The sequence below is a fragment of the Micromonospora costi genome, assembly GCF_003626655.1.
GTDB classification, from domain to species: domain Bacteria; phylum Actinomycetota; class Actinomycetes; order Mycobacteriales; family Micromonosporaceae; genus Micromonospora; species Micromonospora costi.
The window spans coordinates 1,718,436-1,831,905 of the sequence record NZ_RBAN01000001.1; the positions used below are offsets into that span (position 1 = coordinate 1,718,436).

Sequence of the window (113,470 nt, forward strand, 5' to 3'; positions counted from 1 at the left end):
TCCGGGCTGGTCGGGTTGCCCTCCGAGGGGTTGGTACGCCCCCGCTGCACGCCCCGGTGGTAGGCGGAGAGCAGACCGCGAACGCCCTCCGGGGTGCGCTTCTGGACGGACGTGGAGGGCTTCTCCACCGCGCCCGGAACCAGCTGCGCCATCGGGGTGCGCTTCGGCAACCCCGTCGGGGTGGTCGACCGCACCGGCACGTCGGTGGCCGCCGAGGCGGCCCGCCACCCGTCGTCGGCAGCGGTCTGCCAACCGTTGGTCTGCTGCGAGGGCCGGCGGGTGGGCAGGCTCTCGGCGATCGTGGGCCGGCGGCCCCCGTTCGCGGTCGACCCGCTCTCCCGTGGCGCCCCCGCGCCCGTCGGAGTGTCTGCCATCGGTGCGTTACCTGTCGTCCCGGGTGGTGTCTTCTGGACGGCGTGACCGGTGGCGTCGACCGCGGCGAACTGCTGGGTCGGGGCACCGTTCGTGGCCGCCGGCTTCGCGGCGCCGGCCGACTCCTCCGGCCCCGGCCGGCGGGTGCGGAACCAGGCCGACTCGAGCTCCCGGAAGATCGGCAGCTCCATCGTCTCGTCCGCGTACCGCTGCTGGTTCGGAGCCTGCGGGGCCTGCGCGGGGCGGGCCTGCGCCTGCGGCGCGGGGGCCGGCGCGGGCACCGCCGGGGCCGGCGCCGGCGCGGCGGCCTGCGGGGCCTCCGTGCCGGGCCGCGGCACCCGCGGCAGCTCGGTGGTCATGTCCAGAGCGGCGGAGAGACGCTCGGGCACCGGCGGCGTGGCCGCGTCACGCTCCGCACCGGCCACCGGCGGCCAGGCCGGCGGCGGTGCCGCGGCGCTCGGCGTCGGCCGGGTCGGCAGCGGGTTCGCCGACTGCGGCGGAACCGGTTGGCCGGCGGCCGGCGGCGCCGGGTACGACTGCGTGGCGGGCGGCGCGGCATACGACTGCGTGGCGGGCGGCGCCGAGTACGGCTGGCCGGCCGGCGGAGCCGAGTAGGGCTGCGCCGAGACCGGCGGCGCCGAGTACGGCTGCGCGGAGACCGGCGGGCCGCCGTACGGCGACGCGGAGGTCGGCGCGCCCGCGTACGGCGAGGCGGAGGTCGGCGGGCCGGCGTACGGCGCGGCCGACACAGGCGGACCCGAGTACGGCTGCGCGGAGACCGGCGAGCCGGACACCGGGCCGCCCGAGACCGGCGGCAGCGGCGGCGCGGAGACCGGCGGCGGCGAGTACGGCGCCTCCGGGCTGCTGGGCAGCTGCCGCGGGATGGCGGTCGGCTGGCCGTTGACCGGCTCGCCGTCGCCCGAGCGCCGCTGGGGCAGCGGGTCGATCGACTGGCCGTTGTTCGCGCGCGGGGCGAACGGGCCGGCGCCGTTGGCGGCGCTCGCGCCGGTCAGGTCGGACCAGGCCGGCATGCCACGACCCGCGCCGGCCGCGGTCGGTGCGCCGGTGCCGTTGCGCGACGCGGGATCGAACGAACGCCCGCCGAGGGTGACCTGGTTGCCGGACTCGCTCTGGCGGGCGCCCAGCGCGGGCAGCGCGCCGAAGGCCGGCCCGGAGCCGGTCGACGGCGGGCCACCGGCGGGTGCGGGCAGGGCCGGAGGCTGCCCCGGCGCCCGGCCGGAGAGCGCCCGGGGCACCAGGACCGAGGTGGGCAGCGTGACGTCGGCCACGGTGCCGCGGTCGGCGCCGGGGCGCAGCTCCACCCGGACGCCGTGCCGGGACGCCAGCCGGGCGACCACGACGAGACCCATCATCCGGGAGACGGCCACGTCCACCTGCGGCGGCGTGGCGAGCCGCTCGTTGAGTTCGTGCAGCTGGTCGGCGCTGATGCCGATGCCGCGGTCCTCGACGTAGAGCGAGGCGCGGTCGCCGACCCGGCGGGCCTCGACCATCACCTGCGAGTCCGGCGGCGAGAACGCGGTGGCGTTGTCGAACAGCTCGGCGACCAGGTGCACCAGGTCGTTGACCGCGTGCGCCGCGATCTCGATGTCCCGGTCGATCACGCCGAACTCGATCCGGGTGTAGTGCTCGACCTCGGACTGGGCGGCGCGCAGCACGTCGATGAGCGCGGCCGGCTCCCGCTGGACGCGGGTGGAGTCGGCGCCGGCGAGCACCAGCAGGTTCTCGTCGTTGCGGCGCATCCGGGTGGCCAGGTGGTCGAGCTGGAACAGCTCGGCCAGCCGGTCCGGGTCCTCCTCGCCGCGCTCCAGCCGGTCGAGGTGACCGATCAGGCGGTCGACCAGGATCTGCGACCGGCGGGCGAGGTTCACGAACATCGTCGCGACGGACGCGCGGAGCGCGGCCTGCTCGGCGGCGGTGCGGACGGCTTCCAGGTGGACGGCGTTGAACGCCTCGGTCACCTGGCCGAACTCGTCCTTGCTGCGCACCGGCAGTGGCTCGGCGATCTGGTTGGCCAGTTGGGCCGGGGAGAGCTGACCGGTGACCTGCGGATCCCGCAGCCGGGCTACGGCCTGCGGCAGGCCGTACTGGGCCACCGAGAGCGCGCCCTGGCGCAGCTCGCGCAGCGAACGGGCCATCGAACGGGCCACCAGGTAGGCGAAGAGGATGGCCAGCAGCAGCATGCTGAGCAGCAGGCCGGTCTCGAGGAACACCTGCCGCTGCACGCCGGAGCGGATGCTCTCGGCCTGGCGGACCACGTCGCCGTCGAGCTTCGTCTCGACCGAGCGGATCAGCTTGGCGTTGGCGACCATGGCTGAGTCCCACTGGTCGGGCCCGAACGGGGCACCGGCCATGCTGCCGTTGGTGTTGCCGTTGATCCAGCCGACGTAGCGCTCGGCCTCACGCCGGTCGCCGCCGGCGACGGTCTGGTCGTGGAAGCGCGCCTCTTCCTCGCTCGCCACGGCCTTGAAGTTCTGCACGGCCTGGTCCTGGCCCGTGCCGCTCGCGATGTACTCGGTGCGCAGCACCGGCGTCAACTGCTTCTGCGCGAGGGCCCGGTGCACCACCACACGGCGCAGGGAGAGGAACTCCTTCTCCCGCGCCACCGCGGCGGCGGCACGCATCCGGTCGCTCAGGTCGTTGTCGCCGGCGAGCTGGGTGGCCGAGTCGCGGATGGCGAGCAGGTCGGTGATCAGACCCTCGTACGCCTGGGTCGCGTCGGTCGGCCGCAGCTTGCCGTTGTAGACCTGGCTGCGGATACCGGGCAGGTCGGTCAGGCTCTGGTCGATCTCGTCGAGCAGGCCCTCCATGCTGGCGGGCAGGTCCTCGACGCCGGCGCGCTGCCGCAGGTAGGGGGCCTTGGACTGGTCCACCCGGGAGTTGACCCGGTTGTAGGCCTCCTGGTACTGGGCCCGGGTCTGGCCCGGTTGCGACACGAGCAGCAGCACGGCGGTCGTCCGCTCGTCCTGCAGTGTGTCGATCAGGTCACCCGAGTAGCCGGAGAGGTTGGCCAGGTCACCGGCCCGGTTGGCATTGTTGAGCGTCTCCAGGTGGTCGACCAGACCGTTGGTGCCCACAACGACCGTGGCGATGGTCGGCACGATCATGATGAGACCGAGCTTGGACCAGATCGGCATGTCCCGGAGTCGGCTGGCCGGCTGGCGCAGCCGCGACAGGAAGGAGCCCGCCGTCTTTGGCCGTTTGCTCACGTCACCGCCCTCGCGATTACAGCGTCCGCGCGTTGCCCGGGCAACGCCCAGCGACCGACCCGGCGGGTCGGACCCCCGAGATTCCATCACGACGCCCGGCAAGAGGAAAGCCCAGGTTGGCCGCCGCCGATGGTGTGATGAGATGTTGATGCGATTTGATAGCAGTCCGTCTGGCCGGAGTCACTGAAGGTAATGGAACATCCGCACCGCGTCGTCCTCCTCGCCGGCCCCTCCGGCTCTGGAAAGTCGTACATAGCACAGCAAACCGGCCTTCCGGTGCTCTGCCTGGACGACTTCTACAAGGACGGCGATGACCCTACGTTGCCACGACGAAACGGCCAGGTGGACTGGGAGTCGCCGTTGTCGTGGGACGCCGAAGCCGCCGTGGAAACGATTGCTCGCCTCGCCTGCGAGGGTCGGGCCGAAGTGCCGGTTTACGCGATAGGCGCGGACCGCCGGGTGTCCACCCGGACATTTGAGATAGCCGGATCGCCACTTTTTGTGGCCGAAGGGATTTTCGCCGCCGACATTGTCGCCGAGTGCCGCCGGCGCGGACTGCTCGCCGGGGCGTACGCGCTGCGCCGGCCCCGCGGCGCGACCTTCCTCCGCCGGCTCGCCCGCGACCTCTCCGAGCAGCGCAAGGCGCCCCGGGTGCTCATCCAGCGCGGCGTGGCGCTGCTGCGCGCCGAACCCGCCGTGCTACGCCGGCAGACCGGCCTCGGTGCCGAGGCGGCGCGCGGCCGGGAGGTGCTGCACCGGGTGGCCGGTCTGCTCGCCGGCCACCCGCACCGGTCCGGTCAGTCCGGGAGCAGCAGCGCCGCGTAGGCCGGCTTGATCACCTCGTCGATGATCCGCAGCCGCTCGTCGAACGGGATGAACGCGCTCTTCATCGCGTTGATCGTGAGCCATCGCAGCTCCGCCCAGCCGTAGCCGAACGCGTCCACCAGCAACGCCATCTCCCGCGACATCGAGGTGCCGCTCATCAGCCGGTTGTCCGTGTTGACCGTCACCCGGAAGCGCAGGTCACGCAGGAGCCCGATGGGGTGGTCGACGATCGAGGGCGCGGCGCCCGTCTGCACGTTGGAGGACGGGCACAGCTCCAGCGGGATCCGCTTGTCCCGCACGTACGCGGCCAGCCGTCCGAGCACCGGCTCGGGCCCCTCGGTGCTGATGTCGTCGACGATCCGGACGCCGTGACCCAACCGGTCGGCGCCGCACCACTGGATCGCCTGCCAGATCGACGGCAGCCCGAACGCCTCACCGGCGTGGATGGTGAAGTGGAAGTTCTCCCGCTGGAGGTACTCGAAGGCGTCCAGGTGCCGGGTGGGCGGGAAGCCCGCCTCCGCGCCGGCGATGTCGAAGCCCACCACCCCGGCGTCCCGGTGCCGCACGGCGAGTTCGGCGATCTCCTGGGAGCGCGCGGCGTGCCGCATCGCGGTGAGCAGCGTGCCCACCCGGATCGGGGTGCCGGCCGCCGCCGCCAGCGCGCTGCCCTCGGCGAACCCGGCCAGCACCGCCTCGACCACCTCGTCCAGCGAGAGGTCCCGCTCCAGGTGCTGCTCGGGCGCGAAGCGCACCTCGGCGTACACCACCCCGTCGGCGGCCAGGTCGAGCGCGCACTCCGCGGCCACCCGGCGCAACGCCGACGCCGTCTGCATCACGGCCACCGTGTGGGCGAACGTCTCCAGGTAGCGCTCCAGCGAGCCGGAGTCGGCGGCTGCCACGAACCAGCGCCCGAGCGCCTCGGGGTCGGTGGTCGGCAGCTCGTGACCCACCTCCGCCGCCAGCTCGACGACCGTCGCGGGGCGGAGGCCACCGTCGAGGTGGTCGTGCAGCAACGCCTTGGGGACCTTGACGATGTCCTCGTACCGGATAGTCGCGACCATGCTCAGACCCTAGTCAGACGTCGCGGGCACCGCGCCCGTACCGCCGCCGGGTGTCACGGCCGCCACCCGCGCGCCGGCCGGCCTGCGGTGATCCACCGGGTCGGAGGTGGTGCCAGCACCACCGTCAACTGTCGTGTCGGCACCATCGAACGAACCCCGTCCCCCGCCTACCGTCGAGACATCGGGTCACGGGCGGAGGCGGCGATGGAGACCACGGTGGTGACGGGGGCCGGCGGATCGGCGGCGGCACCTCCGTGGTCCGGGCCGGTGGGCGCCCGCTGCGACGAGGAACCGGTGAGCATCGCACGCCAGGCGGTACGGGACGTGCGTCACCTGCTGACCGGGGTGCCCGTCGCGCTGGCCGCCGCACTGCTCGCCGTCGCGACCCTGGCCTCCGCCGCGGTGACCGTGGTCGGCGTCGGCCTGCCGCTGCTCGACCGGGCGGTCACCCGGTCCCGGGCCGTGCTCGACCGGCAACGCCGGCGGGTGTCCGGGGCGCCGGTGGCCGCGCCGTACCGGCCGGCGGCCGGCTCGCTCGGCGCCCGGCTCCGGGTGCTGCTCACCGACCCGGCCGCCTACCGGGACCTGCTCTTCCAGCTCGTCGCCCTCCCGTTCAGCCTGGTCGCGGTGCTGCTGCCGGTGGCGTTCTGGCTGGGCGCGGCGCAGGGCCTGGCACTCCCGGTGCTGTACGAGCTCCGGCCCGGCCTGATCGGGGCCTACCTCGGTGTCCCGATCGACTCCCCCGGCACCGCCTGGCTCGGCGCGCTCGCCGGGCTGCTCGTGGCGGCCGTCGCGTGCCAGCTGCCTCGCGGGCTGATCCACCTGGAGGCCCGGCTGACCCGCGCGCTGCTCGGGCCGACCGCCCGCACCGCTCGCCCGCCGGTGGGCCTACCGTGGTGGACGTGGACCCCCGCATCCTCGACCGGTTGCGCTGCCCGGTCTGCGGCGAGCCGCTGGCCGAGGCGACCGCCGGCAGCGCCACCGCGCTGCGCTGCCCGCGCCGGCACAGCTTCGACGTGGCCCGCCAGGGATACGTGAACCTGCTCGCCGGCCGCGCACCCCACCCGGGCGACACGCCCGAGATGGTCGCCGCCCGCACCGACTTCCTGGCCGCCGGCCACTACGACCTGATCTCGACGGCCCTCGCCGAGGCTGCGGTGGCCCTGACCGGGCCGGCCGCCGGGGCGTACCCCCTGGTGGTGGACGCCGGTGCCGGGACGGGCCGGCACCTCGCGGCGGTGCTGGCGGCCCTACCGGACGCCGTGGGTCTGGCGCTGGACGTGTCGAAGCCGGCGCTGCGCCGGGCCGCCCGCGCTCATCCCCGGGCGGCCGCCGCGCTGGCCGACACCTGGCAGCGGCTGCCGGTCGCCGACGGCGCGGCCGCGCTGCTGCTGAACGTCTTCGCGCCGCGCAACGGCGCCGAGTTCCGCCGCGTGCTGGACCCGGCCGGGGCGCTGCTCGTGGTGACGCCGGCCGCGGACCACCTCACCGAGCTGGTGGGCCCGCTCGGTCTGCTCCGGGTCGACCCGGCCAAGGAGGACCGGGTGGCCGGCAGCCTGGGCGGGGACTTCGTCCGGGAGAGCACGTCGGTGCACCGCCGCGAGCTGGCGCTGACCGGGCCCGAGGTGGCGACGCTGGTCGGCATGGGCCCGAGCGCCTGGCACACCGACCCGGCCGGGCTGGCCGCCCGCGTCGCGGCGTTGGCCGAGCCGGTACGGGTCACCGCGGCCGTCCGGCTCGCCGTGTGGCGGCCCGTGCCGCGCTGACCGGTCAGGTGGAGAGGTCCACCTCTTCCCAGCCGGGGGGTTCGTCGTGGTACGGCCCGCGCAGCACCACGGCCCACTCCAGCGCCCACCGCCGCTGGCCGATCGCGTTCGCGTCGACCAGGCCGGGCGGGATGCGCCCGTGCCGTTCCAGCTCCAGGTACGCCCAGTCGAGGCAGTAGTGCAGGTCGAGGAGTGCCGCCGCGTCGGCGGGATGCTGCGGAGCCGCGAGGATCCGGGACCGCCACTGGGCGAACGTCTCCCCGTCGGCGATGTGCGGCATCCGTTCGACCAGGCGCTCGTCGACCGGCAGCGTCGGGTCGAGCTGCTTGGTGAGGCCGACCACCCAGGCCAGCGAGAACAGCGCGTCGTGGTGCAGCACGAAGGACCGGTGGTCGCCCTTGCTGCCGGTGACGAACTGCCATTCCGGCGGAGTGACCATCTCCACGAGGTGCGAGGCGAGCAGCCAGCTCATGGCGGCCTGCGGCGGCATCCCGAAGCAGCGGGCCAGGATCAGGTGGAGCACGGCGATCCGCGCCTCGATCTCCGCCGTGGGACGGAGCTCGATCTGGTCGCCCGGCTCCCAGACCAGCGGGAACTGCGGCGGCGGCAGCGGCAGGCCGAGCCGGGACAGCTCGTCCAGGCTCGCCTCACGCACCTCACGTGGGTCGGGGGCAGGTACGGTCACGGCGTTTCCCTTGCTCGCGGCGGCGCGGCGCCGGTGGTCCCCCCTGGCCAGGGAGGATAGCCCTCCCGCGTGATCGGCACCACGCCGCCCCGCCCGCCCGGTCAGCCGATCCGCTCGATCACCAGCGGCGTCGCGGCGGGAGCGGCCGGCGAGATCCGCACCGCGCGGGCCGCCTCGGCCAGCGCGGCGGGAATCCGGTCGGGTTCCTCGGCCCGCAGCTCGTAGAGCGGGTCACCGGCCCGCACCGGGTCACCGGGCCGCTTGTGCAGCAGCACGCCGGCGGGGACGCTGACCGGGTCCTCCTTGCGCGCCCGCCCGGCGCCGAGCCGCCAGGCGGCCACACCCATGGCGTACGCGTCGACCGACTCCACGAACCCGTCGGCCGCCGCCCGCACCACCTCGACCTCGGGCGCGCTCGGCAGCGGCGCGTCCGGGTCGCCGCCCTGGGCTCGGATCATCGCGCGCCAGGCGTCCATGGCACGCCCGTCGCGCAGCGCCGCCTGCGGGTCGGCGTCCGGCAGGCCGGCCGCGTCCAGCATCTCCCGGGCGAGGGCCAGGGTCAGCTCCACCACGTCGGCGGGGCCGCCGCCGGCCAGCACCTCGACCGACTCGGTCACCTCGACGCCGTTGCCGATGGCGAGGCCGAGCGGGGTGGACATGTCGGTGAGCAGCGCGACCGTCCGCACGCCGTGCGCGCCGCCCAGCTCGACCATCGTCCGGGCCAGCTCACGGGCGTGCTCGACGGACTTCATGAACGCGCCCGAGCCGACCTTCACGTCGAGGACGAGCGCACCGGTGCCCTCGGCGATCTTCTTGCTCATGATGGAGCTGGCGATCAGCGGGATGGCCTCGACCGTGCCGGTCACGTCGCGCAGCGCGTACAGCTTCCGGTCGGCCGGCGCGAGCCCGGCGCCGGCCGCGCAGATCACGGCGCCCACCTCGCGGAGCTGGGCGATGAACTCGTCGTTGCTGAGCGCGGCCCGCCAGCCCGGGATCGACTCGAGCTTGTCCAGCGTGCCGCCGGTGTGCCCGAGGCCGCGCCCGCTCAACTGCGGTACGGCCGCGCCGCAGGCCGCCACCAGCGGAGTGAGCGGCAGCGTGATCTTGTCGCCGACGCCGCCGGTCGAGTGCTTGTCCACGGTCGGCCGCTCGACGGCGGACAGGTCCAGCCGCTCACCACTCGCGATCATCGCGGCGGTCCACCGGGCGATCTCCGGGCCGGTCATGCCGCGCAGCAGGATCGCCATGGCGAGCGCCGACATCTGCTCGTCGGCGACCACGCCCCGGGTGTACGCGTCGACCACCCAGTCGATCTGCGCGTCCGACAGCACACCCCCGTCCCGCTTGGTCCGGATGACGTCAACGGCAGTAAAAGCACCCACCAGAATTCCTCACAGTCCTTACTGACAGCCGACCGGCGTACCCCAGCCGGCGAAGCCAAGACTCCGCCGTCACTGGTCCGCGGAGGACGACCACGACGGGCCGGGGCCTCGAAGCTCAGGCACGCTCAAGAACCGGACCACCGGACCGGGATCTCCAGCGGCGGCTCGCCCTCACCCGCCCAGAAGATGGTGCCGGTCGCGTCCACCACGACCACCCGCGGCGTACGGGCCAGCCCCCAGGTGATGGCCTCGGCCGGGTCGTCCCAGCTGGGGCCCTCCTCCAGCACACCGGTCTCGGCGTCCGCGTCGTCGCCGGCGGACCGCTCCCAGTACGCCGTCCAGACCTGCTGACCGGCGGAGAGGTCCGGGTGGACGAAGACGGTGCCGCGGCCCCGCCACGACGCCAGCCGCTCCGGAACCACCGGCAGCGGCGTCTCGCCGGTCACCGCCTCCAGGTCCTCGACCCCGAACGCGTGCGGCAGCAGCTCGGCCATCCGCAGCGGGCGGCCCTTCGCCTCGATGAGGCACTCGGGGCCGCCGTTCTCCCAGAGCAGCTGCCGGCACCGGCCGCACGGCATTAACGGCTCGCCGGTCGCGTCGACGCAGGACAGGGCGACGATCCGGCCACCGCCGGTGGCGTGCAGCGACGAGACCACGCCGCACTCGGCGCAGAGCACCACGCCGTACGCGGCGTTCTCCACGTTGCAGCCGACCACGACGCGGCCGTCGTCGACCAGGGCGGCGGCCCCGACCGGGAACTTCGAGTACGGCACGTACGCGTGCCGCATCACCTCGGTGGCGGCGGCGCGCAGCCCGGCCCAGTCGATCTCCATGTGGTGCTCCCCCTGTCAGCCCTTGACGTACGGCTTGCCGTCGGCGGCGGGTGCCCGCACCCTGCCGACCAGGCCGGCCACGGCCAGGATCGTGGCCAGGTAGGGCAGCATGGCCAGGAACTGGCTCGGGATCACACTGTTGATCGCGCCCAGGTAGGTGGCGAGCTGGTCGGCGAAGCCGAAGAACAGCGCGGCCAGCAGTGCGCCCGTCGGGTTCCACCGGCCGAAGATCAGCGCCGCCAGCGCGATGAAGCCCTTGCCGCCGATCATGTTCTTGGTGAACGAGTAGAGCGCCAGCGTGTACGAGGCTCCGCCGATGCCGGCGACCACGCCGGCCAGCAGCACGTTGCGGTAGCGAACCCGGAGCACCCGGACGCCGAGGGTGTCGGCGGCGGTCGGGTGCTCGCCGACCGAGCGGGTCCGCAGACCCCACCGGGTACGGAACAGTCCGAGGTGGATCACCAGCACGAGCAGCAGGCCGAGGTAGAGGAAGATGTTGCCCCGGAACAGCGCCGGGCCGAGCACCGGGATGTCCTTGAGCAGCGGGATCTCCCAGTTGCTGAACCGGGGCGCGCTGTTGTAGCGCTCCGCGTTGGTCTGCATCAGCCGCTCGTAGAGGAAGCCGGTGACGCCCACCGCGAGCAGGTTCAGCACGATGCCCATGACCGTCTGGTCGACCAGGTAACGGATCGAGAAGACGGCCAGCAGCAGGGAGATGACCGCGCCGCCGATCGCCGCGGCCACGAGGCCGACCCAGACGCTGCCGGAGATGCTGCCGAAGAGGGCGCCGCTGAACGCGCCCATCAGCAACTGCCCCTCGATGGCCACGTTGACCACACCGGACCGCTCGCAGAGCACGCCGGCGAGCGCGCCGAAGATCAGGGGCAGGGCCAGGATGAACGTGCCCCGGAGGATGTTGACCAGCGGCATGAAGTTCTGCCCCGCGGGGGCCGCGGAGACCTGCCAGCACAGGAAGGACAGCACGAAACCGACCAGCCCGACGCCGAGCACCGGAAGGAACCAACGCTTCGGCGGCCCGGCGAGCAGCGCCGCGCCGGCGGCGGCCGCGATCGCGCCGAAGAGGATGGCGCCGACCGTGCCGTTGATCTCCAGGGCGGCGCCGGCGGCGTCCTCGCTGAGCGTGAACCGGGCCTGCTGGTCGGTGGCGAGCGCACCGAAGAGCACCGCCGCCAGCAGGCCGAGCGCCAGCAGCACGAGGCCGGCCTTGCGGCTACGGGTCCAGAATCCCTGGTCGACCGCGGCGACCGCCACGTCGGGGACAGCCATGGTGGACATGAGTTACCAGCCCTTCGCCAGGCTCGTCTGCAACCGGGCGGCCCGTGCGGCCCGGAGCTGGAAGATCGCCTTCACCAGGGCCGGCGCGGCGATGAAGATGACGATCAGCGCCTGGAGCACGGTGACCAGCTCCAGCGAGATGCCCGAGTACGACTGCATCCGGTTACCGCCGGCCTGCAACGCGCCGAAGAGCAGCGCGGCGAGCGCCACACCCCACGGCTTCAGGCGGCCGAGCAGCGCCACCAGGATGCCGTCGAAGCCGATCTGGGCCACGACCAGCGGGGTGAGCGCGCTGGCGGTCGAGCCGAGCACCATGTTCGAGCCGCCCAGGCCGGCGAGGAGACCCGCGAAGACCATGATGAGCACGAACGTCCGGGTGACGCTGATGCCGGCGGTACGGGCGGCGTCGGGGTTGGCGCCCACGGCCCGCAGCTCGAAGCCGAGCGTGGACCGGTTGAGCAGCCACGCCACCGCCCAGGTGGCCAGCACCGCGAGCAGGATGCCGGCGTGCACCCGCAGGTTGTCGCCGAGCAGCCGGGGGAACTGGGCCGACGGGTCCACGGCCTTGCTGATCGCGTCCGTCCGGGTCGGGTCCTGCACCCCGTTCTGCACGATGAGCCAGGTCAGGAAGTACGTGGCCACGTAGTTGAGCATGATCGTGATGATCACCTCGTGGGCGCCCGTACGCGCCTTGAGGATGCCCGGGACGAAGCCCCACACGGCACCGCCGAGGGCGCCCGCGAGCACCGCGACGAGCAGGTGCAGGCCGGGCGGGAGCGGCAGCAGGAAGCCGGCCAGCGCGGCGAGGATCACGCCGATGGTGGCCTGGCCCTGTGCGCCGATGTTGAACAGGCCGCCCCGGAAGGCGAGCGCCACCGACAGGCCGGTGAAGACCAGCGGGGCGGTGTAGGTGAGCGTCTCGGAGATCGGCGCGAACACCGCCTCCCAGCCGTTGCTGCCGTTCAGCCAGCCGGAGAACGTCTCGGGGTCGAAGACCGCGCCCTTGAACAGGTTGGCGTACGCCTCGCTCACGAGCGTCCAGCTGGACTCCAGCGCGTCCGACGGGCGGGCGGTGATGTAGGAGTAGGTCGAGAGGACGTCCGGATCCGAAATGATCATCAGGATCCCGCCGACCACGATCGCCAGCACCAGCGACAGCAGCGTGACCGTGAAGGTGTTGGCCGCCCAGAGGTTCTCGACGAACAGCCGGCCCAGACTGGGCCGGGGCTCCGGCGTGCCGCCCTGCGCCGTCTGCGCCTGCGGTGTGGTCGCGGCCTCCGCCCGCTCGGTGTTGCCGAGCGCGTTCTGGGCCGCCTGCGCCTCGCTCGCCGGCTCCTTGTCCGGAGAGCCCGACGGGGGGTTCGGGTTGGTCATTCCTCGTCCTCGCTCCGCGGGGCCTCGGCGGGCGCCGCGTCGTCGTCGGTCGCTCCGGCAGTCTGCTCGGCCGCCACCTCCGGGGTGACGCCGGCCATCAGCAGGCCGATCTGCTCACGGGGGGTGTCCGGGCCGACGATGCCGATGATCCGCCCGCGGTACATGACCGCGACCCGGTCGGCCAGCCCGAGCACCTCGTCCAGCTCGCTGGAGACCACCAGGACGGCGGTGCCGATGTCCCGCTCCCGGATGACGCGGCTGTGGATGAACTCGATGGACCCGACGTCGACGCCACGGGTCGGCTGCGCGGCGATGAAGAGCTTCAGCGGCCGGGACAGCTCCCGGGCCACGATCACCTTCTGCTGGTTGCCGCCGGAGAGCGTGCCCACGGGCGCCTCGGCCGAGGACGTCCGGACGTCGAACTGCGCGATCCGCTCCTTCGCCGAGGCCGCGATCGCGTCCGGCTTGAGCGCGAGGCCTCCCGCGAACGGCGGCCGGTCGTAGATGTCCAGCACCAGGTTCTCGGCGACGCTGAACTCCTTGACGAGCCCGTCGACGCTGCGGTCCTCGGGCACGTAGCCCACCCCGGCGCGGAGCACCTTCTTGGTGGACCAGCCGTCGATCCGCTCCCCGTCGAGGGTGACCGAGCCGGCGAGCACCGGACGCAGACCCATGATCGCCTCGATCAGCTCGGTCTGGCCGTTGCCCTGCACGCCCGCCACGCCCAGCACCTCGCCCGCGCGTACGGTGAGGTCGATGCCGTCGACCGCGCGGATCTGCCGGTCGTCGTCGACCACCAGGCCGGCGACCTCGAGCACCGGCTCGCCCGGCGCCGCCGGGGCCTTCTCCACGGTGAGGCGGACGCTGCGGCCGACCATCAGGGCGGCCAGCTCGTCCCGGCTGGCGTCCGGGGACGCCGTGCCCACGGTCTTCCCGCGCCGGATCACCGTGATCCGGTCGGCGATCGCCTTGACCTCGCCCAGCTTGTGGGTGATGAAGACGATCGACTTCCCGGCGGCCTTGAGCGACCGCATGACCGTGAGCAGTTCCTCGGTCTCCTGCGGGGTGAGCACCGCGGTCGGCTCGTCGAGGATGAGCAGGTCGACGTCGCGGGTGAGCGCCTTGACGATCTCCACGCGCTGCTGGATGCCGACCGGCAGGTCCTCGACCACCGCGTCCGGGTCGACCCGCAGGCCGTACCGCTCGGAGACCTCGACGACCTCCCGGCGGGCCCGCCGCCGGTCCAGGAATCCGGCGATGCCGCCCCGGACCTGCTCGGCGCCGAGCATGATGTTCTCGGCGACGGTGAAGACCGGCACGAGCATGAAGTGCTGGTGCACCATTCCGATCCCGGCCGCGATCGCGTCGGACGGCCCGCGCAGCTTCAACGCCTTGCCGTCGACCAGGATCTCGCCCTCGTCGGGCTGGTACAGCCCGTAGAGCACGTTCATCAGGGTCGACTTGCCAGCGCCGTTCTCGCCGAGCAGGGCGTGGATCTCTCCTGGCTCCACCGTCAGGTCGATGTGGTCGTTGGCGACCAGATCACCGAACCGCTTGGTGATGCCGCGCAGTTCGAGTCTCAGCGCAACCTCCGGGGATAGGAGCGATGGTCTGGGATACGAGCGATGGTGCAGCCTAGCCGCCGTTCGGCGCGATCGGCCGGCCGGTCGCCGTGGTGCGCGATCGGCCGCCCCGGCCCGACGGATGGGTCCCGCGGAGCCGGAGCGGCCGGATCGGTCGTAGCTGTTGCCCGCCGGCCCCCCGATGATCTCACCGGGAGGATCGGCCGGCCGTCACTTGGTCGGCTGAGCCTTGGAGGTGACGGTGATGGTGCCGGCGGCGATGTCCGCCTTGATCTTGTCGACCTCGGCCTTCAGCTCGGCCGGAACCTTGCCGTCGAAGTCGTGGTACGGGGCGATGGAGACGCCGTTGTTGGCCAGGGTGCCCACGAAGCCCGGCTTGGCCTGGAGCTTCTCGCCACCGGCCGCCTTGAGCACGGCCTCCTTGACGGCGTCCGGGATGTTCTTGACGACCGTGGTCATGATCGCCGAGCAGTCCGGGGTGCTCTCGCAGCCGTCGACGTCCACCCAGATGGTGCTGAACTTGCCGCCCGAGGCCTTCGCGGCCGCGGTGGTGCCGAGGCCGGAGCCGCCGGCGACCGGCATGACGATGTCCGCGCCCTGGGCGACCAGGGTGTCGGAGACCTTCTTGCCCTCGTCCTGCTTGGCGAAGTCGTTGGTGAAGGAGCCCTTCTGGGTCTCCTTGTTCCAGCCGAGCGCCTGGACGTTCTTGCCCTTGGCCTGGTTGTAGTACGCCACGCCGTCGACGAAGCCGTCCATGAAGATGGTCACCGGCGGGATCGGCAGGCCGCCGTAGGTGCCCACCTTGCCGGTCTTGCTCATCCCGGCGGCCAGGTAACCGGCCTGGAACGCGGCCTGCGCGGTGTCGAACTGCATCGGGTAGATGTTGTCCACACCCGGGTTCGCGTCGACGATGCCGAACTGCTGGTTCGGGTTGGCCTGCGCGATCTTCTTGGTGGCGTTCTCCATCAGGCCACCAACGGCCAGGATGAAGTCGCACTTCTGGTTGACGAACTGCGTCAGGTTCGGCTCGTAGTCGGCCTCGGCCTTCGACGCCACGTACTTGATGTCGATGTTGTCGTTGGCCGCCTTGGCCTCCTGGAGGCCCTTCCACGCCGAGGTGTTGAACGACTTGTCGTCGATGCCGCCGACGTCGGTCACCATGCAGGCGCTGAACTTCTTGCCACCGTCACCGGCGCCGTTGTTCTCATCCGGCGCCTCGCCACACGCGGCGGCGCTCAGTACGAGCCCACCCGCCGCCACGATCGAGGCGATCCGCATCCCACGCACCGAGCGCAAGACGTCTCCTTCCCATCGCACACCGCGCCTTGTGCGGTGGCTGCCCTAGAACCGGCCTGCGCTGTTGCCGCCGGCGTCTCACATTACGGACGGGAGCGTACGCCCGCGCCCACCCACCGGCCGACAATCGTGCACGACTGTTGAGCGGCTGTTACCCCTACGTAACCGTTGCGTGGGGCAGATCACTCTTCGTGTTGGTAGGCGTGCGCCGTCGTGTCGCGTACGTCCCGTTCCGAGGTGTGCCGCTGCCGGGGACGTTACCGCCAGAAGACCGCCACCGCCGCGTTGACCAGCGTCAACCCGACGATCGCCAGGAAGTGACCGCGATTGACCACCTCCCGCTTCCGGGAGAAGAAGACCATCACGAAGATCAGCAGCGCGATCACCAGCTTCACGCCGAGCTTCGCCGGTGACGGCTCGTCGCCGTCACGCAGCGGAGCCGCGAGCCCGATACCGGTCAGCAGCTGGATCACGGACCCCCAGAGCATGGCCGCGTTGATCCGCAGCCGCCCGCTCGCGTACTGGGCGATCGACCCGCCCAGCAGCAGCGCGAACCCGACGAGATGAACGTAGAGAAGGATCAGCCTCAGAGCTTCCACGCGCCCCATCCTCCCCCATCAACGACACGTTGTAGTAGGGGGGCCGGCGGCGGCGTGCCGCGGGAGCCTCAGTGGGCGGCCGCCGCCGGCCGCGCCTCCCGGGCCGCCGGGTCGCCCGCCTGCGGCCGGGCGGGCGCCGCCGCCCGGGCCAGCAGGACGAGGGCCAGCCCGACCACGGCGTAGCCGGCGAGGACGAGGGCAGCCTGCCCGCCCCCGGCGCCGTCGAAGAACGCCGTGGACCGCAGCAGCGTGCCGCCCGCGCCCACCGGCAGCCACTGGCCGATCGCGCCCCACGGCTGCGGCAGCAGTTCGGGCGCGGCGGAGACGGCGGACAGCGGGTTGCCGAGCAGGAACACGAGCAGCGCGCCGAGGCCGATCCCGGGCCGGCCGAGCACCGCGCCCAGCCCGGCCACGGTGCCCGCCGCGGCGAGCGCGAAGAGGCCGATGGCGGCCGCCTCGGCGAGCCGGGATCCGCCGATCACGCCGAGCCAGTCGTGCAGGACGAGGGTGCCGGCCGCGCCGGCGAGGACCGCGTAGCCGACCAGCCCCGCCAGCCGGGCGACCCGGCCGCGCACCAGGAGCGCCAGCAGGGCGCCGGCCAGCACACCGGTCATCGCGAACGGCAGGAACCCGGCCGCGAAACCGGCGCCGCGGGGATCGTCCGGGTCGGCGGGGACGACCGCGACCACCGGCACCGGCCGCCCGCCGGAGAGTTGACCGGCGGCCTCGCCGAGCAGCGCGGCCACCGTCGGGCTCGCGGCCGGTGCCGTGTGCAGGGCGACACCGTCCGGACCGGCCACGAAGGCGGCGTACGCCTCGCGGTCGCGCAGCGCCCCGTCGGCGGTCGCGGCGTCCGGCACGACGGTCACCTCGAACGCCCCGGGGCGGGCCGCCGTGAGCCGGTCGGCCAGTTCGCCGGCCACCGGCGCGGGTCCGGCGACGACGACCGGCAGGTCGCGCGGGGCCAGGTTGGCCGCGGGGGCGGCGAACAGCGGGACGAGAAGGGCCTGCACCGCGACCGCCACGGCGGCCACCACGAGGGCGAGTGTCAGAGGCGCGCGGCTGCGGGCGGATGTCGCGGGCATGGGGACCTCCTAAAACGAACGCTCGTTCTCTTATATGAGGGTGCGGCGGCCCGAGCGATGTGTCAAGAACGAACGTTCGCTTTAAGATGTGCGAGTGCCACGAGTCACCGAGGAGCATCGCGCCGCCCGCCGGCAGCAGATCGTCGACGCCGCCCGCCGCTGCTTCCTGCGGGAAGGGTTCCACCGCACCTCGATGCAGGACGTGATCGCCGAGGCCGGCCTCTCGGTGGGTGCGGTCTACCGGTACTTCCCCAGCAAGGCCGACCTCATCAACGCGATCGCCGAGCAGGCGATCGGCGGAGCCGGGCAGGTGCTCGGCGACCTGGCCCGCCACGACCCGCCGCTGCCGCTGGTGACGGCGCTCGAGCGCGTCCTCGCGTACGTCGAGACGCAGCTCGGCGACGACGGCGTCCTGCGCATCGCGATCCAGGTCTGGGGCGAGGCGCAGCGCGACCCCGCGCTGGCCGCCTTCGTGGCCGAGACGTACACGGGCATCCGGGGGCACTTCGGGGTCCTGGTCCGGCGCGCCCAGGCGGCCGGCGAGCTGCCCGCCGACGCCGACCCGGACGCCACCGCCGCCGCGCTGTTCGCGCTCGTGCCGGGCTGGTTCACCCAGCGCATCCTGACCGGCGGGCCCGACCGCGCCACGTACCTCGCGGGGGTCCGCACCCTGCTCGGCGCCGCCCCACGGGCGGAGTAGGCGCCGGGGCCCGGGAGCGCCGACGCCGCCGTAACCCCGGAGACGCCGCAGTCCCGGGACGCCGGAAACGCCGACGGCCGCAGCGTCAGCCCAGGCGCCACACCTGGAACGTCGGGCCGTCGCCGGGCAGCGTCACCGTGCCGTCGCCGTCCGGCCGCAGGCCGGGCGCGCCGCCGTACACATTCTCCGCGGCCGGCAGGCCGGCCAGCCGGACCGGCGTGGCGGGCGCCCGCCGGGCCAGCACCAGCACCGAACCGGCCGGCGACTCGCGCAGGAACACCAGGCTGTCCGGGTCGTGGTGCACCGGGCGCAGGCCACCGTGGCGCAGCGCCGGCTCATCACGTCGCAGCGCGATCAGCGCCCGGTACGCGGCGAGGGTGCCCCCGTCCCAGCGCTCGGGCCGGTGCCACGGCATCGGGGTGCGCGAGGCCTCGCCGTTGTCGCCGGTCAGGCCCAGCTCGTCGCCCGCGAAGATCATCGGCGTGCCGGGCATGGTGGCGAGCAGCCCGGCGGCCACCTCCTGCCGGGCCGCGTCGCCCACCACCGTCCGGATGCGGGCCGAGTCGTGCGAGCCCAGCAACTGCCACGAGTGGGTGTACGAACGCCACGAGACCATGCTGCGGTAGGCGTCCATGGTGGCCAGGACGGCGGCCGCGTCGCGCCGCCGGGCGCCGCCGGGCGTGCCGAGGAAGTTGGGCACCGGCTGCTCGCCGTGACGCAGCCAGGACCAGACCGGATCGGTGAAGCCGACGTAGTTCATAGTGCCGTGCCAGCCGTCCCGGTCCAGGTCGCCGGTGTGGTCGTGGCCGTGCTCCGCCATCAGCAGGGCGTCGGGCCGGGTCTGCGTGACCACGGCCCGCAGGAGCGCGGCCACCTCGTGGGTGTACGCGTCGGCGCCCCGCCGGCCGGTCATGTTCGCCACGTCCACCCGCCAGCCGTCCAGCCGGTACGGGTCGCGCAGCCACCGCCGCAGCAGCGAGTCGGGCGCGGTGGCGAAGCGCCGGCGCAGGTCCGCGCTGCCCCAGTTCAGCTTCGGCAGCGACCTGACACCGTTCCAGGACTCGTAGTCGCCGGTCGCCTCGTCGAAGTAGTACAGCCCCCGCTCGGGCGCGCGGACGTCGGAGGCCGCCGCTCTGAACCAGCGGTGCGCGTCACCGGTGTGGTTGCTCGTGATGTCGCCGAGCAACCGCCAGCCCCGGGCGTGCACCGCGTCGGCGAGCCGGGCCAGGGCGGCGTCGCCGCCGAGCAGCGGGTCCACCCGGTCGAAGTCGGCGGCGTCGTAGCGGTGGTTCGAGCGCGCCGGGAAGATCGGCGTGAGGTAGAGGGTGTTCACCCCGAGCCGGTCCAGGTGGTCGAGCCGCTCGACGATGCCGTCGAGGTCGCCGCCGTAGAACTGGTACGGCGTCTCCGGGCCGCGCCCCACGACCGGGGTGTCCCAGTCGCAGGGGACCGCCCAGTCCGGCGCCGCCCGACGGTCCGCCGCGGCCGAGCGGGCGAACCGGTCGGGAAAGACCTGGTAGATCACCGCGTCGCGGGCCCACCCGGGCGGCGGGGCGTAGCTGACCAGCCGGAAGTCGCCGCGATCCGGGACGTCGTGGTCGACCAGGCCGGCCGCGTTGAGCCAGCGGTGGTCGCGCCGGCCGGTCAGCAGGAACCGGTAACCGCTGACCGGATTGCGGACCTCGACCGGCACCCGCCACCACACGTCACCTCCGTCGACCCGGTCGACCACGGCCTCGGTGAACCGGGGCTCGCCGTCGCCGGTGGTGCGGACGTGCACCTGGCGTACGTCGCTCCCCACCGGCACCCGGACGAAGACGTCGACGGTGTCCCCGAGCGCGGGCTCCTGCTCGGGGACGTACAGCGCGGAACCGTCGTGGTGCGGCAGCCCTCTCATCCCTTGACGGCTCCGGCGGTGAGACCGGAGACGATGTACCGCTGGAGGACCTGGAAGACCAGCACCGTGGGGATCGCGGTGAGCAGGGTGGCCGCCGCGAACATCCCGAAGTTGTTGTTCCGCTCGTTGCCCTGCAACATGCCGTACATGCCGACCGCGAGGGTCTTCGAGTCGGTGTCGGTGAGGAAGACGTTCGCCATCAGGAACTCGTTGATGGTGCCGATGAAGGCGAGCAGACCGGTCACCGCGAGGATGGGCGCCACGAGCGGCAGCATGATCCGGAAGAAGACCTGGGCGTGCGTGGCGCCGTCCATGGTGGCCGACTCGTCGAGCTCCCTCGGCAGGGTGTCGAAGAAGCCCTTCATGAGCCAGGTGTTCACGCCCAGCGCGCCGCCCATGTAGAGCAGGAACAGCCCCCACGGCGTGTTGAAGCCGAGGCCCGGCCACAGGTCGGTGATCGTCGTGAAGATCAGGAAGATCGCCACGATCGCCAGGAACTGGGGGAACATCTGGATCAGCAGCAGCGAGAGCAGGCCGGTGCGGCGTCCGCGGAACCGCATCCGGGAGAAGGCGTACGCGGCCAGCGCCGACAGGGCGACCGACGCGAGCGAGGCGAGGCCGGCGATCAGCAGCGAGTTGAGGAACCAGCGCTCGAACGCCGTCCGCGCGAACAGTTCGCGGACGTTGCCGAACGACACCCCGTCGGTCGGCACCAGGTCCGTGGAGGAGAGGGTGCCCAGCGGGTTGAGCGCGGCGGAGAGCACGAACACGATCGGGAAGAGGCTGAACACGACGGCCAGCACGGCGACCAGGTGCCGCCAGCCGGCCTGGGCCAGCCACCGGTTTGTCCGCCGGCCCGCGTTCCGCCGGCCGGGCGGTGAGCCGGCCGCGCCGCCGGTGACGGCGGGCCCGGTGAGCCTGGTCATGCGTACACCTCCTCCTGTTTACGGGTTCGCCGGAAGCTGACTGCCGAGACGACCGCGACGATGGCGAAGATGAAGATCGAGATGGCCGCCGCGAAGCCGAACTCGGCGCCCTGCCCGCCGAAGGCCAACCGGTAGGTGTAGGTGATCAGCAGGTCCGTCGCGCCGTTGGTCGGGTTGTCGGCGGGGAACGGTCCACCCTCGGTGGTCAGGTAGATCGCGTTGAAGTTGTTGAAGTTGTAGGCGAACGACGAGATCAGTAGCGGGGACAGCGCGACGAGCAGCAGCGGCAGGGTGACCGACCGGAACGACTGCCACGGCGAGGCGCCGTCGACCGACGTCGCCTCGGTCAGTTCCCGCGGGATGGCCTGGAGCGCGCCGGTGGCCACCAGAAACATGTACGGGTAGCCGAGCCAGAGCTGGACGAGCAGCACCGCCGCCCGGGCCGACCACTCCTGGCCGAACCAGTTCACGCTCAGCCCGAACAGGCCGTTGACGAGGCCGAAGTCGGTGTTGAACATGTCGCGCCAGACCAGCAACATCGCGAACGACGGCATGGCGTACGGCAGGATCAGCAGCACCCGGTAGAGGTTGGTGCCGCGCATCCGCGGCGAGTGCAACGTCAGCGCGACGAACGTGCCCAGCAGGAACGTGCCGGCGGTCGAGCCGAGGGCGAAGGCGAAGTTCCAGATGAGCGTGCCGAGGAACGGACCGGAGATGTGGTCGTCGGTGAGCACCCGCGTGAAGTTGCGCAGCCCCACGCCGACCTTCCAGCCCTGGGCCAGCCGCTCCCCGTCGGCGGCCACGAACGAGCCGGTCGACTCGTCGGCGGCCCAGGTGCGGCCGGTCTCGGCGTCGCGGATGCAGTCGCATCCCGCGTCGTACGCCCGGACGGCCTTGCCCTCGTACGCGCGGGACAGGCCCGCGGACCGCAGGGCGCCGCCGTCGGTGGGCACCACCAGCTCGGTGATCTCCTGGCTGCGGGCGCTGGACTGGCCGAAAGTGAGCACGGTGTAGCCGTCCGCGGCGGTGACCTTCCCGCCGGGCGCCACCGTGACCTCGCCGGGGTCGAGGCGGCGCAGGCCGTCGGCGTCGCCCACCGAAACGCCGCCGGTGGCCGGGTCGGTCACGAGGAAGACGAGAGGGCCGGTGGCGGGGTCGCCCTCGGTGGCGACGGAGAGGGCGTACTCGGCGGAGCCGGGCACCTGCTTCACCGAGGCGGTCTGGATGGCGACGATCGCGTCGTCCTTGCTGCCGCGGTGCCCGTCGCCGAAGTTGGTGAACGCGGTGCTGGCCGTGTAGAGCACCGGGAACACCTGGAACGCGATGAGGAAGAGCGTGCCCGGCACGAGGTACTTGGCCGGGACGTGCCGTCGGGTGAGGTACAGGTAGAACAGGCCGACGGTGGTGGCCGCCAGCAGCGCGAGACCCACCCACTTCTCCGCCTCGACCAGCGGGAAGGCCGCCCAGATCGCGATGCCGGCCACCAGGCCGAGCAGGACCACCTTGACCGCGAGCCCGGTCACGGTGATCGGCGCGTGGTCACGCGCGGTACGGCGCCTCGGGGGCCGGGAGCCGACGGGCTCCCGGCCCGGGGCCTGCGTGGACCCCGGGCCGGACAGCGACGTGCTCATTACTTGATCTGGCCTGCGATCGTGGTGCCGGCCGCGGTGATGGTCTTGGCGGGGTCGGCGCCGCCGATGACGGCGGCCTCGGCCTTGCCGAACGGGTCCCAGATCGCGGCCATCGCCGGGATCGCCGGGAGCACCTGGCCGTTGCGGCCGGCCTCGGTGAACTTCGCGAGGTCCGGGTCGGTGCCCTTGACCTGGTCCAGCGCCGCGGTCAGCGCCGGCGGCCGGGGCTCGGCCTGGTACAGCGCCACCGCCAGGTCCGGCTTGGTCACGTAGTTGGTGACGAACTCCTGCGCGAGCGCCTTGTTCTTGCCCTTGGACGCGACGTAGAACGCCTGCACGCCGACGAACGGCTGGGCCTCCTTGCCACCGGCGAAGCCGGGGACCGGGGAGATGTCGTACGCGATGCCGGCCTTCTTGACGTCCGCGACGGCCCACGGGCCGGAGACCAGGAAGGCGCACTTCTTACCGGTGAAGGTGGCGATCGAGTTCTCCGGGGTGATGGAGCGCTTGAGCGCGCCCTCGCCCTTCTCGCCGAGCGCGCCGATCTTCTTGAACGCCTCGACCGACTCCGGCTTGCCGACGCCGAGGTCCTTCGGGTCGTAGTCGCCGTTGGCCGTGGTGCCGAAGAGGTAGCCGCCGGCCGAGGTGTAGAGCGGGTAGATGTGGTATGCGTCGCCGTTCTGGCCGGCCTGGAGGCAGAGGATCTCGCTGGCCTTCTTGTCGGCCTTGAGCTTCTTGCCGGCGGCGACCAGGTCCTCGATGGTCTTCGGCGCTTCGGGGGCGAGCGCGGTGTTGCGGATCAGCGCGAGGTTCTCCATGGCGTACGGCACGCCGTAGAGCTGGCCGTTGAAGGTGACCGCCTTGACGGCGGTCTCGTTGAACGCGCTCTTCTGGTCGGCGGCGAGCTGCACCGGGTCGATGGAGCCGTTCTGCACGAGGTTGCCGATCCAGTCGTGCGCGCCGACCACCACGTCGGGGCCGCTGCCCTGCTGCGCGGCGGTCACGAAGTTGGTCTGCAGGTCCTTGGAGACGGCCTGCACCTCGACGGTGACGCCGTTCTCCTGGCCGAACTTCTCGGCGAACGGCTTGAGGGCGGCCGTCCGCTTGTCGTCGGCCCAGATGACCAGCTTGCCGGACGCGGCCTGGGGGGATTCCTTCGTGGCCGGCTCGTCGCTGTCGCCGCCACAGCCCGAGGCGGCGAGCGCCAGGGCGAAGACGGCGACCACACCCGCGGTACGGATGCGCATCGGTACTCCTGTCGTCATGGCGGGGCCCGCCGGGGGGCGGCGCCCGCCAGGGGGAAACCTCTGGAAGTTCTTGCCAACCGGCGCATGTACGTTGCGCCGCTGCTCTCGCGTGTTGCGGGGACGTTAGCAAGGGGTTTCAGAGAATGGAAGGGCTTGCAGAACCGTACGCAAGAACTTGCCGGTGGGCTAAAGTGCCGCCATGCGCGCTCGACTGTCCGACATCGCCCAACAGGCCGACGTCAGCGAGGCCACGGTGTCGCGGGTGCTCAACGACCGCCCCGGCGTGGCCCCCGAGACCCGGCAGGCCGTCCTTACCGCCCTCGACGTGCTCGGCTACGAGCGGCCGGCCCGGCTGCGCAAGCGCAGCGCCGGCTTGGTGGGCCTCGTGGTGCCGGAGCTGGACAACCCGATCTTCCCGGCCTTCGCCCAGGTCATCGAGTCCACTCTGGCGCAGAGCGGGTTCACCCCGGTGCTCTGCACCCAGACCGCGGGCGGTGTCACCGAGGACGAGTACGTCGAGATGCTGCTCGACCGGCAGGTCTCCGGGATCGTCTTCGTCTCCGGCCTGCACGCCGACACGGCGGCCAACCACGACCGCTACCGGGCGCTGATCGCCCGGCCGTTGCCGATCGTGATGATCAACGGATACGTGCCGGACGTGGCGGCGCCCTTCGTCTCCTGCGACGACGGTGAGGCCGCCGAACTGGCCGTCGCGCACCTGGTCGCCCTCGGGCACCGGCGGATCGGCCTCATCACCGGCCCGGACCGGTTCGTGCCCGTACGGCGCAAGGTCGCCGGCTGGCGCAACGCCATGAGCCGGCTCGCCGGGCTGACCGAGTCCGACCTGGACGACCTGGCCGAGCTGACCCTCTTCGGTGTCGAGGGCGGCGAGGCGGCCGCCGGACGGCTGCTCGACCGGGGCGTGACCGGCGTGGTCTGCGGCTCGGACCTGATGGCCCTCGGCGCCGTGCGGGCGGCCCGGCAGCGCGGCCTGTCGGTCCCCGGCGACCTCTCCGTGGTCGGCTACGACGACTCGCCGCTGATGGCGTTCACCGACCCGCCGCTGACCACCATGCGCCAGCCGGTCATCGCCATGGCGGTGGCCGCCGTCCGGGCGCTGGTCGACGAGATCAACGGGCACGCGGCGCCGCACACCGAGTACCTGTTCCGCCCGGAGCTGGTGGTGCGGGGCTCGACGGCGGTCGCGCCGGCGGCGGCCCGCCCGGCGGGCGGCGGCTCGACCCGGCGCCGCCCGACCCCGCCCGCCGTGGCCGTACCGGCCTAGGGTCTGCGTCGAAGTCCTCGGTCGAGCCGGGCCCGCCACAGGCCGGCCAGGGACTTCGACACAGACCCTGAGCGCGGCGGGGCGGCACGGCGCCGCGTGGACGCCCGACCGTTTCTTGCGCAAGGAATGCTTGACTCTTTCAGCGTCCGGCCGGCATTCTGCTCAGACGCCCGTGCTCGCCCGCGTCGCGCCGGGTGCCGCCGTACCGCACCGAGAACGGGGACCCCGCCGATGACCGCCAGCCAGCCCACGCCGCCGAGCACCGACCACGACTGGTGGCGCTCCGCGGTCGTCTACCAGGTCTACGTCCGCAGCTTCGCCGACGCGAACGGCGACGGCATCGGTGACCTCCAGGGCATCCGGCGGCGGCTGCCGTACCTGCGCGGGCTCGGGGTCGACGCGCTCTGGCTGACCCCCTTCTACACCTCACCCATGGTCGACGGCGGCTACGACGTGGCCGACTACCGCGACGTCGACCCGATGTTCGGCACCCTCGCCGACTTCGACGAGATGATCACCGACGCGCACGCCCTCGGGCTGCGGATCATCGTCGACCTGGTCCCCAACCACACCTCCGACCGGCACCCCTGGTTCCGGGCCGCGCTGGCCGCCGCACCCGGCTCGCCCGAACGCGACCGCTACCTCTTCGCCGAGGGCCGGGGCGAGCACGGCGACCTGCCGCCCAACGACTGGGAGAGCATCTTCGGCGGCCCGGCCTGGACCCGGGTGGCGGACGGCCAGTGGTACCTGCACCTGTTCGACCCGGCCCAGCCGGACCTGAACTGGCGGCACCCCGAGGTCCGCGCCGAGTTCGAGGACGTGCTGCGCTTCTGGCTGGACCGCGGCGTGGACGGCTTCCGGATCGACGTGGCCCACGGGATGATCAAGGCCGAGGGGCTGCCGGACGTCGGCTTCAGCACCCTGACCACCGGGCGACGCCAGGTCGAACTGCTCGGCAAGGGGCGCCTCCCCTACTTCGACCAGGACGAGGTGCACGACATCTACCGCGCCTGGCGGCCGATCCTGGACGGCTACCCCGGCGGGCGGATGGCCGTGGCCGAGGCGTGGGCCGAGACGCCGCAGCGGCTGGCCCGCTACATCGGCCCGGACGAGCTGCACCAGGCGTTCAGCTTCGACTTCCTCGACGCCACCTGGTCGGCCGAGTCCTTCCGCAAGGTCATCGACACGGCGCTCGCCGAGGCGACCATCGTGGGGGCACCCACCACGTGGGTCCTCTCCAACCACGACAAGCAGCGGCACGTCACCCGCTACGGTGACGGGCCGGAGGGGCTGCGCCGCGCCCGGGCGGCCGCCCTGCTGATGCTCGCGCTGCCCGGCTGTGCGTACCTCTACCAGGGCGAGGAGCTGGGCCTGCCCGAGGTGCTGGACCTCCCCGACGAGCTGCGCCAGGATCCGGCGTTCCACCGCACGGGCGAGAGCCGCGACGGCTGCCGGGTCCCGATCCCGTGGGACGGCGACACGCCCCCGTACGGCTTCGCGCCGCAGGGGTGCGACCTGAGCTGGCTGCCGGCGCCGGCCACCTGGGCCGCCCTCTCGGTCGCCGCCCAGACCGGCGTGCCCGGCTCGACGCTCGAGCTCTACCGCGCGGCGCTGCGGATCCGGCACACCCACCCGGCGCTGGCGACCGACACCGGTGGCGTGACCTGGCTGGACACCCCGCCCGGGGTGCTCGCCTTCTCCCGCGCCGCGGGCGACCGGGCACTGACCTGCGTCGTCAACATCAGCGGCGCGCCCACCCGCGTCGACGGCCACGGTGAGCCGCTCGTCGCCAGCGAACCGCTCACCGCCGACAACCTGCTGCCAGTCGACGCGGCTGCCTGGTTCGAACGCCGCTGAGCGGGTAAGCCGTCATCGACCTGGTCGTCCGCCGTGCCCCGCGCCGGCGGGCGGCTGGGGCACCGGCCCCTTGTGGTGGGGGGTGAGGTGGCGCCGGCGCCTCGCGGGGTCCGACTCCGTGGGGCGCCGGCGTCCGTCGGCACCCGGTACGCCACAGTGGCCGGTCCACGGACGTGTCGTCGCCGTGCCCGCGGGGTACCGCTGGAGACAGTCGGTGGGAGGTGGCGCATGGTGACCCGGGTGACGCAGTACACGCTCGACGTGACGGACGTCGACCGCATGGTGGCGTTCTGGTCCGCCGCGCTCGGCTACATGGCCGAGCAGGGCGGCGACGGCAGCGCGAAGCTCTACCCGCCGCCGGGCGAGGCCGGCCCCACCGTCTGGTTGCAGGGCTCGGGCACCGAGAAGCGCGGCAAGAACCGGCTGCACCTCGACCTGGTCAGCGACGGTGACCCGGCCGCCGAGGTGCGGCGGCTCGTCGACCTCGGCGCCCGGCACGCCGACGTCGGGCAGACCGGTGACGAACATTTCGTGGTGCTCGCCGACCCCGAGGGCAACGAGTTCTGCGTCCTGGACCGGCCGCCGGCCCGACCCTGACCCGGCGGGGCTCACGCCCCCTTCGCTGTCAGGATCTCGGCGATCCGGCGGAAACCGGCGCGCAGCTCGGCCTCGGTCGGCGGTTCGGCCGGCTCGCCGTGGCCGGCCTCGTCGGCGGCCGCGTCCAGTTCCTCGTCGATCGTGTCCTCGAAGTCGCCGTAGAGGTCGGCCTGGTCCACCTGGGCGACCTCGTCCGCCGCCGCGATCTGCGCGGCGGCGATCTCGCTGCGGATCTCCTCCGCGGACAGCGCCGGCAGCAGCGGCTCGACGACCGCCATCAGCTGCTCCTCGGCCACCACCGCCTCGGCCAGCGCGAGCGCGTGCGGGCGCTCGTACGGGCCGCACACCACCGGCTCCCATTCGTCGTCGTCGCCGAGCGGCCCGAACGTGATGATCCACGGCAGGCCCAGCATCGGCGAGTCGCTCGGCAGGTCCAACGTCACGAGTGCGCCCACCGGCTCATCATGGTCCGTCGTGCGGGCCGTCCGGGGCTCATTCACCCGATCCGCCCACCGAGGGTGCCGGCGGCAGGGCCGCCTGCCAGTGCGCGCCCCACTCGTCGCGCAGCCGGGCCGCCGCGGCGTCGTCCAGGCCGTAGCTGGTGACCGTGAGGCTCACCGGCGACACCTCGGCGCTGTCCAGTGGACGCTCCGCCAGCGCGGCCAGCAGGTGGCCGGCGTCGTCGACCACCATCCGCAGATACCGGCTGTCGTGCCAGGGCGAGCCGCCCGCCGGGAGGGCGGCGAGGAGCTGCCCGCCGGTCGCCGCGCCGGTCAGGTAGACGGTGCGACGCGGCCCGGTCGGCCGCCGCTCCAGCAGGAACCGCAGCTGTTCGAGGAAGGCCCGCCACCCCTCCACGATCACATTGAAGCCGTCGTCGCCGTCGCTCGGCACGACCAGCTGCACGAGCGTCCGTGTGCCGTCGGCGGCCAGCAGGAGTGCCGACCCGTCGGCCAGGGCGAGCCGGCCCGGCGGGAAGCGCTCCGCACCGTCGAGGAAGATCTCCTGGATCTCCTCGTCCAGCCCCTCGTACTCCCAGCCGAACCAGCGCCGTATCTCGGCCGGCTCGCTCAACGCCGCCCAGACCCGTTCGACGGGCGCGTCCACGGCGATCTCCAGCGCGCGGACCTCCGGTTCGATCATCGTGCTCCTCTCGTGCCGCCCTCAGCCGGGGCGGGATGCGTCCAGGGCCGCCCGGACCAGCGCGAGCGCCGCGTCGGGCGGCACACCGAGCCGGCGGGCCTGGACGGCGTAGTCGGCCGCCGCCCGTTGCAACCGGTCCAGCGCGTCGTCGCGGCCGGGCGCCACGAAGGTGCCGTTGCGGCCCCGGGTCTCGAGCAGCCCGGCGCCCTCCAGCTCGCGGTACGCCCGGGCCACCGTGTTCGGCGCCAGGTTGAGGTCGGCGGCGAGCTGCCGCACCGTGGGCAGCCGCGTGCCGACCGGCAGGCGGCCTTTCCCGATCAGCTCGGCGAGCTGCCCGCGCACCTGCTCGTACGGTGGCACCGACGAGTCGAGGTCGACCGAAATCCGCACGTCCGGCTCCTCCCTGCTCAACTGGCACCGCCCGGGGTGCCGGGGGCGATGTCCTCGTCGAGGTCCGCCGACGGGGGGCCCTCGGCCAGGTCGACCACCCGCCCTCGGGTGCTGGTGGCCGCGAGCGCCGCGCCGAACAGCAGCAGTTGGTTGAGCAGGTAGAGGTAGAGCAGCAGACCCACGGCCCCGGCCACCACCGTGTACGCCGGGTTCCGCTCCGTGCGGACCACGTAGTAGCGGCCGACGGTGTTGAGCAGCGTGATGCCGATCGCGACCAGCCACACCACGGGGCGCAGCCGGTGCCGGCTCATCCGCAGCCGGGGCACCGCGACCAGCAGCAGCACGGCGAGCACCGCGTTGACCAGGATGCTGAGCAGCGCGCTCAACGTGGTGAGGCCGAGCGAACCGGTGCTGCGCAGCAGGAAGCGCAGCACCGACTCCAGCGCGTCGACGGCGGCCACCGACACGCCGAGCAGCACGAAGACGACCACCATCACGCCGATGTCGACCAGCCGGCGGATCACCAGGTTGCCGGGCTGCTGGTTCAGCCCGTACATCAGGCGCTGCGAGGACCGGATCGCCTCGATCCAGCCGATCCCCGTGAACGTGAGGATGATCAGGCCGACCACGCCCACCGTGCCGCTGCTGTCGGCGATCTGCGCCGGGTCGAGGAAGGGCAGGTTCTCCCCGAGGAAACTGCCCGCGGCCCGGCTGAACTCGTTGTTGTCGTCCAGGGTCGCGCCGAAGATGGCGTAGACGACCAGGGCGAGCGCGAACACCGCGAAGAAGCCGTAGTAGGCGATCGCGGCGGCCAGCCGGCCGCCGAGCACCTGGGCGTAGAGCGCGCCGGCCCGCCAGACGTGGTCGAAGACCGGCGAGCGACCGCGGGCGGCGCTCACCCGGCGGTCGATGGCCGCCTCGACCCGCCCGATCACGTTCACGCCGTCATCCTCGCCGATGTGGGCACGCCGTGGGGGTAACGTCGCGGGCGCGCCCGCTCGCCGGCCGGTCAGCCACCCAGCCGGAAGTCCCGCCGCGGCTGCCAGCGGGCCTGCCCGCTGTGCGAGAAGAGGGTGAACGACTCCACCTCGAACATGGCGGAGAAGTCGGCGAGATCCTCGTACGCCTTGTCCAGCGCCTCCGGCGCGACGTCCTGCGCCACCGTGACGTGGGGGTGGTACGGGAAGCGGGCCTCCCGGCGCAGCTCCGGCGCGGCGCTGATCGCGGCGGCGAGCAGTTCGCACTCGCTGATCCCGGCCGCCACCGCCACGAAGACCACCTGGGTGACCGGACGGAACGTGCCGGTGCCCCGCAGGTGCAGGGTGAACGGCAGGTGGGCTGCGGCGACGGCCGCGAGGTGCCGCTCCACGGCCGCCAGGGTGGCCACCGGTATCTCGGTCGGCCCGAGCAGGGTGACGTGCGCCGGGATGTCCGCGGCCTGCGGGTCGCCCGCCTCGGCGCGCCGCCGGGTGAGCTGGCCTCCCCACGGCTCGGGGATGTCGACGGCGACCCCGATCTGGATGAGATCGCCCTCCCCGGGTGCCTCGTCACTGCGACCCACGCTGCGCGCCACCTCTCCGGCCAACCGCCCGTCCACCCGTCCTGCGCCGCGTCGCGGCGCTACTCGCCGCGCACCGGCGGGAAGAAACCGACCCGCTCGTACGCGGCACGCAGCGTCGCGCCCGCCACGGCGCGGGCCTTCTCGGCGCCCGCGGCGAGCAGCTTGTCGAGCTGGGCCGGGTCGTCCAGATAGCCGCGCGTGCGCTCCTGGATGGGGCGGACGAACTCGGTGACCACCTCGGCCAGGTCCTTCTTCAGGTCGCCGTAGCCCTTGCCGGCGTACGCGGCGACCAGCCCGTCGATGCCGCGGCCACTCAGTGCGGAGTGGATGGTCAGCAGGTTGGAGATGCCCGGCTTGCCCTCGGCGTCGAAGACGATCTCCCGGCCGGTGTCGGTGACCGCGGAACGGATCTTCTTGGCGGTGCGGGCCGGCTCCTCCAGCAGGTCGATGATGCCGGCGGGCGAGGACGACGACTTCGACATCTTCGCGGTCGGGTCCTGCAGGTCGGTGATCTTCGCGGTGTCCTTCACGATGTGCGGGGCGGGCACCGTGAAGGTCTTGCCGAACTGCGTGTTGAACCGCTGGGCCAGGTCGCGCGAGAGCTCCAGGTGCTGCCGCTGGTCCTCGCCGACGGGCACCGCGTCGGCCTGGTAGAGCAGGATGTCGGCGGCCTGGAGGATCGGGTACGTGAACAGGCCGACGCTGGAGCGCTCGCTGCCCTGCTTCTGCGACTTGTCCTTGAACTGGGTCATCCGGCTCGCCTCGCCGAACCCGGTGATGCAGCCCAGCACCCAGGCCAGCTGCGGGTGCTCGGGCACCTGCGACTGGACGAAGAGGGTGCTGCGCTCCGGGTCGAGGCCCAGCGCGTAGAGCTGGGCGGCGGCCACCCGGGAGCGCTGGCGCAGCAGCGCCGGGTCGTGGCCCGCGGTGATCGCGTGCAGGTCGACCACGCAGTAGAACGCGTCGTGGGTGTCCTGCAGGGCGACCCAGTGCCGCAGCGCGCCCAGGTAGTTGCCGAGGTGGAACGAGTCGGCCGTCGGCTGGATGCCGGAGAAGACGCGGGGGCGCGCGGGAACGTCGGGCATGCCGCCAATTCTGTCAGCACGCCCGGGCGTGCGTCATGACGGGCCGGCGGGTCGGCCTCCGTTCGCCGCGGCCGGCGCCGTGGCCTCCCGCCGCTGCTCCGGCAGGCGTACGGCGGAGACCGCGATCCGGGCCACCCGGCGGCCCTCCAGCGCCAGCACCCGCAGCAACCACCCGCCGGGCGGGTCGCCCGTTTCCGGTGCGCCCGCCTCGGCCGGGCCGGCGGCGACCGGCACCTCGTCCCCGGCCACCGGCAGCCGCCCGAGCGCGGCCATCACGAACCCGCCGACCGTCTCGTACGGCCCGGCCGGCAGCGCGATGCCGGTGCGCTCGGCGAAGTCGGCCAGGTTGAGCCGCCCGTCGACCACGGCGGGCAGCCCCGCGTGCGCCAGGTCCGGCGCGGCGCCGTACCCGTCGTGGATCTCGCCGACGAGTTCCTCGATCAGGTCCTCCAGGGTGACGATGCCGGCCGTGCCGCCGTACTCGTCGACCACCACCGCGAGGTGGTGCCCCTCCCGACGCATCTCGGTCAGCGCGGCGAGCACCCGTTTGCTGCCGGGCAGCCGCTTCACCTCCCGGGTCAGCTCGCCGACGGTGGCGCACGGGTCGGCGTCGGGCCGCAGCAGCACGTCGCGCAGGTGGACGAGACCGACCACGTCGTCGTGGGTGCCGTCGGTGACCGGGTACCGGGTGTGCGTCTCGACCCGCACCAGGCGGGCCGCCTCGGCGATGGTGAGGCCGGCGGGGAGGAAGACCACCTCCGTGCGGGGCATCATCACCTCGCGGATCAGCCGCGCACCGGCCACCAGGACCTCGTCGATGATGCGGCGCTCGTCCGCGTCCAGCAGCGTGTTCGCGGCGACCAGGTCCCGCAGCTCGGCCTCGCTGATGCGCTCCCGCCCCGCCGCCGGGCTGGCTCCGAGCAGGTCGGTGACGAGCCGCGTGGCGGCGTCGGCGGCGCGGACCACGACCCGGGCCACCGCCCGGGCGACCGGCCCCGGCTCGCGGGCGCTCCGGCGGCGCGCGCGCCGCCGGTGCTCGGGACCGCCCGCTTCCCGCATGCCAGAGATGGTAGACACCGGGACGTCCCGACGCCGGGCTTCCGCGGTCCTCGCCACCATGTTCAACTTTGTTGGATCGTGAGAGTTTATGATGGAATCGGGTTCCTACGGCCGCGGCCGGCGCCGACCGGCCCGCCCGTAGGGTGAGCACCGACACCGGCCGCTCCCGGGCCCGCTCAGGCAGGAGGCAACGACGTGAAACTGCTCGTCACCGGCGGTGCCGGCTACATCGGCAGCGTGGTGACCCGGATGCTGCTCGACGCCGGCCACCAGGTGGTCGTCCTCGACGACCTGCGCACCGGTCACCGGGAGGCCCTCGCCCCCGACGCCGTCCACGTCGACGCGCCCGTCCACGACGCGGCCCGGGTCGTCACCCGGGAGGCCGGCTTCGACGGGGTGCTGCACTTCGCGGCCCTCATCGCGGCCGGCGAGTCGATGGTCAGACCGGAGCTCTACTGGCACACCAACACGGTCGGCTCGCTCGCCCTCATCGACGCGGTCCGGGCCGCCGGGGTGCCCCGACTCGTCTTCTCCTCCACCGCCGCCGTCTACGGCAACCCGACCGAGCTGCCGATCCCCGAGACCGCGGTCAAGGCCCCCACCAACACGTACGGCGCGACGAAGCTCGCCGTCGACATGGCGCTCACCTCCGAGGCGATCGGGCACGGGCTCGCCGCCGTCTCGCTGCGCTACTTCAACGTGGCCGGTGCCCACCTCGACGGCGACGTCGCCCTCGGCGAGCGGCACGACCCGGAGACCCACCTCATCCCGATCGCGCTGGAGGTCGCCGCCGGCCGACGCGAGAAGCTCCAGCTCTTCGGCGACGACTACCCCACCGCCGACGGCACCTGCGTCCGCGACTACATCCACGTGGCCGACCTGGCCCGGGCGCACCTGCTCGCGCTCGACGCGGCCACCCCTGGCCAGCACCGGATCTACAACCTCGGCAACGGCAACGGGTTCACCAACCGGCAGGTGGTCGACGTGGTCCGCGAGGTCACCGGGCACGCCGTGCCGGTCGAGATCGCGCCGCGCCGCGAAGGCGACCCCGCCGAACTGGTCGCCTCGTCCCGCCTGGCCCGCGAGGAGCTGGGCTGGGAGCCCCGCAAGCCGACCCTGCACGACATGGTGGGCGACGCCTGGGCCTTCTACCGCACGCACGTCCTGGAGCAGGCATGACCGACGTCGCCGACCGCGCCGGCGCCGGCTTCGACCGGGAGTTCGGCGGGTCGCCCGCCGGCCGCTGGGCGGCACCCGGACGCGTTAACCTGATCGGCGAGCACACCGACTACAACGACGGTTTCGTGCTGCCCTTCGCGCTCCCCCTGCGGACGGTCGCCGCGGCCGCCCCGCAGGACGGCGCCCGGTGGACCGTCTGGTCGGAGCTGTCCGGCGAGACGATCGAGTTCGGGGCCGACGAGGTCGCCGAGCCCGCCCGGGTCACCGGCTGGGGCGCGTACGTCGCCGGTGTGGTGTGGGCGCTGCGCGAGGCCGGGCACGACGTGCCGGGTGCCCGGCTGGCCATCGCCTCCGACGTCCCGCTCGGCGCCGGGCTCTCGTCCTCCGCGGCGCTGGAGGCCGCCGTGATGACCGCCCTGGTCGACCTCGGCGGCCTCGACCTGCCCGCCGAACGGCAGCCCCGGCTCGCGCAGCGCGCCGAGAACCACTACGTCGGCGCACCGACCGGGATCATGGACCAGTCCGCGGCGATCCGCTGCCGGGACGGGCACGCGCTCTTCCTCGACTGCCGCAGCGAGGAGGTCGAGCACATCCCGTTCGACCTGCACGGCGCCGGGCTCGCCATGCTCGTGGTCGACAGCCGGGCACCCCACCGGCACGCCGACGGCGAGTACGCGGCCCGCCGCAGGTCCTGCGAGGCCGCGGCCGCGCGACTCGGCGTACGGGCGCTGCGCGACGTGGGCGTCGACCAGCTCGACACCGCACTGGCCCGCCTCGACGACCCGGAGACCCGGCGGCGGGCCCGGCACGTGGTGACCGAGGACCAGCGGGTGCTCGACACGGTGGCTCTGCTGCGCGCCGGCCGCGTACGCGAGATCGGGCCGCTGCTCACCGCGTCCCACGTCTCGATGCGCGACGACTTCGAGATCACCGTGCCGGAGATCGACACCGCAGTCGAGGCGGCGCTCGAGGCGGGCGCGCTGGGCGCGCGGATGACCGGCGGCGGGTTCGGCGGCTGCGTCCTCGCCCTGGTCGAGGTGGACGCCGCCGAGACGGTCGCCAGCGCCGTCGCCGCCGCGTACGCCGAGAAGGGCTTCCAGGCGCCCGCCCACGTCACGGTGCTCCCCGCCCCCGGCGCCACCCGCCTGGACTAACCCCCACCCCGCCCGGCCGACCCCGCCCGGTCCGCCCGCCGACCGCAGGCCGACTTCCGGGTTGATCAAGAGGTTTGCGTCAGATTCCGGCCGGATTCCGACGCAAACCTCTTGATCACCGGAGCTGGGCGGCCGGGCGGACGGGCGCCGGGCGGGGCGTCGGGCCGGGCGGGCGGCGGTCTGGATTGGACGGTCGATAGGGTGGCCGCCGGCCGGGATCGCGGACCGGGGAGGCCACATGAGCGACGCCGGGATCGCCGTCCAGGAGCGGGCGGTGGCGCTGATGCGGGTGGGTCGGCACACCGAGGCGGCGCGGCTGCTGCGCGGCGTGCTCGTCGAGCAGCCGGAGCACGTCGGGGTGCTGCTCCAGCTCGCCCGCTGCCACCGGGCGCTGGGCCAGCTCGCCGAGGCCATGCGGCTGGTGGACCGGGCGCTCGGCTCCGCCTCGACGCAGGAACACCTGCTCGCCGAGAAGGCCCGGATCCTGCTCGCGGCCGGGCACCCCGCCCACGCGGCGGCCGCTGCCCAGCAGGCCCTGGAACGCGCACCCCGATCCTGGGAGGCGCACGGGCTGCTGGCCGAGGCGCTGCTCACCCTCGGCAACCCCAACCGGGTGGTGGCCGCCCGCCGGCACGCCGACACCGCGCGGGAACTCGCCCCGCAGGTGCCCGACGTCCACCTGCTCGACGCCCGCCTGCACGCCCGGATGGGCCGGCTCCGGGACGCCCGCGCGGCCTGCCGGCAGGCCCTGGCTCTCGACCCCACGTACGAGCCGGCGCTGAGCCAGCTCGCGCTGCTCGACGCCCGGCAGGACCGGACGGAACGCGCGGCGCGGGGGTTCAGCGACGCGCTCGCCGCGGACCCGCAGGCCAGCTGGAGCAGTCAGGCGCTCGCCGCGGTCTCGCTCGCCCTGTGCTGGCGGCTGTTCGACGTGGTGGCACTGGTCGCCGTCGCCCACTGGGTGCTGGTCGCGGCCGTCCTGGACGCGGGTCGACCCGTACGTCTGGTCGCCGCGCTGCTCGGTCTCGCGGCCGCCGCGGCGTGGGCGGTGCGCTCCTGGCGGCGGCAGCCGGCGGCGGCGCGCTGGCAGCTGCGCCGGCACCTGCGCTCGACCTCGGCGGTGGTGTGCGTGCTGCTCACCCTGGTCGCGGCCGCCGGGCTGGTGTGCAGCGGGCTGGCCCCGCGCACGGACAGCCCCGCCGGCGGGGTGGGCGCGCTGCTGCTGTTCCCCGGTGTCGTGGTCCTGGCCGTCCGGCTGTGGCGGCAGGCGAAGCGCCGCGCCGCCCCGGCGACCCGCCGGCTCGGCTACGCGGTCTGGACCCGCCTGGCCGCCCGCGCCGCCACCTCGACGCCCGCACCGGCCCCGACCCCGGCCTCCACTCCCACCCCACCTCGGTGATCAAGAGGTTCGGGTCGGATTCCGGCCGGATCCTGACGCGAACCTCTTGATCAGCAGGAGCCCGGCGGGCGGAGGTTCAGCCCGCCTCCACGATCATGCCGGCGCCCACCGTACGGTTGGTGGTCTCGTCGATGATGACGAAACCGCCGGTGGTGCGGTTGCGGCGGTACTCGTCGGCGAGCAGCGGCACCGTGGTCCGCAGCCGCACCCGGCCGATCTCGTTGAGCCGCAGCTCGCCCGCCGACTCGTCCCGGTGCAGCGAGTTGATGTCGAGCCGGTAGTGCAGGCTCCGCACGATCGCCCGGGCCGACCGGGTGGTGTGCTTGATCGCGTACCGGCCGCCGACCTGGAGCGGCCGGGTCTCGTCCATCCAGCAGACCATCGCCTCGATGTCCTGCGCCGCGGCCGGGGCGTTGTTCGGCCGGCAGATCATGTCGCCGCGCGAGATGTCGATCTCGTCGGTCAGCCGTACGGTGACCGACATCGGTGGGAACGCCTCCGCGACCGGCCCGTCGGCGGTCTCCACGGCGGCGATCCGGCTCGTGAAGCCGGACGGCAGCACCATGACCTCGTCACCCGGCTTCAACACGCCGGAGGCGACCTGGCCCGCGTAGCCCCGGTAGTCGGTGACGGTGGTCGACTGCGGACGGATCACGTACTGCACCGGGAAGCGCACGTCGACCAGGTTGCGGTCGCTCGCGATGTGCACCCGCTCCAGGTGGTGCAGCAGCGCCGGCCCCTCGTACCAGGGCATGTTCTCCGAGCGGCTCACGATGTTGTCGCCCTTGAGCGCCGACACCGGGATCACCGTCAGGTCGGGCACCTCCAGCTTCGCCGCGAAAGCGGTGAACTCGTCGGCGATCCGCTCGAAGACCTCCTGGGAGAAGTCGACGAGGTCCATCTTGTTGACGCACAGCACGAGGTGCGGCACCCGCAGCAGCGAGCAGAGGAACGCGTGCCGGCGGGACTGCTCCACCAGCCCCTTCCGGGCGTCCACGAGGATCAGCGCGAGGTCGGCGGTGGACGCCCCGGTGACCATGTTCCGCGTGTACTGGATGTGCCCCGGGGTGTCGGCGATGATGAACTTCCGCCGCGGCGTGGCGAAGTACCGGTACGCCACGTCGATGGTGATGCCCTGCTCCCGCTCCGCCCGCAGGCCGTCGGTGAGCAGCGCCAGGTTCGTGTACTCGTCGCCGCGCGCCGCGCTGACCGCCTCGACGGCGGCCAACTGGTCGGTGAACAGCGACTTGGTGTCGTAGAGCAGCCGGCCGATGAGGGTCGACTTGCCGTCGTCCACGCTGCCCGCGGTGGCGAACCGCAGCAGATCCATGCGCCGGGCCGGGGCCGGTGGGGCGGTCTCGACGGTCATCAGAAGTAGCCCTCCCGCTTGCGGTCCTCCATGGCGGCCTCGCTGACCCGGTCGTCACCGCGGGTCGCGCCACGCTCGGTGATCCGGGTGGCGGCCACCTCCTCGATGACCTTCTCGACCGTGTCGGCGTCCGAACGCACGGCCGCCGTGCAGGACGCGTCGCCCACCGTGCGGTAGCGGACGCGAGCCTTGAACCGCTCCTCACCCGCACGCGGACGGAAGAACTCGTTCACCGCGTAGAGCATGCCGTCGCGCTCGACCACCTCGCGCTCGTGCGCATAGTAGATCGACGGCAGCGTGAGCCGCTCCCGGGCGATGTAGTGCCACACGTCCAGCTCGGTCCAGTTGGACAGCGGGAAGACGCGGATCGACTCGCCCGGGTGGTGCCGGCCGTTGTAGAGCGCCCATAGCTCGGGGCGCTGGTTCTTCGGGTCCCACTGGCCGAACTCGTCCCGGAAGCTGAACACACGTTCCTTCGCCCGGGCCTTCTCCTCGTCGCGCCGCGCGCCGCCGAAGAGCGCGTCGAAGCGGTGCTTCTCCACGGCGTCGAGCAGCACCGGCGTCTGGATCCGGTTGCGCATCCCGTCGGGGGACTCCCGCACCAGCCCGCTGGCCAGGGCCTCCGGCACGCTCGCCACCACCAGCTGCAGGCCCAGCTCCGCCACCCGCTGGTCGCGGTACTCCAGGACCTCCGGGAAATTGTGCCCGGTGTCCACGTGCATCACCGGGAAGGGCACGTTCGCCGGAGCGAACGCCTTCTGGGCCAGCCGGAGCATCACGATCGAGTCCTTGCCACTGGAGAAGAGCAGCACCGGCCGCTCCATTTCGGCGACGACCTCGCGCATCACGAAGATGCTCTCCGCCTCCAACGCGTCCAGGTGGGAGACCTGGTAGACGGGGGCGGTCATGACCTCGGCCCGATCTGCTCGCTCATCCGATTTCCAGACCTTCCCGATCGGAGATGTCAGGAACTGCGGTCAGGCTACCCGGAATGTCTCTGCAACGCCGCAAGCAACCGGGGGGCGAGATCCTTGCGACAGACCAGCAGGTCCGGCAGGCGTGGATCCGCCTCGTTGTATTTCAGCGCAGATCCATCGATACGGGAAGCGTGCAGACCGGTGGCCGTCGCCACAGCCACCGGCGCCGCCGAGTCCCACTCGTACTGGCCACCGGCATGGATGTACGCGTCCACCTCACCCGTCACCACCGCCGCGATCTTCGCACCCGCCGATCCCATCGGCACCAGGTGCGCGCCCACGTCCTCCGCCAGGTCGCTGAGGAACACCGGCGGACGACTGCGGCTCGCCGCCAGCCGGATGACCCTGCCACCGGCGGTCGCCGCCTCCACCGTCATCGGCGGGTACGCCGGCGGATAGTCGGTGGCCAGCACCCGGTGCTGCGCCGGAAGACCCACCGCGCCCGCCACCAGCCCGTGCGGCGTCGGTGCCGTACGCGACCACAGCGCCACGTGCACCGCCCAGTCCGACCGCTGCTCCTCGGCGAACTCCCGGGTGCCGTCCAGCGGGTCGACGATCCACACCCGGTCCGCGGTCAGCCGCGACACCGCGCCGACGTTCACCTCCGCGGCCCAGGCCAGCCGCGACCCCTCGTCCTCCTCGGAGAGCACCGCGTCACCCGGACGCCACTTCGCCAGCTCGGTGCGGATCAGATCGTGCGAGACCTTGTCCCCCGCCGACTTCAACGCCCCCGGGTCGGCGAAGCCCATCTCCGCCCGCAGCCCCAGCAGCGCCTGGCCCGCCCGCGACGCCAACCACCGCGCGAACGCCCCGTCGATCATCGGAGGACTGCCCATGACATCCCGCTCCCGTCGCCTCGCCCGGCCCGGGTCGTCGCCGGCCGCCGACGCGACCCGTGCCGCCGGTCACACACGCCGAAAGGCGCAGACTACCGGCCCGCGGCCCCCGTACGGGCGCGCCCCGCCCGGCGTCAGCCCCCGTGGTAGAGGTTCTGCGTGGGCTCCACACCCCGGGTGATCACCGACTCCACCACGTCGGCCGCCCGATCGACGAGGAACTCCAACTCCTTGCGCTCGACCGCCCCGAAGTCCGACAGCACGTAGTCCGCGGGATCCTGCCGCCCCGGCGGCCGGCCGATGCCGAACCGGACCCGCACGTACTCCTTCGTCCCCAACGACTTCGTCATCGAGCGCAACCCGTTGTGCCCGCCCTCGCCGCCGCCGCACTTCACCCGCAGCTGCCCGTACCCGATGTCCAGCTCGTCGTGCACCGCGACCACCTGCCCCGGCACCACCTTGTAGAACTGGGACAGCGCCGCCACCGGCCCGCCCGACAGGTTCATGTACGTCAACGGCTTCACCAGCACCAGGCGCGGGCCACCGAAACCCAGCCGCCCCTCCGCGACCTCCGCCACCGCCCGCCGGTGCCGGCCGAACTTCGCGCCCACCCGCTGCGCCAGCAGGTCCGCCACCATGAAGCCGACGTTGTGCCGGTTACCCGCGTACTCCCGGCCCGGGTTGCCCAGGCCGACCACCAGCCACGGCCCCGCCTCGTCCGTCACGACCCGCCCTTCCCGCAGTCGATCCCAGAAACGCCGACAGGCGCCCCCGAACGCCGGGGACGCCTGTCACACGTGAACGGCCGATCAGGCCTCGGTGCGCGCCGGCTCGGTCTCCTCGCCCGGCGCCTCCGCGGAGTCGGCACCCTCGGAGCCCTCGGTGACCTCGCCGACCTCGGCCTCGGCCTCCTCGGTGGCCTCCTCGACCTCGGGCAGCGTGGCCTCGAGCTGCTCCGCGGTCGGCGCGGCGGTCACCGTGGCGACCGGCAGCTCCGGGTCGGCGGCCAGCTCGACACCAGCCGGCAGCGCGACGTCGGCCGCGGTCACCTGGACGCCCGGCTCCGCGCCCTCGATCGACGCCTCCAGGTGGTCCGGAACGCGGGTCGCGTCCGCGGTCACCGACAGCGTGTCGTGGTCGTGCACGATCAGGGTGTTGTTCGCGGCCTCACCGGTCAGCTCGACCGGGACCTCGACGGTGACCTTCTCGCCCCGGCGGACGAGCAGCAGGTCGACGTGCTCGAACGTGTCCTTCACCGGGTCACGCTGGATCGCCTTCGGCAGCGCCAGCACCTGCGTGCCGTCGCTCACCTCGATGGCGAAGAGCTGGTTGGCGCCGCCCTTGCGGATCGCGGCCGCGAACTCGCGGGCCGGCAGCGCGATGTGCTTCGGCTTCTCGCCGTGGCCGTACAGCACGGCGGGCACCTTGCCGGCCCGGCGGGTACGACGGGCACCACCCTTGCCGAACTCGGTACGGGGCTCGGCGCTGATCTTTACCTCGGACACGGGGAAACTCCTGATGCTTCGCGGCGCGGCTTGTCGACTGGCGGTGCTGGGGCGAGGGGCTCGCTGGGGCTCATGCGTCATGAACGACTGCCCGGAGCACCGCGTCGATGACGGCGCCTCCGTGCGGCGCTTCGTCAGCGGCCCGCCGGGCACCCTCGCCGTGGCAACCGCACCAGTCTACCCGAGCCGATTCCCCGCCTTCCGCCAGTCCCCACCTACCGGCCCGGGAGCCTCCAGAAGGCCCGCCGGACGCCCCGCGGACCGCGCCTCGCGGCGACCGCCGCGAGGCGCGGCAGGGTCAGCTCAGACCACCGAAGAGGGTCGTCACCGAACCGTCGTCGAACACCTCGCGGATCGCCCGGGCGAGCAGCGGGGCGATCGACAGCACCGTGATCTTGTCGAGCTGCTTCTCCGGCGGCAGCGGAAGCGTGTTCGTGACCACGACCTCGCTGATCGAGCTGTTCTTCAGCCGCTCCGTCGCCGGGTCGCTCAGCAGCGCGTGGGTCGACGCGACGATCACGTCGGCCGCACCCGACTCCTTGAGGATGTCCGCCGCCCGGCAGATCGTGCCCCCCGTGTCGATCATGTCGTCCACGATCAGGCAGACCCGGCCCTCCACATCGCCGACCACCCGGTTTGCCACCACCTGGTTCGGCTTCAACGGGTCGCGGGTCTTGTGGATGAACGCCAGCGGGCAGCCGCCCAGCCGGTCCGTCCAGCGCTCGGCGACCCGCACCCGGCCCGAGTCCGGTGCCACCACCGTCATGGGCCGGCCCGCGTACCGCCGCTCCACGTACTCGGCCAGCACGTCCATGGCGAACAGGTGATCCACCGGCCCGTCGAAGAAGCCCTGGATCTGCGCGGTGTGCAGATCCACGGTCAGGATCCGGTTCGCACCGGCCGTCTTCAGCAGGTCCGCGATCAGCCGCGCTGAGATCGGCTCCCGGCCGCGGTGCTTCTTGTCCTGCCGGGAGTACGGATAGAACGGCAGGACGACCGTGATCCGCTTGGCCGAACCGCGCTTCAGCGCGTCGATCATGATGAGGGTCTCCATGACCCACGTGTTCACGCCGTGCGTGACGGACTGCACCACGAAGGCGTCCGAACCACGCACCGAATCCTTGAAGCGTACGAAGATCTCACCGTTGGCGAACTCGTACGCGTCGGCCGGCGTCGGCGCAACGCCGAGCACCTCGCCGATCTCCTTGGCCAACTCCGGAAAACCACGTCCGGTGAAGAGCATCAGGCTCTTACGGTTTTCGGCGACGATGCTGCCCATGGGCCCGTCTGCTCCCGTTGGTCGGTGATGCCCGGCTCGGTGGTGGTGGGCCGGGGACTAGTCGGTTGCAGTATCTCCCGCAGCGGATTCCCCGCCCACCGCCTCGGCATCCCCGTGGATTGCCTCACCTTCACTTGCCGCCCCGGCGCCGGCGGTCGCACCCTCCGCCGCCCGCACCGCCCGCTCGGCCGCCTCCGCCGACACCGTCCCGGGCCGCTTGCGGGCCACCCAGCCCTCGATGGCGCGCTGCGGCGCGCGGGCCACACCCAACGCGCCCGGCGGCACGTCCTGGCTGATGGCGCTGCCCGCCGCCACGTACGCCCCGGCGCCCACCTCGACCGGCGCGATCAGGACCGTGTCGCAGCCGACGAACGCCCCCTCGCCCACGACCGTGCGGTTCTTGTTCACACCGTCGTAGTTCACGAAGATCGTCGCGGCGCCGATGTTCGCCTTCGCCCCGATCGTCGCGTCACCCACGTACGACAGGTGCGGCACCTTGGCGCCCGGGCCGACCTCGGAGTTCTTCACCTCGACGAACGTGCCGACCTTGGACTTCTCGGCCAGCCGCGCGTCCGGGCGCAGGTACGCGTACGGGCCGACGCTGGCGCCCGCGCCGACCTCGGCGCCCACCGCGTGGCTGCGCAGCACGGTCGCGCCCTCGCCCACCACCGTGTCGATCAGCGTGACGTCCGGCCCGACCACCGCGTTCGAGCCCACCACCGTGGCGCCCCGCAACTGGGTGTTCTGGTCGACCACCGCGTCCCGGTCCAGCGCCACCGTAACGTCGATCCAGGTGGTGTCCGGGTCGAGGATGCTCACGCCGGTGCGCATCCAGCCCTCGTTGATCCGGTCCCGCAGCAGGCGGCGCAGCGCCGCCAGCTCGACCCGGTCGTTGCAGCCCAGCGTCTCCACGTGGTCGGGCGCGACGTGCACCGTCACCGGCTCGCCCGCGGAGCCGAGCAGGCCGAAGACGTCGGTCAGGTACTCCTCGCCCTGGTCGTTGTCCGTGGAGAGCTTGCCCAGCGCGTCCCGCAGGCGGGCCACGTCGAACGCGTAGCTGCCGGCGTTGATCTCCCGGATCGCGCGCTGCGCCGGCGTGGCGTCCCGCTCCTCGACGATCTGCTCCAGCCGGCCGTCGGCGGCCCGCACGATCCGGCCCAGGCCGGTCGGGTCGGGCACCTCGGCGGCGAGCACGGTCGCGGCCGCGCCGGCCTCCTCGTGCGCGTGCACGAGCGCGCTCACCGTCTCCGGGCGCAGCAGCGGCACGTCCCCGTTGATGACGACGACGGTGCCCGTGGCGTCGGGGACCGCCTCCAGCGCGATCCGCACCGCGTGGCCGGTGCCGAGCTGCTCGGCCTGGAGCACCGGGACGGCGTCCGGGGCGATCTCGGCGAGGTGCGCGCGGACCTGGTCGGCGCCGTGGCCGACCACCACGACGGTGCGGTCGGCGTTCAGGGGCGCGGCGGCGCTGAGCACGTGACCGAGCAGCGTACGGCCGAGCAGCGGGTGCAGCACCTTCGGCAGCGCCGACTTCATCCGCTTGCCCTCACCGGCGGCGAGCACGACAACGGTGCGGAGGTGGGGCTGGGACACGACGTGGCTCCCGTCGGGACGGCAACACTTTCGCGGCCATGCTAACCAGACATCGACCGGCGATTGGCACGGCCATGGCGAATGCCAACAAAGCCGTGTGAGCTGGGGTGCCTGGATTCGAACCAGGAGCTCAAGGCTCCAAAGGCCTGCGGGTTGCCGTTACCCCACACCCCAATGAATGTCAAGCGTTACGGTCCGACTCCAGGGCCCGCGCCGCCTACTTTCTGGAACAGCTCGGCGATCATACCTTCGATCCGCCAGTAGAGCTCGCGACTGCGCGGCACGTTGATCACAAGACATCCGCGATAGTCGGCGCCGGTGTTGCGCCGGACGGTGACCGGGTTGTGCCTCTTGAGGGTGGGCCGGCGGAACCGGTCGGGCGGCAGGGCGAGCCGCTGGGCCCACCAGCTGGTCGCCGCGGCCGCGTCGGCGGTCTCGTGGATGCTGACCCGGTACGTCGGGACCGAGCGATCGACGCCGCAGGTCTCCAGGAAGCTCAGGAAGGGCGCGAGCAGGCCGGGGTCACTGTTGATGAACTGCACATGGTCGTCGCGCCGCCACGGCTTCGACTTGGCACCCTCGCGCCAGTAGACGGCCGCGCCGAGCAGCAACAGGTCCCGGTCGTTGAGCGGCCCGACCGCCCTGGCCGCCTCCGCGTGCTGCCGGGCACGGGCGGCGTAGACGCGGTTTCGGCCCAGGCCGGTGCGGGCCCGGATCTCGCGTACGGAGAGCCCGTCGACGGCGCGGAGTCGGCGCACCTCAGCGGCCATGGGATCGGCCTCGGGATCGGTGACGGGTCGGCGTTAGGACGGCGGTACGACGAGGAGGATTCGCGAACTTCCCCGTGCGATCTACGGTCCCGTAAGTTACGGTGACGTAGGCGTAGCTTCGTTGATCTCTTCTACCCCTGCTGCGAGGTGCCATGTCGACCGCTCTGCTCGAACCCAAGGCTTCCGGACCGAAACCACTGACCCAGGGCACCCAGTCGCCCGCCATCCTCATCGCCCTCTGGGCGTTCGTGGTGATTCCGTTCGCGGCCCTGATCGCCGCGGTGCCGGTTGCCTGGGGTGGCTGGTTGAGCTGGACCGACGTGGGCATCGCCGCCTTCTGGTACGTGATCTCGGGGCTCGGTGTCACGGTGGGCTACCACCGCTACTTCACCCACGGCTCGTTCAAGGCCCGGCGCTGGCTGCGCACGGGGCTCGCGGTCTCCGGTTCCCTGGCAGTGCAGGGCGAAATCATCCAGTGGGTCGCCGACCACCGCCGGCACCACGCGTTCTCCGACGTGGAGGGCGACCCGCACTCCCCATGGCGGTTCGGTGAGAGCGTCTGGGGTCTGACCCGGGGCATGTTCCACGCGCACGTCGGCTGGATGTTCAACCGGGAGATGTCGAACCGGGAGCGGTTCGCCCCGGATCTGGTCGCCGACCGCGACATCAACCGGGTCGACAAGCTCTTCCCGCTGCTGGTGACGATCTCGCTGCTCGGTCCGGCCCTCATGGGCGGCCTGCTGACCTGGTCCTGGCAGGGCGCGCTGACCGCGCTCTTCTGGGGTGGCCTGGTCCGCGTCGCGCTGCTGCACCACGTCACCTGGGCCATCAACTCGGTCTGCCACGTGTACGGCGAGCGCCCGTTCGCGATGCGCCAGGGTGACCGGGCGGCCAACTTCTGGCCGCTGGCGATCCTCTCCTTCGGCGAGAGCTGGCACAACCTGCACCACGCCGACCCGACCTGCGCGCGGCACGGCGTCCTGCGCGGCCAGGTGGACATCTCGGCCCGGGTGATCTGGTTCTTCGAGAAGATCGGCGGGGCGTACGACGTGCGCTGGCCGAAGCCGGAGCGGCTCGCCGCGAAGCTGGTGTCGCCCGCGGGGCGGTAAATGCGGGCGATGGTCCCGACGGTTACCTGGCAGTATGGCCAGGTGACCGGACGAGGCGGGGGGCGTGCCGCAGGGCCCGACGACAGGGGGGCCGGGTCCGAGGCGGGTACGGTCGGCGGGCGCGTGTGCGCCTTCCGGCCGTACGCCAGTGAGGCGGCGGGGTGAACGGGCACAGCGGAGGCACCATCCCACGGCAGGGCGTCACCGAGCGCCGGCGAGGTGACGAGATGGCGGATGTCCCAGGTAACGACGGCGGCGGCGATCGGCGTCGGGCGGTGCCCGCCAGCGGCGCGAAGCCGTCGTCGCGGGTGCGCATGTCGGCGGCGCAGCGCCGGGAGCAGCTGATCTCGATCGGCCGGCAGCTCTTCGCCGAGCGCGGTTTCGACGCCACCTCGATCGAGGAGGTGGCGGCGCGGGCGAAGGTCTCCAAGCCGGTGGTGTACGAGCACTTCGGCGGCAAGGAGGGCCTCTACGCGGTGGTGGTGGACCGTGAGGTCCGGGCTCTGCTGGATCGGATCACCACCGCGTTGACCGCCGGCCATCCTCGGGAGCTGCTCGAGCAGGCCGCGATGGCCCTGCTGGGTTACATCGAGGAGGAGACCAGCGGGTTCCGGGTGCTGGTGCGGGAGTCGCCGCTGATGTCGGCCACGGGCAACTTCAGCAGCGTGCTCAACGACGTCGCCCACCAGGTCGAGCACATCCTGGGCGCGGAGTACAAGAGCCGGGGGTACGACCCGAAGCTGGCGGAGCTCTACTCGCAGGCGCTGGTGGGCATGGTGGCGTTGACGGGGCGCTGGTGGCTGGAGGTCCGCAAGCCGCGTAAGGAGACGGTGGCGGCGCACCTCGTGAACCTCGCCTGGAACGGGCTGTCGCACCTGGAGGCGAAGCCGACACTGATCCGGGCCCGCGGCCGCTGACGGGGGTCGCGCGCCGGGGTCAGCGGTGCGCCTCCGAGACGGGGTGGTTGCGGCGCTGCCGTTCCTGCTCGGCGTGTTCCGGTGTGCCGATCTTGTCGTAGAGGCCGGTGCCGAGCAGGACGAGGCCGAAGATCATGGACACGATCACCGTGGACATCGAGAAGTTCAGGAAGTTCCCCTCGGTCTGCAGCAGCGACATCATGAGGATGCTGGTGACGAGGAAGACGATGCCGGCGGTCAGGTTCATGTAGTGGCCGAGGTTGGTGCGGCGTGAGGCACCGACGAGCAGGAACGCGCCGAAGATCACCGACGCCAGCGAGAACGCGAGGTTGGTGCGGAGCCCGAGCACCCAGTGGCTGCCGCGGCCGAAGAGCGGCTCTCCGGCGGTCTGGACGACTCCCCAGACGCCGAAGACGAAGATGTAGAGCCCGATGATTCCGGAGAGGACGCGGTAGATCGGCCGCGCCGGATGGTTGACCGGAAAGTGCGCCATGATGCCTCTCCTCCGCCCGAGTTGCCCGGTTCCGGAGGATTGTCGCGCGCCACGCGACGCCACGTCCGCGAAACGGCCACAGCGCCGGGAGACAGAACTGCCTCGCCGAACCGGCCGAGCGGGGGAAAAACTGTCCCGCCCCACCTGGCCGACGGGCCGGGCGGGGCGGGAGCAGGACTGTCCGGAGGAACCAGAGGGTCAGAGGACGAGGCGGGCCTTCTGCCACGCCTCCTTCTCCTCGTCCGAGCCGACCTTGCCGTACATGCCGACCATCAGCAGGACCAGCCCGGCCACCATGAGCACGATGACGGTGACCACGTTGAAGTTGAAGATGTTCGCGTCGGTCCGGATGAAGGCGAGCCCGGCGAGGCTGACGGCCATCACGACGTACGCCAGCCACTGGTTGATCATCACGTCGATGTTGCGGCCGAGCGCCGTGCCGGCGAGCACCACGATGCCGAGCAGGATGCTGACCAGCGAGAAGCCGAGGTTCGTGCCCTGACCGAGGACCCGGGTGTCGTCCTGGGCGAAGAACTCGTTGCCGGCGCTCGTGATGACGCCGAGCACACCGAAGACCACCAGGTACAGACCGGTCAGCCCGCCGATCGCCCGGTAGATCGGCCGCGCGGGGTGGTTGACGGGGGTGTGGGCCATGTCTGAGTCTCCAACGCCGTTCGGGTGAGGTCGCCGATGATTCTCCCGCACGTCGGGTTGTGACGCCGCACACGGGGCCCCCACCTGGGGCGGCGGCGGCTGGCCGGGCCCCGGAGGGGGACGAGCCGTCAGTCCGCGGGCAGCTGCTCGGCCAGGGTCAGCCAGGTCTCCTCGGTGCGCTCACGCTCGGCCCGCACGTCCTTGAGCTTGCCGTCCAGCTCGGCGACGGTGGCGTAGTCGGTGGCGTTCGCGGCCAGCTCGTCCAGCAGGGCGGCCTCGCGTTGCTCCAGCTTGCCGATCTGCCGTTCCAGCCGGGTGAGTTCCTTGCGGGCCTGCCGCACCTCGGCGGCGGAGAGACCGGTGCGGGCCGGCGCCTCGGGTGTGGCGGCCGGCACGGCCTCCGTGCTCGCCGACCCGGGTCGGTTCGCGGCGCGGGCCAGGTACTCGTCGACCCCGCCGGGCAGGTGCACCAGCCGGCCGTCGCCGAACATCCCGTACGCGACGTCGGTGACCCGCTCGATGAGGTAGCGGTCGTGGCTGGCCACGACCAGCGTGCCCGGCCAGGAGTCGAGCAGGTCCTCCAGCGCGGCGAGGGTGTCGGTGTCGAGGTCGTTGGTGGGCTCGTCGAAGAGCAGCACGTTCGGCTCGGCGGCGAGCAGCCGGAGCATCTGCAGCCGGCGGCGCTCGCCGCCGGACAGGTCGCTGACCGGCGTCCAGAGCCGGCGGTCGTCGAAGCCGAAGATCTCGGCGAGCTGCGCGGCGGAGATCTCCCGGTCGCCGAACTGCACGCGCCGGGCCACCTCCTCGACGGCCTCCAGCACACGCAGGTGCCCGGGGAGTTCGGCGAGTTCCTGGGAGAGGAACGCGGGCCGGACGGTGGAGCCGGTGACGAACTGGCCGCCGTCGGGCCGGGTGACGCCGGCCAGCATCCGCAGCAGGGTGGTCTTGCCGGCGCCGTTGGCGCCGAGGATGGCGATCCGGTCGCCGGGGCCGACCTGCCAGGTGACGCCGTGCAGGATCTCCTTGGGGCCGGCGTGCAGGGTGACGTCCTCCAGGTCGTACACCTGCTTGCCGAGCCGGGCCGTGGCGAGCCGCTGCAGCGACATGGTGTCGCGCGCCGGCGGGACGTCGGCGATCAGCGCGTTGGCCGCCTCGATCCGGAAGCGCGGCTTGGAGGTCCGGGCGGGCGGGCCCCGGCGCAGCCACGCGATCTCCTTGCGGAGCAGGTTCTGCCGGCGGGCCTCGACGGCCGCGGCGACCCGTTCCCGCTCGGCCCGGGCGAGGGTCCAGGCGGCGAAGCCGCCGTCGTACGCCCGGACGGTCTGGTCCCCGACCTCCCAGGTGGTGGTGCAGACGGCGTCGAGGAACCACCGGTCGTGGGTGACCACGACGAGGGCGCCCTTGCGGCCGAGGAGGTGCCGGGCCAGCCAGTCGACGCCGCCCACGTCGAGGTGGTTGGTGGGCTCGTCGAGGATCAGCAGGTCGGAGTCGCGGACGAGCAGCGCGGCGAGCGCCACGCGGCGGCGTTCGCCGCCGGACATGGGGCCGACCGGCTGGTCGAGGCCGAGGTGGGGCATGCCAAGGCCGTCGAGGATGGCGCGGACGCCGGCGTCGCCGGCCCACTCGTGCTCGGCGCCCATGCTCTCGTCGAGCCATTCGGTGCCGAGCACCACGTCGCGCACGGTCGCGTCCGGGGCGAGGGTGAGGTTCTGCGGCAGCCAGGCGACCCGCAGGTCGCGGCGGTGGGTGACTCTCCCGTCGTCCGGGGCCTCGGTGCGGGTGAGCATCCGCAGCAGCGTGGACTTGCCGGCGCCGTTGAGGCCGACCACGCCGATCCGGTCGGCGTCGTCGAGGCCGAGCGAGACGTCCGTGAGCAGCTGCCCCGCGGCGCCGTAGCCCTTGGACACGCGGTCCAGGTTGACGATGTTGGCCACGACCTACCTTCCATGATCAAGGCGTCCCGGTGCCGGCGGGCACGGGACGCCTGGCTTCCAGCGTACGCGGACGCCCCGCGATCCACGCGTCCCCGCTGCCGGGCACTGTGGGGCGGTCCGGAAACGCGGCCCGCCCGGCGGCGTCAGACGATTCGCGCGCCGGCCACCGGGCCGTGCGCGACCCGCACCTCGCGGCACACCCCGGCGGCGGACAGGTCGGCGGCGATCCGGCCGGCGTGCGCCTGGTCGGCGGCCAGGAAGACGCAGGTGGGCCCGGAGCCGGAGACGATGCCGGCGAGCGCGCCGGCCGCCTCCCCCGCCTTCAGGGTGTCGGCGAGCGCCGGGCGCATGGCGAGGGCGGCGTCCTGGAGGTCGTTGCCGAGGGCTGCGGCGAGCACCCGGGGGTCCCGCTGGCGCAGCGCGGCGAGCAGCCCGTCGGTGCTGCCCAGGGGCGGGCCGGCGGTGCCGGCCTCGCGGAGCCGGTCCAGCTCGCGGTAGGCGGCCGGGGTGGACAGGCCTCCCTCGGCGATGCCGACCACCCAGTGCCAGGAGGTGGGGCGGGCCAGGACGGGGCTCACGGCCTCGCCGCGCCCGGTGCCCAGCGCGGTGCCGCCGTGGATGAGGAACGGCACGTCGGAGCCGAGGTCGGCGGCGATGCCGGCCAGCTCGTCGCGGGACAGCCCGGTGCCCCAGAGCGCGTCGCAGGCGACCAGCGTGGCGGCCGCGTCGGCGCTGCCGCCGGCCAGCCCGCCGGCGAGCGGGATCTGCTTGCGCAGGTGCAGGCGCGCGTACGGGAGGACGCCCGCGTACCCGGCGAGGGCGTGGGCCGCCCGGATCACGAGGTTGGAGTCGTCCAGGGCCAGCTCGCCGGCGCCTTCGCCCTCCATCGTCAGCGTGAGCGTGTCACCGCGGCGGGCGGTCAGCTCGTCGTGGATGGAGATGGCGTGGTAGACGGTGTTCAGCTCGTGGTAGCCGTCGCGCCGCAGCGGCCCCACCCCGAGGTGCAGGTTGACCTTCGCGGGCACACGGACCTTCACGGGCCCGCTGGCACCGCGCCGCTCGTCGTCGCCGTCCGGTCGCCAGGCCTCGGTCACGGTGCGGTGTCTCGCAGGCGCGGGCGAATGTCGAACGGCTTGTCCACGATCAGCTCCTCGGCGGAGTCGGCGACCGGCTCGTACCGGCCGTCGACCAGGTCGTACGCGTACAGGTGCGGCGGGTGCCGGACGCCGGCGTCGGCGGGCACGGCGCCAGCCTACTGCCCGGCGGGTGCGGCGGCCGGAGCCGACGCGGCGATGGCGGCGAACTGGTCGACGGTGAGCGACTCGCCCCGCGCTCCGGGGTCCACGCCCGCCGCGGTGAGCGCGGCGGCGGCCCGGTCCGCGCCGCCGGCCCAGCCGGCGAGGGCGGCGCGCAGCGTCTTGCGCCGCTGGGCGAACGCGGCGTCGACCACCGCGAAGACCCGTTCCCGGGCCACGTCGGCCCGGGGCGGTTCCCGCCGGGTGAAGGCGACCAGGCCGGAGTCGACGTTCGGCACCGGCCAGAAGACGTTCGGGGGTACGCGGCCGGCGGCCCGGGAACGGGCGTACCAGGCGAGCTTGACCGAGGGGATGCCGTACACCTTGGAGCCGGGACCGGCGACGAGCCGGTCGGCGACCTCCTTCTGCACCATCACGAGACCGTGCCGCAGACCGGGCAGCTCGGCCAGCAGGTGCAGGACGACCGGCACCGCCACGTTGTACGGCAGGTTCGCCACGAGCGCCGTGGGCGCCGGGTCGGCGAGGTCGGCGGCGGTGATGCGCAGCGCGTCCGCGCGGTGCACGGTGAGCCGGGCGGCGTCCGGGCCGGCATGGCGGGCGGCGGTGTCCGGCAGCGCGGCGGCCAGCACCGGGTCGATCTCGACGGCGTGCACGTGCGCGGCCACCGGCAGCAGGGCCAGGGTGAGCGAGCCGAGCCCGGGGCCTACCTCCAGGGCCACGTCGTCCGGGGCGAGCCCGGCCGTCGTGACGATCCGCCGCACCGTGTTCGGGTCGTGCACGAAGTTCTGCCCGAGCTTCTTCGTGGGGGCCACGCCCAGGCGGGCGGCCAGCTCGCGGATCTCCGCCGGGCCGAGGAGACCGGTCATACGGTGCAGCGTAGGCAGGAGACGGAGGAGCCCGGCGCGCACCCCGGGGGCGGCGGGGTCACCACGGGCCGAAGACGCGGTCGCCGGTGGCGGAGATGGCCGCGCAGAGCTCGTCGAGGTCGGCGCCCGTGGTGTCGGCGAGCGACCGGACGGTCAGGGGAATGAGGTACGACGCGTTGGGCCGCCCCCGGTGCGGGGTCGGGGTGAGGTACGGGGCGTCGGTCTCCACGAGGATCTGGTCGAGCGGCGTCAGCGCGGCGGCCTCCCGGAGCGGCTGCGCGCTGGCGAAGGTCACCGTGCCCGCGAAGCTGAGCAGGTATCCCCGCCGTACGCACTCGGCGGCGAACTCGGCGTCGCCGGAGAAGCAGTGCAGCACCACCGTGTCCGGCGCGCCCTCGTCGTCGAGGATGCGCAGCACGTCGGCGTGCGCGTCGCGGTCGTGGATGACCAGCGCCTTGCCGTACCGCTTGGCGATGGCGATGTGCGCCCGGAAGCTCTCCTCCTGCGCGGCGCGGCCCTCGTCACCGGTGCGGAAGAAGTCCATGCCGGTCTCGCCGATGCCGCGTACCCGGTCGTGGGCGGCGAGCGCCTCGATCTCCCGCAGCGCCTCGTCGAGGTCGGGAAGGCGGGGAGCGTCGTTCGGGTGCAGCGCCACGGTGGCCACCACGGCCGGGTACCGCGCGGCGGTCTCCACCCCCCACCGGGATGAGGGGACGTCCACGCCCACCTGCACCAGACGGTCGACCCCGACGCGGGCGGCGACCTCGACGGCAACGGCGACCGGGTCGTCGGCGGGACCGCCGCCCGGCACGCCGGCCTCGCTGACCGTGATGTCGAGGTGGGTGTGGCTGTCGAGCACCGGCCGGGGCAGCGGTTCCGGCGCGGGCGGGAACTCGCCGGCCCGGCGGGCGGCACGGGCGCGACGCGATTCGGTCTGGTCCGTCGGCTGTTCGGTTGGCTCGGTCATCCACCAAAGGATCACACACGGGCCTGGTCCACCCGCCCGCCACCTGCTGTTCACCTCGATTACCGAGTGCGACTCTACGGTCGCGGCGTGAGCGAGCGGCCGTGGCAGCAAGGTGACGCCCTGGGTGTCACCCCTCGGGCCGGCGGGGACGCGGGCGTTCGGGCCGGGCTCCGGGTGGCGTTCGACGGGGGCGTCTACCCGGCGGAGGAGATCGCGCGGGGCGCCGCGTACGAGGTGTTCAGCGCCGACGAGGTGCCCGGTTTCGAATGGTCCCCCCGGCCCGGCTCGGCCCTGCCGTGGCGGCGGTTCGTGCACGCCACCGAGGTCACGGCGGTGTACGGGGCGTCCGAGCCGGCCGAGGAGCCGGAGGCGCCGCTCATGATCCCGGCGCACCGCGAGCGGGGCTGGGCGTACGCGCAGCAGATCAGCCAGCGGCCGGACTCGGCCGGCGACCCGATGCTGACCGCGGTGCGCAACTCGGCGGTGATCCGGCGGGGCACCCGCATGGTGAAGGTGCTGTCCGCGCGGCAGCTCTCCGGCTACGTGCGCGGCTGGCTGCCACACGGCTTCTGCTACCGGGAACACGACGTGGCGCACCTGCGTACGCCGGCCGCCTTGACCGTGCTGCGCACCGACGGCGAGGTGGGGCACGACGGCCCGGACGTGGCGTACGCGCTGCGCTGGCGGGCCGCCGATCCGGGCGACTACGACGTGCCCGTGGGCGAGGCGTTCCGCGGGTTGGCCGCGCTGTCGCCCCGGGACCGCGTGGGACCGCCGGTGCTCGGTACCGGCTTCGTGCCGAGCAACGGGCAGCTCATCCCGGAGTTCGTCACCCGCGACTTCGCCGACCTGCCGATGCCGGCGAACGCGACCCTGCTCGCGTACCCGGCCGAGGGGGTCGAGGTGGTGCTCTACACCTACCAGGCCGAGCAGCGGGGCTGGCTGCGCATGGTGGGCCCGCAGTGGCGACACCTGCTCGCGGCGGTGCCGGGACTGTCCCCCGACCAGGAGTACGTCCCGACCGGGGACGCGCCCCGCTCCACGCAGCTGGTGGGCGCGTACCGCGGGAGCGAGTACGAGGCGGTCGGTGACCTGCCGGGCGGGTTCCGGGTGCTGGCCATGACCCGGGCCGCCCGGTACCCGGTCGAGGCGGCGGCCCGACGGCTGCGCGTCGCCACCTGGCGGGGAGTGCCGTGCCTGGTGCTGCGGGAGGAGGCGGGCTGGTTGCGGCTGCGGCTGCGCCGGCCGGATCCGGACACCGTGGCCGTCACCGGGGCGCAGTGCCACGACCGGGGCGTCTACGAGACGTGGGCGCCGGGCGCGGAGGTCACGGACGACCAGGTGGTGCACCTCCCGTACGCCCTCTGAGCGGCGGCGGGCCGCGGGCGGTGACCCGCCGGCGGCGGTGGGGCGCGGCGGCGGCTCATGGGCGCGGCGAGGTCGTGGCGGCGAGGCGGCGGTGTCCGCCGGGCATATCGGCGGATCGGGCGGGAATGCGCCGGGCGAGGAGAGAACCGAGCCCGACTTCAGGAGAAGAGCATGCCCTTCATCACCGTGGGTACGGAGAACTCCGCGCCCATCGACCTGTACTACGAGGACCACGGCTCCGGGCAGCCGATCGTGCTGATCCACGGGTTCCCGTTCAACGGCGCGACCTGGGAGAAGCAGGCCATGCCACTGTTGAACGCCGGCTACCGGGTGATCACCTACGACCGGCGGGGCTTCGGCAACTCGGCGCAGCCGACGTTCGGGTACGACTACGACACGTTCGCCGCCGACCTCGACGTGCTGCTGTCCGAGCTGGATCTGCGCGACGTGATCCTGATCGGCCACTCGATGGGCACCGGCGAGGTGACCCGCTACCTCGGCGCGTACGGGTCGCAGCGGGTGAGCCGGGCCATCATGCTCGCTCCGCTGGCGCCGTTCCTGCTCAAGACGTCGGACAACCCGGAGGGCGTCGACAAGAGCCTGTTCGACGGCTTCCAGCGCGCGATCATCCAGGACCGGTTCGCCTTCCTCACCCAGTTCTGCAACAACTTCTTCAACTGGGACGAGAACAAGGGCAGGCTGGTCAGCGAGGAGGCGTACCGGGCGCACTGGGACATCGGCGCGCGGGCCTCGGCGAAGGGCAGCTACGACAGCGTGGACGCCTGGCTGACCGACTTCCGGGGCGACCTGCCGCAGATCGACGTGCCGGTGCTGATCGTGCAGGGCGACAAGGACAACGTGCTGCCGTACGCCTCGACCGGACAGCGGTTGCAGCCGATGCTCGCCGGCAGTCAGATGATCACGCTGAAGGGCGCTCCCCACGGCATCCCGTGGACGAACGCCGACGAGGTCAACAGGGCCATCATGGACTTCATCGGCGCGCCGGCGATGGCCCGCGCCTGAGACCATCCGCGGCCCGCGCCTGGTGCGGGGCGCGGGCCTGACACGGCCGGTCCCACGGCCGGCCGGTGGGGTGCGGCCCGGGGATGCCCCGGGCCGCACCGCCGTGTCCGCCGGTCAGCCGGCCAGGCGGGCCAGCTCCTCGTCGACGATGGAGGGGTCGAGCTTGCGGAACACCGGCTTCGGCGCCGCGAGCGGCCGGCCCACCTCCAGGGGTACGGACTCCCAGCGGGCGCCCTGCGTGTAGTCGCCCATGAGCACCGGGTACGACGGCCCGCCGTCCAGGTCCTCCACCTCGACGATCGAGGGCATCGGCGCGTGTACGCCGGTGCCGCCGAGCAGCTCGTGCACCTTCTGCGCGGAGTGCGGCAGGAACGGGGTGAGCAGCGTGTTGGCGTCGCTGACCACCTGGAGGGCGACGTGCAGGATGGTGCCCATGCGGGGCTTGTCGGCCTCGTCCTTGAGCTTCCACGGGGCCTGCTCCGACAGGTACCTGTTCGCCTCGGCGACCACCCGCATGGCCTCGCCGATCGCCTGCTTCTGCCGGTGGCGGCCGATCAGGTCGCCCACCGTGGCGAAACCGGCCCGGGCGGTGGCGAGCAGCGCCTCGTCGGCCTCGGTGAGCCCCGCCGGGTCGACCGGGGGGATCGCGCCGAAGTTCTTCGCCGCCATCGAGATGGACCGGTTGACCAGGTTGCCCCAGCCCGCCACCAGCTCGTCGTTGTTGCGGCGGAGGAACTCCGCCCAGGTGAAGTCGGTGTCGTTGCTCTCCGGGCCGGCGGCGGCGATGAAGTACCGCAGCGCGTCGGCGTCGTAGCGCTCCAGGAAGTCGCGGACGTAGATGACGACCCGGCGGGACGAGGAGAACTTCCGGCCCTCCATGGTCAGGTACTCGCTGGAGACCACCTCGGTGGGCAGGTTGAGCCGGCCCAGCTCGCCCGGCTCGCCGTCGCGCGGCCCCTCGCCCGAGTAGCCGGCGAGCAGCGCCGGCCAGATCACCGAGTGGAAGACGATGTTGTCCTTGCCCATGAAGTAGTAGGCGCGGGCATCCTTGCCCTCCCCGTCGGTGGACCACCACCGGCGCCACGCCTCCGGGTCGCCGGAGCGGCGGGCCCACTCGATCGAGGCCGAGAGGTACCCGATCACGGCGTCGAACCACACGTAGATCCGCTTGTCCGGCCGGTCGCGCCAGCCCTCCAGCGGGATCGGGACCCCCCACTCGAGGTCGCGGGTGATCGCCCGGGGCTGGAGGTCGTCGAGGAGGTTCTTCGAGAACCGCAGCACGTTGGGACGCCAGCCCTCCCGGGTGTCCAGCCACTGGCGCAGCACGTCGGCCAGCGCGGGCAGGTCCAGGAAGAAGTGCTCGGTCTCGACGAACTCGGGCGTCTCACCGTTGATCTTCGACTTGGGGTCGATGAGGTCGATCGGGTCGAGCTGGTTGCCGCAGTTGTCGCACTGGTCACCGCGGGCGCTGGTGTAGCCGCAGATCGGGCAGGTGCCCTCGATGTAGCGGTCCGGCAGCGTCCGGCCGGTGGACGGGGAGATCGCCCCCATCGTCGTCTTCGGCACGATGTAGCCGTTGCGGTACAGCCCCTCGAACAGCTCCTGCACCACCGCGTAGTGGTTGCGGGTGGTGGTACGGGTGAAGAGGTCGTACGACAGGCCGAGCCCGTGCAGGTCCTCCACGATCACCCGGTTGTAGCGGTCGGCCAGCTCGCGTGGGGTGACCCCCTCGGCGTCGGCCTGCACCTGGATCGGGGTGCCGTGCTCGTCCGTGCCGGAGACCATGAGCACGTCGTGACCGGCCATCCGCATGTACCGGCTGAAGACGTCGGAGGGAACGCCGAAACCGGAGACGTGGCCGATGTGGCGCGGGCCGTTGGCGTAGGGCCAGGCAACCGCCGCGAGAACGTGACTCATGACCAGCAAGCGTAATGACCCGTGCCGGCCGACTGCGAACCAATAGGGCCCGCGGGTCGCCGGTGCCGGCGGGACCCTCGGCCGGCGCGCTTGATCGACTCCTTGTCGCCGATCTGGCGGGGTCCTCGGACGGCGGACACCGCCATCTCGGCGACCTGGTGTCGTTGCCGACGTCTCGGGGCGAAGGGTTCCGCTTTTCTGTCCGATTTGTCGCCGACACGCGGTCTGAGCTGGCCGCTCCGCCACCATGCGGGGTGTGCAATGAACGTCGTGACTGGCAGACGAGCGGCCCGGAACCCGGACGATCACCCCGGCGGGGCGGCGATCGACGACGGCGGGGCCGCTGCGTCCGGCGCCGACGGCCCGGCCGGGCAGGATCCGGCAAGCGGGGCGGAGGCGAACGGCGCCGGCATCACCGGGGCTGGCGGTCCCGGGGCAGGCGGCCCCGGGGCGGGCGTCCGTGGCCCCGGCGTGGGCGGTGGGGCGGACGGGCCACCGCGCGGACGGCCGGCGCGAGGGCCCGCCGTCGCTCCCCAACCCCGCCCAGGGCCCGGCACCTCCGCACCGCCTCGGCCCGTGCCCGGGCAGGCACAGCCCGCCCCCGGCACGTCCCCACCGGCTCCCCCGGCGTCCAGCGCCCCCGCACAGTCCCGCCCGGCAACCGCCCCTCCCACACAGCCTCGACTCGGACCCGGGACCGACCCACCGGCGCCCGCGTCTGCGCAGGCCCAGCATCGGTCCGGCACGTCCCCGCAGCCCCGCCCGGAGTCCGGCGCCCGCGCACAGGCCGAGTCCGGGCCCGGCACGTCCCCACCGGTCCGGCAGGCACCCGGCCCCCCAGCGCAGGCCCGACCCGGATCGAGCGCGTCGCCGCATCGCCGCCCCGGACCTGCGGGCGATGGGACGCCCACTCCCAGCCGGCCTCCCCAGACCACACCACCGGCGCGGAGGGCGCGGCCCGGCCAGGGCGCCCGGCCGACCAAGCCCGTGGGCCCCACACGGCCCGTCCCACCGTCGGAGCCGGCGCCACCACCGGAGTCCCCGCCGCGACCGGAGTCCCCGCCACCGTCGGAGCCGGCACCGCCACCGGAGTCCCCGCCGCCCGCCGCCTCGGACCGGTTGGAGCCGTCACCCGACCGGATCGCGCCGACCCCGAACCCGCTCAAGCCGCCACCGGACGGGCTCACGTTCCCGCCGGACCAGGTCGAGCCCCCTCCGGACCGGCCCCCGGCACCTCGTCAGGCCGACCGGGCCGCGCCGCCTGGGGTGACCAGCGAGCCGGCGGAACCGGCCGTCGAGCTGGAGCCGACCACCGGGGCACCCGTGGACGCGCTGCCGCGCCGGGTCCCCGTACGCCAGACGAACCGCTGGCACCGCCTCATCCGCACGGGAGCCACGGAGGAGGACGACCCGAGCTTCTGGCCGCCCATCGAGGAGGTGCACTGGGACGGCACCCCGATCCGGGAGGAGCCGGCACCCGAGCGGGAGCCCCCGTCCCGCGGTACCGCCCGGCGCCGGCGCGCCCGTCGCGCCGCCTACCCGACCGATCCCCTGCCCGGGCTCGCCGCGCTGCTGGCACTGAGCCTCGTGGCGGTGTTCTTCGCCTGGGTGAGCGCCGGGCCGCTGTGGATCGCCGTCGGACACAGCACCCGCGGGACAGTGGTGATCACCGACTGCGACGGGGGCGGACTCACCCAGCGCTGCCGGGGCATCTTCGCGGCCGAGGGTGGGCGCTTCCTCGCCCACGGGATACGCGTCAGCGGCGTACCGGCCGACCGGACCGAGGCCGGCAGCACCCTTCCGGCCCAAATGACCGGCCCCCGCGGCGCGACGGCGTACGCCGACAGCGGCCCCACCCGGCACCTGCGGTGGCTGCTCGGGCTGCTCGCCGTGGCCGCATGCGGGGCCGGCATCGCCCACTGGACCGGCGCGACCCGCATCGCCGGGCGGCGTGCCCGACGCTGGACGGTCGGCGCCTCGTTCGCCGGCCCGGCACTGATCACCGTGGGCTTCCTGATCTCAGCCTGGTAGCTTCCGCCCCCCGTCGCCGCCGCTCCCCGCCCCCGCCCCGCCCCCCCGTCGCCGCCGATCATGCAGTTGTGGTGGTGGATAAAAGCCACGAACCACATCAGCCCGGGCACCACAACTGCATGATCGCCGGGAGCGGGGGGCGGGAGAGTCGGGGCAGGAGCGGCGGGGCGGGGCGGGCTTGTTAGCGGTGCACTACGTCGTAGACCTCGCGTCGGCGTAGGCCGTACGTGGTGGCGACGTCGGTCACCGCGTCGCGGCGGGAGAGGCCGGCCGCCTCCCGGTCGGCCACGGCGGCGCGCAGCGTGTCGTCGTCGGGGCGCTCCGGAGCGGTGGCGGGCGCACCGGCCACGACCAGTGTGATCTCGCCCCGCGGCTCCCCCTCGGCAGCCCAGCGGGCCAGCTCGCCGAGGGGGCGGCGGAGCACCTCCTCGTACGTCTTGGTGAGTTCGCGGCACAGCGCGGCCGGCCGGTCGGCGCCGAACGCGTCGGCCAGGTCGGCCAGCGCCGCGGCGATCCGGTGGGGCGCCTCGAAGAGGACCAGGGTGCGTTCCTCGGCGGCGAGCGCCCGTAGCCGGGACCGTCGGGCGCCCGGCGAGCGGGGCAGGAATCCCTCGAAGCAGAACCGGTCGGAGGCGAGCCCGGAGAGCGCCAGGGCGGTGGTGACGGCGCTGGGGCCGGGCGCCGCGGTCACCGGGGCGCCGGCGTCCAGCGTGGCCCGCACGAGCCGGTAGCCGGGGTCGGAGACGCTCGGCATGCCGCCGTCGGTGACCAGCGCCACCTGGTAGCCGGCCTGGATCACCTCGACCAGTTCCGGGGTACGCCGCTCCTCGTTGCCCTCGAAGTAGGAGACGATCCGGCCAGGCACCTCGACGCCGAGGTCCCGGGCGAGGCGGGTGAGCCGGCGGGTGTCCTCGGCGGCCACCACGTCGGCCGTGGCGAGCACCTCCCGGAACCGGGCGGAGGCGTCGGCGGGGTTGCCGAGCGGTGCACCGAGCAGGATGAGCCGCCCGACATCCGACATATCACCCACAGGTCCGTGCTCCTCCGTCGACAGCGATACCGGGATCGGGGACGACGGGCGCCACCGGTCACCTCCGCAGCCTACGATCGCCGGGTGACGAGTGCGTCGACAGCACAGAGCGCGAACGCGGGCCGGATGGCGTCGGGCCGTACGGCCGAGGGCCGCCTCTCGGTCGAGGACCTGTCGGTGGAGGTGTCCGGCGCGGCCACGGCAGACAACGGGCTGCCCGGCGGGGCCCCGGCCGACGACCGGCTGCCCGGCGTGGTCCGCCGGCGGCTGGCCACGGTCGACGCCCGGCTCGACGCCCGGTCCTGGCTGGCCACCGGCGTGGTGGTGCTGATCGCCGGCATTCTGCGCTTCCTCGATCTGGCCGACCCCAAGGGCAAGATCTTCGACGAGACGTACTACGCGAAGGACGCGTACGGGCTGATCTCCCGGGGCGTCGAGTGGAACTACAAGGACGGCAACGCGTCGTACGTGGTGCACCCGCCGCTGGGCAAGTGGCTCATCGGGCTCGGCGAGTGGGCCTTCGGCTACCAGGACGCGGAGAGCCACGTCTCGGTGCCCGGGCACCTGATCACCACGGCGCCGGAGTTCGGCTGGCGCTTCTCGGCTGCGGTCGTCGGCACCCTGTCGGTGCTGCTGCTCGTCCGCATCGGTCGCCGGCTGTTCCGGTCGACGGCGCTCGGCTGCGCGGCCGGCCTGCTGCTCGCCCTGGACGGCTTCCACCTCGTCCTCTCCCGGACGGCGCTGCTCGACATCTTCCTGCTCTTCTTCATCCTGGCCGCGTTCGGCGCGATCGTGCTGGACCGGGACGCCCGGCGACGCCGCTGGGCCCGGGCGCTGGACGCCGGGCTGGATCCCACCGTGGGCGGGCGGGCCGGCAGGCCGGCGGGCGGCTGGCGCACCTGGCCGTGGTGGCGGCTCGCCGCCGGCGTGCTGCTCGGCTGCGCCTGCGCGGTGAAGTGGAGCGCGCTCTACTTCGTGCCGGCGTTCGCGCTGCTGGTGCTCCTGTGGGAGGTCGGCGTCCGGCACTCGGCCGGCGCGCCGCGACCGTGGCGGGACGCGCTCCTGTACGAGCTGCCCTGGATGGCGCTGGCCGGGGTGCTGATGTTCGGCACCTACCTGGCCACCTGGTCCGGTTGGCTGCTCACCGACGACGGCTACTACCGGCTCGCCTCGAACTACCCGGGCGCCCCGCTGAGCGACACCCCGGTGATCGGGCCGCTCATCAACCTGTTCGAGTACCACCGGGCCGCGTACGGGTTCCACACCGGCCTCGACGACCCGCACAAGTACCAGTCCTGGCCGTGGCAGTGGTTGCTGCTGGGCCGCCCCGTGGCCTTCCACTGGTCGAGCGACGGCCCGTGCGGGGCGGCGAGCTGTGCCGCGGAGATCCTGCTGCTCGGCACCCCGCTGCTGTGGTGGTCGTTCCTGCCGGCCCTGGTGGCGCTGACCTGGCTGGGTCTGGCCCGCCGGGACTGGCGCGCCGGCGCGATCCTGCTGTCGGTGGCCGCCGGCCTGCTGCCCTGGTTCTGGTTCGCCCTCGACGGCCGGACGATGTTCTCCTTCTACACCGCGCCGGCGCTGCCGTTCCTGGTCCTGGCCGTGGTGTACGTGCTGGGCGCCGTCGCCTCCCCCGCCCGGGCGGGGGCGAACGCCGCCCGCGCGCCCGCTCCGGGCGAACCGGGCTACGACCGCCGTCTGGTCGGCGGTGTCGTGGTGGGCGCGTACATGTTGCTGGTGGCTCTCTGTTTCGCGTACTTCTATCCGATTTTCGTGGGCACGGTGATGCCGTACGCCGACTGGTCCGCCCGGATGTGGCTGGGCGGTCGCTGGATCTGACCGGGCAGCACGGACACCTCGTCAAACGGCAGAGGGCCCCGCACGCGAGTCGCGTGCGGGGCCCTCTGGACGAAGAAGCGCGCCCCGATCGCCTGCCACGGGGGAAGCGGGCGATTGGGGCGCGCAAGAGAAGCTTAACCACCGCGCACCACCGGCACAACGGGTCAACTTGGGTCAGATTTCTGACGGATACCGGTCTGGTGACGGGACAGATTCAGCAGCTGACCGACGGTCACGGGTGCTATCGCGGAGAGCGCCGGACGATCACGCCGGCCCGCCGACGGGCGATCGTGGACGCCGGCCGCCGGGTCCACCCCGATGATCATCCAAAGTGGATTCTCTCTACACTCGCCCGGTGATCAACTCAAGACGATCCACCACCGTCCTCACCGGACTGGTGGTGGCCTTCGCGCTGCTCGGGCCGGCGCCCGCCGTGGCCGACGAGCCGACACCCACGGAGCCGGCGCCCAGCGAGCCGCCCCGGGTCGAGCTGGTGCTGGACGTGAGCGGCTCGATGCGCGCCCGCGACATCGACGGCCGCAGCCGGATCTCGGTGGCCCAGCAGGCGTTCAACGAGGTCGTGGACGCGCTGCCGGAGGTGACCCAACTCGGCATCCGGGTGCTCGGCGCGACGTACCAGGGCGAGGACAAGAAGGTCGGCTGCCGGGACACCCAGCAGATCGTGCCGGTCGGCCCGGTGGACCGCGGCCAGGCGAAGGCTGCTGTGGCGACGCTGCGGCCGACCGGCTTCACCCCCGTCGGGCTCGCCCTGCGGGAGGCCGCCAAGGACCTCGGCACCGGGGCCACCACCCGCCGGATCGTCCTGATCACCGACGGGGAGGACACCTGCGCGCCGCCGGACCCGTGCCAGGTCGCGCGGGAACTGGCCGCCCAGGGCACCCGGCTCGTGGTCGACACGCTGGGTCTCGCGCCGGACGAGAAGGTACGCCGGCAGTTGCTCTGCATCGCCGGGGCGACCGGCGGTACGTACACGGCGGCGCAGAGCACCGAGGAGCTGACCGGCCGGATCAAGCAGTTGGTGGAACGGGCCGGGGAGACGTACACCCGGACGCCCACCGTGGTGGGCGGGGCCACCGCCTGTGACGGCGCCCCGATGCTCGCCTCCGGCGTCTACACGGACCGGGAGACGTTCTCGGAGCACCGCTGGTACCGGGTGGCGGTCCGGCCCGGTCAGGAACTGCGCGCGTCGGTCAGCGTGGCACTCGACCGCCCCGTCAACCGGGACTACGGCGTCCTGCTGCGGGCCGTCGCTCCGGACGGCCGGGAACTGGTTCGCGGCGCGGACGCCGGCAGCGGTCGGGCCGACGTGGTCTCCGCCGGGCTGCGCTGGTCCGACGACGACGACAGCGAGGACGACGACGACGGCGACAACAGCGACGACAGCAGCGACGGCGATGCCAGCGCGGCGGCGCAGCAGCCCCGAATGGTCTGCATCGTGGTCAGCAACTCCTTCGCTCCCCGGCCCGGCACCGGCGTGACCCCCGGCATGCCGATCGAGCTGACCGTGGACGTGGTCGCCGCGTCGCCGACGCCCCGAGGGCCGGACCTTGGCCGGGGCTGGATGCTGCTGGCCCTGCTGACCGTGGCCGGCCTGCTCACGGGTCTGCTCACCGGCCTGCTGACCCGCTGGTGGGTGGCCACCTGGAGGGAGAAGTGAGCATGCGTACCACTCTGCTCCGGTCGGTGGTGGCGCTCGTGGCCGCCGGCGGCCCCGCGCTGCTGCCCGCCGCGGCGCTCGCCGCACCCAGCGGCGCACCCACCCCCTCGCCCGGCGCCGAGACGGTGACCCGGGCGGGCACCTCGTTCCTCACCTCGACCACGATCGCCGCCGGCCAGCCGGTCCAGGTCCGCGCCTCCGCGGGCGACTACCTCTACTGGTCGTTCTCCGCGGAGGCCGGTCAGGTGCACGACGTGGCAGCGACCGTCACGTTCCCGCGTGACCGCAGCGGCGCGTCCACCTGGACCCTGGAGGTCTTCGACGGGTTGCGGCGGCGCCAGGCGTGCACGGACGGGGCGCAGACCCCGACCGTCGACAAGGCGGCCGGCAGCGTCTCGCTCGGCTGCACCCTGCGTGAGGTACGGCCGTGGGCGGAGCCCTGGTCGGGCGACCCGCTGCCCGGCACGTACTTCGTCCGGCTGTCGGTCGTCGACGTGCCGGAGCCCGACCTGGGCGCGCCCGTGGACGTGGAGCTGCTGGTCGCCACCGACGGCGAGGGCGGCACCCCGGCCGACGACGGGGAACTGTCGACGCCGCTCGTGCCGAACACCCGGCCCGGCGCGGTGCTCAGCGACGTGCAGGCGGCGGCCCCCGTCGACGACGAGGACGACGAGCGCGGCCTGGGTGACCTCGTCACGCTGCCCGCCCTCGGGTCCCGCTGGATCTGGACGACGGCCGGCGGCATCCTCGCCGCGGTGGCCGGCGTGGTCGGCTTCGCGCTGACCCGCCGTCCCCGGCGCGGCTGAGCGAGCCCGTCGTCGCCCGGCGCGACCGAGCACGGGCCCACGGCCGCCCGGCGCGGCCGGGTGCGGGCCCATCGTCGCCCGACGCGGCCGGGTGCGGGCCCACCGTCGGTCGGCAGCGCGTGCCGTCCCGCCCCCGAGCCTGGGGCGGGACGGCCGCGTGAGCCGGGTCAGCTGCTCCGGGGGCCCCGGGGCAGCCAGCCGATGAACCGGTCCTGGAGCGACGTCACCGACGAACCGTGCAGGTCCTGGGTGGCGGCCGCGAGGCAGGAACCCAGATAGATGCTGAGCGTGGCGCGGTCGCCGTACTCCTCCAGCAGCCGGCTGCGCCTCGTCGCGCAGGGCCAGTCCTCACCACAGGAGCCGCAGCTCCAGCCGGGCGTCACCGGGGCGTGTTCGTCGCTCCGCCGGCCGGACCGTTCCGCACCACCGGTCATCGCACTCCCTCTCCGGTACCTGACAGGGGGCCCGGGCACCCGCCCAGACCCGGATTGATCGCCACGGCGATCGACACCCCCCGTGCCGCGCGTGGGCATCAGCGCTCCGGAATCAGCTCGTGTTACATAGTTCCGGTACTTTCGGCATTTATGACAGTCAGAAAGTTGACGGTCGAGCGGGTGACCCTCCGTCCCGCGCGGCACCGCGATGCGTGACCTGCTCCCGCCCGAGGTCTCGGTGGCCGTGGCGGGGCCCGACGACTGGACCGGCCGGCTGCTCGCGGAGGAGTTGGCCTGCCTCAGCGAGCGGGCCGTCGAGGGCCGGCGGCGCGACTTCACCGCGGGCCGGGTCTGCGCCCGCCGGGCCATGGCCGCGCTCGGGCTGCCCCCGGCGGCGGTGCCGTCGGCCGCCGACCGCGCGCCGGTCTGGCCGGCCGGCGTGGTCGGCACCATCACCCATACCCGGGGCTACTGCGCGGCGGCCGCCGCCCGTCGCGCCGACGTGCGCTCCGTGGGGATGGACGCCGAGCAGCACCGCGAACTCAACCCGGGGGTACGCCGGCTGATCTGCCTGCCGGAGGAGGACGACCGGATCGCCCGGCTGCCGGCCGGTGTCTCCTGGCCGGCGGTGCTGTTCAGCGTCAAGGAGACCGTCTACAAGGTCTGGCACCCGGTGGTCGGCACCTGGCTCGACTTCGCCGACGCCCTCGTGGACCTCGACCCGGACGCCGGCACGTTCACCGCCCGGGTCGCGCCCGCCCGCGTCGACGCGGCACCCGTCCCGGATCCACCGAGGACGGTACGGGGTCGCTTCGTCGTGACCGACGGACTGGTCCGCACCGCCGCGGTGCTCCCGCCGGCCTGAGCCACCGATCCCCCGGTCGACCCGTCCGGTCGGTCACACCACGCAGAACTCGTTGCCCTCCGGATCGGCCATCACCACGTGGTCGAGTCGACCGTCCACCTCGTCCTCGCGCAGCACCGTGGCGCCCGCCTCGACCAGCCGCGCGACGGCCGCGCGTACCCTCGGCGCCCGGACCTCCCACGGCACGCCGCGCCCGCCGCCGGCCTGGATGTCCAGGTGGATCCGGTTCTTCGCGGTCTTCGGCTCGGGCACCTTGAGGAACGAGATCCGCGGTCCCCGACCCGCCGGGTCCTCCAGGGACGCGACACCGTCCCACTCGTCCTCCGGCACGTCGTAGTGGCGCAGGAACTCCGCCCAGTCGGCGAAGCCCGTCGGCGGCGCGGCGTCGACGTAGCCCAGCGCCGCCTTCCAGAACGCGGCCAGGGCCGGCGGGTCGGCACTGTCGAAGGTCATGGTCCACGCATCGGCCATCGGACCAGCCTGCCCCCCAATGCGGGTGACCGGCAACCGGGCAGGGCCGGGCGGTCAGGAGGCGAAATCGATCCGCATCACCGCGCGCCGGGGCGTGGGCCGGGTGACCTCGGTGAAACCGGCGTCGGCGAAGACGCTCCGGCTGCCCACGAACAGCTCGCCCCAGGAGATGTCCCGCCCCGGCTCGACGATCATCGGGTAGCCCTCGACGGCGCGGGCGCCCCGGTCGCGGGCGAAGTCGACGGCGGCGCGGGCGAGGGCGCGGCTGACGCCGCGACGCCGGAAGCCGACCCGCGTCACGAAGCAGGTCACGGCCCACACACCGGGGTCGGAGCGGTCCTCGTCGCGACCGGCCCACGGTATGCGGGCCTGGCGCAGCCGCGGGTACTCGCTGCGCGGCTCGACGGCGCACCAACCCACCGGCTCGCCGCCCAGGTACGCGACCAGGCCGCTGGTCCGGTCGGCGCCGGGGTCGTCACAGCCCGTCTGCTCGCGCAGCCGGTCCGCGCGTACCTCGACCGGCGCCGACGCCCAGTCCCGGCCCAGGATCTTGAACCACTGGCACTGGCAGCGGGCCGCGTCACCCCGCTCGCCGAACACGGTCCGGAGGTCGTCCCAGCTCGCCTCGCTGGCCGGCACGACGGTCATCTCGTCCATCGGGTCCTCCGTCCTCGCCGCCGTGTCGTACGTCAGCCGGCCGCGCGCCACGCGAGGAGCCTCCGGTACGCCTCGAACCCGTCCGGCACCCACTCCCACTCGGCGAGCCGGCGGTCCAGCTCGTCCTCCGTCAGGAACGCGTGCCAGGCGACCTCCTCCGCCTGCGGCGCGACCGTACGCGGGCAGCGCACCTCGTAGACGGCGGACCACCAGGTGTGCTCCGGTGTCTCGTACAGGAACTTGAACAGCGGCACGGGCGCCGGCAGCCCGCGTACCCCCAGCTCCTCCTCCGCCTCGCGCCGCGCCGCCTCGTCGTACGACTCACCGGTCCCGACGACCCCACCCACGAACATGTCGTACAGCGACGGGAAGACGAGCTTGCGGTCCGTACGGCGGTGCACGAAGACGCGGCCCTCGTCGTCGCGCGCCAGCACGAACGCGCAGCGGTGCCGCAGCCGCTCGGCGTACACCCGGCCTCGCCGCGCCTGCCCCACCACCCGGTCCTGCTCGTCGACGATGTCGAGCAGTTCGTCGGCGGACAGCGGCGACTGATCGGTCATGGGGAGATTCAACCAGCCGGCACGTCCCGCCTCGCGGAGCGGGACGACACGCGGGCGGCCGCCGACGTCGGCGTGCCCGGCCCGGCGGTTTCGTCGGTCGCCGCGTCAGCGACCGTCGCGCGGGTCCTTTGGCGGCTCCAGAACGTCATTTGGTGACGGTGGAGGCTTTTTCGGGCCGAAACCGAACCGAACCCCCCAGATCGCGATGATCGCCACGAGTGCGACTACCAGGAAGAAGCATGCTATGCCCCCGGTGATCCCCATATCGAGAAATTATCGTGTCATTCGGAGCCGGGGACTCGGTTTCGAGCACGTTGGCCTCCATGCGCCGGTGGCCTTGGATCACCAGTCGCAGCGTCCCGTGAGTCATGTGGCAACAGCCGGCCAACCGCGTCGATCGCAGAGGGCCCCGGGGTAGGGCCTGCCCCACCGGCGGTCCTCCCGCTCACCGGCTGTCATCTGGCCAGACCGCTCAATAGCGTCGCAGGAAAGTCATCGAAACGAATCCCTGCCCGTTCAGGAGGTGGTCACGTTGAATTTCGCCATCGAAGACCCGCCCGCCCGGAATCGGGCGCCGTCCGGGGCACTCCCCCGGATCATCGACGTCGATGCGTTACGCGCCGTGGCGCTGCTCCTCATCCTGGTCGTCAACATTGCCTTCTTCGCCTCCGGCTATTCCTTCCATCTGGTTCCGGATCCCGCGCACGACTCGTGGGGCGACGAGGTGGTCCGGTGGCTGGTCGAGCTGTTCCTCGCGATGAAGGCGTACCTGCTCTTCTCCTTCCTGTTCGGCTACAGCTTCACGCTCCAGCTCGATTCCGCCGAGCGGCGCGGCGTCGATTTCGCCCCCCGGTTCCGGCGACGGCTGGCCGGGCTGTTCGTGCTCGGGATCCTGCATGCGGTGCTGCTGTTCCAGGGCGACATCCTGGCCACGTACGCATTGCTCGGTCTGGTCCTGCTCGCCATGCGGGGAGTCGGCGTCGGGACCGCGCTGCGCGCCGCCGTACTGCTGACCGGCGGGATCGGCTTCGTCCTCGCGCTCGCCGCCACGGGCGGGATCCAGATGGTCGCCGATCCAGCGGCGGCACTCGCGGCGGGGCAGCGGTCCACCGAGGCACTACAGGGCGGGATCGGCTCGGTGATCGCCGAGCACGTACGCCAGTTGCCGGCGATGGTCGGCACCCTCCTCGTGCAGGGGCCGCTCGCCCTCTCGGCCTTCCTCTTCGGTTACGCGGCCGGGCGGCGCCGGCTCCTCACCGACGTCGTCGGGAACCGGCAGCTCCTGCGCCGGACGCAGCAGCTGGGCTATCCGATCGGCCTCGCCGGTGCGGTGGTCTTCGCGTCGGGCGGGGGCACCGCCAACCTGACCGGGCTGACGGCGGGTGTGCTCACCGCGCCGCTGCTCGCGGCCGCGTACGCCGCGACCCTGCTCCAGTTCTTCCAGACCGACCGGGGGCGGCGGGTCGCCGCCGTACTCGCGCCGGCCGGACGGATGTCCCTGTCGAACTACCTGGGTCAGTCGCTGCTCTGCGTGCTGGTGTTCACCGGTGTCGGGCTGGGCCTCGCCGGCGCCGTCGCACCGGCGGTCGTCGTACTCATCGCGGTCGCGATCTACTGTGTGCAGCTCGCCGCCAGCGCGGCGTGGATGGCCCGGTTCCGGTACGGACCGATGGAGTGGCTGTTGCGGGCCTGGACCGAGCAGCGCTGGCCACGGCTGCGCGCCGCGGACCCGGCATGACGGGTGCCGGTGGAGATGCTGCCGTACAAGATCGAAAAAGGCCGTTTCCCACTGCGGGAAAACGGCCTTCGAACTGGGTGGAGCTGAGGGGATTTGAACCCCTGACCCCCTCGATGCGAACGAGGTGCGCTACCGGTCTGCGCCACAGCCCCTCCGCCGGAAAACCGGCGTCGGTCCCACCCGGCTGACACCGGGCGGGCCGGCGACAAGGCTAACAGGTCCCCGCCCCCGGGAGCGAATCCACCCCGCCACGCCACGCCCCTCCCCCGCCGATCTTGCATTTTCCGCCCCGACCAAACAGACACAACGGGGCATACCAAGGGCCGAAAGTGCAAGATCACGGGGGAAGGCCCGGCGGGTCAGGCCGTGTGGGAGCCTCGGCCCGCTTCGTACGGGCGGCCGCGGAGGCCGCCTGCGCGGCGGTAGGAGACCGAGCCGCCGTTCGCGGCGGGCGGCAGGTCGGCCGGCCGGTCCAGACCCATGGCCGCCCGGCGTACCACCTCGCGCTGGGCAGCCAACCGGCGCTGGGCCTCCCGGCGGGCCGCCGCGCGCCGGGCCTGCTCCCGCCGCACCTCCGCCTGCCGGGCGGCCAGCCAGGCCGCCTCCCGGGCCCGCGCCCGCCGTCGCCGCTGGTCGGCGATCGCGCGCTGCCGCAGGTGTACGACGTACGCGACGAGCAGGGTGCCGGTGACCGAGAAGCTGATCCAGAAGCCGGGGCCGACCACGATCACGCCGATCAGCTCGACGCCGTTGAGCAGCAGCAGCGCGGCGAGCACCCGGCGGCGCCGGTAGACGGCGGGGGTGTGGCGGCGCGACGGCGGCCGGCGGCGGGCCCGGGTCGGGGCGGGCGGCACGGAGCGCAGCCGCCCCGAGCGGCGGGCCGATGCCGGCGGCGCGGAGACGGGCCTACTGAGACCCCCCGTAGCCTTGTCCTCACTGAGGGTGACGACGAGCGATCGTGGCGGGCGGACCGGCCGCCGTCCCGGCACAGTACGGCGGCGGCGCTGGCGCTGGAGCACCCGCGCCGTCGACTGCGCCCGCTCCGCCACCAGCCGCTCGGTGGCGTCGTACCGGCGGACGAGCGCCGGGGCGAGGGCGAGCAGGCCGGCGGCGGCGAGGACGGCGAGGAGCACCGAGGTCGGCACCCTCACCCCTCCCGTCACCGAATTCGGAGCAACCGCCGCCCGGCCGCAGGATCTTTCACCGATCGGTGTCGGTCGCGTCGATCGTACGGGCGAGGAGCGCTTGCCACAGCTTGCAGTTACTTGAGGTTACGGGCGACGGAGCGTGATGCCGACGCGCCGCGCCGATCCCGCGCGTGGGACGGTTCACCTCGCGTCGGCGCGTACCCGGTGCCAGCGCGCCAGCAGCCCGCCCTCGGCGGCGACCTCCTCGCTGGTCATCGCGTATCCGATGTGGTCGCGCCAGGCGCCGTCGATGTGCATGTAGCGCACGTGGTACGCCTCCTCGCGGAACCCGAGCTTCTCGACGACCCGGCGGGACGGCCGGTTCTCCGGGCGGATGTTGACCTCGATCCGGTGCAGGCCACCCGGGCCGAACGCGTGGTCGACGGCGAGCGCCAGCGCGGTCGGGATCACCCCACGGCCGGCCACCCGCCGGTCCACCCAGTAGCCCACGTACCCGGAGCAGAACGCCCGCCGGACGATGCTGCCCACGTTGAGGTGCCCGACCAGCCGCTCCTGCCCGTCCTCGCGCAGGCAGACCGCGAACGGCATCCCGTCGCCGCTGCGCGCCGAGCGCTGCTGGTCCCGGTAGACCCAGCGGAACGCGGCCGGCGAGTTCAGGTCGTCCCAGTCACCCGGCAATGACGACTCCCAGGGCGCCAACCAGGTCTGGTTCGCGCGCCGCACCTCCGACCATGCGGCGGCGTCCGAGCGCCGGTACGGGCGCAGCACCACCGGCCCGTCGACCAGGACGACCGGCCAACCGGGCGCGCGGCCGGCTCCGAAGAGGCTCACGGGGCGGACCCTACGCCCGCGACCCCACCAGCCGCGAGGGCCCGGAGACGAGACGGCGTGACGAACGGGGGCGTTGTCCGGCGGGACGCGGCCACAGGCGCGGCGGCGTTGGGACGGTTCACCGGCGACGGTCCAGGAGCAGGACGTCCACCGTGGAGCCGGCGGCGGCCGTGGTGACCCGCTCGCCGAGCACCAGCAGGCCGTTGGCCTCGGCGAGCCCGGAGAGGGTGAACGGCCCTCCGCTGAGCGGCTGGACCGTGTAGCCGCCGCCGCGCCGCTCGGCGACGTGCGCGGGGCGGAACTCGCGCAGCCCGCCCGGCGACGAGACCGTCTCCAGCAGGTGCGCGCGGACGCTGGGCCGGAACACCGGTTCGGCTCCGGCGAGCAGCTGGATCGCCGGCCGGGCCAGCACCTCGAAGCCGATCAGCGCGGCACCCGGGTCACCGGGCAGGCACACCACGGGCACCTCCTCGGCGCCGACCGTGCCGAAGCCGAGCGCCGTGCCGGGGTAGAGCGCCACCTCGGTGAAGGCCACGGGACCGGCCCGGCCGCCTTCGCGGCGGGAGAGGATGCGGCGGACCATGTCGCCCGGGCCGGTGCCGGTGCCGCCGGTCGTGATGATCAGGTCGGCCCGCAGGGTCTGGTCCTCCAGCAGCCCGCGCAGCCCCTCCGGGTCGTCGTCGCAGATCCCCACCCGGTACGCCAGCGCGCCGGCCTCGGCCGCCGCGGCCGTCAACGCGTGCGAGTTGGCGTCCACGACCTGGCCGGGCTGGCTGCCCCGGCCCACGTCGACCAGCTCGTCGCCGGTGGCCACCACGACCACGCGCGGGCTGGGCCGGACCACCACGTGCCCGATGCCGGTCGCGGCGAAGACCGCCACCAGCGCCGGGGAGACGTACGTGCCGGCCCGGGCGAGCAACACCCCGGCGGGCAGCTCCTCGCCGGCCCGGCGGACCCCGTACCCCCGCTTGGGGGTGCGGTAGATCTCCACGGCGGCCATGCCCTGGTCGGTCCACTCCACGGGCACCACCACGTCGGCGGCGACCGGCAGGGGCGCGCCGGCGGCGACGGAGAAGCAGGAGCCGGGGGTGAGCCGGACCGGCCGCCAGCTGGCCGCGCCGAGGTCACCGACGACGTTGAGCCGGACCGCGCGTCCGCCGGCGGCCCGGCCCGCGCCGGAGATGTCCTCCCAGCGTGCCGCGTACCCGTCAACGGCCGCCTGATCGAAGGCCGGGAAGGCGTGCGGCGCGACGACGTCCTCGGCGAGGACGTTGCCGTACGCCTGGGTGAGGTCGAGGTCGAGCGGAGGCAGCGCGCGTAACCTGCGCAGCACGCTGCCCAGGTAGTCGGCGAGCGGCGTCAACTCGTTCGCGGCCGCCTCGGCGTCGGCCGTCGCGGTCATGTATTAGGACCGCCCGACGCGTCGGAGTTGACGAAGTCGACGAGCCACTTGCGGAACTCGGCGCCGAAGTCCTCCCGTTCCACGGCGATCTGGACGACCGTCTGGAGGTAGCCCAGCGGCATCCCCGTGTCGTAGCGGGTGCCCCGGTAGACGATCGCGTGCACCGGGACCCCCTCCATGCGCAACAGCTCCATGGCGTCGGTCAGCTGGATCTCGCCGCCGCTGCCCGGCTCCGTACGGCGGATCGCGTCGAAGATGCGGCCCGGCAGCACGTACCGGCCGAGGACCGCGAGGTTGCTCGGCGCGTCCTCCGGCTGGGGCTTCTCCACCATCCCGGTGACCTTGACGACCTCGCCGATGTCGGTCAGCTCGGCCTCGGCCGGCTCGACGGAGGCGATCCCGTACCGCTTGGTCTCGGCCGGGTCGACCTCGAAGAAGGCCAGCACCACGCCGCCGGTGCGGGCCTGAAGCTCCAACATGGCCGGCAGCAGCGGCTCGTCCATCTTCACGAACTCGTCGCCGAGGAGGACGGCGAAGGGCTGGTCGCCGACGTGCGACTCGGCGTACCCCACGGCGTGGCCGAGGCCGAGCTGCTCCGGCTGCCGCACGGTGTAGATCTCAGCCAGCTCGCTGGGGCGCTGCACCGCGGCCAGGATCTCCGGCTTGTTCTCCAGCCGTGCCTCCAGGTCCGGTCGGCGGTCGAAGTGGTCCACCATCGAGGTCTTACCCCGCCCGGTGATCAACAGCACGTCGTTGATGCCGGCCTGTGTGGCCTCCTCGACGATGTACTGCAGCACCGGCCGGTCGACCACCGGCAGCAGCTCCTTCGGCACCGCCTTCGTGGCCGGCAGGAACCGGGTGGCCAGACCGGCGGCCGGGATCACGGCCTTCACGGCGCGGGAACGGCCGGTCGCGGCGGCCGTCGTTGAGGAGTTCGCTGAGTGCTCCGACATGTCGCGAGACTATCGGCCACGGCTCTGCCGCGGCGGGTGTGGCCCGGAAGACGCGCCGCCTCCGGCGGTCGCGCGCCCGGGACCGGGCCCGGCCCGGGCGACATCCGGCCCCGTGAGCGCCGTGCCGAGCTGGCCGTCGGCGCTCCCGGCCTCACCCGGCGCCGCGTCGGCGCACGTCGCCGCGGACGCGGCCGGGGCGGCGGGCGACGCCGCCTCACCCGCCGTGGCGCTCGCCTCGGACCGTGTGGGCGCGACCGCGCGGCCGGCGCGGGGCAACCCGTCGGCGGGGCTGACCGCCCCCGTCGGCACCGGCAGCTCCCGGACGGCCGGCGTGCACCGGCTGCTCAACCGGTACGTGTCCCGGCCGGCCGCCTTCGCGGCGTAGAGGGCGTCGTCGGCCGCGTCCAGCACCTCCTGACCGGTGCCCGCGTGGTCGGGGTAGACGGCGATGCCGATGGAGACGGTCACCCGCACCGGCACGGGCGACCCGCCGTGCGCGTCCACCGCGATCGAGGTGTCGCGGATCGCCGCGCCCAGCCGCTCGGCGACGATCGCCGCGCCCCGGGCGTCGGTCTCCGGGAGCAGCAGGACGAACTCCTCGCCGCCCTGCCGGAAGGCCAGGTCCACCTCGCGGATCTCGCCGCGTACCCGGCGGGCGAACTCGGCCAGCACCGTGTCGCCGGCCGCGTGCCCGTAGGTGTCGTTGACGTCCTTGAACCGGTCCAGATCGAGTGCCAGGACGCTGAGCATCCGGCCGAACCGGCTCGCCCGCTCGACCTCGCGGCGGATGGACTCGCGCAGGTAGCGGTAGTTCCAGAGCCCCGTCAGCGGGTCGGTGAGCGAGAGCCGCTGCGCCTCCTCGTGCATCCGGACGTTCTCCACGGCCACGGCGGCGTGGCTGGCGAAGGTGCGCAGGGTGACCACGTCGTCGTCGTCGAACTCGTCGGTGCCCAGCCGGTCGTAGAGGGCGAGCACGCCGAGTGCGGCGGCCGGTGAGGCCGGGTCACCCGCCGCCCGGCCGACCGCGGCCACGACACCGGCCGGCAGCTCGACGGTGGGCGCGTCGCCGCCGCTCGGGGTTGGCCCCGGCCCCTCGGAGGGTCCGGGTCCGCCCGGGCCGCCCGGCCCGCCGGGGGCGGCGAACGGGACCGCCACGTACGTTCGGCAGCGCGGCTCCCCCGGCGGCACGTCGGCTGGTTCCATCCGGCCCCGCTGGGGTACGCCGGTCGCCGCGACCGCGCCGACCACGCCGCTGCCGACCGGCACCCGCAGCGTGGTGGGCCCGCCGTCGCCCGGCCAGCGCCCGTCGAGCCCGTCGGTGCACCGCGCGACCAGCACGCCGCCCGGGTCGACCAGGAGCAGGGCGCCGGCCCGGGCCCCGGTCGCCGCGATCGCGCTGTTGAGGATCACCCGCAGGATGCGTTGCAGGTCGTGGGTGCTGGCCAGGGTGTCGCCGAGCACCGCGAGATGCCCGCGCAGCTGGTCCCGGCTGCTGGTCAACGCCGCCACGTAGGAGCCGGTCTCCCGGGTCATCCGGTTGAAGGCCGCCGCCAGGCGGCCCAGCTCGTCCCGCGTACGCACCGGGACCCGCGCGCTCAGGTCGCCGTGGGCGACCCGGTCCACCGCCGCGGCGAGCTCCACCAGCGGCCGGGTGGTGACCCGGGCCAGCCGCCAGGCGGCCAGCACCGCGAGCAGCGCGGCCAGCACGACCGCCCCCACGAGGACGGTGTGCAGCCCGGGCGGTTGGTCGCTGGGCACCGAGAGCACCAGCGGCAGGGGTTGGCCCGACGAGGGCCCGATCCGGCGTACGTACCGGCCGTCGGCGGTCTCGGTGACCTGCTCCCCGTCGAGCGTGCCGGCGGCGGCCAGCACCGCGTCGCGTACCTCCTGGGCCTCCGTCGTGTGGGTGACCCGCGCGGACCCGACGCCGTCGTCGAGCAGGGTGACCGCGACGCCGGTCACCGCGGCGAGCCGGGCCACGAACGCCGGGTCGACCGGCTGCGCGGCGGTCACCGCGCCGAGGGTCGTACCGGCCCGGTCGCGCAGGCCGACCCGCACGGTCAACGCCCGGACCGGGCCGGCCGCCGGCGCGCTGCCCGCGCACTCCTGCCAGGGGGTCGGCGGTGCGCCCGGGGTGCTGTAGGTGATCCGTCCGCCCATGTCGCTGACCACCACGGCCGCGGCGAGCCCCCGGCTGACCACCTGGCCCGCGGCGCCCGCGCGGTCGCCGCCGGTGAGCGCGACCGCGTCGGCGGCGGCGCGGAGCTGCTGACAGAGGGCGTCGACCGAGGTACGGACGGTAGCGGCCGCCACGGCCAGGCGTTCGGCGGACCGGGTGCGGTCGACGGAGTGCGCCGTGGCGGCGACGAACAGGGCACCGAGCAGGACCGGGCCGAGGACCACCGCGAGGAAGGCCGCCGTCAACCGCCCGCGTAGCGTCACTCGGTTCCCCCCGGAAGTTCCGCCTCCGATGCTGCGATGCTGACACAGAGCAACCATGGGAGTGGCGTTGCGTCAGGAGTGTTGCGTGCCGGATTTTTCTTATGGAGCGGAAGTGACCCATGTGGCGAAACGGGACATGCGCATCGCGCTGCTCGCCCGCCGCCGGGAACTCACCGTCGCGGACCGGGCGGCCGCCGCGAGCCGCGTCCAGGCCGAGCTGGTCGCCCTGGTCGGCCGGCTGCGCCCCGCGCGGATGACGGCGTACGTCCCGGTGGGCTCCGAACCGGGCGGCCCGGACCTGCCCGACGTGCTGCGCGCCGCGCTGCCGCCCGGCGGCGACCTGCTGCTGCCCGTGCTCCTGCCGGACCTCGACCTGGACTGGGCCCCGTACGACGGGCCCGGCTCGCTCGCCGCCGCCGGGCGGGGGATGCGCGAGCCGACGGGCCCCCGGCTCGGGCCGGACGCGATCACCGAGGCGGATCTCGTGGTGCTGCCGGCGCTGGCCGTCGACCGGAGCGGCCTGCGGTTGGGCCGCGGCGGCGGCTCGTACGACCGGGCGCTCGCCCGGGTGCCGGCCGCCACCCCCACCGTGGTCCTGCTGCACGACGGCGAGCTCGTCGAGGCGGTGCCCGCCGAGCCGCACGACCGGCCGGTACGCGCCGTGATCACGCCGGGCGGCGGCCTGCGTACGCTGGTCCCGACCGTGGCGTCTCCGGATACGGCGTCGCCGGACGCGGCGTCGCCGGACGCGGCGTCGCCGGACGCGACGTCGCCGGACGCGACGTCGCCGGAGGCTACGGTCACGCCGCCGGGTGTCGCGCGCCACACGTCGACTGGACGAATCCCCGGGGAATGACGCAACATTGGCACTCGAAGACGTCGAGTGCCAATCGGCCGAGTCTGATCCGGAGGAGAACGTGCCCACGTACCAGTACGCCTGCACCGCGTGCGGTCACCAGCTCGAGGCGGTGCAGTCCTTCTCTGACGCGCCGCTCACCGAGTGCCCGGAGTGTGCGGGGCGGCTGCGCAAGGTCTTCAACTCGGTCGGCATCGTGTTCAAGGGCTCGGGCTTCTACCGCACCGACTCGCGCTCGAACGGCTCCGACACGTCGTCGAACGGCAGCAAGCCGGCGAAGGCGGACTCGTCGTCGGGGTCCGGCGGGTCGTCGTCTTCGGCGTCGTCGTCCTCGTCGTCGTCGTCTTCGGCGTCGTCGTCGAACGGGTCCGGGTCCTCGTCCAAGGCCCCGGCCGCGAGCAGCACCAGCACCTCGTCCTGATCCCGGTTGCGGGCTTCGTCCGGGCCCTGCTCAGGCGGGCTCGCTTCTGGCCGGCTCGCTTGGGGCCGGCTCGTTGTGGGCCGGCTCGCTAGGTTCAGGCTCGCTTGGGGCGGGCTCGCTGTGGGCGGGCTCGCTCGCTGTGGGGGCTGGCCGCTTAGCAGATTCCGTCCCCACACGGGGGTTATCCACAGGCCCGTCCGTTGTCCACAGGCCGGGCTCACGGGGCCCCGATGCCGGCCCGGGCGGTCCTAGCCTGCGTCCGAGGGGCCGCCGACCGGGTGGCCCGACCGGGGGCGGGAGTCGGCATGGCGGGGGCGGAGACAGCCGCGCTTCGTCCGGTACGCCGCCCACGCCTGCCTCGCAACAGCACCCTGCTCCGCGCCGCGCTGGTCGCCGTACTGCTCGGCCTCGCGGCGGCCGTCCTGCACACCCCGGCCGGCTGCCCACCGCCGCCCGGAGGCGCTCCTGCCGTGACCTCGCCGAGCGGAGCCCCCAGGGAGAGGTCCGGCGTCGCCGGCGAGACGGTCGACGCCACCGCGTCGCCGGGCCGGGACGCCGACCCGACCGGTTCGAACGCAGCCACGGCGACCGGCCGCGACGCCGAGATACCGGCCGGCCGAGGCACGGGGACGGGACAGCCCCCGGGCCGAGGTCCGCTGCCGCTCCCCGCCGGCAGCGTGGGCGTACCGGTCCGGCTGGCCGAGCCGGCGGCGCTCTCAGTGGTACGCCCCGGCACCCGGGTCGACCTCCTCGCCGCGCCGCCCGCCGGTCCTCCCGGCGAGGCGAACCTGCTGGCGAGCCGGGCGCTCGTGCTGGACGTCGTGGGCGCCGGCGCTACCGACGGCTCGGCCGCTCTCTACCTCGCCCTCCAGCCCGAGCAGGCACAGCGGGCGGTGGGCCAGCCGGAAGGCAGTCGGTTCGCCATCGTCGTACGCGAGTAACCGGCGACCCGCCCGGCGAAGACGCGGAGCAGCGCAAGGACAAGGCGAGCCGGCGCGGGACAGCGCGGAAACGCGGGACAGCGCGGAAGCGCGGAAGCGGGACAGCGCGGAGAGGGCGAGCGGCGCCGAAGCCCGACGTGAGCGGTCATGGGCGCGGAAGCGCGGAAGCGGGGCAGCGCGGAGAGGGCGAGCGGCGCCGAAGCCCGACGTGAGCGGTCGCGGGCGCGGAAGCGGGAAAGCGCGGAAGCGCGGAAGCGCGGAAGCGCGGAAGCGCGGAAGCGGGAAAGCGCGGAAGCGCGGAAGCGCGGAAGCGCGGAAGCGCGGAAGCGCGGAAGCGCGGAAGCGCGGAAGCGCGGAAGCGCGGAAGCGCGGAAGCGCGGAAGCGCGGAAGCGCGGAAGCGCGGAAGCGCGGAAGCGGGAAAGCGCGGAAGCGCGGAAGCGGGAAAGCGCGGAAGCGCGGAAGCGCGGAAGCGGGAAAGCGGGAAAGCGCGAAGAGGGCGAGCGGCGCCGAAGCCCGACGTGAGCGGTCGCGGGTGCGGAGGCGCGAGTCGGGGGGAGCCGCGCAATCAGCCCGGGCACCTCGAGAGGCCGGGCGGCACCGCGCCGTCGAGGCGCGCGGGCCGGGTGAAGATCAGTCCCAGTGCGGGGGGCGCTCGGCGAGCAGCCAGTCGTCGTTGGCGCTGGACGTCTCGCCCCAGCCGCGGTCGGTGTCGTCGCTCGTCTGCTCGGGCAGCACCACGAAGTCGTCGGTCAGGTCGACGGTGCGGTCATCGTCGCCGCGGACATCGGGATCGTTGGTGCTCACGAGCCGCAAGGGTAGCGCAGCCCGCAGACAACGCGACTGATCAACTCCACATCAAGGAAGTCGCGGTGTCGCGGCGCACAGGACACCGCGACTTCCTGGAAGTCGAGTCGATCAACCCCACCACCAGCATGATCGACACCATTTCGCCGATGTGGCGGGGTCCGGGAGGCGGGGATACCGCCATTTCGGCGAAACGGAGTCGATCAAGGGCCGGGTGGCGTCGCCGACCGGCCGAGTCCCGGCCGAGGGGCTGCCGATCCGGGGATGCTCGGCCGCGTCCCCCGGTTCCCGGGTCACGCCGTTGGTAGCGTCGGACGGCGTGACGACCCCCAGCGGCGGCAGCTCTCCCGACGACTACTGGCGGCGACCTCCGGCAGGCGGCGAAGGGCTGCCGGACCGGTCTACACCACCGCCGGCCGACCCGCACGCACCGAGCACACCAGGTTCGGGCACACCAGCCTCGGGCACACCAGGTTCGAGCACACCTGCTTCGGACACACCTGCCGCCGGAGACCAGCCCGCGGGACCGACCGGCCCAGACGTCGGCCCGGGCCGCACACCGGAACCGGGCACGCCATCCGACGCGAGCTCTCCTCAGGAGCAGGGCCAGCCGGGCGCAGAGCCAGCCCCGACAGCCGCGGGCCAGCCGACTATCCCACCGCACCCGGACCAGCTACCGGTAGCGGGCACCCCACCTGCTCCCGACCCGTCCGGGGCACCGCCGGCCCCGATCATCCCGGCCGGTCCGGGCCAGCTAACGGGACCAAGCACGCCACCTGACCCCACCACCCCACCCGCTCCCGGCCACCCGGCGGGACCCGGCTACCCGCCCCACCTGACCACGCCACCCGACCCGGGCCAGTCGCCATACGCCAGGACGCCACCCGGCCCGGCGACCCCGCCCGGCGCGGCCGGTGGGTACGCGGGCCCGCCACCGAGCACGCCGCCGCCCGCGGGGTGGCGTCCTCCCGTACACCTGGAACCGCCCCCGCCGCGACTCCTGCCCCTGCAGGACATGGCCGGGTTGGACGTGGCCGAGCAGCAGGCCCGCCGCGTGACCGTGTCGATCGGCGCGGTGGCCGGCGTGGTGCTGCTGGCCCTGATCTGCCTGCTCTGCTCGCGCGTCATCCTCTGACCCCCAGCGAGGAGACACGACGACCAAGCCGACGCGAGCAGACCCGACCCAGCAGAGCCGACGTCAGCAGAGCCGACCCCAGCAGACCCGACGCGAGCAGACCCGCCGCGCACAGACGACCGCGCAGCGCCGCCACGCGCGGCGGGCGGGTCAGAGCGTCGTGCCCCAGACGGTCTCGGCGCCGGAGTGGCCGGTGAGGTAGACGTAGATCAGCGCGGCGACCGCCAGGCCGACGACCGCCACGGACAGCACCGGGGTGACGAGCGCTGGCAGCTTCGGCACCCGCCGGTGGCCGCTGGTCGCCACCAGCAGGAGGAGCGCCACGATGCCGAGCGGGACGACGATCCGGAACAGGATGTCGCCGTAACGGGAGTGGTCGAAGATCTTGTCGAGGATCTGCCCCTGGAAGCCCCGGGCCACCAGCGCGTCGGTGAACGCCTCCCCCGACTCGACCGCGAAGAACGCGGACACCGGCGCGACCACGGCGAAGATCCCCAGGGCCCAGTCGAGGCGGGACCGGAAGCGGGGCAGCACGACGTACGCCACGGCGAGCAGCGCGAGCAGCGGTACGAACACCACGACCGCGTGGACCACCAGGACGTGGACCGGTAGGCCCAGGATCTGCTCGAACATCGGCTCCTCCGGAGGGATCACGGTCGCGGGTTGCAGCTTACGTGCGCGTCCGTCGCGCTCAGGTCTTCGACCGGCTACACGCAGCCGGCCCCGGACCGGTTCACCGACCAGCGCCGGATCCCGCCCCGACCGCGCCGGAATCCGGCCCCCGGACCCCGCCCCCAACCACCGGACCCCGCCCTGACCGGGCCCGATACCTACCGGCCTGTGTCCGTGACCACCCGGGCCGCCGACCGCTTGTCGACCGGGATGGAGCGTGCTGTCATTGGCCGATGTCCAGTGCCGAGGAGCTGCTCCGGTCGAGGGGCCTGCGGGTCACCCGGCCGCGCCTCGCCGTGCTGGACGTCCTGGCCGCTGGCGGCCACCTCGAGGTCGAGGAGATCACCCGGCAGGTACGGGAACGGCTCGACTCGGTCTCCACCCAGGCGGTGTACGACGTCCTGGGCGCCCTCTCCCGCGCCGGCCTGTCGCGCCGGATCGAGCCGGCGGGCAGCCCCGCACGGTACGAGGCCCGGGTCGGGGACAACCACCATCACGTGGTCTGCCGGGGCTGCGGCATGATCGCCGACGTCGACTGCGCGGTCGGCGAGGCGCCCTGCCTCGAACCGCACTCGGCGCACGGCTTCGAGGTCGACGAGGCCGAGGTGACCTTCTGGGGCCTCTGCCCGAGCTGCCAGGCCCGCCGCACCGCCGACGACTGACCAGCGCCGCCAACGACCGAGCCGCACCGCCGTCAACCGAGCCACGCCACCGACGACCGAGCCGCACCGCCGACGACCGACCCGCACCGCCGACGACTGACCGGCGTGGCACGCTTGGTCGGTGGACTCGGATGACCTCGGCCTCTTCGGTCCCGGCTCCGTCACGTGGAAGGTGCACGCGGAGCCGATCCTGATCGTCGCCGGCCTCCGTTCGCTCTACCTCCAGGCGCTGCACCCGCGGGCGATGGCCGGGGTGGCGCAGAACAGCAACTACCGCACCGACGCCTGGGGCCGTCTGGTCCGCACCGCCACCTACGTCGCCACCACGGTGTACGGCACGACGGCGGAGGCCGAGGAGGCGGGGCGGCGGCTGCGCCGCCTGCACGCGCGGCTCCGCGCGACCGACCCGGTCACCGGTGAGCAGTTCCGCATCGACGACCCGGACCTGCTGCGCTGGGTGCACGTGGCCGAGGTGGAGTCGTTCCTCGACACCGCCCGCCGGGCCGGGCTGCCGTTGACGCCCGCCGAGGTGGACGGCTACTACTCGGAGCAGCGCCGGGCCGCCGCGCTGGTGGGGCTGGACCCGGCCGACGTGCCGGGGACCGCCGCCGAGGTGGCCGACTACTACCGCGCCGTCCAGCCGGAGTTGCGGATGACCCGGGAGGCCGCCGAGACGGCCGTCTTTCTCACCGCGCCGCCGCTGCCGTGGAACCTGAGCCTGCCCGTCCGGCTCGGGGTCACGCTGGGGCCGCCCCGCTGGGCGTACCTCGGCATCGCGGGCACGGCGCTCGCGCTGCTGCCGGCCTGGGCCCGCCGAATGTACGGCGGCCTGGGGCTGCCCACCACGGCCCTGTCCGCGGACCTGACCGTGCGGGGGCTGCGGCTCGCCCTCGCGGCGTTGCCGCAGCGCTGGCTGGAGGGCCCGTTGCAGCAGGCGGCCATGGAACGGGCCGCCCGCGTCACCGGCGCACCGCCCGCGAGCTGAACCGCCGCGAGCCGACCGGCGTGCGACCGCACGTCGAGGCCAGACCGCACGTCGAGGCCCGACCGCACGCCGGGGCCGGACCGCACGCCGGGGCAAGACGGCACGCCGGGCCCGGACGGCGGAGGGGTCAGCCGCCGGGGGTCGCGTCGGCCGCGCGGTCGACCGCGGCCCACGGGTCCTTGCCCGGCGTCTGCGCCCCGGCGGGACAGGTGCGCCGGTAGTCGCACCAGCCGCACTTCGGGCCGGGCGTGGTGGGGAACGCCTCGTCGGGATCGGAGCCGTCCGCGACCGCCCGTTCGGCGGCCATGATGTCGCGCGCGGTCTCCTCCGCCCGGGTGACCTGCCGGGCCAGCGACTCGACGGTGTGGTCGTGCCCCGCCACCGTGCCGGTCGGCAGGTGGTGCAGCTCGACCCGGCGACAGGGGCGGCGGAAGGTCCGCTCGGCCGCGTACGCGTAGAGCGCCAGCGCCTGCGAGCCGCGCGCGTCGTCGGCGTCCAGCCCGGTGCGGCCGGTCTTGTAGTCGACGATGACCAGCTCCGGGCCGTCGGGGCCGGGGCGCGAGTCGATCCGGTCGGCGCGGCCGTTGAAGGCGAGCACCGCGGTCTTGACGGCCACCACGCGCTCGACGCCGAGCGGATCCGCGTCCGGCTCCAGCGTCGCCACGTAGGACTCCAGCCAGCCCAGCGCCCGCCGGTAGGCCGACCGCTCCTGCTCGTCGTCGCGGTAGCCCTCGCGCACCCAGGTGCCGCGGAGCAGCCCGGCCAGTGCCTCGGGCCGGCGCCGGTCGGCCGGCAGCGCATACCAGTTGCGCAGGGCGGTGTGCACGCTCGCGCCGAGCGAGTTGTGCGCCCACGGCGGGCCCTTCGGCGGCGACGGACCATCGACGTACGAGTAGCGGTAACGGCGGGGGCAGTCGGCGTAGGTGCCGAGCTTGCTCGGGGTGCAGACGAAGAGCCGCTCCGGCATGCCCTCGAAGCCGAGCTGCTCGGCCTGCGCCTCGCGCGGGCGGGGGGCGCGGCCGCCCGGAGACGGTCGACCGGTCGGGGAGGGTCGTCGCACGCCTGCGATCCTGCCATCCACGTACGACAGCGACGACGGCGGTTCAGAACACCTCGATGTAGTGCCGGATGAACGCGGCCACCGCGTCCGCGATGAGCTGCACGGCGATGGCGGCCAGCAGCAGGCCGGCGATGCGGGTCAGCACCTCGATCCCGCCGGGCCGCAGGATCTTGACGATGATCCCGGAGAAGCGGAGCACGATCCAGACCGCGGCCATCACCGCGACGATCGCGAGGGCGATGGCGACGAAGTCGGTGGCGCCCTCGGCCCGCTGGACGAAGAGCATGGTCGCCACGATCGCGCCGGGGCCGGCCAGCAGCGGCGTACCGAGCGGGACGAGGGCGATGTTGGAGGTGGACTGCCCGCTCGGCTCGTCGCCCTTGCCGGTCAGCAGTTCGAGCGCGACCAGCACCAGCAGCAGGCCGCCGGCGGCCTGGAGGGCCGGTAGGTCGACGTGCAGGTAGGCGAGGATGGTCTGCCCCGCCACCGCGAAGACGACGATCACGCCGAGCGCCAGCGCGACCGCCTGCCAGGCCGCCCGGTTGCGGTCCCGGGCGGGCAGCGGACCGGTCAGCGCGAGGAAGATCGGCATCATGCCCGGCGGGTCGGTGATGACCAGCAGGGTCACGAAGACCTCACCGAAGAGCTTCAGATCCACCCGATCAAGGTAGCGGCGCCTCTGGAGGCCGAAACGCGGATCAGCCGGAAGCGACGCCGGTCACGCCGCTGGCGGCCGCGACGATGCGTTCGTACGCCTCGGGCGCCGTGGTGAACGCGCCGAGCCGGACGGTCTTGTGCGTGCCGTGGAAGTCGGACGAGCCGGTGACCAGCAGCCCCAGCTCGGCGGCGAGGGCGCGTACGTGCTCCCGCTCCTGCGGCGAGTGGTCCTCGTGGTCGGCCTCCAGGCCGGCGAGCCCCGCGGCGGCCAGTTCGACGATCAGCTCGTCGGGCACCACGCGCCCCCGACGGGTGGCCCGTGGGTGCGCGAAGACCGGCACCCCGCCGGCCGCGCGGACCAGCCGGACCGCGTGGAACACGTCGATGTCCTCCTTCGGCAGCCGGTACCGCTCGCCCAGCCAGTCCGGCCCGAACGCCTCGCTCGTGCTGCCGACCAGGCCGGCCCGGATCAGGGCCTGCGCGATGTGCGGCCGGCCTACCGTGCCACCGGCCGCGGCGGCGAGGATTGCCGGCCAGCTGACGTCGATCCCGTCGGCACGCAGCAGGTCCACGATCCGCTCGCCGCGTTCCAGCCGGGCCGTCCGCACCCGGGCCAGCTCCGCGACCAGCTCGGGGTGCGCCGGGTCGAAGAGGTACGCGAGCAGGTGCAGCGGCACCGCCGGCTCCGCGCCGAACCACCGGCAGGAGATCTCCGCGCCGCGGACCAGGCGGAGCCCGGGTGGCAGGGCGGCCAGCGCGGGCGCCCAGCCCGCCGTGGTGTCGTGGTCGGTGATCGCCACCACGTCCAGGCCGGCGTCGGCGGCGGCGCGTACCAGCTCGGCCGGGGTGAGCGTCCCGTCGCTGGCCGTGGAGTGGGTGTGCAGGTCGATCCGGTGGCCGGGCCGGGCAGGCGAGGTCATTCGTCCGACGCTACCCGCCGGCCCGCGCGCCGACGCGACGCCACCGGCCGCCGATCAGGAGCCGGTGACGACCACCGGCGGGTTCTCCTGCCCGACGCCCGGCACCTGGGCCGGCACGGCCGGCTCGCCGGCCATGACCTGCTTCACGCTCAGCCGTACCAGCTCGCCCGACGCGTCGACGTACGTCGCGTCCTCGGCGGAGGACCAGTCCACCGCGCCGGTCAGCGCGGGGCCGGCCCGGTGCACGGTCAGTGCCTTGCCGTGCCCGTCCGCCTTGTCGGCGCCCAGCCCGTTCAGGTCGACCAGCAGGGCGCCGGCCGAGCCCCCGGTACGCCCGTTCAGCAACAACCAGCGCCCGTCCGGGGAGACCGCGCCGAGCCCGTCCTCGGCGAGCGTCGGGCCGCACCCGGTGTGCACCGGCGCCAGCTCGCGGCCCGGGTCGAGCAGGGCCAGGCAGGGCTCGCGCCCGCTCTTGTCGGGGACCTGCCCGACCAGCCGGCCGTCGGGCAGGGCGCCGTAGATCGTCAGTGTGGTCCGGTCGGTGCCGGCGGCGAGGGGTGCCACGGCCGGTCGCCACAGGGCGTGCCCGGGCCGGTCCTCGTCGAGCCGGACGAGGACGGCGTTGCCGACGAAACCGACGGGTGCCGCGGTCTCCGCCGCGGGGGTGCGTACCGCCGAGATGAGCTGGGTGCCGACGATGCCGGCGGCGTGCAACCCGTCGCTGTCGCGCCAGGCCACCTGCCGGCCGTCCGTGGCCACCGTGATGGCGTCCGCCCCGGCCAGCAGCACCTGGATGGCGCCCCGGCGGGGTACCGCCCACAGCGACCGGCCCGCGGTCGTGGGCCCGCTGGTCACCAGCCAACCGACGCCGTCGGGCAGCCGCTGGGCGCGCTCCGCCGGGCCGATACCGGTCAGCGGCACCCGCTCACCCGTGCCGGAGACGATCGCGTTGTCGACGACGAGGTCGACCCCGTCGACCGACGGCTCCTTGGGAAGCATCCCGCCGCCCGACGGCAGCGGCTCGGGCCGGGCCAGGTTCGACGGGTCGCCGAGCACCACCGTGGGCCGGGTGGGTGTGCGCGGACCCGCGCCGAGCTGCGCCACCCCCGTGCTGACCACGACGGTCGCCACGGCCGCCAGGGCCAGACCGGTCGCGGTCCGCTTGCGCTGGATCCGCCGGGCACGGCGGATCGCCGCCCCGGCGGGGTCGGCGGAGAGCGGTCGGGGCTCGGCGACCTGCTGGGCGAACGTCTGCCTGACCGCCCGTGCCAGCTCGTCGTGGGTCACGTGGAATGGACGCGTCGGGGCGTCGGTCCGGTTGTCGCCGCGGTGCGGGCTCATGCCTGCTCCCCCGGCACGCTGGCGGCCGGCAGGCCGAAGAGGGCGGCGGCGGGGATCGCGGCGTCGCCGTCCCGCGGCGCGGGCGCGCGGGACGCGCCGGAGGCGGGCCGAGCCGCGACGCCCGGCATGGCGGTACGGTCCGGCATCTCGGTGGGGTCCGGCATGTCGGTCGAGTCGGGCAGCAGGTCGTCGACCGGGTCATGCGCCTGGGTGTACGCGGGCAGCACGGTCGGCTCGCCCCGGCGCGCCGCTGGCACCGGCCGGGCGGCCCGGGCCGGGCGGGCCGGCGCGGAGGCGGCCTCGCCGGGCAGGTCGAGCGCTGCCTCGGCGCCCATCCGGCGGCGGAGCGTGGCCAGGGCCCGGGACGTCTGGCTCTTCACCGTCCCGGTCGAGATGCCGAGCAGCGTGGCGGTCTGCGCCTCGGACATGTCCTCGTAGAAGCGCAGCACCAGGACGGCGCGCTGCCGGCTGGGCAGGGCACGCAGGTGCCGCCAGAGCAGGTCCCGGTCGAGCTGCTGCTCGATCTCGTCGGCGCCGGCACGTTCGGGGAGCACGTCGGTGGGGCGCTCACCGTGCCAGCGCCGACGCCACCAGCTGGTCGACGTGTTGACCAGGACCCGCCGGGCGTACGGCTCCACCGCCTCGATGCCGCCGAGCCGCCGCCAGGCGAGGTACGTCTTGGTCAGCGCGGTCTGGAGCAGGTCCTCGGCGGTGGCCCAGTCACCGGCGAGCAGGTACGCGGTGCGCAGCAGGGCTGCGGAGCGGGCCGCGACGAACTCGCGGAACTCCTCCTCCAGCTGGTCTCTGCTCGCCAACCCACACCTCCACGCCCCCGGCCGTCCAGGCTGGCATGGCCGGGACGGCCGAGTCGAGGGCCAAAGGTGTGCAGTTCATCCTATGTTCGGGCGAAGGTGTCAGGCCCCGTCGTCGGCCTTGGCCTCGTCGGCCTCCTTGCCCAGCCGGGCCTCGACCGCCTGCGGCTCGTACATCTCTTCGACCACACGCAGGTAGAGCTCGTTCGGGTTCGGCAGGTTCTTGATCTCTCGCAGCGCCTGCTCCTGGCCGGCGGACTCCAGCACGAAGGTGCCGTAGTTGAGCGCCCGGCCGGTCGGCGTCTGCTCGTACTTCATGTCGGTGACCCGGACCAGCGGCATCATGGCCACCCGGCGCGTGATGATCCCGTTGACCACCATCACCCGCTTGTTGGTCAGGATGAAGCGGTCGTACCACCAGTCGGCCACCCGCCAGGCCACCCAGGCCATCACCGCGAACCAGAGCAACACGGCCACGGTGGTCAGCGCGCCCACGTCCTGCCCGGCGAGGAACCCGGAGAGGTAGCCGAGGACGAAGGTGGCCGCGATCCCCACGATGATCGGGGTCGCGAGGTGGATCCAGTGCCGCTTCCACTCACCCCGGTAGCGCTCGGTGGGGAACAGGTAGCGGGCGACGAGTGAGCTGGGCTCGTCCTCCAGCGGCAGCACCCGGCGAGGCGTGTTGCCGGCCGCGTCGGCGCGCAGCCCGGCCAGCTCGTCCTCGGAGATCTCCGGGTAGCCGCCCTCCGGGTCACGGATCCAGGCCCGACCGGATCGGCCGCCGCCGGCGTAACCGGGCCCCTCGCCGTAGCCGACGTCGTCGGACAGCGAGGGACCGTCGGACAGACCGGCGCCGGAGCCGTAGTCGGGGCCCTCGTCCGGAGGGACGCGGGGGATGGGTTCCGTGTCGCGTTCCCGGCGCTCCCGGTCGGGGTCGTCGGGGTCGAAGGGCGGACCGGGAGGGCTACCCATCGGCGATCAGGCCACCAGGCTGGTGAAGAAGTCGCCGAACCCCTGGGCGATGTCCATGATGCCGCCACCGAGCGACTTGAACACGTCTGCGGCGGAGTTCGGCCGGTAGGCGACAAAGAAGATCAAGAATGCGATACCGGCCCAGGTGAGGACCTTCTTGACCATGGCGGGCCATCCTCTCGCGCGGCGCCGGGTCCCATTACCGCAGCGGCACCCAGAGTATCAGTGCGGTGTCGTACAGTGAATATCTGCGTCCGTTCTCCGTCAGTCCGGGCGGGCTTGTCAAGCCTTCCCGTGCAGGTACGGAGACGGTGCGCCGTACACGAGTTCGGGGGGAGTCCACTCGGTCAGGTCGTGTAACACGACATCCTCCGCGAGCAGATGCCCCGCACTCGCCGGCCAGGCTATCGCATGCAGCCACATTCCCCGAGCCTCGCCCGCGTACGCGCTTCGATCCGCCGGTGAATGCACCAACCACAGTGGAGTCGGGTGACCGCCCACCCGAATCCGGGCCTGCCCGACGTGTTCGGGGTGGCCCGGCCCCGGATCCGTCAACGCCGCCGCGAGCTGCGGCCCCGGGTCCGGCCCCGCCATGCCGGCGAACCGCGTACCCAGGCCGACACCCGGTTCCTCGGCGATGAAGACCAGGTCGGCCGGCCCGCCGCCCAGCGGGGCGGGGCCCGCGCACGCCACCGCCGTGGCCCGTACGCCCGTGCGGTCGTCCCCGGCGTACGCCACCCCGGTCATCGTCCAGCCTGGTGGCAGCGGCCACGGGCACCACAGCGGCGCGGCCGGCTGCCGTGGCGGGTCGGCGTCGGCCACGATCCGCTCGACCACACTGGCCACGATCTCGGCGCCGATGTGCTCGGGTACGTGCAGGGGCGGCACCGGCCCGCACCGCGCGCACCGGGTCTCGGCGTGCATGAGGTCCGGTGGCCGGACCGGCCCTCCGCATCGAGGACAGCTCACCGCGACGCTCATCTGTCCACCGTCACCCCGCCGCCCGGGCCCGTCAAGCGGAGCGGCCGTATCCGCCACCGCCGTGACCCGTCCGGCGTAAGCGCGGCGCGGCCGTCCGACGCGGCCCGGGCGGTGGTCGGCGCGTCAGCGGTCAGGCCGGGGGCGGGCCGGCGTGCGTACGGATCCAGGCGTGCATCGCGATGCCGCTGGCCACGCCGGCGTTGATCGACCGGGTGGAGCCGTACTGGGCGATCGAGAAGACCTGCGCGCAGGCGACGCGCGCCGGCTCGGAGAGGCCCGGCCCCTCCTGACCGAAGAGGAGCACGCAGCGGCGCGGCAGCTCGGCGGTCTCCAGCGGGCGCGAGCCGGGCAGGTTGTCGATGCCGACGACCGTCAGGCCCTCCGCGGCCGCCCAGCCCACGAACTCCTCGATGGTCTCGTGGTGCCGCACGTGCTGGTAGCGGTCGGTCACCATGGCGCCGCGCCGGTTCCACCGGCGCCGCCCCACGATGTGGACCTCGGCGGCGAGGAAGGCGTTCGCGTTGCGGACCACCGTGCCGATGTTGAAGTCGTGCTGCCAGTTCTCGATGGCCACGTGGAAGTCGTGCCGACGCTCGTCGAGGTCGGCGACGATCGCCTCCCGCCGCCAGTACCGGTAGCGGTCCACCACGTTGCGCCGGTCACCGTCGGCGAGCAGCTCGGGGTCGTACCGCGGGTCGTCGGGCAGGTCGCCCGGCCAGGGGCCGACGCCGACGTCGAGCTGGTCACCGGTCACGGAGACCAGAGAGTACGGCCCACCCAGCCCCACCCATGCCCGGGCCCCGCCCCCGACCTCGTCGATCATGCACTTATGGTGCCCGTTCGGTGCGGGTTAGCGGCTTTGATCCACCACCACAACTGCATGATCGACGGGGAGAGCAGGGGCGGGTCAGGCCAGGTTCAGGGCTTCGCCCAGCCGGTGCAGGAAGCGGCGGTCGGCCGGGGCCACCCCGTCGACCGGGGCGCGGCCGGGCGGCGTCGCACGGCAGGCGCGGGCCGCCACCGACTGCACCCACTGGCGGTACGCGGCCGAGTCGGCCGGGTCGGCCCGGCGGTCGAGCAGCCGAACCGCGGCCCGACAGGCGGCCAGCAGGTCGACGAGGTCGCCGCTCCGGTCGCCGGGCAACGGCTGGTTGTCGTGGCGGGCGTAGATCGCGGCGACCACGGCACGGACCAGGTCGCTGTCGAAGGAGCGGCCGGCGGCCATCGCCTCGAGACCGGCGAGCCCCTCCGCCACGCCACGGGCGGGTCGGCCGGGGCCCGGCGCGATGGCGGCCACGACGACCCGGCCGGGCAGGCTGGTGAGCAGATCCCACTCGGCGGCGGAGTAGACGGCGGTGGTCAGCGGTGCGGCGCGGCGGCCGGCAGAGGGCGGCTCTCCGGCGACGGAGTGGCTCATGGGGACCTCCGGCGTCAGCATATGCCCCGGATCGCGAAAAGGGCCCCTTCCTCACCAGAACATGCTGGAGGAAGGCACCCGCCCGCCCAGCCGCCGGTCAGCCCTGCCACCGCCCGCCCCGCCGCCGGTCAGCGCGGCTCGGGGAAGCTCGGTCGCTCCGGGTCCACGCCCGCGGGCACGCTGCTGGCCGCGTACTCCCGCTTCGGGACCATGACCCGGCGGCGGAAGACGCAGACCAGGGTGCCGTCCTGGTTGTAACCGCGGGTCTCGACCGAGACGACGCCCCGGTCGGGCTTGGAGGCGGACTCCCGCTTGTCCAGCACCGTGGTCTCGCCGTAGATCGTGTCGCCGTGGAAGGTCGGCGCCACGTGCCGGAGCGACTCGACCTCCAGGTTGGCGATCGCCTTGCCGCTCACGTCGGGAACGGACATGCCCAGCAGGAGGGAGTAGATGTAGTTGCCGACCACGACGTTGCGCTTGAACTGGCTCGCCGACTCCGCGTAGTGGGCGTCCAGGTGCAGCGGATGGTGGTTCATGGTGAGCAGGCAGAACAGGTGGTCGTCGTACTCGGTGACGGTCTTGCCGGGCCAGTGCCGGTAGACCGCGCCGACCTCGAACTCCTCGTAGTAACGGCCGAACTGCATCCTGGTCCCCTTCGACGGGCGGCGATGGAGTTCGGCACAGCATGCCTTATGAGGTGTTAAGGCGACGCGAGGGGCGGGGGCCGTGCGGAAATGTCACACCGGCCACATCCGGGGGGAGACGCAATGAGCGGCGGGGCCCTCCCCGGCACCCGCCGCCCACGCTCTGATGCGGAAGATTCTGCCGTACGCCCGTCCGGCTGCCCAGAGACCTGGATCACATTTATTTTTTCGTAACATTACGCAGGGTAATCGATGACGAGTTGATCGGCGATCTCTGCAGGCCGGATACCGGCCCGTCAAGCCCCAAGTTGCCGATTCGTTGCCGTCAATTCTGTTGATCTTAATGGAAACGCTCCCATCACGGCCGGTCACGCAACTGCCACCTGCATTTGCGTACGGCATGCCAGAACGCACAGACGCGGATCGATGACCGTGGGTGCCCGGAGGCGCGCCGACCGCCGTGGCGCGTTTCACCGCCCCCGCAACGGGAATGCGAGGTGGTCAGTCCTGGTTCTAGCGGTCGTAGGTACATCCGCGGTGATCGGAGAGTGCAAATGGCAACCGTCGAGCTGACCACGGCGAACTTCGACGAGGTGACCGGCAAGGACGGGATCGTGCTGGTCGACTTCTGGGCCGACTGGTGTGGCCCGTGCAAGCGGTTCGCCCCGATCTACGAGCGCTCCTCGGGCAAGCACCCGGACATCGTCTTCGGCAAGGTCGACACGGAGGCGCAGCAGGAGCTGGGCGCCAAGTTCGACATCCGTTCCATCCCGACCATCATGGCCATCCGGGACGGCGTGATCGTCTTCGCGCAGCCCGGCGCCCTTCCCGAGTCGGCGCTGGAGAACCTGATCGAGCAGGTCGAGGCGCTCGACATGGACGACGTCCGCAAGCAGCTGGCCGAGCACAAGCACTGAGCCGGCGAGCACACAGAGCGCCACACACGGCAGACGGCCGGGCCCCTCGGGGCCCGGCCGTCGGCGTACCGGCCGGGTGACGGTGGCCGTCGGAGGGACCCGTCGCGAGCGGCGTTTCCCGTATGGTCACGAACCGATGGAGACCTTGACCAGTCGCGGCCGGGCGGCGCGGCTCGCCGCCACCGTGCTCGGGCTCGCCGTCCTGCTCTCCGGCACCCTCTGGGGCACGGACGACGACTTCCCGTTCGGCCCGTTCCGGATGTACGCCACCTCCAACCCGCCGGACGCCCCCGCCCCGGACACCCGCGTCGAGGGGGTGGACCGCACCGGCGCCGTCGTGAGCCTCGGTCAGGAGGCCACGGGCATCCGGCGGGCCGAGATCGAGGGCCAGCAGAGCCGGTACGCCGCCGAGCCCGAGCGGCTCGCCGAGGTGGCCGACGCGTACGCCGAACGGCACCCCGACGCCCCAGGCCTGGTCGAGGTACGCATCGTCATCCGCTGGTTCGGCATCACCGACGGGCGGCCCACCGGCCGGTACACCGACGAGACGGTGGTCCGCTGGCAGGTGCCCCGATGATCCGCTGGTTGACCGCGCCGGTGCCGCGCGGACGGGTGGCCGCCTTCCGCACCCTGATCTACCTCTTCGTGGCGGCCGACCTCGTGGTGTTCACCCCGTGGGTACGCACCCGCGCGAGCGTGCCCGGTGAGCTGTACCAGCCGCTGCTGATCGGCCGGGTGCTGCCGCTGCCGACGCCCACGCCGGCGCTGGTGGCGGTGATCTTCTGGGCGCTGCTGCTGCTCGCTCTGCTCGCCGCGACCGGGCGGGCGCCCCGGCTGCTCGGTTGGGCGGTCTGCGCGCTCTACCTCGAGTGGATGATCGTCGCGATGAGCTACGGGAAGGTGGACCACGACCGGTTCGGCCTGCTCGTGGCACTGGCGGTACTCCCTACGGCCGGCCGGGCCCGGCACGGCGACCCGACCCGTACGGAGGCCGGCGGCTGGGCGCTGCGGGTCACCCAGATCGCCGTGGTGTGCACGTACTTCCTGGCCGCGTGGGCGAAGCTGCGCTTCGGCGGCCTGGACTGGCTGACCGGCTCGGTGCTGGCCCGGGCGATCATCCGGCGCGGGACCGAGCTGGCGGATCTCATCGCGCAGGTTCCCTACCTGCTGATCGTCGCGCAGTTCGGCATCGTCGCGTTCGAGCTGGCCAGCCCGCTGGTGTTCCTGGTGCCCGAGCGCTGGCGCACGGCCGTGGTGGCCTTCTTCTACTCGTTCCACGTGGTCACGTTCGCGACCATCACCATCTCGTTCGCCCCGCACCTCGCGGCGATGACCAGCTTCCTGCCGCTGGAGCGGGTACGCCCGATCCACTGGCTGCGGCGGCTGCGGCGCGGGGGGTCACCGGCCGCCCTCGGCCAGCTCGGCGAGCATCCCCTCGCAGCTACGGACGACGACCTGCGCCCCGCGCCGCTGGGCGAGCCGGAGCAGGGGGTCCTCGGCACGGTCCCGCCAGCGCCACTGCGCGTCGGCGGCGACCTCCCAGAGCCGCTGCACGCCGGCGTCGTGCTCGACACCGAGCCGGGCGGCCAGGCCGACGCCGTCGCCGCCGACCAGCCGCCGCGCCTCCGCGGCGAGTTCGGCGTCGAACCCGAGCCGGGTGTCCCGTAGCGCGGCCAGCAGGCGAAGCTCCTGGAAGGCGTGCGCGCCGGCGAGGATCTGCTCGACCGTGCCGAGCAGTTCGGCGGTGCCCGGGCCGGGCTCGGCCCGTAGCAGCGACTCCACGGCGGCCAGCGCCGAGCGGGACTTGAGCGCCTCCCGCCGGTCGACGAAGAACCGGTTCACCGACTCCCGCAGATCGGCCAGCCCGCTGCGGCGGATCAGCTCGGCGGAGAGGCTCGCGCGGCTGTCGCAGCCGGTCCGCACCAGCGTGGTGGCCAGCCGCACCCCGAACAGGCCGAGCCGGTCCAGCAATCCGGCCCGTACCTCGTTGTCCAGCGGCACCGGCAGCTCGCCGCGGAGGAAGCGGTCGGCCGAGAGGAGGTGCGCCTCCAGCTCCGGGCGCGGTACGGCGGCCAACTGGGCGAGTGCCGTGAACTCGGACTCCCCGAGGACCCGGCCGGCCAGACCGATGAGCCCGCTGCACGCGGCCACGGTGACGCACAGCGCGTTCACCCGCGGGTCGCGGTGCTGCCGCCGAGCGAGCTGGCGGGCGGTGAGCAGCGCGTCGATCTTCCCGCCGCCGGTCTCGTCCGCCCGCGCGAGCACCATGATCACGTTGATCGGGGCGGCCTGCCCCACCACGCTCTCCCGGCCGGACTCCAGCACCCGCAGGTCGGTGCCGCGGCCGTCCCGGGTCAGGTACAGCACGGCGTCGGCGTCGCGTAGCACCCGGTCCATCACCGGCGACCGGCCGTGCTCCCCGGGCCCGCCGACCGCGGGCGTGTCGATCAGGGTCACCTGCCGCAGGGCCCGGGTGGGCCAGCTCACCACGATGTCGCGGAGTTCGCCGGCCCGCCAGCCCACGAGGTCCACCCGCATCCCGGTGGCCGACCTGACCATCGCCAGCTCCTGCGGCGGGTGGCTCGCCGAGTACGCCGTCGCCCGCGGCTGCGGGCCGTCCTCGTACCAGGTGAAGACGTCGCTGCCGTCGGCCCCCGCGACCGGTGCCACGTCCTCGCCCATCAGCGCGTTGAGCAGCGTCGACTTGCCGGCCCGCCACGGGCCGGCGATCGCCACGCGCAGCGGCTGTTCCAGACGGGCGAGCTGGTGCCGCAGGTGGCCGGTGGCGCGGGGGTTGTCCCGGTAGAGCTGGAGGGCCTGGTGCAGCAGCCCCCACACGGCCTCGTCCAGCCGCAGACCCACGGTCATACCCGCGGCTCCAGCGACACCGGGGCCGGCCGGGCGGCGGTCAACTGCTGGGCCTGCTCGTAGAGCGCCGCGAGCCGGGTCATCTTCACGCGGATCTCGCGCTGGCGCTGGTCGCGGGCGGCCGCGTCGGTGTCCGCAGCCTGCTTGGCGCTCCGCAGCGACTCGACGATGGCCTCCTGCAACTCCTCGGTGAGCCCCGCGAAGTGGTCCCGCAGCATCCGCTGCACCTGGCGTGCGGCGTCCCGGCAGTCCTTGACGACCCGTACGAAGAAGTCGTCGACGTGCCGCTGCACCGCGGTCTTGACCGTCGCCTGGCGGCGGCGCAGCAACTGGCGGCTCTCGTCGCGGATGCTCTTGCCGCCGAAGAGCGCGCCCGCGCCGATCGAGACCGGGTTGATCATCGGCATGCCGGCGAGCGTCATGGCGAGGCCGAACATGAGCAGGCCCCCGTACGAGCCCTTCATGCCCGTGATCACCTTCTGCGTGGCGGTGAACCGGTCGATGCTGGGCCGCTCGATCTCCGGCAACCGGTCCCCGACGTCCTCCGGGACGTTCATGGACCAGGGCGGCAGCACGTCGTAGCCGTACCGGGCGAAGTTGCCGGCCACCCGCCGGGCCACGTGGTCGCAGCGCTGGACGAGCCACTCGTGGTTGGCCTCGGCCGCCTCGACGAGGCTTCGCGTCAGCCACTCCTGGAAGGTGTCCCAGGCGACCAGCGGGTCGGCCTTCTCGAACGCGTCGTCGACCTCCCGGAGGATCTGGCGGGTCCGGTCACGCAGGTCGTACTCGATGTCGGACAGCAGGTCGGCCATCTCGTCGTTGAGCGTGTTCTGCCAGCGCACGGAGCACCGGCGCAGCTCCTCGACCTCACGCTGGGCCGCGTGCAGCCGGGAGATCGGCCCGGACTGCTCCTGCTCCTGCTGGCTCTCCAGCTCCGCGCGCAGCGGGGCGGCGAGCTGCTCCACCACCGTCCGTGCGGTGAGCCCCACGGCGGCCCGGGCCAGCACGTCGGCCTTGCCCGCCAGGTCCTGGTGGAGGCGGGCGATCAGTGCGGGGAAACCGGACTCGGCGTTGAGCGACCGGTCGTCGGCGGCGGCCGCCCGCAGCCGCAGCGCCGCCGACACGGGGATCAGCGTGGCCGGCACCCCCGCCTCGGCCAGGTGCCGCCGGTTGCGCTCGGCAACGGCCCGCCAGTCCGGCACCAGGTCGATCTTGGTCTGCACCACGAGCACGTTCGGGTGGGACCGGGTGACGTGCAGCAGCACGTTCAGCTCGGCCACCGACAGCTCCCGCGTCGAGTCGGAGACCAGCAGCACCGCGTCCGCCCGGTGCAGCGCGGCCACCGGCGCGGCCCGGCCGACGGCGGCCACCTCGTCGCTGCCCGGAGTGTCCACCAGCACCAGACCAGCGCCGAGCAGCGCGCGGGGCAGTCCGATGTCGACGTACGCCGGGCCGCCTCCCGGCCGTCGGCCGAGCGTTCCGGCCACACCGGCCGCGATCCGGTCCAGCGGCACCGGCGTCCGCTCCTCCGTACCGGGCAGTGCCGCGTCCGCGCCGCGACCCGGACCGGCCGGCGGCGCCTGCACCACCGCCGCCGCGGCGACGTCGGCGTGCCGCACGACGGTCGGCAGCACGGTGGTGCGGTCGTCGCCGACCGGGCAGACCGGCGCGTTGACGATCGCGTTGACCAACTGGCTCTTGCCCTGGTTGGGCTCGCCGACGACCAGCACACGCAGGCTCGGGTCGAGCAGTTGGGTGCGCTTCAGCCGGACCGCCTGGAGCAGGTCACCACGCCCGTGTTCGCGGCACGTGCGGGCGATCTCGTCGAGCACGTCCAGCCAGATCCCCGCCATCACCGCACCAAGTGTGCTGATATCGGCTCAATTATCAAGAGGGGTACGGAAAGCGGGAGGGCCGGACCGCCCCGAGGGGCGATCCGGCCTCCCGCTCCGACCGGGCGACGGTCAGAGCAGACCGTCGGTGATGCCCAGCAGACCGCCGTCGTGGGACACCGAAGCGTCCCCGTGGACCCCGGCGCTGCCGGTCACCCCGTCGGTGGCGTCACCGGTCACGCTGCCCACCGTGCCGGTGACGCCGGAGAGAACGCCATCCACCTGGTGCGTCACGCCGCCCACCGTCGACGGCACGTCGAGCGGCGGGACGACACCGCTGCCGCCACTGTGCAGGCCCAGGCCGCCCAGGGTGTCGTCGACGCCCAGGGAGTCGACGAGCCCGCCGACCTGGCCGGTGGTGCCGGAGAGCGTGCCGCCGAGCAGGCCGTCCGGCGTACCGAGCAGACCGTGGTCGGTCGCGTCGAGCACGCTGGTCGGGGCGCCCACGGCGCCGGTCACGTCACCGACCACCGGGTCGGCCGCATTGTCCACCACGCCCACCACGTCGGCGTCGAGGGTGTGCGCGACGTCGTGCACACCGGTCAGGTCGGTGCCGAGGCCACCCGGGCCCACGCCCAGGCCGATCCCGGGCAGCACCGTCGCGCCGGCGGCGACCGCGGTCGGGTCCACGGCGATGGCACCCAGCACGCCGGCCTTGACGTCCACACCGGAGTACGTGCTGCTGACGCTGATCTGCTGCGCCACGCTCTGGAGCTGGCCGACCACGTCGGTCGCGTCGGCCAGCAGCGGGTCGGCACCCAGCTCGCCGACCACCGGGGCCACCGGGGCGAGACCCTGGACCGGGACGTAGTCGACCACGAGCGGAACCACGTCCTGCACGTCGGCGGCGGTGATGTCGGTGAGCCCCGCGGCCTGCAGCGCGCCCTCCGGGTCGAGGTCGAACGCCGACCGGGCGTCGGGGTCGGTGAGCAGGTTGAGCACGAAGTCGTGCAGGGTCTGGTCCATGTGCCGGTTCTCCTCCGATGTGGGCGTCGACCGCCGCTCGTCGACAGCGACGCTATGGGCCCCCACCGGCACCGGTCATCGGGGATCGACCCGCAATCGGCACGGCCCGGTTAGGGTGCTAGCCCCCTCGTCCGTTAGGGGGACTGGGGGAACCGAGCCGGTCAGATTTAGGGTCTCGATGCCGGAGCGATCTCTGGTACGAACGTAGGAGCCCGCGGGGATTCGCCGGGGGTGGGTCGTGCAGGTCGTGGGAAGCCCGCGCAGCAGTGCACGGCCGGCCGTCTCGGGCGAGGGAAGAAAACGCATGCCGTACGTCCTGGGGATAGACATCGGGAGCACCACCACCGCGGCCACGCTGGCCCGGCGCCGCGGCGCCAGCTGGACGCGTCCCGAGGTCGTCCCGCTCGACGCCGGCGCGGCCGCCCTGCCGTCCGTGCTGCACCTGGGGGCGGACGGCACGCTGGTGGTCGGCGAGCCGGGCACCGACGACGGCAACCGCACCGCCCGGGGCTTCGTCCACCGGGTCGGCGACGACGTGCCGCTGCTGCTCGCCGGTGAGGCGTGCCCGCCGCAGCTGCTGACGGCCGTGCTGGCCACCTGGGTGGTCGAGCGGGTCCTCCACCGCGAGGGCGAGCCCGCCGAGGCTGTGGTGCTCAGCCACCCCGCGGGATGGGGACGGCACCGCCGGGAGCTGCTGCAGGGCGCCCTCTGGGAGCTGGGCCAGACCACCGTCACGCTGCTGCCGCGTACCGTCACGGTCGCCGAGAGCCACGCCGCGCGGGGCTTCGCCGGCACCACGGCGGCCGTCTACGCCCTCGGCGGCGACAGCTTCGAGGCCGCGCTCGTCCGGCGTACGGGGCACGGCCGGTACGAGACCGTCGGGCTCCCCCAGGGGCTGGACTGGATCGGCGGCGCCGACTTCGACGAGGCGCTGGCCGGGCACGTCCGGTCCGTACTGGCCAAGGAACTCGCCGCCGCCGGCCGCCGCGAGACGTACGCGACCCTGCGCGCGCTGCTGCCCGAGTGCGAGCGGGCCAAGCGTGAGCTGACCGTCGGCGCCCAGACCGACGTCCTGCTCACCCTCCCCGGCGGGCCGGCCCGCGTGCCGGTGACCCGGGCCGAGTTCGAGGAGATGATCCGTCCCGCCGTGCAGGCCACCGTGGACCTGCTCGTGCGTACCGTCCTCTCCGCCGGGCTGCGACCCGCGGACCTCGACGCCGTCCTGCTGACCGGCGGGTCCACCCGGATCCCGCTCGTCGCCGAGCTGCTCGCCGCCGCCGTCCCGGTCCCGGTCGAGGTGGAGCCCGACCCGCAACTGACCGCCGCCACCGGCGCGGCGCTGGCCGCCTGCCAGGTGGTGTCGCCGCGGCCCCGGCCGCCCGAGCCGCCCCGGGCGCCGGCCCCCGCCGGCGGTCCCCGCCGCGACGCCGGGCCGGTCGTGCCCGCGCAGCGGCGCCCCGACCACGACCGTGCGGTCGACAGCGCACCGCCGCCCCGCCCGCCGGTCCGGATCACCCCGCTGGAGCTGCCGAGGCCGTCCCGCCTCGCGCTGGTCCGGAGCCGGGGACGCGAAGGATGACCACCATGACCATGAGCGCCCTGGCCGGGACCCGGCTGGTGCTGGACCGCGCGCCGCGGGCCCTGCTCGACGCCGTCGCCGCCGACCCGGAGGCGCCGCTCGTGCTCGCCGTCAGCGGCCCCGGCGGCCACGGCCGCACGGCGTACCTCCAGGAGCTGGCCCGGGTCTACCGGCGGGCCGGGATCACCGTGCACGAGGCCGCCCCGGAACTGCCCGACGCGGCCGACCCGGACGCGGTGCTGCTCGTCGACGACGCGCACCTGCTCGACGACGCCCGGCTGCGCGCGTTGCGGCACCTGGTGGCCGGCCGGCGCCACCGCCTCGCGGTCGCCTACCGGCCGTGGCCGCGCCCGGCCGCGCTGACCGAGCTGGTCGACGCCGTACGCCGGGACGGGCGGCTGCTCCCGCTCGCCCCGTTCACCCGCGAACGGACCGCCACGTACCTCGCGGGCGTGCCCGAGCTGGGCCGGCGCGGCGAGCTGGTCGACTTCGTGCACGGCCAGACCGCCGGGGTCCCCCGGGACGTGGACCGGCTGGTACGCGGCCTGCGCGGGCAGGACCAGGCGGGCGTCCCGGCCGAGCCGCCCCGCGCGGCCGTCCTCGAGTTCGGCCCGGACCTCGACGACCTCGCCCCCGACGTCCGGCGCCTGCTGCTGGCCGTCGCGGCCGGCGTACCGCTGCCGGTGGACCTGCTCGGCACGCTGCTCGGCCGCGAACCGGCCGATGTGGACGGCCTCGTGGCGGCGACCCGGTCGGCCGGCCTGCTGGGCGCGGACGGGCGGCTCGCGCCGCTGGTACGCCGCGCCGTGACCGCGCTGAGCCCGGCCGCCGAGCGCATCGCGGTGTGGCGTCGGCTCAGCGAGGTGCAGCTCGCCCGGGGCGGTCCCGTGCTGCCGCTGGTCCGCGCGCTGCTCGCGGCCGGCGTGGCCGGCGACTGCCCGGCCGGGACGCTGGAGGCGGCCGCCGAGGAGGCCCTCGGCACCGAGCCCGCCCTCGCGGCGGAGCTGTTCGCCGCCGCGGCGGCCGCCGGCCGGCCGGTCGCCACCCGGCAGGCGGTCGCCGCGGCCCTCGCCGGTGACCTCGACGCCGCCCTCCGGCTCGCCGACCGGCTCCTCGGCTCGGCCGCCGCCACCGACCGGGCCGAGGCCGCGCTGGTCGCCGCCACGGCCCTGGCCCACCGGGGCCAGCTCGGCCGCAGCGTCGAGCTGTACCGCTGGTCCGGCGCCGCCCCGGCCGCGGCGTTCGCCACCGTCGGCGCGCTGGCCGGCGGCGACCCCGCCGGCGCCGAGGCCGCCGCCACCGATCACCGGGGCGGGCCGCCGACCCTGCATGCGAGCGCCGCCCGCCTCATGGCCGAGGGGATCCGCGACAGCGTCACCGGTACGCCCACCACCGCGCTCTCCACTCTCGTTCAGGCGACGGCGCTGTTGGAGCCGGACGGCCGGGCGGTGCTCCTGCCGGACAGCCCGGCCGCGCTCGCCGCCCTGACCGCCCTGCACAGCGGCGAGCTCGACATCGCCGACCGGGTGCTCGACCGGGCGGCCGCCAGCGGCATCGGCGGCCCCCTCATGGCCCGCCGCCACCGGCTGCTCCAGGCGTGGCTCCTCATGGTCCGGGGCCGTACGGCCGGCGCGGCCGAACGGCTCGGCATGCTCACCGCCGGCGGCCGGCCGCTGGAGTCGCGCGACCTGCTCTTCGCCACCGCCCTCGAACTGGGGATCGCCCGGCGCAACAGCGACCTCGGCGCGCTCCAGCGCGGTTGGGGCCACGCGCTGGAGGCGGTCGTCCGCCACCCGGTGGACCTGTTCACCCTGCTCCCACTCGGCGAACTCGCTGTCGTGGCGGCCCGCCTCGGCGACCTGGACCGCCTGGCACCGCACCTGCACGGCGCCCGGGCCTTGCTGGCCCGGCTCGGCGACCCGCCACTGTGGAGCGCGCCGCTGCACTGGAGCGGTCTGCACGCGGCGATCCTCACCGAGGAGCCGGCGGTCGCCGACGAGCACGTGGCCGCGCTGCACGCCGCCGCGACGCACAGCCGGTACGCGGCCGTCGTCGCCGCAGCCGCCGCGAGTTGGGTCGACGTGCTCCGCGGGGTCGTCGACCCGGTCCGGGTGGAGGCCGCCGCCCGCGGGCTGCACGACGCCGGGTTCTGCTGGGACGGCGCCCGCCTCGCCGGTCAGGCCGCCATCCGCACCTCCGATCGGCGCGCCATGACCACCCTGCTCGACTGCGCCCGGATGCTCCAGGGCCGGCCCGGCGGGACCCGGTCCCCGCAGCGGCCGACGGCGGACGGTCAGGTCGCCGACGCCCTCGCCACCCCGGCCGGGCACCGGCTCAGCGACCGGGAACGGGAGGTGGCCGAGCTGGTGCTCGCCGGCCTGACCTACCGCGAGATCGGCGACCGGCTCTTCATCTCGGCGAAGACCGTGGAACACCACGTGGCCCGGATGCGCTCCCGGCTGGGCTGCGCCAACCGGGCCGAGCTGCTGGCCCTCCTGCGGACCATCGTGGCCCACCGGCCGGACACCGCGGCCGGCCAGCCGTGGCCGGAACGGACCACCCGGTGAGCGGGCAGGGCACCACGACCGAGGGCCAGCGGCTCCGGCGGCTCCTCGCGGCCGCCGCCGTCGTCCTCGTCGCACTGTGGGCGTACGCCTCGTACGTCGCCGGCCGGGACGCGGCCGACCTGCTCCGGATCCGCGCCCTCGCGGAGACCCTCGGGCAGCCCACCGACCGGCTCATCCTCGACCTGCAGGACGAGCGGCGGCTCACCGGCGGCGCGGTCGCCGGCGGGCCCCGGGAACGCTCCGCGCTCGTCGTGGCGCGCAACGACACCGACCGCACGGTGGCTGCCCTCCGCGACGCCACCGGCGGCACGGACCTGCGGCTGCTCACCGCCGGCGCGGTGCGCGACCGCGCCGACGAGTTGCTCCGTCAGCTCGACGCGCTGGCCGCTCTCCGCGCGGACGCCGACGCCGGCCGGGCCGAGGCGGTCGCCGGGTACGACACGCTGCTCGACGCCGCCTTCGCGGTGTACGGACCCGAGTGGGGCGCGCGGGAGAGCAGGCTGGCCGCCGAGAACCGTGCCGTCGTGGCGCTCGCCCGTTCCCGGGAGCTTCTCGCCCGGGAGGACACCCTGGTCACGGCCGCCCTCGCGGGCGGGCGGATCAGCGCTGACGACCGCCGCCGGCTGACCGAGCTGATCGGCATGCGGGAGTACGCGAGCAGCGAGGCGGTCGCCGTCCTGCCGGCCCGGGACCGCGACGACCACCGGTCCATGGTGGAGGGACAACGGTTCACGGCCCTGCGTGCGCTGGAGGACCGGCTGCTCGGTGGTGACGACCGGCCGGCGCTGGGCGTCGACGGCTGGCAGGCGGTGGTGGAGCCCGCCCTCGACGAGCTGCACGCGCTGGTCCAGTCCACGGCGCGGCACAGCGTCGAACGGGCCACACCCGGCGCCGCCCTGGTGGTCACCCGCGCCGGCCTGGTCCTGGGCCTCGGCCTGGTCGCGGTGCTCACCCTGCTGCTCACCGGCATCGCCAGCGTCCGCCGGCTGGCCGGCGGCGGGGCTTTCGCACCCGAGCCCGGTCCGCCGGCACCCGCCCACGGCGCCGGACCGGGCGCAGCCGTACCCGCCCCGGTCGCCGACCGGCCCGCCGCACCGGCCCCTCACCGTCCCGCCGCGCCGGGCCCGGTCCCCGGTCCCGGGTGGGCCGGACCGGCGCCCGCAGGAACGGCATGGGCGGGCGCCTCCGACGGTCCGCCCGCACCGGGGTCCACCCCCGCGCCGGCGCCCGGCCGGCCCGGCCCCACGGCGGCCACCGCATCCCTCTTCCTCCGCATCACCCAGCGCAACCAGGCCCTGCTGCGCGAGCAGTTGAGCCTGCTCGACGCGATGGAACGGCGCGAACGCAGCCCGGAGGAGGCCGCCGAACTGTTCCACCTCGACCACCTCGCCACCCGGCTGCGGCGCAACGTCGAGAAGCTCGTCACCCTCGCCGGCGTACGCCCGGCCCGCCGCTGGCGGCGGCCCGTGCCGATGCTCGACGTGGCCCGGGGCGCGGTCGCCGAGGTGGCCGACTACCAGCGCGTCCTGGTGGCGCCGCAGTGGCCGTGGTCGCTCGCCGGGCGCGCGGTCACCGACGTCATCCACCTGCTCGCCGAGCTGATCGAGAACGCGCTCGTGTTCTCACCCGCCGGCACGGCGGTCCGGCTGGCAGGCGAACACCGGCCGGGCGGCTGCGCCGTCGTGGTCACCGACGACGGGCGGGGGCTCACCCCCGAGGCGCTCGCGGCGGCCAACCGGATCCTGGCCGAACCGCCGACGGCGGGTCCCCCATCCGGTCACGCCGGGCTGTACGCTGCTGCCCTGCTCGCCGCCCGCTGCGGTGCCCGGGTCTCGCTGCGGCCCGGCCCCCGGGGCGGGACGGCGGCGGTCGTGCTGCTCCCGACCACCCTGGTCACGCCGACCGGGCCCACCGGTGCAGCGCCCGGGCCGGGCAGCCGGCCCACCCCGTCGGCGCGGCCGGCGGCCGGAACCGGCGTCACCGGCGACCTGCCGGTACGGACCCGGCACCCCGGGTCGGTGTGGCCCGGCCCGGCCACGGTCGGCTCCGACACGGTCGAGATGCCGGTCCCCAGAGCAGCGAGAGGACTCTCATGACGCAATCAGTGGTCACCGCGGACGGCCTGACCGAAGCCCTGAACGACCTGGTCGAACGGGTGCACGGCGCCGAGTGCGCCGTGGTGCTCTCCCCCGACGGGCTGCTCCTCGGCGCCAGCCGGGACGTCGACGACCAACTGGCCGCGCAGCTCTCCAGCCTGGTCGCCGGGCTGGAGGCGCTCGGCTTGGCCGCCACCCGGGTCTGCGTCGGCGGCGCGCTGCGTCAGATCGTCGTGCAGATGGCACGGGCGTTCCTGTTCGTGGCCACCACGAACAGCGGCGCCATCCTCACCGTCCGGATCGGAGCCGAGGCCGAGGTGGGTGACATGGCGTACGAGGTGGCGCTCTTCGTCGGCCAGGCCGACCGGCACCTGCCGGTGTACCTGGAACCGGCCTCGGCGGCGACGAGCGGGGAGACCGGTGCAGCAGCCGAACGGCGCCCCTGACGAGGCGTGGTACGACGACGACGCCGGGCCGGTGGTCCGGCCGTACACCATGACCGGTGGCCGGGCCGCCCCCGAGCGCGGCCGGTTCGACCTCATCACGCTGGTCGTCGCCCGGGGTCCGGTGCCCGCGTCCGCGCAGCTCTTCCCCGAGCAGACCGCGATCGTCGAGATGTGCCGCCGGCCGCTGTCGGTCGCGGAGGTCGGCGCCGAACTGGACCTGCCGGTCGGGACGGTCCGGGTGCTCCTCGGCGACCTGCTCGCGGCCAGGCTCATCGAGACGCACGAACCGCCGACGCTCGCCGAACTGCCGTCCGAGGAACTGCTCACGGAACTGCTCGCCGGGCTCCGCGCCCTGTGAGCCGGGGGCCGACCCGGCGGCCGGACCAGCGTGACCGCCGCGCGGACCATCTGAAGGGGGAACGAGGTAGTGCCGGCATCACCGCCGCAACCACGCCGGACCACGGCGATCATCGTGCTCGACCGGATCGTGGCCATCGCCGGATCGCTCCAGCGGGCGGTCCTCGACCGGGGCAGAGGATCCCGGGGCGCCCGGATCGCCGTCCTCGCCGCGCTGGTGGTCCTGATCGCCACGGCGGTACCCGTGGTCCTGGTGCTGCGGACACCGGAACGCCTGGCTCCGGTGGCCCTCGACCCGCCACCCGACCCCGACGTACCGGCCGCGCCGGAACCCGGCACCCCGGGGGCGGAGGCCCGCCCGGCCGCCTCCGTCCGGCCAACACCCAGCCACCCGGTCGGCACGAGCGCGTCGCCCAGCTCCGCGTCGCCGTCGGCCAGCGCCGCCGCGAGCAGTTCCGCCCCGGCGCCCGAGCCGCTGCGCGCCGAGTTCGCCGTCGAGGAGAGCGCGTTGCTCAGCTACCGGGCCGCGGTCACCATCAGCAACCCGGGGACGGCGCCCGCGTCGACGTGGACCCTGGTCGTCACACTGCCCCGCGAGTCCCTCGCGGTCACGGCGGTTAACGGCGCCGACGTCACGCGCGACGGCGCCACCTGGACGTTCGTGCCGGACGGGAGCCAGCCGCTGCCCGGACGTGGTTCGACCCGGGTGACCTTCCGGGTCGGCGGCGCCCCGGTCAGCTCCGCGCCCACCGCCTGCACCGTCGACGGCACGGCCTGCACCGGCCTCGACTGACTCGGCTTCCGCCGGACACCCCGGTTCGGCGCCCGCCGCCGGGTCTGCGCTCGGGGCCGGGTCGGCGCTCTGGGCCGGGTCCGCGCTCGCGGTCAGGGTCGGGTTCGGGTTCGGTGGGGCGTCAGTTCCGGCGGGCGGCCGGCACCGCGCACGCCGCCGTGCCGCCGGGCATGCGGTGCCGGTTGCGGGCCACCCAGCGGTACGCCGGCCAGGCCGCGGCGCGCACGAGCGGGAACCGCAGTCCCGCGCCGGCCACCCGCCAGAGCGGCCCACTGTCGCCCAGCAGGCGGGCGATGGCGTCGGGTCCGGCGGCGCGTACGCCGTCGACGCCGACCCACTGCACGGCCTCCTCGCACTCGGCCTCGGTCAGGCCCAGCGCGGCCAGGTCGGCGAACTGCCACGGCAGCACCCGGGCCCCGGTGGGGATGTGGCGCTCGATGAACTCGGCGCAGCGGGTGCAGAAGGCGCAGTCCCCGTCGTAGACGAACGTCGACCTCTCCATGCCTCCATCCTCCACCCACCGGACCCGGGCGGCGCCGCGAGGTGGCCGGCGCCACGCCCCGCCGCTCCCGTCTTCTGAGAAGTCGCGGCATCCGGACCGGCTGGACACCGCGACTTCCAGGAACCCGAGTCGATCAGGGCGCACCACGCGAGCCGGCTTGCATCGTCGTCGTACGTGTGTTCGAATAATGGCCATGCGCTGGGACAACCTCGCCGCTCCCCCGGTAGAGGGGGCTCCCGAGCGGGCAGCGCCAGCGACGCCACCCCTGCCGCTGGCGCTGCCCGGCGCGACCGTCCGCACCTTCGACACCCCCGGCTTCGCCGGCATGACGTTCTACGAGGTGCGCGCCAAGTCGATCATCAATCGGGTGGCGGGCGCCTCCCGCGTCCCGTTCGAGTGGACGATCAACCCGTACCGGGGATGCAGCCATGGATGCGTCTACTGCTACGCGAGAAATACTCACACCTACCTCGACCTCGATGCCGGGGCGGACTTCGACCGCAAGGTGATCGTCAAGGTCAACGCGGGCGACCTGGTCCGCCGGGAGTTGGCCGCGCCGAAGTGGCGGGGCGCGCACATCGCCATGGGCACGAACGTCGACTGCTACCAGCGGGCCGAGGGGCGTTACGCGCTCATGCCGCAGATCATCGCGGCGCTGCGTGACTTCGCCAACCCGTTCTCGATCCTCACCAAGGGCACGCTGCTCCTGCGGGACCTGCCACTGCTGCGCCAGGCCGCCGAGGTCACCCGGGTCGGTGTCTCCTACTCGGTGGGCTTCGTCGACGAGCGCCTCTGGCGCACCGTCGAGCCGGGCACGCCGAGCCCGCGCCGCCGGTTGGACGCCGTACGGGCGCTCACCGACGCCGGCTTCTCGGTCGGCGTGCTGATGGCGCCGATCCTGCCGGGGCTGAGCGACGACGACGCGTCGATCGACGCCACCGTGGCGGCCATCGCGGCCGCCGGGGCGGCCAGCGTGACGCCCCTGGCCCTGCACCTGCGTCCGGGTGCCCGCGAGTGGTACGCACGCTGGCTGGCCCGGGAGTTCCCGCACCTGGTGCCCCGCTACCGCGACCTGTACGGGTCCGGCTCGTACGCGCCGCAGGCGTACCAGCGGGAGCTGACGGCACGGGTACGGATCGCGGCCCGCCGGCACGGCCTGCACCGGGGAGAGCGCGGCGACAACCGGAATCTGCCCGAGCCGCCGGTGCCTCCGGCTGCCGAGCAACTGACGCTGCTCTGACCCGCGGCGGGGCGGCACGCGGCGGCCGGAGATACAGTCGCCGGGTGCGTACCGCTCAGCAGATCCTCGCCGACTCCGCCGTGATCGCCGTGGTGGGCGCGTCCCGCGACCCGCTCAAGGCCGCGCACAGCGTCCCGTTGCAGATAAAGCGGTACGGCTGGCGGATCATCCCGGTCAACCCGACGGCCGACGAGCTGTTCGGGGAACGCGTCTACCGGTCGCTGGCCGACATCCCGCACCCGGTCGACCTGGTGAACGTGTTCCGGCCGGCACGGGACGCGGTCGAGGTGGTCCGGCAGGCCGTGGCGATCGGCGCGCCGGCCGTGTGGTTGCAGCTCGGCATCGTCTCCGCCGAGGCGCGGCAGATCGCCGAGGAGGCGGGCATCGACTACGTCGAGGACCGTTGCCTGGCCGTGGAGCGCGCCGTCGGGGCCCTCAGCCGGCTCGGCTGACCGCAGGCCACCCGAACCCGCAGGCCACCCCGAACCCGCAGGCCACCCCGAACCCGCCGGCCACCCCGGACCCGACGGGCACCCGCCGGCCGGGTCTGCCGGCCACCAGCCGGGAGCGGCGGCCACCAGCCGGCGGCCGGCCCGGCAGACCTCAGAGCTTGTACTCCTTGAGCAGGCCCCGGGAGATGATGGTCTTCTGGATCTCCGAGGTGCCCTCGCCGATCAGCAGGAACGGCGCCTCGCGCATGAGGCGCTCGATCTCGTACTCCTTCGAGTAGCCGTAGCCGCCGTGGATGCGGAACGCCTCCTGCACGACCTCGGCGCAGTACTCGGAGGCGAGCAGCTTGGCCATGCCCGCCTCGACGTCGTTGCGCTGCCCGGCGTCCTTGAGCCGCGCCGCGTTGACCATGAGGGCGTGCGCGGCCTCGATCTTCGTACCCATCTCGGCGAGCTTGAACGCGACGGCCTGGTGCCTCGCGAGGGGCTGGCCGAAGGTGCGGCGCTGCTGGGCGTACGCGACGGCGAGTTCGAAGGCCCGGATGGAGATGCCGCAGGCGCGGGCGGCCACGTTGACCCGCCCCACCTCGATGCCGTCCATCATCTGGTAGAAGCCGCGGCCGACCCGCTCCTCGCCGCCGAGCACGGCCGACGCGGGCACGGTCACACCGTCGAGCACCATCTCGGTGGTCTCGACGCCCTTGTAGCCCATCTTGTCGATCTTGCCGGGGATGGTGAGGCCGGGTGCGGTCTCCCCGAAGCCGGGCTCCTTCTCCAGCAGGAAGGTGCTCATGTTGCCGTAGACCGAGTCGGCGCCGGTGTCGGTCTTGACCAGGGTGGCCACGACGGACGAGTACGCGCCGTTGGTCAGCCACATCTTCTGGCCGTTGATGACGAACCGGTCGCCGTCGCGGACGGCCCGGGACTTGATGGCCGCGACGTCGGAGCCGCACTCCGGTTCGGACATCGAGAAGGCGCCGCGCACCTCGCCGGTGGCCATCTTCGGCAGCAGCCGGCTCTTCTGCTCGGCCGAGCCGTGCTGCGAGATCAGGTACGCGACGATGAAGTGGGTGTTGACGATCCCGGAGATCGACATCCAGCCCCGGGACAGCTCCTCGACCGCGAGGGCGTACGTCAGCAGGGACTCGCCGAGCCCGCCGTACTCCTCGGCGATGGTGAGGCCGAACAGCCCCATCTCGCGCATGCCCTCGATGATGTCGGCGGGGTACTCGTCGGCGTGCTCCAGCCGCTGCGCGTGCGGGATGATCTCCTTGTCGGCGAACTCCCGGACAGTCTCCAGGATCGATCGCTGCACATCGGTCAGGCCGGGCGTCTGGGCGAGTCGAGCCATCTCAGCCTCCGGGGGATCGGCGCATTACTCATGGGTAACTGAACGCTCGGTCAGTATCGGTCGCCGGGGCGGCGAGGCCAAGGTGACCAGTCCACACAACCGCTGTGAAAAGGTTCACCGCTGCGGGTAGCGTCCGGCAAGAGGGCCCACGACCGGCGCCGGCAGGAGGAGGAGAGACCGTGACCAACCCGCCGCCGTCCGACCCGTCCGGGCCGCCCGAACCGCCCGGTGGGGAGCAGCCGCCGTCGCCCTACGAACCGCCGCCGGGCCAGTCGCCCTACGCGCCACCCCCGGAACGCTCGCCGTACGCGCCGCCGCCGGAACGGTCACCGTACGGCCCTCCGCCGCCGGAGCCGTCGCCGTACGCCGGGCAGGGCGACCAGCCGCCGGGCGCCACCCCGCCGGACCAGCCGCCGTTCGGCCAGACGGGCGGCTACCACCCGGGACCACAGTGGGGGCAGCAACCGTCGTACGCCCCGCAGACGCCCTACGGGCAGTACGGCCCGGCGCCGGGCGGGCCGAGCCGCGGCACGAACGTGCTGGCCATCCTGTCGCTGATCTTCGCGTTCGTCTTCTCGCCGGCCGGCATCGTGCTCGGTCACCTGGCCAAGCGGCAGCTACGCACGAGCGGCGAGGAGGGCGACCAGCTCGCCACCTGGGGGCTGATCCTCGGGTACGTCTTCACCGCCCTGGGGCTTCTGGTGTGCTGCGGCTGGATCGCGCTGGTGGTCTTCGCGGGCGGCGACGGCACCAACTACTGACCGGGGCGGGTCAGCGGAACTGGGACTCGCGGACGCTGTTGCCGCCGTCGACCACCAGCATCTGGCCGGTGATGTAGGACGCGGCCGGCGAGCAGAGGAATGCGATGGCCGCCGCCACCTCGTCCGGTGTGCCGGGCCGACCGACCGGCGTGCCGAGGCCCTGCTTGATCTCCGCCATCGTGGACGCCGCCGTGTAGATCGTGCCGGGCGCGACCGCGTTCACCGTCACCCCGTCGGCGATCATCTCCATGGCGAGCGCCCGCGTCAGCCCCACCACGCCGGCCTTGGCCGCCGCGTACGCGGCCTCGGTGGGCAGCGCGTTGACCGGGCCGGCGGTGGCCGCCAGGTTGACGATCCGCCCCCAGCCGCGCTCGGCCATCCCGCCGATGAACGCCCGGCTGCACAGGAACGCGGTGGTCAGGTTGCGGTCGATCTCGCCGCGCCACTCCTCGAAGCTGAGCTGGGCGACCGGGCGGAGCACCTCCGGGCTGGCCCGGCTCGCGAGGCCCGCGTTGTTGACCAGCACCTCGACGTCGCCGAGTTGCTCGGCGACCGCGTCGGCCAGCGCACCCACCTCGGACTCGTCGGTGAGATCGGCGACGAACCCGGTGACGCCCAGTTCACTCGCCCGTTCGTGGATCCGCCGGGTGGTGGAGACGATCGCCACCCGGGCGCCCAGGTCGGCGAGCCGGCGGGCCGTCGCGTAGCCGATGCCGTCGGGACTGCCCGCTCCGGTGACCAGCGCGACGCGGCCGTCGAGCCGCATCGTCACCGGTTCGGGCAGCGGTGCCGGCGCGTCCTGACCGGCCGGGCTGGTGGGGGCGTTCGTGCGGCTGCGCCGGGCGAGGCCCGGACGGCTGGCGTCGCGTCTCGGTCGGCTGCCGGAACGGTCCGCGGCGCGCGCGTCTGTGGCCATGCCTGGATCCTGCCGGTTCCGGCCGGTCGGAGCAACGCGGCACCCGGACGCGGGGACATCGGGTTTGCCGGCCGCTGGCTACCCTGACGGCACCCGCACGTACTGGAGAGAGCGCATGACCTATCCCCCACCGTCCGGCGGCCCCAACGATCCCACGTGGTCGGGTGCCCAGCAGGCGAGCCCGCCGCCCGCCGACCCGACGCTGCCCATGCCCGGTCAGCCGGTGCCGGCCCAACCCGGTCCGGTGGACCCGTACGCGCCGGTCGACCCGTACGCGGCCGGGGCGCAGCCGCCGGCCTCTCCCGCGTACCCGCCGCCCGGTTACGCGGCGCCCGGTTACGCGGCTCCGGGCTACCCGGCGCCGGGTTACCCGGGCTACGGCTACCCGCCCACCCCGCCGACCAACGGGATGGCGGTCGCCTCGATGGTCGTCTCCATCACGGGCGTCATGGGCATCTGCGGCTACGGCATCGGCGGCATCATCGGCGTCGTGGGCGCGATCCTCGGCCACGTGGCGAAGCGGCAGATCCGCGAGCGCGGCGAGGCCGGCGGGGGCATGGCCACCGCCGGGATCATCATGGGCTGGATCTCGACGGCCATCGCGGTGCTCGCGGCGGTCGCCATCACCATCGCGATCATCTACGCCGCGAACCAGGACAGCTCCAGCGGCTACTGACGCCGGTGTCGTGCCGCCCGGCCCCGGGCGGCACGACCGGTGCGTCGCCGACGGTCGCCGCGTGGCTCAGGCGGGCGGGGTGAACGAGGACGTGCGGGTCATCCCGGCGGCCCGCCCCTTGGCCGCCACGACCAGCGCCATCTTCCGCGACGCCTCGTCGATCATCTCGTCGCCCAGCATCACGGCGCCCAGCTTGCCGCCGGCCTCCGAGGTGTAGTGCTCGTACGCGTCGAGGATCAACTCGGCGTGGTCGTAGTCGGCCTGCGCCGGCGAGTAGACCTCGTTGGCCGCCTCGATCTGGCCGGGGTGCAGCACCCACTTGCCGTCGAAGCCGAGGGCGGCCGAGCGCCGAGCCACCTCGCGGAAGCCGTCCACGTCCCGGATCTGCAGGAACGGGCCGTCGATGGCCTGCTTGTCGTGCATCCGCGCGGCCATCAGGATGCGCATCAGGATGTAGTGGTACGGGTCGCCCGGGTAGTCCGGGATGAGGGCCCCGACCACGAGGGACTTCATGTTGATCGAGGCCATGAAGTCCGCGGGGCCGAAGATGATCGTCTCGACCCGCGGCGAGGCGGCGGCGATCTCGTCCACGTTGACCAGACCGGCGGCGTTCTCGATCTGCGCCTCGATGCCGATCCGGCCGACCTCCAGGCCGAGCGTCTTCTCCAGCTGGGTGAGGGTCAGGTCCAGCCACTGCACCTGGGCGGCGGTCTGCACCTTGGGCAGCATGATGCAGTCCAGGTTGGCGCCGGCGCCCTCGACCACGTCGATGACGTCCCGGTACGTCCACGGGGTGGTCAGGTCGTTGACCCGCACGACACGCGTCTTGCCGGCCCAGTCGCCCTCGTTGAGCGCCGCCACGATGTTCTTGCGGGCGTCCGGTTTGGCCAGCGGGGCCACCGCGTCCTCCAGGTCGAGGAAGACCTGGTCGGCCGGAAGGCCCTGGGCCTTGCCGAGCATCTTGACGCTGGAGCCGGGTACGGCGAGGCAGGACCGACGGGGACGACCGACAGCGGCCATGGGTGCGCTCCTTCCAGCGGCCGACGGCACGCCGACGCCAGCTGACGTAGACCGGAACTTAACGATCCCAAAGGGGGTTACGCCACGGTAACCTCGCGCCATGACCGGGGTGAATGGAGCTGTGGAAGATCTCACTGGGCGGCGCCTCGTGGTGGTGACGGGCGCCAGCTCGGGCATCGGGTTGGCGGCCGCGGTCGATCTGGCGTGCCGCGGCGACCAGGTGGTACTGGTCGGCCGGGACCCGGCCCGCCTGCAGGCCGCCGGTGACCGGGTGCGCGAGGCGGCCGGCGAGCGGCCGGAACTGTTCCGGGCCGACTTCGCCGTGCTCGACGACGTCCGCCGGCTGGCCGAGAAGCTGCGCGCCGCGTACGACCGGATCGATGTGCTCGTGAACAACGCCGGCGCGATCGTGCTCCAGCCGATCACCACGGTCGACGGGTTCGAACTCAGCATCCAGGCCAACCACCTGGCGCCGTTCCTGCTCAGCAACCTGTTGCGGGACCGGATCGGGCGGACGGTGGTGACGGCCTCCGGCGCCCACCGCAGCGGCGCGCTGGACCCGGACGACCTGAACGCGCCGCTGC

General features: G+C 73.7%; 105 protein-coding genes, 2 tRNA genes and 2 pseudogenes (2 of these 109 only partly in view). 39 read left to right on the forward strand and 70 right to left on the reverse strand.

Features of this window, described 5'->3' with window-relative positions:
• Nucleotides 1-3,599, reverse strand: the 5' portion of a protein-coding gene (locus D7193_RS07755) for a sensor histidine kinase (RefSeq protein ID WP_120778598.1). It extends 82 nt beyond the left edge of the window; only the first 3,599 of its 3,681 coding nucleotides appear in the window; its start codon is at nt 3,597-3,599; its stop codon lies off the left edge, out of view.
• 501 nt (nt 3,600-4,100) lie between these two features.
• Here D7193_RS07755 and D7193_RS34080 point away from each other — a divergent pair.
• The gene (locus tag D7193_RS34080; protein ID WP_241562844.1) at nt 4,101-4,424 is read left to right on the forward strand and encodes a hypothetical protein; all 324 of its coding nucleotides are present in this window, start codon (nt 4,101-4,103) and stop codon (nt 4,422-4,424) included.
• Here the strand turns inward: D7193_RS34080 and D7193_RS07765 are convergent.
• Nucleotides 4,397-5,485 (reverse strand): adenosine deaminase, encoded by a 1,089-nt coding sequence (locus tag D7193_RS07765; RefSeq protein WP_120778600.1) that lies wholly within the window; start codon nt 5,483-5,485, stop codon nt 4,397-4,399. The two genes, D7193_RS34080 and D7193_RS07765, sit on opposite strands and share 28 nt — an antisense overlap.
• A 294-nt stretch (nt 5,486-5,779) precedes the next feature.
• Between D7193_RS07765 and D7193_RS34085 the strand changes: the two genes are divergently transcribed.
• Both D7193_RS34085 and D7193_RS07775 read left to right on the forward strand, forming a co-directional pair.
• Complete coding sequence (locus D7193_RS34085) at nt 5,780-6,523, forward strand: sensor domain-containing protein (RefSeq protein WP_158674781.1); 744 nt, start codon at nt 5,780-5,782, stop codon at nt 6,521-6,523.
• Nucleotides 6,412-7,251 (forward strand): putative RNA methyltransferase, encoded by an 840-nt coding sequence (locus D7193_RS07775; RefSeq protein ID WP_241562914.1) that lies wholly within the window; start codon nt 6,412-6,414, stop codon nt 7,249-7,251. The genes D7193_RS34085 and D7193_RS07775 overlap by 112 nt, the downstream gene beginning before the upstream one ends.
• Before the next feature lie 4 nt (nt 7,252-7,255).
• Here the strand turns inward: D7193_RS07775 and D7193_RS07780 are convergent, their stop codons facing one another.
• The 9 genes from D7193_RS07780 to D7193_RS07820 form a co-directional block, all read right to left on the reverse strand.
• Nucleotides 7,256-7,936, reverse strand: a complete 681-nt coding sequence (locus D7193_RS07780) for a DUF4272 domain-containing protein (RefSeq protein ID WP_120778603.1) — start codon at nt 7,934-7,936, stop codon at nt 7,256-7,258.
• A gap of 101 nt (nt 7,937-8,037) precedes the next feature.
• On the reverse strand, nt 8,038-9,318 hold the full coding sequence (locus D7193_RS07785; RefSeq protein WP_120778604.1) for a thymidine phosphorylase: 1,281 nt from the start codon (nt 9,316-9,318) through the stop codon (nt 8,038-8,040).
• 125 nt (nt 9,319-9,443) lie between these two features.
• Nucleotides 9,444-10,151: a cytidine deaminase gene (locus D7193_RS07790; protein ID WP_120778605.1), complete on the reverse strand. Its 708-nt coding sequence runs from the start codon at nt 10,149-10,151 to the stop codon at nt 9,444-9,446.
• Nucleotides 10,152-10,166: 15 nt separating this feature from the next.
• Complete coding sequence (locus tag D7193_RS07795) at nt 10,167-11,447, reverse strand: ABC transporter permease (protein WP_120778606.1); 1,281 nt, start codon at nt 11,445-11,447, stop codon at nt 10,167-10,169.
• 3 nt (nt 11,448-11,450) lie between these two features.
• Nucleotides 11,451-12,821 carry an ABC transporter permease gene (locus D7193_RS07800; RefSeq protein WP_120778607.1) on the reverse strand — a complete coding sequence of 457 codons (1,371 nt, stop codon included), beginning with the start codon at nt 12,819-12,821 and terminating at the stop codon, nt 11,451-11,453.
• Complete coding sequence (locus tag D7193_RS07805) at nt 12,818-14,455, reverse strand: ABC transporter ATP-binding protein (RefSeq protein ID WP_120778608.1); 1,638 nt, start codon at nt 14,453-14,455, stop codon at nt 12,818-12,820. The genes D7193_RS07800 and D7193_RS07805 overlap by 4 nt, the downstream gene beginning before the upstream one ends.
• A gap of 159 nt (nt 14,456-14,614) precedes the next feature.
• A complete protein-coding gene (locus tag D7193_RS07810) occupies nt 14,615-15,682 on the reverse strand; it encodes a BMP family lipoprotein (protein WP_120778609.1) in 1,068 nt (355 codons plus the stop codon).
• Nucleotides 15,683-15,957: 275 nt separating this feature from the next.
• Nucleotides 15,958-16,299: a hypothetical protein gene (locus D7193_RS07815; protein WP_120778610.1), complete on the reverse strand. Its 342-nt coding sequence runs from the start codon at nt 16,297-16,299 to the stop codon at nt 15,958-15,960.
• A 68-nt stretch (nt 16,300-16,367) separates the two neighbouring features.
• Nucleotides 16,368-17,384 (reverse strand): hypothetical protein, encoded by a 1,017-nt coding sequence (locus D7193_RS07820; protein WP_206611851.1) that lies wholly within the window; start codon nt 17,382-17,384, stop codon nt 16,368-16,370.
• Between the two features lie 94 nt (nt 17,385-17,478).
• Between D7193_RS07820 and D7193_RS07825 the strand changes: the two genes are divergently transcribed.
• A complete protein-coding gene (locus D7193_RS07825; protein ID WP_120778611.1) occupies nt 17,479-18,084 on the forward strand; it encodes a TetR/AcrR family transcriptional regulator in 606 nt (201 codons plus the stop codon).
• Between the two features lie 85 nt (nt 18,085-18,169).
• Here D7193_RS07825 and D7193_RS07830 read toward each other — a convergent pair whose 3' ends face one another.
• From D7193_RS07830 to D7193_RS07845, 4 genes are read right to left on the reverse strand one after another with little or no spacing between them, the layout of a single operon-like run.
• Nucleotides 18,170-19,981 carry a glycoside hydrolase family 13 protein gene (locus tag D7193_RS07830; RefSeq protein WP_120778612.1) on the reverse strand — a complete coding sequence of 604 codons (1,812 nt, stop codon included), beginning with the start codon at nt 19,979-19,981 and terminating at the stop codon, nt 18,170-18,172.
• A complete protein-coding gene (locus D7193_RS07835; protein ID WP_120778613.1) occupies nt 19,978-20,907 on the reverse strand; it encodes a sugar ABC transporter permease in 930 nt (309 codons plus the stop codon). Before D7193_RS07835 ends, D7193_RS07830 begins: the two co-directional genes overlap by 4 nt.
• Entirely contained in the window at nt 20,904-22,538 is a 1,635-nt protein-coding gene (locus D7193_RS07840) for an ABC transporter permease subunit (RefSeq protein ID WP_120778614.1), read from the reverse strand. Before D7193_RS07840 ends, D7193_RS07835 begins: the two co-directional genes overlap by 4 nt.
• Nucleotides 22,538-23,785: a sugar ABC transporter substrate-binding protein gene (locus D7193_RS07845; protein WP_120778615.1), complete on the reverse strand. Its 1,248-nt coding sequence runs from the start codon at nt 23,783-23,785 to the stop codon at nt 22,538-22,540. Before D7193_RS07845 ends, D7193_RS07840 begins: the two co-directional genes overlap by 1 nt.
• 199 nt (nt 23,786-23,984) lie before the next feature.
• Here D7193_RS07845 and D7193_RS07850 point away from each other — a divergent pair, with 199 nt between their 5' ends.
• The 3 genes from D7193_RS07850 (at nt 23,985) to D7193_RS07860 (ending at nt 27,524) form a co-directional block, all read left to right on the forward strand.
• On the forward strand, nt 23,985-25,070 hold the full coding sequence (locus tag D7193_RS07850) for a LacI family DNA-binding transcriptional regulator (protein ID WP_120778616.1): 1,086 nt from the start codon (nt 23,985-23,987) through the stop codon (nt 25,068-25,070).
• A gap of 231 nt (nt 25,071-25,301) precedes the next feature.
• Nucleotides 25,302-26,927 carry a glycoside hydrolase family 13 protein gene (locus tag D7193_RS07855; protein WP_120778617.1) on the forward strand — a complete coding sequence of 542 codons (1,626 nt, stop codon included), beginning with the start codon at nt 25,302-25,304 and terminating at the stop codon, nt 26,925-26,927.
• A gap of 228 nt (nt 26,928-27,155) precedes the next feature.
• Complete coding sequence (locus D7193_RS07860; RefSeq protein ID WP_120778618.1) at nt 27,156-27,524, forward strand: VOC family protein; 369 nt, start codon at nt 27,156-27,158, stop codon at nt 27,522-27,524.
• A gap of 11 nt (nt 27,525-27,535) precedes the next feature.
• Here the strand turns inward: D7193_RS07860 and D7193_RS07865 are convergent, their stop codons facing one another.
• The 7 genes from D7193_RS07865 to D7193_RS07895 all read right to left on the reverse strand — a co-directional run bounded on the left by D7193_RS07865 (nt 27,536) and on the right by D7193_RS07895 (nt 32,762).
• Nucleotides 27,536-27,979: a hypothetical protein gene (locus tag D7193_RS07865; RefSeq protein ID WP_120778619.1), complete on the reverse strand. Its 444-nt coding sequence runs from the start codon at nt 27,977-27,979 to the stop codon at nt 27,536-27,538.
• A gap of 37 nt (nt 27,980-28,016) precedes the next feature.
• Nucleotides 28,017-28,667 (reverse strand): SRPBCC family protein, encoded by a 651-nt coding sequence (locus D7193_RS07870; RefSeq protein WP_120778620.1) that lies wholly within the window; start codon nt 28,665-28,667, stop codon nt 28,017-28,019.
• A 21-nt stretch (nt 28,668-28,688) separates the two neighbouring features.
• Nucleotides 28,689-29,057, reverse strand: a complete 369-nt coding sequence (locus D7193_RS07875) for a GntR family transcriptional regulator (RefSeq protein WP_120778621.1) — start codon at nt 29,055-29,057, stop codon at nt 28,689-28,691.
• A 17-nt stretch (nt 29,058-29,074) separates the two neighbouring features.
• Nucleotides 29,075-29,998, reverse strand: coding sequence for a YihY/virulence factor BrkB family protein (locus D7193_RS07880; RefSeq protein WP_120778622.1), 924 nt, complete (start codon nt 29,996-29,998; stop codon nt 29,075-29,077).
• 68 nt (nt 29,999-30,066) lie between these two features.
• Complete coding sequence (locus tag D7193_RS07885; protein ID WP_241562845.1) at nt 30,067-30,618, reverse strand: 2'-5' RNA ligase family protein; 552 nt, start codon at nt 30,616-30,618, stop codon at nt 30,067-30,069.
• A 59-nt stretch (nt 30,619-30,677) separates the two neighbouring features.
• A complete protein-coding gene (trpS, locus tag D7193_RS07890; protein ID WP_120778624.1) occupies nt 30,678-31,703 on the reverse strand; it encodes a tryptophan--tRNA ligase in 1,026 nt (341 codons plus the stop codon).
• A 33-nt stretch (nt 31,704-31,736) separates the two neighbouring features.
• Complete coding sequence (locus D7193_RS07895; protein WP_120778625.1) at nt 31,737-32,762, reverse strand: hemolysin family protein; 1,026 nt, start codon at nt 32,760-32,762, stop codon at nt 31,737-31,739.
• A gap of 195 nt (nt 32,763-32,957) precedes the next feature.
• On the opposite strand from D7193_RS07895, the gene galE reads away from it, so the two are divergent.
• From galE to D7193_RS07910, 3 genes are all read left to right on the forward strand, one after another.
• Entirely contained in the window at nt 32,958-33,941 is a 984-nt protein-coding gene (gene galE / locus D7193_RS07900; RefSeq protein WP_120778626.1) for a UDP-glucose 4-epimerase GalE, read from the forward strand.
• A complete protein-coding gene (galK, locus tag D7193_RS07905) occupies nt 33,938-35,095 on the forward strand; it encodes a galactokinase (protein ID WP_120778627.1) in 1,158 nt (385 codons plus the stop codon). The genes galE and galK overlap by 4 nt, the downstream gene beginning before the upstream one ends.
• 238 nt (nt 35,096-35,333) lie before the next feature.
• Entirely contained in the window at nt 35,334-36,494 is a 1,161-nt protein-coding gene (locus D7193_RS07910; RefSeq protein ID WP_120778628.1) for a tetratricopeptide repeat protein, read from the forward strand.
• A gap of 76 nt (nt 36,495-36,570) precedes the next feature.
• On the opposite strand, the gene cysN is transcribed toward D7193_RS07910, so the two are convergent.
• The 9 genes from cysN to D7193_RS07955 all read right to left on the reverse strand — a co-directional run bounded on the left by cysN (nt 36,571) and on the right by D7193_RS07955 (nt 44,823).
• A complete protein-coding gene (cysN, locus tag D7193_RS07915; protein WP_120778629.1) occupies nt 36,571-37,863 on the reverse strand; it encodes a sulfate adenylyltransferase subunit CysN in 1,293 nt (430 codons plus the stop codon).
• Nucleotides 37,863-38,771: a sulfate adenylyltransferase subunit CysD gene (cysD, locus tag D7193_RS07920; protein WP_120778630.1), complete on the reverse strand. Its 909-nt coding sequence runs from the start codon at nt 38,769-38,771 to the stop codon at nt 37,863-37,865. Before cysD ends, cysN begins: the two co-directional genes overlap by 1 nt.
• Nucleotides 38,772-38,845: 74 nt before the next feature.
• Entirely contained in the window at nt 38,846-39,676 is an 831-nt protein-coding gene (locus D7193_RS07925) for an inositol monophosphatase family protein (RefSeq protein WP_120778631.1), read from the reverse strand.
• 134 nt (nt 39,677-39,810) lie between these two features.
• Nucleotides 39,811-40,401, reverse strand: coding sequence for an aminoacyl-tRNA hydrolase (gene pth, locus D7193_RS07930; protein ID WP_120778632.1), 591 nt, complete (start codon nt 40,399-40,401; stop codon nt 39,811-39,813).
• An 84-nt stretch (nt 40,402-40,485) separates the two neighbouring features.
• The gene (locus D7193_RS07935) at nt 40,486-41,181 is read right to left on the reverse strand and encodes a 50S ribosomal protein L25/general stress protein Ctc (protein ID WP_120778633.1); all 696 of its coding nucleotides are present in this window, start codon (nt 41,179-41,181) and stop codon (nt 40,486-40,488) included.
• 298 nt (nt 41,182-41,479) lie between these two features.
• Nucleotides 41,480-42,460, reverse strand: a complete 981-nt coding sequence (locus tag D7193_RS07940) for a ribose-phosphate diphosphokinase (RefSeq protein WP_120778634.1) — start codon at nt 42,458-42,460, stop codon at nt 41,480-41,482.
• A gap of 57 nt (nt 42,461-42,517) precedes the next feature.
• The gene (gene glmU, locus D7193_RS07945; RefSeq protein WP_120778635.1) at nt 42,518-44,053 is read right to left on the reverse strand and encodes a bifunctional UDP-N-acetylglucosamine diphosphorylase/glucosamine-1-phosphate N-acetyltransferase GlmU; all 1,536 of its coding nucleotides are present in this window, start codon (nt 44,051-44,053) and stop codon (nt 42,518-42,520) included.
• Nucleotides 44,054-44,155: 102 nt separating this feature from the next.
• Nucleotides 44,156-44,227, reverse strand: a tRNA-Gln gene (locus D7193_RS07950).
• A gap of 14 nt (nt 44,228-44,241) precedes the next feature.
• Nucleotides 44,242-44,823 carry a hypothetical protein gene (locus D7193_RS07955; protein WP_120778636.1) on the reverse strand — a complete coding sequence of 194 codons (582 nt, stop codon included), beginning with the start codon at nt 44,821-44,823 and terminating at the stop codon, nt 44,242-44,244.
• A 152-nt stretch (nt 44,824-44,975) separates the two neighbouring features.
• Here D7193_RS07955 and D7193_RS07960 point away from each other — a divergent pair, with 152 nt between their 5' ends.
• Entirely contained in the window at nt 44,976-45,932 is a 957-nt protein-coding gene (locus D7193_RS07960; protein ID WP_120778637.1) for an acyl-CoA desaturase, read from the forward strand.
• A gap of 227 nt (nt 45,933-46,159) precedes the next feature.
• The gene (locus D7193_RS07965; RefSeq protein WP_120778638.1) at nt 46,160-46,849 is read left to right on the forward strand and encodes a TetR/AcrR family transcriptional regulator; all 690 of its coding nucleotides are present in this window, start codon (nt 46,160-46,162) and stop codon (nt 46,847-46,849) included.
• A gap of 19 nt (nt 46,850-46,868) precedes the next feature.
• Here the strand turns inward: D7193_RS07965 and D7193_RS07970 are convergent, their stop codons facing one another.
• The 7 genes from D7193_RS07970 to D7193_RS08000 all read right to left on the reverse strand — a co-directional run bounded on the left by D7193_RS07970 (nt 46,869) and on the right by D7193_RS08000 (nt 53,019).
• Nucleotides 46,869-47,342, reverse strand: coding sequence for a DUF4383 domain-containing protein (locus tag D7193_RS07970; RefSeq protein ID WP_120778639.1), 474 nt, complete (start codon nt 47,340-47,342; stop codon nt 46,869-46,871).
• Nucleotides 47,343-47,540: 198 nt separating this feature from the next.
• The gene (locus tag D7193_RS07975) at nt 47,541-47,996 is read right to left on the reverse strand and encodes a DUF4383 domain-containing protein (protein ID WP_120778640.1); all 456 of its coding nucleotides are present in this window, start codon (nt 47,994-47,996) and stop codon (nt 47,541-47,543) included.
• Between the two features lie 128 nt (nt 47,997-48,124).
• Nucleotides 48,125-49,930: an ABC-F family ATP-binding cassette domain-containing protein gene (locus D7193_RS07980; protein WP_120778641.1), complete on the reverse strand. Its 1,806-nt coding sequence runs from the start codon at nt 49,928-49,930 to the stop codon at nt 48,125-48,127.
• 143 nt (nt 49,931-50,073) lie between these two features.
• A complete protein-coding gene (locus tag D7193_RS07985) occupies nt 50,074-51,024 on the reverse strand; it encodes a 4-(cytidine 5'-diphospho)-2-C-methyl-D-erythritol kinase (RefSeq protein WP_120778642.1) in 951 nt (316 codons plus the stop codon).
• Complete coding sequence (locus D7193_RS07990; RefSeq protein ID WP_187356245.1) at nt 51,021-51,173, reverse strand: hypothetical protein; 153 nt, start codon at nt 51,171-51,173, stop codon at nt 51,021-51,023. Before D7193_RS07990 ends, D7193_RS07985 begins: the two co-directional genes overlap by 4 nt.
• Before the next feature lie 9 nt (nt 51,174-51,182).
• Nucleotides 51,183-52,052, reverse strand: coding sequence for a 16S rRNA (adenine(1518)-N(6)/adenine(1519)-N(6))-dimethyltransferase RsmA (rsmA, locus tag D7193_RS07995; protein WP_120778643.1), 870 nt, complete (start codon nt 52,050-52,052; stop codon nt 51,183-51,185).
• Between the two features lie 58 nt (nt 52,053-52,110).
• Nucleotides 52,111-53,019: a TatD family hydrolase gene (locus tag D7193_RS08000; RefSeq protein WP_120778644.1), complete on the reverse strand. Its 909-nt coding sequence runs from the start codon at nt 53,017-53,019 to the stop codon at nt 52,111-52,113.
• Between the two features lie 120 nt (nt 53,020-53,139).
• On the opposite strand from D7193_RS08000, the gene D7193_RS08005 reads away from it, so the two are divergent.
• Together D7193_RS08005 and D7193_RS08010 are read left to right on the forward strand one after the other, a co-directional pair.
• A complete protein-coding gene (locus tag D7193_RS08005; protein ID WP_120779343.1) occupies nt 53,140-54,387 on the forward strand; it encodes a hypothetical protein in 1,248 nt (415 codons plus the stop codon).
• Between the two features lie 171 nt (nt 54,388-54,558).
• Complete coding sequence (locus tag D7193_RS08010; protein ID WP_120778645.1) at nt 54,559-55,410, forward strand: alpha/beta fold hydrolase; 852 nt, start codon at nt 54,559-54,561, stop codon at nt 55,408-55,410.
• Nucleotides 55,411-55,524: 114 nt separating this feature from the next.
• Here the strand turns inward: D7193_RS08010 and metG are convergent, their stop codons facing one another.
• Nucleotides 55,525-57,327 (reverse strand): methionine--tRNA ligase, encoded by a 1,803-nt coding sequence (gene metG, locus D7193_RS08015; RefSeq protein WP_120778646.1) that lies wholly within the window; start codon nt 57,325-57,327, stop codon nt 55,525-55,527.
• 1,119 nt (nt 57,328-58,446) lie between these two features.
• Here metG and D7193_RS08020 point away from each other — a divergent pair.
• The gene (locus D7193_RS08020) at nt 58,447-59,358 is read left to right on the forward strand and encodes a hypothetical protein (protein WP_241562917.1); all 912 of its coding nucleotides are present in this window, start codon (nt 58,447-58,449) and stop codon (nt 59,356-59,358) included.
• 181 nt (nt 59,359-59,539) lie between these two features.
• Here D7193_RS08020 and rsmI read toward each other — a convergent pair whose 3' ends face one another.
• Nucleotides 59,540-60,388 (reverse strand): 16S rRNA (cytidine(1402)-2'-O)-methyltransferase, encoded by an 849-nt coding sequence (rsmI, locus tag D7193_RS08025; protein WP_120778647.1) that lies wholly within the window; start codon nt 60,386-60,388, stop codon nt 59,540-59,542.
• A 126-nt stretch (nt 60,389-60,514) separates the two neighbouring features.
• Between rsmI and D7193_RS08030 the strand changes: the two genes are divergently transcribed.
• From D7193_RS08030 to D7193_RS08040, 3 genes are all read left to right on the forward strand, one after another.
• Nucleotides 60,515-62,224, forward strand: coding sequence for a dolichyl-phosphate-mannose--protein mannosyltransferase (locus D7193_RS08030; RefSeq protein WP_120778648.1), 1,710 nt, complete (start codon nt 60,515-60,517; stop codon nt 62,222-62,224).
• Between the two features lie 355 nt (nt 62,225-62,579).
• Nucleotides 62,580-63,902, forward strand: coding sequence for a VWA domain-containing protein (locus D7193_RS08035; RefSeq protein WP_120778649.1), 1,323 nt, complete (start codon nt 62,580-62,582; stop codon nt 63,900-63,902).
• 2 nt (nt 63,903-63,904) lie between these two features.
• Nucleotides 63,905-64,708, forward strand: coding sequence for a peptidase (locus tag D7193_RS08040; protein WP_120778650.1), 804 nt, complete (start codon nt 63,905-63,907; stop codon nt 64,706-64,708).
• 167 nt (nt 64,709-64,875) lie between these two features.
• Here D7193_RS08040 and D7193_RS08045 read toward each other — a convergent pair whose 3' ends face one another.
• A complete protein-coding gene (locus tag D7193_RS08045; RefSeq protein WP_120778651.1) occupies nt 64,876-65,142 on the reverse strand; it encodes a hypothetical protein in 267 nt (88 codons plus the stop codon).
• A 208-nt stretch (nt 65,143-65,350) separates the two neighbouring features.
• Here D7193_RS08045 and D7193_RS08050 point away from each other — a divergent pair, with 208 nt between their 5' ends.
• A complete protein-coding gene (locus D7193_RS08050; RefSeq protein WP_120778652.1) occupies nt 65,351-66,007 on the forward strand; it encodes a 4'-phosphopantetheinyl transferase family protein in 657 nt (218 codons plus the stop codon).
• A 33-nt stretch (nt 66,008-66,040) separates the two neighbouring features.
• On the opposite strand, the gene D7193_RS08055 is transcribed toward D7193_RS08050, so the two are convergent.
• From D7193_RS08055 to D7193_RS08065, 3 genes are read right to left on the reverse strand one after another with little or no spacing between them, the layout of a single operon-like run.
• Nucleotides 66,041-66,478 carry a VOC family protein gene (locus D7193_RS08055; protein WP_120778653.1) on the reverse strand — a complete coding sequence of 146 codons (438 nt, stop codon included), beginning with the start codon at nt 66,476-66,478 and terminating at the stop codon, nt 66,041-66,043.
• 54 nt (nt 66,479-66,532) lie between these two features.
• Nucleotides 66,533-67,135, reverse strand: a complete 603-nt coding sequence (locus D7193_RS08060; protein ID WP_206611852.1) for a GNAT family N-acetyltransferase — start codon at nt 67,133-67,135, stop codon at nt 66,533-66,535.
• Nucleotides 67,136-67,167: 32 nt separating this feature from the next.
• On the reverse strand, nt 67,168-67,695 hold the full coding sequence (locus D7193_RS08065; protein WP_120778654.1) for an NUDIX hydrolase: 528 nt from the start codon (nt 67,693-67,695) through the stop codon (nt 67,168-67,170).
• A gap of 523 nt (nt 67,696-68,218) precedes the next feature.
• Between D7193_RS08065 and D7193_RS08070 the strand changes: the two genes are divergently transcribed.
• Nucleotides 68,219-69,433 (forward strand): DUF418 domain-containing protein, encoded by a 1,215-nt coding sequence (locus tag D7193_RS08070; protein WP_241562847.1) that lies wholly within the window; start codon nt 68,219-68,221, stop codon nt 69,431-69,433.
• Nucleotides 69,434-69,511: 78 nt separating this feature from the next.
• Here the strand turns inward: D7193_RS08070 and D7193_RS08075 are convergent.
• The 6 genes from D7193_RS08075 to D7193_RS08100 form a co-directional block, all read right to left on the reverse strand.
• A tRNA-Ala gene (locus D7193_RS08075) sits at nt 69,512-69,585 on the reverse strand.
• A gap of 207 nt (nt 69,586-69,792) precedes the next feature.
• The gene (gene sepX / locus D7193_RS08080; RefSeq protein ID WP_174242561.1) at nt 69,793-70,584 is read right to left on the reverse strand and encodes a divisome protein SepX/GlpR; all 792 of its coding nucleotides are present in this window, start codon (nt 70,582-70,584) and stop codon (nt 69,793-69,795) included.
• A gap of 177 nt (nt 70,585-70,761) precedes the next feature.
• Nucleotides 70,762-71,412 (reverse strand): GNAT family N-acetyltransferase, encoded by a 651-nt coding sequence (locus D7193_RS08085; RefSeq protein ID WP_120778656.1) that lies wholly within the window; start codon nt 71,410-71,412, stop codon nt 70,762-70,764.
• A gap of 118 nt (nt 71,413-71,530) precedes the next feature.
• Nucleotides 71,531-72,814: a molybdopterin molybdotransferase MoeA gene (locus D7193_RS08090; protein WP_120778657.1), complete on the reverse strand. Its 1,284-nt coding sequence runs from the start codon at nt 72,812-72,814 to the stop codon at nt 71,531-71,533.
• Complete coding sequence (locus tag D7193_RS08095) at nt 72,811-73,767, reverse strand: UTP--glucose-1-phosphate uridylyltransferase (protein WP_120778658.1); 957 nt, start codon at nt 73,765-73,767, stop codon at nt 72,811-72,813. Before D7193_RS08095 ends, D7193_RS08090 begins: the two co-directional genes overlap by 4 nt.
• Nucleotides 73,768-73,776: 9 nt before the next feature.
• Nucleotides 73,777-76,209: a diguanylate cyclase gene (locus tag D7193_RS08100; RefSeq protein ID WP_174242562.1), complete on the reverse strand. Its 2,433-nt coding sequence runs from the start codon at nt 76,207-76,209 to the stop codon at nt 73,777-73,779.
• Between the two features lie 85 nt (nt 76,210-76,294).
• Here D7193_RS08100 and D7193_RS08105 point away from each other — a divergent pair.
• A pseudogene (locus tag D7193_RS08105) lies at nt 76,295-76,903 on the forward strand (5-formyltetrahydrofolate cyclo-ligase); the annotation flags it as partial.
• A 223-nt stretch (nt 76,904-77,126) separates the two neighbouring features.
• Nucleotides 77,127-77,267 (forward strand): annotated as a pseudogene (locus tag D7193_RS34535) (FmdB family zinc ribbon protein); the annotation flags it as partial.
• Nucleotides 77,268-77,281: 14 nt separating this feature from the next.
• Here the strand turns inward: D7193_RS34535 and D7193_RS34095 are convergent.
• Nucleotides 77,282-77,476: a hypothetical protein gene (locus tag D7193_RS34095; RefSeq protein ID WP_241562932.1), complete on the reverse strand. Its 195-nt coding sequence runs from the start codon at nt 77,474-77,476 to the stop codon at nt 77,282-77,284.
• Nucleotides 77,477-77,791: 315 nt separating this feature from the next.
• On the opposite strand from D7193_RS34095, the gene D7193_RS08120 reads away from it, so the two are divergent.
• Nucleotides 77,792-78,427: a flagellar biosynthesis protein FlgA gene (locus D7193_RS08120; RefSeq protein ID WP_120778661.1), complete on the forward strand. Its 636-nt coding sequence runs from the start codon at nt 77,792-77,794 to the stop codon at nt 78,425-78,427.
• A gap of 631 nt (nt 78,428-79,058) precedes the next feature.
• Here D7193_RS08120 and D7193_RS33655 read toward each other — a convergent pair.
• Together D7193_RS33655 and D7193_RS08130 are read right to left on the reverse strand one after the other, a co-directional pair.
• Nucleotides 79,059-79,232, reverse strand: coding sequence for a hypothetical protein (locus D7193_RS33655; protein WP_174242563.1), 174 nt, complete (start codon nt 79,230-79,232; stop codon nt 79,059-79,061).
• 1,285 nt (nt 79,233-80,517) lie between these two features.
• Entirely contained in the window at nt 80,518-81,000 is a 483-nt protein-coding gene (locus D7193_RS08130; protein WP_120778663.1) for a DUF2231 domain-containing protein, read from the reverse strand.
• A gap of 272 nt (nt 81,001-81,272) precedes the next feature.
• Between D7193_RS08130 and D7193_RS08135 the strand changes: the two genes are divergently transcribed.
• Both D7193_RS08135 and D7193_RS08140 read left to right on the forward strand, forming a co-directional pair.
• On the forward strand, nt 81,273-81,701 hold the full coding sequence (locus tag D7193_RS08135) for a Fur family transcriptional regulator (protein WP_120778664.1): 429 nt from the start codon (nt 81,273-81,275) through the stop codon (nt 81,699-81,701).
• A gap of 121 nt (nt 81,702-81,822) precedes the next feature.
• Entirely contained in the window at nt 81,823-82,686 is an 864-nt protein-coding gene (locus D7193_RS08140; protein WP_120778665.1) for an oxygenase MpaB family protein, read from the forward strand.
• Nucleotides 82,687-82,813: 127 nt separating this feature from the next.
• On the opposite strand, the gene D7193_RS08145 is transcribed toward D7193_RS08140, so the two are convergent.
• The 11 genes from D7193_RS08145 to D7193_RS08190 form a co-directional block, all read right to left on the reverse strand.
• Nucleotides 82,814-83,653 (reverse strand): RecB family exonuclease, encoded by an 840-nt coding sequence (locus tag D7193_RS08145; protein WP_120779347.1) that lies wholly within the window; start codon nt 83,651-83,653, stop codon nt 82,814-82,816.
• A 136-nt stretch (nt 83,654-83,789) separates the two neighbouring features.
• The gene (locus D7193_RS08150; RefSeq protein ID WP_120778666.1) at nt 83,790-84,404 is read right to left on the reverse strand and encodes a MarC family protein; all 615 of its coding nucleotides are present in this window, start codon (nt 84,402-84,404) and stop codon (nt 83,790-83,792) included.
• A gap of 40 nt (nt 84,405-84,444) precedes the next feature.
• Nucleotides 84,445-85,323, reverse strand: a complete 879-nt coding sequence (locus D7193_RS08155; RefSeq protein WP_120778667.1) for a PHP domain-containing protein — start codon at nt 85,321-85,323, stop codon at nt 84,445-84,447.
• Between the two features lie 54 nt (nt 85,324-85,377).
• Entirely contained in the window at nt 85,378-86,664 is a 1,287-nt protein-coding gene (locus D7193_RS08160; RefSeq protein WP_120778668.1) for a hypothetical protein, read from the reverse strand.
• Nucleotides 86,661-87,479, reverse strand: coding sequence for a SigE family RNA polymerase sigma factor (locus D7193_RS08165; RefSeq protein WP_241562848.1), 819 nt, complete (start codon nt 87,477-87,479; stop codon nt 86,661-86,663). The genes D7193_RS08160 and D7193_RS08165 overlap by 4 nt, the downstream gene beginning before the upstream one ends.
• A gap of 99 nt (nt 87,480-87,578) precedes the next feature.
• Nucleotides 87,579-88,448, reverse strand: coding sequence for a PH domain-containing protein (locus D7193_RS08170; RefSeq protein ID WP_120778669.1), 870 nt, complete (start codon nt 88,446-88,448; stop codon nt 87,579-87,581).
• A 6-nt stretch (nt 88,449-88,454) separates the two neighbouring features.
• Nucleotides 88,455-88,613, reverse strand: a complete 159-nt coding sequence (locus tag D7193_RS33660) for a hypothetical protein (protein WP_007455302.1) — start codon at nt 88,611-88,613, stop codon at nt 88,455-88,457.
• A 117-nt stretch (nt 88,614-88,730) separates the two neighbouring features.
• Nucleotides 88,731-89,429 carry a DUF6758 family protein gene (locus D7193_RS08175; protein ID WP_338324080.1) on the reverse strand — a complete coding sequence of 233 codons (699 nt, stop codon included), beginning with the start codon at nt 89,427-89,429 and terminating at the stop codon, nt 88,731-88,733.
• A 130-nt stretch (nt 89,430-89,559) separates the two neighbouring features.
• A complete protein-coding gene (locus tag D7193_RS08180; protein WP_120779348.1) occupies nt 89,560-90,183 on the reverse strand; it encodes a TrmH family RNA methyltransferase in 624 nt (207 codons plus the stop codon).
• A gap of 153 nt (nt 90,184-90,336) precedes the next feature.
• A complete protein-coding gene (locus D7193_RS08185; RefSeq protein ID WP_120779349.1) occupies nt 90,337-90,846 on the reverse strand; it encodes a hypothetical protein in 510 nt (169 codons plus the stop codon).
• A 128-nt stretch (nt 90,847-90,974) separates the two neighbouring features.
• On the reverse strand, nt 90,975-91,490 hold the full coding sequence (locus D7193_RS08190; protein WP_120778671.1) for a MaoC family dehydratase: 516 nt from the start codon (nt 91,488-91,490) through the stop codon (nt 90,975-90,977).
• Between the two features lie 554 nt (nt 91,491-92,044).
• Here D7193_RS08190 and trxA point away from each other — a divergent pair.
• From trxA to D7193_RS08205, 3 genes are all read left to right on the forward strand, one after another.
• Nucleotides 92,045-92,407: a thioredoxin gene (gene trxA, locus D7193_RS08195; RefSeq protein ID WP_120778672.1), complete on the forward strand. Its 363-nt coding sequence runs from the start codon at nt 92,045-92,047 to the stop codon at nt 92,405-92,407.
• A gap of 136 nt (nt 92,408-92,543) precedes the next feature.
• On the forward strand, nt 92,544-92,984 hold the full coding sequence (locus D7193_RS08200; protein ID WP_120778673.1) for a hypothetical protein: 441 nt from the start codon (nt 92,544-92,546) through the stop codon (nt 92,982-92,984).
• Complete coding sequence (locus D7193_RS08205; RefSeq protein WP_241562849.1) at nt 92,981-94,075, forward strand: HTTM domain-containing protein; 1,095 nt, start codon at nt 92,981-92,983, stop codon at nt 94,073-94,075. The genes D7193_RS08200 and D7193_RS08205 overlap by 4 nt, the downstream gene beginning before the upstream one ends.
• Nucleotides 94,076-95,271: 1,196 nt before the next feature.
• Here the strand turns inward: D7193_RS08205 and D7193_RS08215 are convergent.
• On the reverse strand, nt 95,272-97,128 hold the full coding sequence (locus tag D7193_RS08215) for a dynamin family protein (RefSeq protein WP_120778674.1): 1,857 nt from the start codon (nt 97,126-97,128) through the stop codon (nt 95,272-95,274).
• Between the two features lie 111 nt (nt 97,129-97,239).
• Nucleotides 97,240-98,133, reverse strand: coding sequence for an IniB N-terminal domain-containing protein (locus tag D7193_RS08220; RefSeq protein ID WP_120778675.1), 894 nt, complete (start codon nt 98,131-98,133; stop codon nt 97,240-97,242).
• Nucleotides 98,134-98,437: 304 nt separating this feature from the next.
• Between D7193_RS08220 and D7193_RS08225 the strand changes: the two genes are divergently transcribed.
• The 6 genes from D7193_RS08225 (at nt 98,438) to D7193_RS08250 (ending at nt 105,971) form a co-directional block, all read left to right on the forward strand.
• Complete coding sequence (locus D7193_RS08225; protein ID WP_120778676.1) at nt 98,438-99,712, forward strand: Hsp70 family protein; 1,275 nt, start codon at nt 98,438-98,440, stop codon at nt 99,710-99,712.
• 5 nt (nt 99,713-99,717) lie between these two features.
• Nucleotides 99,718-102,279: a helix-turn-helix transcriptional regulator gene (locus D7193_RS08230; protein ID WP_206611855.1), complete on the forward strand. Its 2,562-nt coding sequence runs from the start codon at nt 99,718-99,720 to the stop codon at nt 102,277-102,279.
• Complete coding sequence (locus D7193_RS08235) at nt 102,276-104,375, forward strand: nitrate- and nitrite sensing domain-containing protein (protein WP_158674782.1); 2,100 nt, start codon at nt 102,276-102,278, stop codon at nt 104,373-104,375. Before D7193_RS08230 ends, D7193_RS08235 begins: the two co-directional genes overlap by 4 nt.
• Nucleotides 104,372-104,821, forward strand: coding sequence for a roadblock/LC7 domain-containing protein (locus D7193_RS08240; protein WP_120778678.1), 450 nt, complete (start codon nt 104,372-104,374; stop codon nt 104,819-104,821). The genes D7193_RS08235 and D7193_RS08240 overlap by 4 nt, the downstream gene beginning before the upstream one ends.
• The gene (locus D7193_RS08245) at nt 104,796-105,179 is read left to right on the forward strand and encodes a DUF742 domain-containing protein (RefSeq protein WP_277749893.1); all 384 of its coding nucleotides are present in this window, start codon (nt 104,796-104,798) and stop codon (nt 105,177-105,179) included. Before D7193_RS08240 ends, D7193_RS08245 begins: the two co-directional genes overlap by 26 nt.
• A gap of 69 nt (nt 105,180-105,248) precedes the next feature.
• The gene (locus D7193_RS08250) at nt 105,249-105,971 is read left to right on the forward strand and encodes a cellulose binding domain-containing protein (protein ID WP_120778679.1); all 723 of its coding nucleotides are present in this window, start codon (nt 105,249-105,251) and stop codon (nt 105,969-105,971) included.
• Between the two features lie 121 nt (nt 105,972-106,092).
• On the opposite strand, the gene D7193_RS08255 is transcribed toward D7193_RS08250, so the two are convergent.
• On the reverse strand, nt 106,093-106,473 hold the full coding sequence (locus D7193_RS08255) for a thiol-disulfide oxidoreductase DCC family protein (RefSeq protein ID WP_120778680.1): 381 nt from the start codon (nt 106,471-106,473) through the stop codon (nt 106,093-106,095).
• 193 nt (nt 106,474-106,666) lie between these two features.
• On the opposite strand from D7193_RS08255, the gene D7193_RS08260 reads away from it, so the two are divergent.
• Entirely contained in the window at nt 106,667-107,713 is a 1,047-nt protein-coding gene (locus D7193_RS08260) for an Rv2578c family radical SAM protein (RefSeq protein ID WP_120779353.1), read from the forward strand.
• 44 nt (nt 107,714-107,757) lie between these two features.
• Nucleotides 107,758-108,165 (forward strand): CoA-binding protein, encoded by a 408-nt coding sequence (locus D7193_RS08265; RefSeq protein ID WP_120778681.1) that lies wholly within the window; start codon nt 107,758-107,760, stop codon nt 108,163-108,165.
• A 151-nt stretch (nt 108,166-108,316) separates the two neighbouring features.
• Here D7193_RS08265 and D7193_RS08270 read toward each other — a convergent pair whose 3' ends face one another.
• Complete coding sequence (locus tag D7193_RS08270; RefSeq protein WP_120778682.1) at nt 108,317-109,513, reverse strand: acyl-CoA dehydrogenase family protein; 1,197 nt, start codon at nt 109,511-109,513, stop codon at nt 108,317-108,319.
• A gap of 179 nt (nt 109,514-109,692) precedes the next feature.
• Here D7193_RS08270 and D7193_RS08275 point away from each other — a divergent pair, with 179 nt between their 5' ends.
• The gene (locus tag D7193_RS08275; RefSeq protein ID WP_120778683.1) at nt 109,693-110,274 is read left to right on the forward strand and encodes a DUF4190 domain-containing protein; all 582 of its coding nucleotides are present in this window, start codon (nt 109,693-109,695) and stop codon (nt 110,272-110,274) included.
• Between the two features lie 10 nt (nt 110,275-110,284).
• Here the strand turns inward: D7193_RS08275 and D7193_RS08280 are convergent, their stop codons facing one another.
• Nucleotides 110,285-111,190 carry an SDR family NAD(P)-dependent oxidoreductase gene (locus D7193_RS08280; protein ID WP_120778684.1) on the reverse strand — a complete coding sequence of 302 codons (906 nt, stop codon included), beginning with the start codon at nt 111,188-111,190 and terminating at the stop codon, nt 110,285-110,287.
• Nucleotides 111,191-111,305: 115 nt separating this feature from the next.
• Between D7193_RS08280 and D7193_RS08285 the strand changes: the two genes are divergently transcribed.
• Entirely contained in the window at nt 111,306-111,866 is a 561-nt protein-coding gene (locus tag D7193_RS08285; protein ID WP_120778685.1) for a DUF4190 domain-containing protein, read from the forward strand.
• 66 nt (nt 111,867-111,932) lie between these two features.
• Here D7193_RS08285 and D7193_RS08290 read toward each other — a convergent pair whose 3' ends face one another.
• On the reverse strand, nt 111,933-112,886 hold the full coding sequence (locus D7193_RS08290) for an HpcH/HpaI aldolase/citrate lyase family protein (RefSeq protein WP_120778686.1): 954 nt from the start codon (nt 112,884-112,886) through the stop codon (nt 111,933-111,935).
• A gap of 121 nt (nt 112,887-113,007) precedes the next feature.
• Here D7193_RS08290 and D7193_RS08295 point away from each other — a divergent pair, with 121 nt between their 5' ends.
• Nucleotides 113,008-113,470: the 5' portion of an SDR family NAD(P)-dependent oxidoreductase gene (locus D7193_RS08295; RefSeq protein WP_120778687.1), read on the forward strand. It continues 362 nt past the right edge of the window; 463 of the gene's 825 nt are visible here — the first part of the coding sequence; the start codon lies at nt 113,008-113,010; the stop codon falls past the right edge of the window.

What these genes read in the sequence shown, in the direction of transcription:
- D7193_RS07765 (WP_120778600.1), bottom strand. Translation starts at nt 5,485, where the DNA reads ATGGTCGCGACTATCCGGTACGAGGACATCGTCAAGGTCCCCAAGGCG.
- D7193_RS07790 (WP_120778605.1), bottom strand. Translation starts at nt 10,151, where the DNA reads ATGGAGATCGACTGGGCCGGGCTGCGCGCCGCCGCCACCGAGGTGATG.
- D7193_RS07795 (WP_120778606.1), bottom strand. Translation starts at nt 11,447, where the DNA reads ATGTCCACCATGGCTGTCCCCGACGTGGCGGTCGCCGCGGTCGACCAG.
- D7193_RS07800 (WP_120778607.1), bottom strand. Translation starts at nt 12,821, where the DNA reads ATGACCAACCCGAACCCCCCGTCGGGCTCTCCGGACAAGGAGCCGGCG.
- D7193_RS07810 (WP_120778609.1), bottom strand. Translation starts at nt 15,682, where the DNA reads ATGCGGATCGCCTCGATCGTGGCGGCGGGTGGGCTCGTACTGAGCGCC.
- D7193_RS07820 (WP_206611851.1), bottom strand. Translation starts at nt 17,384, where the DNA reads ATGCCCGCGACATCCGCCCGCAGCCGCGCGCCTCTGACACTCGCCCTC.
- D7193_RS07830 (WP_120778612.1), bottom strand. Translation starts at nt 19,981, where the DNA reads ATGAGAGGGCTGCCGCACCACGACGGTTCCGCGCTGTACGTCCCCGAG.
- D7193_RS07835 (WP_120778613.1), bottom strand. Translation starts at nt 20,907, where the DNA reads ATGACCAGGCTCACCGGGCCCGCCGTCACCGGCGGCGCGGCCGGCTCA.
- D7193_RS07840 (WP_120778614.1), bottom strand. Translation starts at nt 22,538, where the DNA reads ATGAGCACGTCGCTGTCCGGCCCGGGGTCCACGCAGGCCCCGGGCCGG.
- D7193_RS07845 (WP_120778615.1), bottom strand. Translation starts at nt 23,785, where the DNA reads ATGCGCATCCGTACCGCGGGTGTGGTCGCCGTCTTCGCCCTGGCGCTC.
- D7193_RS07850 (WP_120778616.1), top strand. Translation starts at nt 23,985, where the DNA reads ATGCGCGCTCGACTGTCCGACATCGCCCAACAGGCCGACGTCAGCGAG.
- D7193_RS07855 (WP_120778617.1), top strand. Translation starts at nt 25,302, where the DNA reads ATGACCGCCAGCCAGCCCACGCCGCCGAGCACCGACCACGACTGGTGG.
- D7193_RS07860 (WP_120778618.1), top strand. Translation starts at nt 27,156, where the DNA reads ATGGTGACCCGGGTGACGCAGTACACGCTCGACGTGACGGACGTCGAC.
- D7193_RS07870 (WP_120778620.1), bottom strand. Translation starts at nt 28,667, where the DNA reads ATGATCGAACCGGAGGTCCGCGCGCTGGAGATCGCCGTGGACGCGCCC.
- trpS (WP_120778624.1), bottom strand. Translation starts at nt 31,703, where the DNA reads ATGCCCGACGTTCCCGCGCGCCCCCGCGTCTTCTCCGGCATCCAGCCG.
- D7193_RS07895 (WP_120778625.1), bottom strand. Translation starts at nt 32,762, where the DNA reads ATGCGGGAAGCGGGCGGTCCCGAGCACCGGCGGCGCGCGCGCCGCCGG.
- galK (WP_120778627.1), top strand. Translation starts at nt 33,938, where the DNA reads ATGACCGACGTCGCCGACCGCGCCGGCGCCGGCTTCGACCGGGAGTTC.
- D7193_RS07910 (WP_120778628.1), top strand. Translation starts at nt 35,334, where the DNA reads ATGAGCGACGCCGGGATCGCCGTCCAGGAGCGGGCGGTGGCGCTGATG.
- cysN (WP_120778629.1), bottom strand. Translation starts at nt 37,863, where the DNA reads ATGACCGTCGAGACCGCCCCACCGGCCCCGGCCCGGCGCATGGATCTG.
- cysD (WP_120778630.1), bottom strand. Translation starts at nt 38,771, where the DNA reads ATGACCGCCCCCGTCTACCAGGTCTCCCACCTGGACGCGTTGGAGGCG.
- D7193_RS07925 (WP_120778631.1), bottom strand. Translation starts at nt 39,676, where the DNA reads ATGGGCAGTCCTCCGATGATCGACGGGGCGTTCGCGCGGTGGTTGGCG.
- D7193_RS07940 (WP_120778634.1), bottom strand. Translation starts at nt 42,460, where the DNA reads ATGGGCAGCATCGTCGCCGAAAACCGTAAGAGCCTGATGCTCTTCACC.
- D7193_RS07955 (WP_120778636.1), bottom strand. Translation starts at nt 44,823, where the DNA reads ATGGCCGCTGAGGTGCGCCGACTCCGCGCCGTCGACGGGCTCTCCGTA.
- D7193_RS07960 (WP_120778637.1), top strand. Translation starts at nt 44,976, where the DNA reads ATGTCGACCGCTCTGCTCGAACCCAAGGCTTCCGGACCGAAACCACTG.
- D7193_RS07965 (WP_120778638.1), top strand. Translation starts at nt 46,160, where the DNA reads ATGGCGGATGTCCCAGGTAACGACGGCGGCGGCGATCGGCGTCGGGCG.
- D7193_RS07970 (WP_120778639.1), bottom strand. Translation starts at nt 47,342, where the DNA reads ATGGCGCACTTTCCGGTCAACCATCCGGCGCGGCCGATCTACCGCGTC.
- D7193_RS07975 (WP_120778640.1), bottom strand. Translation starts at nt 47,996, where the DNA reads ATGGCCCACACCCCCGTCAACCACCCCGCGCGGCCGATCTACCGGGCG.
- rsmA (WP_120778643.1), bottom strand. Translation starts at nt 52,052, where the DNA reads ATGACCGGTCTCCTCGGCCCGGCGGAGATCCGCGAGCTGGCCGCCCGC.
- D7193_RS08000 (WP_120778644.1), bottom strand. Translation starts at nt 53,019, where the DNA reads ATGACCGAGCCAACCGAACAGCCGACGGACCAGACCGAATCGCGTCGC.
- D7193_RS08010 (WP_120778645.1), top strand. Translation starts at nt 54,559, where the DNA reads ATGCCCTTCATCACCGTGGGTACGGAGAACTCCGCGCCCATCGACCTG.
- metG (WP_120778646.1), bottom strand. Translation starts at nt 57,327, where the DNA reads ATGAGTCACGTTCTCGCGGCGGTTGCCTGGCCCTACGCCAACGGCCCG.
- D7193_RS08030 (WP_120778648.1), top strand. Translation starts at nt 60,515, where the DNA reads ATGGCGTCGGGCCGTACGGCCGAGGGCCGCCTCTCGGTCGAGGACCTG.
- D7193_RS08040 (WP_120778650.1), top strand. Translation starts at nt 63,905, where the DNA reads ATGCGTACCACTCTGCTCCGGTCGGTGGTGGCGCTCGTGGCCGCCGGC.
- D7193_RS08045 (WP_120778651.1), bottom strand. Translation starts at nt 65,142, where the DNA reads ATGACCGGTGGTGCGGAACGGTCCGGCCGGCGGAGCGACGAACACGCC.
- D7193_RS08050 (WP_120778652.1), top strand. Translation starts at nt 65,351, where the DNA reads ATGCGTGACCTGCTCCCGCCCGAGGTCTCGGTGGCCGTGGCGGGGCCC.
- D7193_RS08055 (WP_120778653.1), bottom strand. Translation starts at nt 66,478, where the DNA reads ATGGCCGATGCGTGGACCATGACCTTCGACAGTGCCGACCCGCCGGCC.
- D7193_RS08060 (WP_206611852.1), bottom strand. Translation starts at nt 67,135, where the DNA reads ATGGACGAGATGACCGTCGTGCCGGCCAGCGAGGCGAGCTGGGACGAC.
- D7193_RS08065 (WP_120778654.1), bottom strand. Translation starts at nt 67,695, where the DNA reads ATGACCGATCAGTCGCCGCTGTCCGCCGACGAACTGCTCGACATCGTC.
- D7193_RS08090 (WP_120778657.1), bottom strand. Translation starts at nt 72,814, where the DNA reads ATGACCGCGACGGCCGACGCCGAGGCGGCCGCGAACGAGTTGACGCCG.
- D7193_RS08095 (WP_120778658.1), bottom strand. Translation starts at nt 73,767, where the DNA reads ATGTCGGAGCACTCAGCGAACTCCTCAACGACGGCCGCCGCGACCGGC.
- D7193_RS08120 (WP_120778661.1), top strand. Translation starts at nt 77,792, where the DNA reads ATGGCGGGGGCGGAGACAGCCGCGCTTCGTCCGGTACGCCGCCCACGC.
- D7193_RS08130 (WP_120778663.1), bottom strand. Translation starts at nt 81,000, where the DNA reads ATGTTCGAGCAGATCCTGGGCCTACCGGTCCACGTCCTGGTGGTCCAC.
- D7193_RS08135 (WP_120778664.1), top strand. Translation starts at nt 81,273, where the DNA reads ATGTCCAGTGCCGAGGAGCTGCTCCGGTCGAGGGGCCTGCGGGTCACC.
- D7193_RS08145 (WP_120779347.1), bottom strand. Translation starts at nt 83,653, where the DNA reads ATGCCGGAGCGGCTCTTCGTCTGCACCCCGAGCAAGCTCGGCACCTAC.
- D7193_RS08155 (WP_120778667.1), bottom strand. Translation starts at nt 85,323, where the DNA reads ATGACCTCGCCTGCCCGGCCCGGCCACCGGATCGACCTGCACACCCAC.
- D7193_RS08160 (WP_120778668.1), bottom strand. Translation starts at nt 86,664, where the DNA reads ATGAGCCCGCACCGCGGCGACAACCGGACCGACGCCCCGACGCGTCCA.
- D7193_RS08170 (WP_120778669.1), bottom strand. Translation starts at nt 88,448, where the DNA reads ATGGGTAGCCCTCCCGGTCCGCCCTTCGACCCCGACGACCCCGACCGG.
- D7193_RS33660 (WP_007455302.1), bottom strand. Translation starts at nt 88,613, where the DNA reads ATGGTCAAGAAGGTCCTCACCTGGGCCGGTATCGCATTCTTGATCTTC.
- D7193_RS08175 (WP_338324080.1), bottom strand. Translation starts at nt 89,429, where the DNA reads ATGAGCGTCGCGGTGAGCTGTCCTCGATGCGGAGGGCCGGTCCGGCCA.
- D7193_RS08185 (WP_120779349.1), bottom strand. Translation starts at nt 90,846, where the DNA reads ATGAGCCACTCCGTCGCCGGAGAGCCGCCCTCTGCCGGCCGCCGCGCC.
- D7193_RS08190 (WP_120778671.1), bottom strand. Translation starts at nt 91,490, where the DNA reads ATGCAGTTCGGCCGTTACTACGAGGAGTTCGAGGTCGGCGCGGTCTAC.
- trxA (WP_120778672.1), top strand. Translation starts at nt 92,045, where the DNA reads ATGGCAACCGTCGAGCTGACCACGGCGAACTTCGACGAGGTGACCGGC.
- D7193_RS08200 (WP_120778673.1), top strand. Translation starts at nt 92,544, where the DNA reads ATGGAGACCTTGACCAGTCGCGGCCGGGCGGCGCGGCTCGCCGCCACC.
- D7193_RS08205 (WP_241562849.1), top strand. Translation starts at nt 92,981, where the DNA reads ATGATCCGCTGGTTGACCGCGCCGGTGCCGCGCGGACGGGTGGCCGCC.
- D7193_RS08215 (WP_120778674.1), bottom strand. Translation starts at nt 97,128, where the DNA reads ATGGCGGGGATCTGGCTGGACGTGCTCGACGAGATCGCCCGCACGTGC.
- D7193_RS08220 (WP_120778675.1), bottom strand. Translation starts at nt 98,133, where the DNA reads ATGGACCAGACCCTGCACGACTTCGTGCTCAACCTGCTCACCGACCCC.
- D7193_RS08225 (WP_120778676.1), top strand. Translation starts at nt 98,438, where the DNA reads ATGCCGTACGTCCTGGGGATAGACATCGGGAGCACCACCACCGCGGCC.
- D7193_RS08230 (WP_206611855.1), top strand. Translation starts at nt 99,718, where the DNA reads ATGACCATGAGCGCCCTGGCCGGGACCCGGCTGGTGCTGGACCGCGCG.
- D7193_RS08240 (WP_120778678.1), top strand. Translation starts at nt 104,372, where the DNA reads ATGACGCAATCAGTGGTCACCGCGGACGGCCTGACCGAAGCCCTGAAC.
- D7193_RS08255 (WP_120778680.1), bottom strand. Translation starts at nt 106,473, where the DNA reads ATGGAGAGGTCGACGTTCGTCTACGACGGGGACTGCGCCTTCTGCACC.
- D7193_RS08260 (WP_120779353.1), top strand. Translation starts at nt 106,667, where the DNA reads ATGCGCTGGGACAACCTCGCCGCTCCCCCGGTAGAGGGGGCTCCCGAG.
- D7193_RS08270 (WP_120778682.1), bottom strand. Translation starts at nt 109,513, where the DNA reads ATGGCTCGACTCGCCCAGACGCCCGGCCTGACCGATGTGCAGCGATCG.
- D7193_RS08280 (WP_120778684.1), bottom strand. Translation starts at nt 111,190, where the DNA reads ATGGCCACAGACGCGCGCGCCGCGGACCGTTCCGGCAGCCGACCGAGA.
- D7193_RS08285 (WP_120778685.1), top strand. Translation starts at nt 111,306, where the DNA reads ATGACCTATCCCCCACCGTCCGGCGGCCCCAACGATCCCACGTGGTCG.
- D7193_RS08290 (WP_120778686.1), bottom strand. Translation starts at nt 112,886, where the DNA reads ATGGCCGCTGTCGGTCGTCCCCGTCGGTCCTGCCTCGCCGTACCCGGC.